Origin of the sequence: Kitasatospora sp. NPDC093679, assembly GCF_040683455.1 — a bacterium.
GTDB classification, from domain to species: Bacteria; Actinomycetota; Actinomycetes; order Streptomycetales; family Streptomycetaceae; genus Kitasatospora; species Kitasatospora arboriphila.
Genome location: NZ_JBFBDW010000003.1, coordinates 111,296 through 226,638, shown reverse-complemented (window position 1 = coordinate 226,638; position 115,343 = coordinate 111,296). Strand labels below are relative to the sequence as shown.

Sequence of the window (115,343 nt, the reverse complement as noted above, 5' to 3'; positions counted from 1 at the left end):
CTCCTCGCTCGCTGCCGCGATCCGAGCCACCAGTGCCTCGGCCGCGGCATCCCGCGACCGCCGAGCCACCGCGGCCCGCAGGTCGGCGACGTGCACCCGGCTCCAGTGGTCACGTTCCTCCTCCGGGTACGCCTGGCGCACCGTCGGGTCGGTGAACCAGCGCCAGACCACGTTGCGGTCGTCCTCGCGGAGCGAGCAGACGCTGCCGAAGAGGGCGGTGGCCATGGCGTTCTGGGCGAGCAGATCGCCGAGGTCGCTGACGATCTGAGCCGGTGTCTCCTTCAGCTGGTCCAGCAGGTGGAGCAGCGCGGGGCGGACGTGGTCCCCGGCCTGTCGCCCGGCCGGCGGCCGATGCCCCGCCAGCAGGTGCAGGTGGTCCCGCTCGTCCTCCGACAGCCGCAAGGCCCGGGCGAGCGCGGCGAGCATCTGGACGGACGGCTGCGGGCCGCGGCCCTGCTCCAGGCGCGTGTAGTAGTCGGCCGACATGCCGGCGAGCTGCACGACCTCCTCACGGCGCAGGCCCGGCGTACGGCGGCGCGAGCCGGCGGGCAGCCCGACGTCCTGTGGGCTCAGTCGCTCGCGGGAACGGCGGAGGAAGTCTGCGAGCTCACGACGGTCCATCTCCATGATCCCCATGATGCTGTGGCAGGAGGGCGGGTAGCCAGGGTCTGCCGATACCACCCTTCCCTGCCGGAGGCGAACGCCGCGGATCGCGCGACCCGGAAGCCACCGCGTCCCGCAGCCCCGGCCTCACAGCCGGACGTCGAGCGCCCCCCCCGCACCCGCACCCGGCCTTGCCCCGAACCCCATCCGCGAGCCGGGCCGACCACCGCCGATCCATCGGCCCACTGCCCCGAAGGGGTCACCCGGTGTGTGGCCTCAGTCCTCCTCGCGCCAGCCGTCCTGGGCATCCGCGACGGCGTCGAGTTCGGCGAGCAGGGCGGGGGTCCAGCCGTCCTCGGGGGCCTCGAACACCAGCAGCCACTGGGCGTCCTCGGCGTCGTCCTCGCCCGCGAGCGCGTCCCGGACGAGCTCCGGGTCGTCGAGGTCGGGGCAGCGGGCGACGAGGTCCTCGCGGGCCTCGTCGGCGGCGTCGCGGTCGGGCAGGACGAGCAGTTGGCGGGCATGGTTCTTGATCACCGCACCATTCTGCAACCGCCCGCAGGGGCGTACGGTCCGGGGGTGTCACCGCACCGTGCGATCCTGGTACGCGATGGCCAGGAAGAGTGCACCCGACGACCTGCTCGCCCCGCTGACCCTCGCGGTCGGCCAGGAGGAGCTGCTGCTCGACCGCGCCGTGGCCGAGGTGGTGGCCGCCGCGAAGGCTGCGGACCCCGACACCGACGTCCGGGACCTCGCGCCGGGCGCCCTGCAGCCGGGCAGTCTCGCCGAGCTGACCACGCCCTCGCTCTTCGCCGAACGCAAGGTCATCGTCGTCCGGGCCGCCCAGGACCTCTCCGCCGACTCGGTGAAGGAGGTCAAGGCGTACATCGAATCGCCCGCCGACGAGGTGATCATGGTCCTCGTCCACGCGGGCGGTGCCAAGGGAAAGGGGCTGCTGGACGCGGCGAAGAAGGCCGGCGGCCGCGAGGTGCAGTGCGCCAAGCTGACCAAGAACGGCGACAAACTCGCCTTCATCCGCAACGAGTTCCGCCGGCTCGGCCGTGCGGCAGCCCCGGAGACCTGCCAGGCGCTGCTGGACGCACTCGGCAGCGACCTGCGCGAGCTGGCGGCCGCGTGCAGTCAGCTCACGGCCGACATCGAGGGGACGATCGACGAGGCCGCGGTCGCCCGCTACTACAGCGGCCGGGCCGAGGCCACCGGCTTCGAGGTGGCCGACCTCGCGGTGACGGGCCGCGCGGCGGAGGCGTTGGAACGGCTCCGCTGGGCCCTGGCCGTGGGGCAGCCGCCCACCGGCATCACCTACGCGCTGGCCTCCGGCGTCCGGAGCATCGGCCGACTGGCCTCCGCAGGCCGGTCGATGCGCCCCGCCGACCTCGCCCGCGAGCTCGGCATGCCGCCGTGGAAGGTCGACCGCGTCCGCCAGCAGATGCGCGGGTGGACGGGCGACGGCGTCGCCGCCGCCCTGACCGCCGTCGCCGAGGCGGATGCTGCCGTCAAGGGCGGTGGCGCCGATCCCGCCTACGCCCTGGAACGCGCTGTGGTCGCCGTGGCCCGTGCGGCCCGATCCGGCGCCCGCCAGTACTGACGGACACTCGCTACCGAGGGACACCTGCGGGTTGCTGGCCGGCAGCGGACTGCCACGGGTGCCACCGCCACGGGTGCCACCGTCGACGGTGGCACGGCCGACCCTCACATGGCCGACCCGCGACGCTGCCCGGCTGCCGCCTCAACCGCCGAGTGCCCGCAGCACCGCCCGGCTGTCGACCACCAGCGCCTGCCGGATCTGCTCCCGGTCAGGCACCGTCGTCTTGCCTTCCTGGAACGACCCCGACCAGCTCAGGTAGTACGTCAGGCCGCGGTCCCTGACGTACAGCACATGGGTGATGTAGTGCCAGCTGGAGTCCGAACTGCTCGGGTCGTCCAGGTAGCCGAGGTAGGCCTCCTGCCCGAGATCGGGGACCGAGGTGATCTGGTACTTCCGCTGCTGCAGGCCCGACCGCTGCGCCTCGAACTCGGGCTCGGGGTCGACCGCCTTGTGCAACTGCGCCTCGACGTACAGGGAGACGTAGTCGGTGTCCGCACCGGTCTTCTTGAGGTACTGGCTGCAGTACATGTCGTCGAGGGCGGGATGCCGGGTCGCGTAGTGGTACGGCTTGCCGTACTGCGAGGGGTAGAGCTGCTCGAACGAGGTCAGCTTGGCCGTCGTGCAGATGTCGCTGACCAGGTGGTACGGGCCCGGACCCGGCGCCTTGCGTCCGGTGGCCACCAGCGAGGGCACCGTCAGCACGGCGATGGCCCACACGGCGGACGCCACCAGGACGCCGCCCACCCCCCACAACAACCCTCTTCGCGCGCCGCCACCGTTCGGACGCCCTGAGCCGGAACCCCCGGGAGCGGCCCCGCCGGTGGCGGTCGCCGCGCCGGCTCCGCGCATGCCGCCCGGCCCGACGGCTCCGCCCGGTGCCGCCACCCCGCCCGGCGCAGCCGTGCCGATTGCACCGCCGAAGCCGCTGTAGGGGCCGGGTCCGTACGGGCCGGGCCCGGTGGCGCGGGAGGCCCCGGTGTGCGGTGGCGGCGGTGGTGGTGTCGACATCGGAGCCCCCAGTGGCCGTCCGGCGAGATGGTAGGACCGAACCATACCGGTCAGCAGGTCGTGACAGAGAGTTGCCGTTCGGCCGCACCGCGTGCCGTTTCCGTCGATGTTCGGTGATCGACGCCCGACGTCCCTACGCCCGACGTCCCGACGTCCCCGCGGTGCGGGCCTGGCGGTGCAAAAGCAGATTGCCCGCCCGGTGGGGACCGGACGGGCAATCGGTGAGGTGCCGGTGGACCGGCGCCTCGGTGGAGCTGTGTGTACCGCACCCGCGTGGCGAACGCAGGCCGCGTGCGGTACGGAGTCGTGCGTCTCGGGGCTCCGGGTAGAGGGCCGGTGCGTTCCGAGAGGGGGTGGTCGACGGTGCGGGTAGAGGGCCGCGATCTCGCCGACCTCCGGGGCGGGCCCGGGTGGTGCCGTCACCGCCCGAGGCGGTGGGGCGTCCGCGACAATCAGGCGGCGTTGACCAGCTTGGTGATCGCCGACTTCTTGTTGGCAGCCTGGTTCTTGTGGATGACGCCCTTGCTGGCGGCCTTGTCGAGGGCCTTGGCGGCCTCGCGGGCCAGCACGGTGGCCTTCTCGTTCTCGCCGGCGGCAGCGGCCTCACGGGCCTTGCGGATCGCGGTCTTCAGCGAGGACTTGACGGCCTTGTTGCGCAGGCGCGCCTTCTCGTTGGTCTTGTTGCGCTTGATCTGGGACTTGATGTTCGCCACGAATGAGCCTCAGTCTGTGTGGAACGGTCTCGACGGGTTGCACCGGAGCGGCTTCGGACCAGCTGAGAGGGCATGCCGAAACCAGGTGCAGCGCCCCACGCTACCAGGGGCGGTCGGCCGTCCCCAAACCGGACGCCCCCGCCGGATGCCCCACCGGGCTCCCCACCCGAGGGTGCCCCTTGGAACCCCGCAACGGGGGAGCCCCGTCCCCGGCCGCAGGCCCCACTCCACCGGAGGGGGGCCGCTCATGAGGAGGCCGCGTCCTCGTCGCCGGTCGTCGCCGGTAGCCGCCGGTCGTCACCGGTTCGACGGCTCGACAGGCCCTGCCGTGAGCACCGGCTCCCCGTAGTGCTCCACCACGGGGAACGGCTCGTAGAAGTGGTGCAGCAGCTCCCGCCACCGCAGGTACTCGGCGGAGCCGCGGAAGCCCTCGGTGTGGTCGGCGAGCGTCTCCCACTCCACCTGCAGCAGGAAGCGCGAGGTGCCGCCCTCGTCCAGGCAGCGACGCAGCTCCAGCGAACGGAAGCCGCGCTGGACGGCGATCAGCGGCCGGGCCTCGGCGAAGGCCGCGAGGAAGGCCTCTTCCTCGCCGGGCCGGACGTTCAGCAGCGCACTTTCGAGGATCATGGACGGCCATCCTTCCGGATCCGCGCGCCCTCTGGGAACGCCGCACCCGGGTGCGGCTCCGCACTCGGCCCCCCGCCGAGGGGCCCCGCGGACCGCCCCCGGTCGCACCTCCGACCGGCCCGCGGACCGCCCCCGACCCATCCCCGACCCATCCCCGACCGGCTCGCCGCCACGGCGGCTCGGGCTCGTGGGAGGATAGGGAGAGCCATTATCGATCGGACGAGACCGTCCGGTCCCCGGGAAGCCGGTCAGCGATGACCTGGACACCCCGGCCCCCGGACCACACGGAGAATCGGACCAAGGTGCCCGCGACCCCCAGCAATGTGCCAGAGCCCAGCCGGACCGACCCGGCGGTGATCCGCAACTTCTGCATCATCGCCCACATCGACCACGGCAAGTCGACGCTCGCCGACCGGATGCTGCAGATCACCGGTGTTGTCGACCCGCGGCAGATGCGCGCCCAGTACCTCGACCGCATGGACATCGAGCGCGAGCGCGGCATCACCATCAAGTCGCAGGCCGTCCGCCTCCCGTGGGCGCCGAAGACCGGCGCGAACGCGGGCACCACGCACATCCTCAACATGATCGACACCCCGGGCCACGTGGACTTCACGTACGAGGTGTCCCGCTCCCTGGCGGCCTGCGAGGGCACCATCCTGGTGGTCGACGCGGCCCAGGGCATCGAGGCGCAGACCCTCGCCAACCTCTACCTGGCGCTGGAGAACGACCTCACGATCATCCCGGTCCTCAACAAGATCGACCTGCCGGCCGCCCAGCCCGAGAAGTACGCGGCGGAGATCGCGCACATCATCGGCTGCGACCCGGAGGACGTGCTCAAGGTCAGCGCCAAGACCGGCCTCGGCGTCGAGGACCTGCTGGACCACATCGTCGACAACATCCCGGCCCCGGTCGGCGTCAAGGACGCCCCGGCCCGAGCGATGATCTTCGACTCGGTCTACGACTCCTACCGCGGCGTGGTCACCTACGTCCGTGTGGTCGACGGTCAGCTGACCAAGCGCGAGCGCATCGCGATGATGTCCACCGGCGCCACCCACGAGTTGCTGGAGATCGGCGTCATCTCGCCCGAGCCGAAGGTCGCCGACGGCCTCGGCGTCGGCGAGGTGGGCTACATCATCACCGGCGTGAAAGACGTCCGGCAGTCCAAGGTGGGTGACACGATCACCTCCATGCACAAGGGCGCCACCGTGCCGCTCGGCGGCTACAAGGACCCGCGCCCGATGGTGTTCTCCGGCCTCTACCCGCTGGACGGCTCGGACTACCCGCTGCTGCGCGACGCCCTCGACAAGCTGCGCCTCAACGACGCCGCGCTCGTCTACGAGCCGGAGACTTCGGTGGCGCTCGGCTTCGGCTACCGCTGCGGCTTCCTCGGCCTGCTGCACCTGGAGATCATCCGGGAGCGCCTGGAGCGCGAGTTCAACCTCGACCTGATCTCCACCGCCCCCAACGTGATCTACCGCGTGATCATGGAGGACGGCAGCGAGCACACCGTCACCAACCCGAGCGAGTTCCCCACCGGCAAGATCGCCGAGGTGTTCGAGCCGGTCGTGCGCGGCACCATCCTGGCGCCCAACGAGTTCGTCGGCGCGATCATGGAGCTCTGCCAGTCCCGCCGCGGCAGCCTCCAGGGCATGGACTACCTCTCCGAGGACCGCGTCGAGCTGCGCTACACCCTGCCGCTCGCGGAGATCGTCTTCGACTTCTTCGACCAGTTGAAGTCCAAGACCCGCGGCTACGCCTCGCTCGACTACGAGCCCATCGGTGAGCAGTCGGCCAACCTGGTGAAGGTCGACATCCTGCTGCACGGCGACGCGGTGGACGCCTTCTCCGCGATCGTGCACAAGGACAAGGCCTACAACTACGGCGTCATGATGGCGGGCAAGCTGCAGAAGCTGATCCCCCGCCAGCAGTTCGAGGTGCCGATCCAGGCCGCCATCGGCTCCCGGGTCATCGCCCGCGAGACCGTCCGCGCGATCCGCAAGGACGTCCTCGCGAAGTGCTACGGCGGTGACATCTCCCGCAAGCGGAAGCTGCTGGAGAAGCAGAAGGAGGGCAAGAAGCGCATGAAGATGGTCGGCCGGGTGGAGGTCCCGCAGGAGGCCTTCATCGCCGCGCTGTCCACCGATGCGGAAGCCCCCAAGGAGAAGAAGTAGCGGTAGCGGTACCGCGTACGGCGGAGGCCGCCGCCCGGGCGAACCGGGTGGCGGCCTCCGCCGTTCTCCGCGCAGGGGGCGCGCTCACTTCACGGGCGTCCAGCTTCACGTGCGTCTCACTTCACGTGCGTGAGCTTCTCCGGGTTCACCACCACGTACGCCTCGGTGATCCGGCCGTCCGCGACGGTGAAGGCGATCACGCCGGCCACCACGCCCGGCGAGGAGTGGATCACCAGGCCGGGTTCGCCGTTGACCCGGGCGAAGGAGACCGTCGCCTCGGCGCTCATGAACTTCGCCACCAGGCCGACCACCAGCCGGGAGACCCGGTCGGCGCCGACGATCGGCCGCACGCCCGCGCTGACCACGCCGCCGCCGTCCGAGTGCCAGACGACGTCCGGGTCGAGCACCGCCAGCAGCGCCTGGAGGTCGCCGCCGGCCGTGGCCGCGGCGAAGGCGCTCACCGCCTGCCGGTGCTCGGCCGGGTCGACGGTGCTCCGGCGGCTGCCGTCCTTCACCCGCCGCCGCGCCCGGGAGGCGAGCTGGCGGGCGGCCTGAGGGCTGCGCTCCAGGGTGGCGGCGATCTCGTCGAAGCCGACCGAGAAGACGTCGTGCAGGACGAAGGCCGCTCGTTCGGCCGGGGTGAGCTGCTCCATCACGGTGAGCACCGCCATCGACACCGACTCGCCGAGCTCGGCGAGGTCGGCGGGGGAGCTCTCGTCGGCGACCAGCGGCTCGGGCAGCCACTCGCCGTAGTACTCCTCGCGGCGCACCCGGGCCGAGCCGAGCTGGTCGTAGCAGAGCCGGGTGACGACGGTGGTGAGGAAGGCGCGGGGTTCGGCCACCGCGGCGCGGTCGGCGGACCGCCAGCGCAGCCACGCCTCCTGCAGCACGTCCTCGGCGTCGGCCACCGAACCGAGGAGCCGGTAGGCGACGGCGCCCAGGTAGCGCCGGTAGGTCTCGAACGGGTCGGCGAGCGCCGCATCGGTGTCGGTCACCCGGCCACGCTAGCGCGATCTTGCCCGGGCGGGACGGACGTCCGCCGCACCCGCGGCCACGACCTGCCCCACAGCACCGGCCCGGACACGCCTCGGGGGAGGCCCGGTGTTCCCGGACCTCCCCCGACGCCTCCCCGACGCCCGGGACGCCGTCGCGGCGGCCCGGCTCAGTCGACCTCGGCCACCGCCTCGGCGAACTGCGCCTGGTAGAGCCGCGCGTACGCGCCCTCCGCCGCGATCAGCTGGTCGTGCGAGCCCTGCTCGACGATCGAGCCGTTCTCCATCACCAGGATCACGTCGGCGTCCCGGATGGTGGAGAGCCGGTGCGCGATCACGAAGCTGGTGCGGCCGGTGCGCAGCCGCGCCATGGCCTTCTGGATGAGCACCTCGGTGCGGGTGTCGACCGAGCTGGTCGCCTCGTCCAGCACCAGGATGGAGGGCTGGGCGAGGAACGCCCGGGCGATGGTGATCAGCTGCTTCTCGCCCGTGCTGACGCCGGTGCCCTCGTCGTCGATCACGGTGTCGTAGCCGTCCGGCAGGGTGCGGACGAAGCGGTCGACGTGGGCGGCCTTCGCGGCCTCCACCACCTGCTCGCGGGTGGCGCCCGCGGCGCCGTACGCGATGTTGTCGGCGATGGTGCCGCCGAACAGCCAGGTGTCCTGGAGCACCATGCCGATGCCGGAGCGCAGCTCCTCGCGGGACATCGCGGCGATGTCGACCCCGTCCAGGGTGATCCGGCCGCCGCTGACCTCGTAGAACCGCATCAGCAGGTTGACCAGGGTGGTCTTGCCCGCGCCGGTCGGGCCGACGATGGCGACGGTCTGGCCGGGCTCGACCTTCAGCGACAGGCTCTCGATGAGCGGCTTCTCCGGCTCGTAGCTGAAGGCGACGTCCTCGAAGGCGACCCGCCCGGCCAGCTCCGCGGGGCGCTCCGGCATGGCCGGCTCCGGGGTCTGCTCGGGGGCGTCGAGCAGTTCGAAGACCCGCTCCGCGGAGGCCACGCCGGACTGCACCAGGTTCGCCATCGAGGCGACCTGGGTGAGCGGCTGGCTGAACTGCCGGGAGTACTGGATGAAGGCCTGCACGTCGCCGATGGAGAGCGCGCCGCTCGCCACCCGCAGACCGCCGACCACCGCGACCAGCACGTAGTTGAGGTTGCCGATCAGCATCATGGCCGGCTGGATGATGCCGGAGATGAACTGTGCCCGGAAGGCGGAGTCGTACAGCGCCTCGTTCTCGCGGGCGAAGACCTCCGCGGCCTCCTTCTGGCGGCCGAAGGTCTTCACCAGGGTGTGGCCGGTGTACATCTCCTCGATGTGGGCGTTGAGCGCACCGGTCGTCTTCCACTGGGCGACGAACTGGGGTTGCGCCCGCTTGCCGACCCGGGCGGCGACGACGACCGACAGCGGCACCGAGATCAGTGCGATCACGGCCAGCAGCGGGGAGATCCAGAACATCATGCCCAGCACGCCGACGATGGTGAGCAGGGAGTTCACCACCTGGCCCATGGTCTGCTGCATGGACTGGCCGATGTTGTCGATGTCGTTGGTGACCCGGCTGAGCACCTCGCCGCGGGGCTGGCGGTCGAAGTAGCTGAGCGGCAGCCGGGCGATCTTCGCCTCGACGTCGGCGCGCAGCCGGAAGACCGTCCGCTGGATGGCGGTGGTGGCGAGCCGGCCCTGGACGATGCCGAAGACGGCGGAGGCCACGTAGATCGCCAGCACCCAGAGCAGCACGGTGCCGATGGCGTCGAAGTCCATGCCCTGGCCGGGGGTGAACGGCACGGTGGAGAGCATGTCGGCGATGCCGCCCTCGCCCTTCGCCCGGAGCCCCTCCAGCACCTGCTGCTTGGTGGCACCGGCCGGGGCCTGGGCGCCGACCACGCCGGCGAAGATCAGGTCGGTGGCGTGGCCGAGGACGTACGGGCCGGCGACCGCGCAGCCGATGCTGACGGCGCCGAGCGCGAGGACGCCGTACAGCAGCGGGCGTTCCGGGCGGAGCAGGCCGAGCACTCGTCGGCCGGAGCCCTTGAAGTCCATGGACTTCTCGGCGCCCTGGCCGCCCATGAAGCGGCCGGGTCCGGCCGGGCCGCGCCGGGCGGCGGCCTCCTGCGAGGCGCTGCGCTGGGGCTTCTGGCCGGGGGTGGTCACGCCGCCTCCTGTTCGGTGAGCTGGGAGAGGACGATCTCCCGGTAGGTCGGGTTGTCGGCCATCAGCTCCCGGTGGGTGCCGCTGCCGACGACGGCGCCCTCGTCGAGCACGATGATCCGGTCGGCGTCGCGGATGGTGGAGACCCGCTGGGCGACGATGACGACCGTGGCGTCGGAGGTCTCGGTGGCCAGGGCCCGGCGCAGCTTGGCGTCGGTGGCGTAGTCGAGGGCCGAGAAGGAGTCGTCGAAGAGGTAGATCTCCGGCTTGCGGACGAGCGCGCGGGCGATCGCCAGGCGCTGCCGCTGGCCGCCGGAGACGTTGGAGCCGCCCTGGGAGATCGGGGCCTCCAGGCCCTCCGGGAACCTCTCGACGAACTCCTTGGCCTGGGCGGTGGCCAGTGCCTCCCAGAGTTCGTCGTCGGTGGCCTCGGGCCGGCCGTAGCGGAGGTTGGAGGCGACGGTGCCGGAGAAGAGGTAGGGCTTCTGCGGGACCACGCCGATGACCTCGGACAGCCGGGACGGGTCGATCTCCCGGACGTCCACGCCGTTGACCAGGACCTGGCCGCCGGTGGCGTCGATGAGCCGGGGGACGAGGCCGAGCAGGGTGGACTTGCCGGAGCCGGTGGAGCCGATGATCGCGGTGGTCTCGCCGGGGCGGGCGAGGATGTCGATGCCGCGCAGGACGGGCGCCTCGGCGCCGGGGTAGCGGAACTCGACATCGCGCAGTTCCAGCCGGCCGCGGCCGTCGAGCTCGGTCACCGGGGCGGTGGGGGCCACGATGCTCGACTCGGTGGTGAGGACCTCCTGGATGCGCTCGGCGCAGACCTCGGCGCGCGGCACCATCATGAACATGAAGGTGGCCATCATGACGCTCATGAGGATCTGCATGAGGTAGGAGAGGAAGGCCGTCAGCGCGCCGATCTGCATCCCGCCGCTGTCGATCCGGTGGGCGCCGAACCAGAGCACGGCGACGCTGGAGATGTTCACCACGGACATCACGGCGGGGAACATGAAGGCCATCAGGCGGCCGACGCGCAGCGACACGTCGGCGAGGTCCTGGTTGGCGCCGCCGAACCGCTCCTGCTCGTGGCCGTCCTTGACGAACGCCCGGATCACCCGGATGCCGGTGATCTGCTCGCGCAGTATGCGGTTGACGCCGTCGATGCGCTGCTGCATGCCGCGGAACTGCGGGCGCAGCTTGCGGACCAGCAGGACGACCACGATGCCGAGCAGCGGGACGACGGCGAGCAGCAGCGCGGAGAGCGGGACGTCCTGGTTGAGCGCCATGACGATGCCGCCGACGCACATGATGGGCGCGGCCACCATCAGGGTGAACGCCATCAGCACCAGCATCTGGATCTGCTGGACGTCGTTGGTGGTGCGGGTGATCAGCGAGGGGGCGCCGAACTGGCCGAGCTCGCGGGAGGAGAAGCCCTGGACCCGGTCGAAGACGGTGGCGCGGATGTCCCGGCCGATGCCCATCGCCGTCCGGGCGCCGAAGTAGACGGCGCAGATCGAGCAGACCGCCTGGGCGAGCGAGACGGCGATCATCACGCCGCCGATCTGCAGGATGTAGCCGGTGTCGCCCTTGATCACGCCGTTGTCGATGATGTCGGCGTTCAGCGTGGGCAGGTACAGGGCACCGATGGTGGAGACGAGCTGGAGGAGGACCAGCAGCAGGATCGGTTGGCGGTAGGGCCCCAGGTGGGCCCGCAACAGTCTGATCAGCACCGTGACACTCTCGTCCTCGACGCGGATGCGCGCATCCTCATTTAGGTCTACTCGCGACTGGGTATTTCGTGCTAAGACCGCCCCAGTCGCCGGGGCGGACCCTCCTGCACTGCAGCTCCGACGGTGTGCCAGCTGTCCGGACCCCCTTACGGAACGGCCGATCACGCCCTAGGCTGCTGCCTGGTTCTTGTTACTTGCTGGTTAACAAGGCGGGCCGGGCCAGGTCGCCCCCACGGCCGCCCGTCCCTCACCCTCGGCCACCCGCCCCCCGGAGGTCCTCGTTGAGTTCCGTGCAGTCCATGATCGAGCGGCGTCCGCCCTCCGTGGCCCATCTCTTCCTCAGCAGGGTAAAGGCCACGCCCGACGGTGAGGCCTACCGGTACCCCGTGCCGGTCGACGAGCATGCCGCCGACGGCGCGCCCGGTGCCGAGCAGTGGCGCTCGCTGACCTGGGCGCAGACCGCGGAGCGGGTCAGAGCGGTCGCGGCGGGCCTGATGTCGCTCGGTATCGAGGCGGAGGACCGCGTGGCGGTCTCCTCGACCACCCGGGTCGAGTGGATCATCGCGGACCTCGGGAACATGTGCGCCGGCGCTGCCACCACCACCGTGTACCCCAGCACCAATGCGGACGAAACGGCGTTCATCCTCGCCAACTCGGCCAGCCGGGCGATGTTCGCCGAGAACGAGAAGCAGCTCGCCAAGGCGGTCGAGCGGAAGGCCGAGCTGCCGGCCCTCGAAACGGTGATCCTCTTCGACGCCCCCGCCGGTGAGCCGGAGACGGCCGGGCTGACCGTGATCACCCTGGCGGAGCTGGAGGAGCGCGGCGCCGCGTACCTCGTCGACCACCCCGACGCGGTCGACAAGGCCGTCGACGCGCTGGAGCCCGAACAGCTCGCGACCCTCATCTACACCTCCGGCACCACCGGCCGCCCCAAGGGCGTGCGCCTGGTGCACGACTGCTGGTCCTACGAGGGCCTGGCCCAGGAGGAGAGCGGGCTGCTGCGCGCCGACGACGTGCAGTTCATGTGGCTGCCGCTGTCGCACGTCTTCGGCAAGACGCTGATCTCCGGCCAGATCGCCACCGGCCACGTGATGGCCGTGGACGGCCGGGTGGACCGGATCATCCACAACCTGCCGGTGATCCGCCCGACCCTGATGGCCTCCGCCCCGCGCATCTTCGAGAAGGTCTACAACGGCATCGCGGGCAAGGCCCGGGCCGAGGGCGGCGCCAAGTACAAGATCTTCCAGTGGGCCGCCAAGGTCGCCCGCGACCACGCCCGCACCACCCAGGCCAACCAGATCGCCACCGGCCGGGCCACCGCGCCGTTCGCGCTGGACCTCCAGCACAAGATCGCCGACAAGCTGGTCTACGCCAAGATCCGCGCCGCGTTCGGCGGCCGGATGCGCGGCTCGGTCTCCGGCAGCGCCGCGCTCGCCCCCGAGATCGGCTTCTTCTTCATGGGGGCCGGTGTGCCGATCCTGGAGGGCTACGGCCTGACGGAGACCTCCGCCGGCTCCACCGTCAACCGCGACGGCGCGACGCGCGTCGGCACGGTCGGCCTGCCGCTGCCCGGCACCGAGGTCCGGATCGCCGAGGACGGCGAGATCCTGCTCCGCGGCCCCGGCGTCATGCGCGGCTACCACCAGCTGCCCGAGCAGACCGCCGAGGTGCTGGAGCCGGACGGCTGGTTCCACACCGGCGACATCGGCGAGCTCGACAAGGACGGCTACCTGCGGATCACCGACCGCAAGAAGGACATGTTCAAGACCTCCGGCGGCAAGTACGTCGCCCCCAGCGAGGTCGAGGGCAAGTTCAAGGCCGTCTGCCCGTTCGTCAGCAACATCCTGGTCATCGGCAACCAGCGGAACTTCTGCACCGCGCTGATCGGCCTGGACGAGACCGTGCTCATGCCGTGGGCCGCCGAGCACGGCCTGGCCGGCAAGGGCTACGCCGAGGTGGTCGCCGCACCGGAGACCCGGCAGCTCATCGAGGGCTTCGTGACCCGCCTCAACGGCGAGCTGCAGCGCTGGCAGACGATCAAGAAGTTCACCCTGCTGCCGCGCGACCTCGACATCGAGCACGGCGAGCTGACCCCCAGCCTCAAGATCAAGCGGCCGGTGGTCGAGCGCGAGTACGCCGACGCCATCACCGAGATGTACGCCGGATCCAACGAGGCCTGACCGGGCCCGCACCAGGTGTGACGTCCGCCGTCCCGTACGGCTCCGGGGCAACCCGAGCCGTACGGGACAATGGGGTCATGCCCTCCGCACTCCCCGACGGCGAACCGGTGCCGTCCGACGGCTCGCTGCCCGCCCACGCCCTCACCGGGCTCGGCACCCGGCCGTTCGGCTTCTACCTGCACGTGCCGTACTGCGCCAGCCGCTGCGGCTACTGCGACTTCAACACCTACACCGCCACCGAACTGCGCTCCTCCGGCGCGGTCGCCTCGCAGGAGACGTACGCCGACAACGTGATCTCCGAGATCCGGCTCGCCCGGAAGGTCCTCGGCGACGCCGACCTGCCCGTGCGGACCGTCTTCCTCGGCGGTGGCACCCCCACCCTGCTGCCCGCCCGCGACCTGGTGCGGATGCTCGCCGCGCTCCGCGAGGAGTTCGGGCTCGCCCCGGACGCCGAGGTCACCACCGAGGCCAACCCGGAGTCCGTCGGCCCCGCGTACCTGGCCGAGCTGCGCGAGGGCGGTTACAACCGGATCTCCTTCGGCATGCAGAGCGCCCGCAAGCACGTCCTGCAGGTGCTCGACCGCCACCACACCCCCGGCCGCCCCGAGGCCTGCGTCGCCGAGGCCCGCGAGGCCGGCTTCGACCACGTCAACCTCGACCTCATCTACGGCACCCCCGGCGAGTCCGACGACGACTGGCGGGCCTCGCTCGATGCCGCGATCGGCGCCGGCCCCGACCACGTCTCCGCCTACTCCCTGATCGTCGAGGAGGGCACCCGGCTCGCCGCCCGCGTCCGCCGCGGCGAACTCCCGATGATCGACGACGACGTGCACGCCGACCGCTACCTCATCGCCGAGGACGCCCTCGGCCGGGCCGGCTACTCCTGGTACGAGGTCTCCAACTGGGCCACCACCCCCGAGGGCCGCTGCCGGCACAACGAGCTCTACTGGACCGGCGCCGACTGGTGGGGCGCCGGGCCCGGTGCCCACAGCCACGTCGGCGGCGTCCGCTGGTGGAACGCCAAGCACCCCGCCGCCTACGCCCGGGCCCTCGCCGAGGGCCGCACCCCCGCCCTCGGCCGGGAAGTGCTCGCCGGGGAGGACCGCCGGGTGGAGCGCATCCTGCTGGAACTGCGCCTGGTCGACGGCTGCCCGCTCGACCTGCTCACCGAGGACGGCCGCAAGGCCGCCCTGCGCGCCCTGGAGGAGGGCCTGCTCGACCCCGACGCCCACGCCGCCGGCCGGGCCGCCCTGACCCTGCGGGGACGCCTGCTGGCCGACGCCGTCGTCCGCGACCTCGTCGACTGACGGGCTGACCGCGTAGGGGCGCGTGGAGGTGCCCCCACGCGCCCCTACGGGGTCTCCGTCGCCGTCACGAAGTCGATCAGTTCTTCGACGCGGCCGAGCAGGGCGGGGTCGAGGTCGCGGTAGGAGTCGACCGAGGCGAGGATGCGGCGCCAGGCCGCGGGCGGGTCCACCGGCCAGCCCAGCCGGCGGCAGACGCCCTCCTTCCACACCTCGCCGCGCGGCACCTGCGGCCACGCCCCGATGCCCACCGCGGCGGGCTTCACGGCCTGCCAGACGTCGACGTACGGGTGGCCCACCACCAGCACCGCGTCGCCGGAGACCCGCTCGGCGATCCGGTGCTCCTTGGTGCCCGGCAGCAGGTGGTCGACCAGGACGCCGAGCCGCCGGCCCGGGCCCGGGGCGAACTCCGCCACGATCGCCGGCAGGTCGTCGACGCCCTGCAGGTACTCCACGACGACGCCCTCGATCCGCAGGTCGTCGCCCCAGACCCGTTCGACCAGCTCCGCGTCGTGCCGCCCCTCCACGTAGATCCGCGATCCCCGGGCGACCCGGGCGCGTGCCCCCGGCACGGCGATCGACCCGGAGGCGGTCAGCCGCGGCCCGGCGGCGGGCGCCGGCGCGGAGGGCCGCACCAGGGTCACCACGCGGCCCTCCAGCAGGAAGCCGCGCGGCACCATCGGGAACACCCGGTGCTTGCCGAACCGGTCCTCCAGGGTGACCGTCAGGCCCTCCGCGGTCTTCTCGCAGCGCACCACCGCCCCGCAGAAGCCGGTCGCCGCCTCCTCCACCACCAGGTCCCGCTCGGCGGGCACCTCCGGAGCCGGCTGCTGCCGCTTCCACGGCGGGGTCAGATCGGGGCCGTACTGCCTGCTGCGCATGGACGGGAGTCTACGAGCCCGACACCCGGTCATCCCCCGTCCGGCGCAAGGCGCGCCGGGCCCGCCCCCGCGCCCCCGAGAGCCCCCGCGCGCGGTGGAGGAGCCGTGGGGCCTCAGTCGGTGAGGCCCGGGGCGCCCCAGACCGGGAACCAGCGGGAGAGGTCCGACTCCAGTCGCAGGTCGTTCCCGAGCATCGCCTTGACCTGCAGTTCCAGCGGGCTGTTGCGCTTCTCGCCGCCGCCCGGCATCGGTGCGAACGGGTAGAAGGTGCCCCGCTTGTAGAGGTAGACCAGTGCCAGCGAGCGGCCCTCCGCGTCGCGGAAGCCCACCAGCGAGCACAGCAGCTGCGGGCCGAAGCCGTGCGCCTCCAGCTCGCTGTTGACCGCGTGCAGGTCGTTCACCAGGTCCGGCAGCTCGTCCGGGGTGTGCCGGGCGAGCAGCCAGGAGTACCCGTAGCCGTCCCGGGAGCCCTCCACCGGGACGCCGCCCCGGTCGGTGTCGGCGTCCAGCAGGGCCCGGACCTGCTGCTTCACCTCCTCGAAGGCACCGCCCTCGACGGCCGCGAAGCAGACCGAGCCGAGCCCGGTCGGCCGGAACCCGGCCGCCGCCTCCAGGGTCAGCGCGGCCGACGGAATGCCGAACAGCTGGTCCAGGTCCGGCTTCACCGGCTTGCTCCGGCCCAGCAGCGCGTCCAGGAATCCCACGGTGCGGTCCTCTCCGGCCGTCAGCGGCCGAGCTCGGCGGAGATCCGGGCCAGCTGCTCCAGCCGCTTCTCCAGCGAGGGGTGGGTGGAGAAGAGCTGGGTCGCGGCCTCCCGGGCGCTCAGCGCCGGGGCGAAGTAGAAGGCGTTGTACGGCTGGGCCTTGCGCAGGTCCTCCGTCGGGATCGCGGCGATCTGCCCGGTCACCTTCGTCAGCGCCGAGGCCAGCGCGCTCGGCCGGCCGGTCAGCTGGGCCGCCGAGCGGTCCGCCGCCAGCTCCCGGTAGCGCGACAGCATGCGGGTCAGCAGGAAGCTCAGCGCGTACACCACCATGCTCACCAGCGGGACGATCACCAGGGCGATCGCCGTGTTCGGGTCGTTGCTGTTGCGGTTGTTGCCGAGGAATCCGCCGTACAGGGCGATCCGGGTGGTCACGCCGGCCAGCACGCCGAGGAAGCCGGCCACCGTCATCACCGCCACGTCCCGGTGCGCCACGTGCGAGAGCTCGTGCGCGAGGACGCCCTCCAGCTCCTCCGGCTCCAGCCGGCGCAGCAGACCGGTGGTCACGCAGACCACGGCCTTCTCCGGTTTGCGGCCGGTGGCGAAGGCGTTCGGCATGTCGTTGCGGGCGACCGCGACCCGCGGCTTCGGCATGTCGGCCAGCGCGCACAGCCGGTCGATCGTGCCGTGCAGCTGCGGGTACTCCTCGGGGGACGCCTCGTGGGCGCCCATCGCCTTCTCGGTGATCTTGTCGCTGAACCAGAACTGCACGACGAACAGCCCGCCCGACAGCAGCAGGACGAGCGGCCAGGCGCCGCGCAGTATGACGATCAGCAGCCCGGTGAACCCCACGTAGACCAGGCCGATGAGGAACATCGTCGTGACCATCCGGCCGGTCAGGCCGCGGTCCGGCGCGAAGCGGGAGTGCTGCCGTGACGACGACATCGCTGCTCCTTCGGTAGCTCGCTGCCTTCGATGCTGCCACTCACCGGCGCGCCGGGCACTGCCCGCGGCCCCGAGATCGGTCGAGGATCACGCGGGAGGCCCGTTCCTGCCGTCGGGGGTGGGCCTTACACTGGCAGGTACGAATCTGGCACTCTGCCTTCCGGAGTGCCAAGGGTCGGATCGGTCACCAGGTCCAACGGGCGAAGACGGAGGTGCGTGCCCCGTGGCCAACGAGCGCAGGGACGAGCGTCTCATCGACACGCGTGCTGGCGTGCGCCCGCTCGACGAGCGCAGGCTCGCCGTGCTCCGGGCGATCGTCCAGGACTACGTGGGCACCGAGGAGCCGGTCGGGTCCAAGGCACTCGTCGAGCGGCACAACCTCGGCGTCTCGCCGGCGACGGTCCGCAACGACATGGCGGCGCTGGAGGAGGACGGCTTCATCCACCAGCCGCACACCAGCGCCGGCCGCATCCCCACCGACAAGGGCTACCGCCTGTTCGTCGACCGGCTGGCCGAGGTCAAGCCGATGACCGCGCCCGAGCGGCGCGCGATCCGGCACTTCCTCGAGGGCGCCGTCGACCTGGACGACGTCGTCGCCCGCACCGTCCGGCTGCTCGCCCAGCTCACCCGGCAGGTCGCCGTGGTGCAGTACCCGTCGCTGACCCGCTCCACCGTGCGGCACATCGAACTGGTCGCGCTGGCACCCGCGAAGGTGATGCTCGTCCTGATCACCAACACCGGTCGGGTGGAGCAGCGCATCGTCGACTGCCCCGGCTCCGTCGGCGAGACCGTCCTGGCGGACCTGCGGGCCAAGCTCAACGCCAACGCGTCCGGCCGCCGGCTGCCGGACGTCCCCGCGGCGCTGGAGGACCTGCCGAACGCCTTCGAGCAGGGCGACCGGCCGGTCGTCTCCACCGTCCTCGCCACGCTCTTCGAGACCCTCGCCGAGCAGAACGAGGAGCGCATCATGCTGGCCGGCACGGCCAACCTGACCCGCTTCGGGCACGACTTCCCGCTGACCATCCAGCCGGTGCTGGAGGCGCTGGAGGAGCAGGTGGTGCTGCTGCGCCTGCTGGGTGAGACCGCGGAGTCCGGGATGACCGTCCGGATCGGCCGCGAGATCGACTACGAGGGCCTCAATTCCACGTCCGTGGTCTCCGTCGGTTACGGTTCGGGCGACCAGAGCGTGGCAAAGCTGGGTGTGATCGGTCCGACCCGGATGGATTACCCGGGCACAATGGGGGCGGTGCGAGCGGTGGCACGGTACGTGGGTCAGATCCTGGCCGAGTCGTAACAGCGTGCTGCGCCAGGCGGCGCAGCCGGTCGGACGCAAGCACTTCCAGAAGCGGAACAAGCGGAGCATTTGGTGGCCACGGACTACTACGCGGTACTCGGCGTCCGACGGGATGCGGGGCAGGACGAGATCAAGAAGGCGTTCCGGCGCCTCGCACGCGAACTGCACCCGGACGTCAACCCGGACCCGAAGACCCAGGAGCGGTTCAAGGAGATCAACGCCGCGTACGAGGTCCTCTCCGACCCCGCCAAGCGGCAGGTCTACGACCTCGGCGGCGACCCGCTGTCGCCGAACGGCGGCGGTGGCGCAGGGGCGGGCGGCTTCGGCGCCGCGGGCTTCGGCTTCTCCGACATCATGGACGCCTTCTTCGGCGCCGCCGGCGGCCAGCGCGGCCCCCGCTCGCGGACCCGCCGCGGCCAGGACGCCATGATCCGCCTGGAGATCACCCTGGAGGAGGCCGCCTTCGGCACCACCAAGGAACTCCAGGTCGACACCGCCGTCACCTGCACCACCTGCTCCGGCGAGGGCGCCGCACCGGGCACCTCCGCGCAGACCTGCGACATGTGCCGCGGCAAGGGCGAGGTCTCCCAGGTCACCCGGTCCTTCCTCGGCCAGGTCATGACCTCCCGCCCCTGTCCGCAGTGCCAGGGCTTCGGCACCGTCGTGCCGACCCCGTGCCCGGAGTGCGCCGGCGACGGCCGCGTCCGCGCCCGCCGCAACCTCACCGTCAAGATCCCCGCCGGTGTCGACAACGGCACCCGGATCCAGCTGGCCGGCGAGGGCGAGGTCGGCCCCGGCGGCGGCCCGGCCGGCGACCTGTACGTCGAGATCGCCGAGACCAGCCACGCGGTGTTCCAGCGCCGCGGCGACGACCTGCACTGCACCGTCACCATCCCGATGACGGCCGCCGCGCTCGGCACCCAGGTGCCGCTGCAGACCCTCGACGGGCTGGAGGAGGTCGACATCCGGCCCGGCACCCAGTCCGGGCAGTCGATCCCGCTGCACGGCCGGGGCATCACGCACCTGCGCGGCGGCGGCCGGGGCGACCTGATAGTGCACGTCGAGGTGCAGACGCCGACCAAGCTCGACCCGGAGCAGGAGGAGCTGCTGCGGCGGCTCTCCATGCTGCGCGGCGAGGAGCGCCCGTCCGGCCAGTTCGCACCGGGCCAGCAGGGCCTCTTCTCCCGCCTCAAGGACGCCTTCAACGGGCGCTAAGGACCACCACCCCAGGGGCGCGTGGGGACACCTCCCGGCCGAAGGCCGGGGGTGGTGACCCGACGCGCCCCTCGGTACTCACTCCCGTAAGGAAGACCCTTCATGACTGCGCCGGTGTTCGTCGTCGAGAGTGCGGTGCTGGCCGGGGTCGTGCCGGGTGCGGTGGTGCGGCTGGACGGGCCGGAGGGGCGGCACGCCGCGGCGGTGAAGCGACTGGAGGCCGGCGAGGCGATCACGCTGGCCGACGGGTGCGGTCTCGGGGTCGACGGCACGGTGGCCGCCGTGCACGGCAAGGACGCGCTGGACGTCACCGTCGGCACCGTCCGCACGGAGCCCGAGCCCGGCCCGCGGATCGTCGTCGTCCAGGCCCTGCCCAAGGGCGACCGCGGAGAGCTCGCGGTCGAGACGATGACCGAGGTCGGCGTCGACGTGGTGATCCCCTGGGCGGCCTCCCGCTGCATCACGCAGTGGAAGGGCGACCGCGGGGCCAAGGCGCTCGCCAAGTGGCGGGCCACCGCCCGGGAGGCCGGCAAGCAGTCCCGCCGGCTCCGCTTCCCCGAGGTGCGGGACCTCATGACCACCCGCCAGCTCGCCCCGGTGCTGGCCGCCGCGGCCTTCGCCGCCGTGCTGCACGAGGACGGCGCCGAACCGCTGGCCACCGCGGGGCTGCCCGGGGAGGGCGACATCGTGCTGGTGGTCGGCCCGGAGGGCGGCGTCTCGCCGGACGAACTGGCCGCGTTCGCCGAGGCCGGCGCCGCGCCGTACCGGCTCGGCCCGTCGGTGCTGCGCACCTCCACGGCCGGGGTCGCGGCCGGAGCCCTGCTGCTGGGCCGTACCGGCCGCTGGTCCTGACGCCGGCCCGCGGGCCCGTCCGGACACCGGCGGCCGACCGGCTCGTACGCTCAAGAAGAAACCCCCTGCGACGCGGGCGGCCGGTGCCTAGGGTGCTGGTGTGACCGAACCGCAGAGCACCTTCGAGGGCGCCTACCTGCGCCACCCCCACCTGCACGGCGACCTCGTCGCCTTCGTCGCCGAGGACGACGTCTGGCTCGCACCGCTGGACGGCGGCCGGGCGTGGCGGCTGACGGCGGACCAGACCCCGGTCAGCCACCCGCGCTTCTCCCCGGACGGCCGGCACGTCGCCTGGACCTCCACCCGGGACGGCGCGCCCGAGATCCACGTCGCCCCCACCGACGGCGGCCCGTCCCGGCGCCTCACCCACTGGGGCAGCGCCCGTACCGCGCTGCGCGGCTGGACGCCCGACGGCCGGCCGGTCGCCGTGACCACCGCGGGCCAGGCCACCCTGCGCCGCACCTGGGCCTTCGCACTGCCGCTGGAGGGCGGCGAGCCGGCCAGACTGCCGTACGGGCCGGTCGGCGGGCTCGCGTTCGAGCCGGACGGCGAGCGCGTCCTGCTGCTGTCGGCGTTCAGCCGGGAGCCCGCCCACTGGAAGCGCTACCGCGGCGGCACGGCGGGCAAGCTGTGGATCGGCGGCCGGGACTTCGAACGGCTGCACACCGGTCTCGACGGCAACATCGACTCGCCGCTGTGGGTCGGCGGGCCGCAGGGTTCCAGGATCGCCTTCCTGTCGGACCACGAGGGCACCGGGCAGCTGTACTCCAGCCTCCCCGACGGCTCCGACCTGCGACGGCACACCGACGGCGGGTTCTACGCCCGCAACGCCACCACCGACGGCACCCGGGTGGTCTGGCACAGCGGCGGCGACCTGTGGCTACTCGACGACCTGGACGGCGCCGAGCCCCGCCGACTGGACGTCCGTCCGGCCGGCCCGCGCACCCGCCGCCAGCCGCACCCGGTCTCCGCGGCGGGCCGGCTGGAGTCGGTCGCCCCGGACCGCACCGGACGGGCCGGCGCGGTCGTCGTCCGCGGCACCGTGCACTGGCTGACGCACCGCGAGGGCCCGGCCCGGGTGCTGGACGCCACCCCCGGGGCGCGCGCCCGGCTGGCCCGGGTGGTGCCCGGCGCCGACGGCGGCCAGGGCGTCGTCTGGGTCACCGACGCCGAGGGCGACGACGCGATCGAGTTCGCCCCCGTGGTGCTCGGCGCCGAGCGCCGCCGGCTCGCCGCCGGCCGGCTCGGCCGCGTCCTCGACCTCGCCGTCTCGCCCGACGGCAAGCAGCTCGCGGTGGCCTCGCACGACGGCCGGGTGCTGCTGGTGGCGCTCTCCGACGGCACCGTGCACGAGCTCGCCCGCAGCGAGGACGGCGAGGTCACCGGGCTGGCGTTCAGCCCGGACTCCAGCTGGCTGGCCTGGTCGAGCCCGGCGCTCGGCGCCTGGTCGCTGCGCCAGATCATGCTGGCCGACCTGACCAGCCGCACCGTCAGCGAGGCCACCCCGCAGCGCTTCGTCGACTACGCGCCGGCGTTCACCGCGGACGGCAAGCACCTGGCCTTCCTGTCGGTGCGCAACTTCGACCCGGTGTACGACTCGCACTCCTTCGACCTGTCCTTCCCGACCGGCTGCCGCCCGTACCTGATCACGCTGGCCGCCGACACCCCGTCGCCGTTCGGCCCGCAGCGGGCCGGCCGCCCGGTCGGCGCCGAGGACGACGACGGCGCGGCCGGCAAGGCCGCGAAGGACGCGAAGGAGGGCGCCGAGGGCGAGGAGGCGGCCGCCCGGACCCGGGTCGACCTGGAGGGCATCGCCGACCGGATCCTGGCCTTCCCGGTGGAGGGCGGTTCCTTCGGCAGCCTGCGGGCCACCAAGGAGGGCGTGGTCTGGACGCGGATGCCGCTGCTCGGCGAGCTCGGCGACACCGCCGCCTCGCTGGAGGACGACCACCCGCGGCCGGTGCTGGAGCGGTTCGACTTCAAGCGGCGGCGCGCCGAGGAACTCGTGCACGCCCTGGACGCGTTCGCGGTCAGCGGCGACGGCAGCCGCCTCGCGGTGCTGGACGACGCCCGGCTGCGGATCGTCCCCGCCGACCAGAAGGCCGGCGAGGACGACGAGGTGGACGTCGACCTCGCGCGGCTGCGGGTCACCGTCGAACCGTCCGCCGAGTGGCGGCAGATGTTCGACGAGAACGGCCGCATCATGCGCGACAACTTCTGGCGCGCGGACATGAACGGCGTCGACTGGGCGGGCGTCCTCGACCGCTACCGCCCGCTGGTCGACCGCCTCGGCAGCCACGACGACCTGGTCGACCTGCTGTGGGAGACGGTCGGCGAGCTCGGCACCTCGCACGCCTACGTCACCCCGCCCGGCCGCGGCACCGAGGCCGCCCGCCGGCAGGGCCTGCTCGGCGCCGACCTCGTCCGCGACGGCGACGTCTGGCGGGTCGAGCGGATCCTGCCCGGCGAGTCCTCCGACCCGCGGGCCCGGTCGCCGCTGGCCGCCCCCGGCGTCGCCGTCCGGCCCGGCGACGCCGTGCTCGCCGTCGACGGCCGCCCGGTCGATCCGGTCGCCGGCCCGGCCCCGCTGCTGGCGGGCACCGCCGGCCAGCCGGTCGAACTGACCGTGGCCGGCAAGGACGGCGTCCCGCGGCACCCGGTGGTCGTGCCGCTCGCCGACGAGGAGGCGCTGCGCTACCACGACTGGGTGGCCGGCCGCCGTGCCGAGGTCCGCGAGCGCTCCGGCGGTCGGCTCGGCTACCTGCACGTGCCCGACATGGTCAGCTCCGGCTGGGCGCAGCTCCACCGCGACCTGCGGGTCGAGCTCGCCCGCGAGGGCGTGGTCGTCGACCTCCGGGAGAACCGCGGCGGCCACACCTCCCAGCTGATCGTCGAGAAGCTGAACCGGCGGATCGTCGGCTGGGACCGCGGCCGCGACCTCGCCAACCCCGAGCCGTACCCCGGGGACGCCCCGCGCGGCCCGGTGGTGGCGCTCGCCAACGAGTTCTCCGGCTCCGACGGCGACATCGTCAACGCCGCGATCCAGGCGCTCGGCATCGGCCCGGTGGTCGGCACCCGCACCTGGGGCGGCGTGATCGGCATCGACAGCAAGTACGCGCTGGTCGACGGCACCTCGATCACCCAGCCCAAGTACGCGTTCTGGCTGGAGGGCTACGGCTGGGGCGTGGAGAACCACGGCGTCGACCCGGACGTGGTCGTCGACTGCCCGCCGCAGGACTGGGCGGCCGGCCGCGACCCCCAGCTCGCCGAGGGCGTCCGCCTCGCGCTGGAGGCGCTCGCCGAGCGGCCGGCGAAGACCCCGCCGCCGCTGCCCGAGCTGTAGGGCCCGTCCGGGCGCGAACGGGCCCGGGGGCGGGCGGCAGCGGCCGTCCGTCCCCGCGCCGGTCCCGTGCCCGCCGCGGGGGAGTGCGCAGCTCGGCTAGGCTGCGGACCGTCAGGAACGTGCACCCGCAAGGAGACCGCCATGGCCGGCGAGGCCCAGCCCGACTGCCTGTTCTGCAAGATCGTGGCGGGGGAGATCCCGGCGACCGTCGTCCGGGAGACCGAGCGCACCGTCGCCTTCCGGGACATCAATCCGCAGGCGCCGACGCACGTCCTGGTGATCCCCAAGGTGCACTACCCGAACGCGGCCGCGCTCGCCGCCGCCGAGCCGGAGATCACCGCCCAGCTGCTCACCGAGGCCGCCCGGGTCGCCGAGGACGAGGAGATCGACGGCCACGGCTACCGGATGATCTTCAACACCGGTGCCGGCGCCGGCCAGACCGTCTTCCACGCCCACCTCCACGTGCTCGGCGGGGTGCAGCTGCGCGAGGGCCTGGTCTGAGGTGTCCCAGCGCGAACTCGTCGTCCTCGGCACCGCCAGCCAGGTGCCCACCCGGCACCGCAACCACAACGGCTACCTCCTGCGCTGGGACGGCGAGGGCCTGCTCTTCGACCCCGGCGAGGGCACCCAGCGGCAGATGCTGCACGCCGGCGTCTCCGCCACCCAGATCACCCGGATCGCCGTCACCCACTTCCACGGCGACCACTGCCTGGGGCTGGCCGGCGTTGTCCAGCGGATCAACCTGGACCGGGTCCCGCACCCGGTGGACGCCTACTACCCGGCCTCCGGCCAGGTCTTCTTCGACCGGCTGCGGTACGCCTCCGCCTTCCACGAGACCGCCGAGCTGCGGCAGCGGCCGATCCTCGACCCCGGCCCGCTGGAGGCCCCCGGCGCGCCGTTCGAGCTGTCCGCGGCCCGGCTGTCGCACCCGGTGGAGTCCCTCGGCTACCGGCTCACCGAGCCGGACAGCCGCCGGATGCTGCCCGAGCGGCTCGCCGCCCTGGGCCTGCGCGGGCCCGCGGTCGGCGCCCTCCAGCAGCACGGCCGGGTCGAGGTGGACGGCCGCACCGTCACCCTGGACGAGGTCAGCGAGGTGCGGCCCGGCCAGCGCTTCGCCTTCGTGATGGACACCCGGCTGTGCGACGGCGTCGACGAGCTCGCCGAGGGCGCCGACATGCTGGTCATCGAGGCCACCTTCGTGGACGCCGACGAGCACCTGGCGTCCGAGCACGGCCACCTCACCGCGGCGCAGGCCGCCCGGGTCGCGGCCGCGGCCGGGGTGCGGACCCTCGTCCTCACGCACTTCTCGCAGCGCTACCCCGTCCTCGACCAGCACCTCGCCGAGGCCCGCAAGCACTTCGACGGCGAGATCGTGATCGCCGAGGACCTCGCCCGCGTCCCGGTGCCCCGCCGCCGGGTCTAGGACGTGCACGCACCGCAAGGGCGTGCGGATGCCTCCGCGCGCCCCTGGTGCGGCCGGGGCGGAAAACCACTCGCGCGGTCCGGGCGGGTGGCCCACCATCGAATCCGGCCTCCGCGGGGCGGAGCCGCGCCGCCCCTGCCCTCCGGGAGAGGGCCCGTGCGGCGTACCCTGGTGACCTCGGACACCCCGAGCTGCACCCCGAGACGACGGATTGGGATGAGGCAGGCCGCAGCGCCGACCCATGAGTGACACACCGCAGACCCGTACCAACGGACAGCCGCGCCGTGAGGCGCAGGCCAGCACCCGGATCGTGATCCCCGAGAAGCACCCCATGGTGACGCTGCTGGGTGCGGCCGACTCGCTCCTGCGAGTGATCGAGCAGGGGTTCCCGCAGACCGACATCCACGTGCGCGGCAACGAGGTGACAGCCACCGGCGACCGCTCCGAGATCAGGTTGGTCGAGCAGCTCTTCAACGAGATGATGCTGGTGCTCCGCACCGGCCAACCCCTGACGGAGGACGCCGTGGAGCGTTCCATCGCGATGCTCAGGAGCGCCGCCGACAACCCGGACCACCCGGCGCCCTCCGAGGTGTTCACGGCGAACATCCTGTCCAACCGGGGCCGCACGATCCGCCCCAAGACGCTCAACCAGCAGCGCTACGTCGACGCGATCGACAAGCACACGATCGTCTTCGGCCTCGGCCCCGCCGGCACCGGCAAGACCTACCTGGCCATGGCCAAGGCCGTGCAGGCCCTCCAGGCCAAGGAGGTCAACCGGATCATCCTGACCCGGCCGGCCGTCGAGGCGGGGGAGCGGCTGGGCTTCCTGCCCGGCACCCTCTACGAGAAGATCGACCCGTACCTGCGCCCGCTCTACGACGCGCTGCACGACATGATGGACCCGGACTCGATCCCCCGGCTGATGGCCGCGGGCACCATCGAGGTCGCCCCGCTCGCCTACATGCGAGGCCGCACCCTCAACGACGCCTTCATCATCCTGGACGAGGCCCAGAACACCTCGCCCGAGCAGATGAAGATGTTCCTGACCAGGCTCGGCTTCAACTCGCGCGTGGTGGTCACCGGCGACACCAGCCAGATCGACCTGCCGGGCGGCACCCGCAGCGGCCTCAAGGTCGTCCAGGAGATCCTCGCCGACGTGCCGGACATCCACTTCTCGGTGCTGACCAGCACCGACGTGGTGCGGCACAAGCTGGTCGGCCGGATCGTGGACGCCTACGAGCGCTGGGACGCCCAGCAGGAGGCCGACCAGGCCGCCACCGACCGCAAGCCCGTCCAGCGCCGGGGCGCCCGCGCCCCGCGTCAGTCCCAACGCCAGTCCCACCGCACCGAAAGCTGAGTCACAAGCCCTCCATGTCGATCGACATCGCCAACGAGTCCGGGTGGGACGTCGACGAGGAAGCCATCCTCGACGTCGCCCGCTTCGCCCTCGACAAGATGCGGATCCACCCGCAGTCCGAGCTCTCCGTGATCCTGGTCGACAGCGACGCGATGGCGGAGCTGCACGTCCAGTGGATGGACCTGCCCGGGCCCACCGACGTGATGTCCTTCCCGATGGACGAGCTGCGTCCCGGCAAGGAGGGCCAGGAGCTGCCGCAGGGCCTGCTGGGCGACATCGTGCTCTGCCCCGAGGTGGCCCAGCAGCAGGGCAAGGCCGCCCCCTCGCAGCACTCGATGGACGAGGAGCTGCAGCTGCTCACCGTCCACGGGGTGCTCCACGTGCTCGGCTACGACCACGAGGAGCCGGACGAGGAGAAGGAGATGTTCGGGCTGCAGAAGCGCATCCTGGACGACTGGCGCTCCGGCCGCGGCCTGTCCGGGATCTCCCCGGCGCCGACCGTCCACTGAGGGCCGGCCGCTTGTGAGTGGTGATAGTACGAGCTTCCTCGTCGGGGCTCTGCTGCTGGTCGTGGTCGGCTGGCTCGCCGCGTGCGCCGAGGCCGGCATCTCCCGGGTCTCCCGGTTCCGTGCCGAGGAGGCCGTCCGGGCGGGCCGCAAGGGATCGGCCCGGCTGCTGACGGTGGCCACCGACCCGATCCGCTACCTCAACCTGGCCACCCTGATCCGGGTGGCCTGCGAGATGGCGGCGGCCGTCCTGGTCACCGTGGTCTTCGTGCGGAACGTCGACAAGACCTGGCAGGCGGTGCTCTCCGCGATCGCGGTGATGGTGCTGGTCTCCTTCGTCGCGGTGGGCGTCTCGCCGCGCACCATCGGCCGCCAGCACCCGCTGACCACCTCGACCGCCGCCTCCTTCGTGCTGCTGCCGCTGGCCCGCATCCTCGGGCCGATCCCGCGGCTGCTGATCCTGGTCGGCAACGCGCTGACCCCGGGCAAGGGCTACAAGGAGGGTCCGTTCGCCTCCGAGGCGGAGCTGCGGGCCCTGGTCGACCTCGCCGAGAAGGACGACCTGATCGAGGACGAGGAGCGCCGCATGGTGCACTCCGTCTTCGAGCTCGGCGACACCATCGTCCGTGAGGTGATGGTGCCGCGCACCGACCTGGTGATGATCGAGCGGCACAAGAGCATCCGGCAGGCGCTGACCCTGGCGCTGCGCTCCGGCTTCTCGCGGATCCCGGTGGTCGGCGACAACGAGGACGACGTGGTCGGCATCGTCTACCTCAAGGACCTGATCCGGCGCACCCACGTCAACCGGGACGCCGAGTCCGAGCAGGTCGGCACGGTCATGCGGCCCGCCGTCTTCGTCCCGGACTCCAAGCCCGCCGCCGACCTGCTGCGCGAGATGCAGCAGATGCGCTCGCACGTGGCGATCGTGATCGACGAGTACGGCGGCACGGCCGGCCTGGTCACCATCGAGGACATCCTGGAGGAGATCGTCGGCGAGATCACCGACGAGTACGACCGGGAGATCGCCCCGGTCGAGGACCTCGGCGACGGCTCGTACCGGATCACCGCGCGGCTGCTGGTCGAGGACCTCGGTGAGCTGTTCGGCCTGGAGCTGGAGGACGAGGACGTCGAGACCGTCGGCGGCCTGCTCGCCAAGCACCTCGGCCGGGTGCCGATCCCCGGCTCGTCCTGCGACATCCCCGTCCCGGACGAGACGGCCACCGACCTGGTGGCGATCCGGCTGAGCGCCGAGAGCTCGGCCGGCCGCCGCAACCGCATCGACACCGTCGTCGCCGCGCCCGTCCGGGCCGTCGAGGACCCGGAGGACGAGCTCGCCGACCAGCAGAGCTGACCCCCGCCACCGCGCCACGGCCGGTCCCCCGCACCCGGGGGACCGGCCGTTCGTGTGACGACGGGCCCCGCCCGCGTTTGCCGCCGGGGCCCGGGCGTTTGCACCATGGAGGGTATGACGCACCAACTGCGCGCGGAGTACGGCCCGGCGGGCCGGTCCGGCGAGGTGAGCAGGTGGCACATCGTCCGGACCGCCAACCCCGCCGAGGGCATGTGCGGCGCCACGATCGAACCCGATGCCGAGACCAGGCCGGAGACGGACTGGGGGACGGGGCTGCGGACCTGCCAGCAGTGCGGTTCGCTCTACCTCCACGAGATCCCCTTCCACCGCGACTACCACGGCCACGGCTGACGTACGGCGGAGGCAGCAGATGAAACTGCAAGACGAACTTCCCGTGGACCACCGGCTCGCCCGGATCTACCGCTGGACCGCGGGCCTCGGCGGCGTGTTCCTGGTGGTCTTCGGCATCCTCGGGCTCGTCGACCAGGTCGGCTTCTTCGACACCGACGGCAAGGAGACCCTGGGCCTGTCCAGCAACGGCGCCCTCAGCGTGCTGTCCATCGTGGTCGGCGCGATCCTCATGATCGGCGCGGTGATCGGCGGCAACTTCGCGTCCACCCTGAACATGGTCGTCGGCGTGGTGTTCATCCTCGCCGGCTTCGTCGGCCTCATGGTGCTCGACAGCAGCGCCAACCGGCTGGCCTTCCAGATCCCCAACGTGGTGTTCAGCTTCGCCTTCGGCTTCGCGGTGCTCACCTTCGGCATGTACGGCAGGGTGAGCGGCCACCTGCCGCACGACAACCCGTACTGGCGCGAGCGCCACAGCGGCCCGCAGACCGCGCCCAACGGCCCGCCGACCCTCGTCAAGGTGCTCAAGCCGGGCCCGCCCAACCCGATCGGCCACTGAACCGCACCCCGACGGCCGCGGGAACCAGGAGGCCGGGACGCCCGCCGTCCCGGTCTCCGGCGCGCCCGGCGAAGTCCTTTGACGGACCGTCGGATTCCGGGGGAGGGTGGGCGCCGACCGCACACCACCCACGGAGGGGGACGGATGAGCGAGCGCTCGCTCGGAGGACTGCAGACCGCACCCGTCGGCTTCGGAGCCATGGTGCTCTCGCCCGGCATGTACGGGCGGACCGACGACGACCGGGGCGTCGCCGCCCTGCACGCCGCGCTGGACGCCGGCGCCACGATGATCGACACCGCCGACGGCTACGGTGCAGACGGCCACAACGAGGCCCTCGTCGGCCGGGCGGTCGCCGGCCGACGCGACGAGGTGGTGATCGCCACCAAGTTCGGCTTCCGCATCCCGGAGGGCGCCGAAGCGCACAGCTTCCCGGTCGGCTACTCCTTCGGCGAGCTGGCCGTCAACGCCGAGCCGAAGTACGTGCGCGGCTACGCCGAGCAGTCGCTGCGCAACCTCGGCACCGACGTCATCGACCTGTACTACCCGCACTTCCCCGACCCGCAGGTGCCCTTCGAGGACACCGTCGGCGCCGTCGCCGACCTTGTCGCCGCCGGCCTGGTCCGCCACCTCGGCCTCTCCAACGTGACCGCCGGGCAGCTGCGCGCCGCGCACGCCGTCCACCCGGTGGCCGCCGTCCAGACCCAGTGGTCGATGTGGCAGCCCGTCGACCCGGAGCTGCTCGCCGCCGCCCGCGAACTCGGCGTCGGCCTGGTCGCCTGGAGCCCGCTCGGCGGCGGCTTCCTCACCGGCACCGTCCAGCAGCTCGGCGAGGACGACTTCCGCCGGCACATCCCCCGCTTCGACGGGGCCAACCTGCAGACCAACAACGACCGCTACGCGCCGCTGCGCGGCATCGCCGCCGACCTCGGCCTGACCCCCGGGCAGCTGGCGCTGGCCTGGCTGCTGCACCAGGACGAGCACGTGGTGCCGATCCCCGGCAGCCGGACCCCCGCCCACATCGCCGAGAACACCGCCGCAGCCGGAGTGGCGCTGGACGCCGCCGTGCTGCACCGCATCGACGAGGCCCTCGCCCTGTTCGCCCCGGCCGGCCGGGGTGCCCTGCTGGCGGAGGGCGACGGCTGACCGGGCCGGCGGGTGTCCGCCCCGCGGTCCGGCGCGGACGGCGCGGCGGCGCCCGCCTATGCTCAGGGCTCATGAGCGAGATCACCGAACTGGATCCCGAGGACAAGAAGATCATCACCCTGGCCCGCTCGGTCCGCGCCCGCAACGGCGTGGCGGAGGGGGCCGCGGTGCGCGACGAGACCGGCCGCACCTACACGGCCGGCAGCGTCTCGCTGGAGTCGCTGCGGCTCAGCGCACTGCAGACCGCGGTGGCCATGGCCGTCGCCAGCGGCGCCAAGGGCCTGGAGGCCGCCGCCGTGGTCACCGAGGCCGAGACCCCGGCCGAGGTCGACCTCGCGGCCGTGCGCGACCTCGGCGGCGCCGGCACCCCGCTGCTGCTGGCGGGCCCCGACGGCGCCCTGCGGAGCCGTACCGAGGCCCGCTGAGACCCGCCCGCCGGGCCGGTCCCGCCCGATAGCCTGATGACCGGCCCGGCGGGGGCGGGGCCGTGCGGACGGCACCGTCCCGGTGCACGGGAGCGGCGCACGGGAGCAGTGCCGGGGAACGGCGCAGGGGAACGGCACAGGGGAGGGGACATGGGCGTACTGGCGTTCTTCGCGGGGCTGCTGCTCACCGTCATGGGCTTCGGCCGCTGGCGGGAGACCGGCTCGCCGTACTGGCTGATCGGCTCGCTCGTCCTGCTGGTCCTCGTCCTGGTCGGCGCACTGACCGGAGGCAAGAAGACCGGCTGAGTCGCCCGCCGTGGCACGCGTCCGTCCGGCCGCCGGTGATCAGGGAGAATGGTGCCCATGAATGCCCCTTCCTCCCCGTACCGCTCCGGGTTCGCGTGCTTCGTCGGCCGTCCCAACGCGGGCAAGTCGACCCTGACCAACGCCCTGGTCGGGACGAAGGTCGCGATCACCTCCGACCGACCGCAGACCACCCGGCACACCGTGCGCGGCATCGTGCACCGCCCGGACGCGCAGCTCGTCCTGGTCGACACCCCGGGCCTGCACAAGCCGCGCACCCTGCTCGGCGAGCGGCTCAACGACCTCGTCCGCACCACCTGGGCGGAGGTCGACGTGATCGGCTTCTGCCTGCCCGCCGACCAGAAGCTCGGCCCGGGCGACCGGTTCATCGCCAAGGAGCTCGCCGAGGTCCGCAAGACCCCCAAGGTCGCGATCGTCACCAAGACCGACCTGGTCGACTCCAAGCGGCTGGCCGAGCAGCTGATCGCCATCCAGCAGCTCGGTGCGGAGCTCGGCATCGAGTGGGCCGAGATCATCCCGGTCTCCGCCGTCGGCGACAAGCAGGTCTCGCTGGTGGGCGACCTGATCACCAAGCTGCTCCCCGAGGGCCAGCCGCTCTACCCGGACGGCGACCTGACCGACGAGCCCGAGCAGATCATGGTCGCCGAGCTGATCCGCGAGGCCGCCCTGGAGGGCGTCCGCGACGAGCTGCCGCACTCGCTCGCCGTGGTGGTCGAGGAGATGCTCCCGCGCGAGGGCCGGCCGGCCGACCGCCCGCTGCTCGACATCCACGCCAACGTGTACATCGAGCGGCAGAGCCAGAAGGCGATCGTCATCGGCGCCAAGGGCTCCCGGCTCAAGCACGTCGGCACCACCGCCCGCAAGCACATCGAGGCGCTGCTCGGCACGCCCGTCTACCTCGACCTGCACGTCAAGGTCGCCAAGGACTGGCAGCGCGACCCGAAGCAGCTGCGCAAGCTGGGCTTCTGAGCAGCCACCCCGCAGCACTGCGACACCGCAGCACCGCACGGCCCGCCGGCACCCCGCCGGCGGGCCGTCGCCGTTGCGGGAACCGTGCCAACGCCAGCCGCGGGCAAGGGGCGTGCGCGGCGCGGCCGCGGTCATGTACTCCGTCATCGAATCGTCACAATCGGATCGACCGATTCCCCTTATGATCGCCCGGTGAATCACGAGGTCGTCGACGGAATCCCCGTCCTGTGGGCGGAAGCGCCCGGACCGCTCGAAGCGGTCCTCATGTTCGGGTGCGGCGCGCAGGACGAGACGCTGCGCACCCTGGGCACCACCCACATGATCGAGCACCTGGCGATGAGCACCCTGCCGCGGCTGCACCACGACCACAACGCCTCGGTCGACCTGCTGACCACCCAGTTCACCTGCACCGGCCGCCCCGAGCAGGTCACCGCCTTCCTCGCCGCGGTCTGCGAGGCGCTCACCGCGCTGCCGCTGGACCGCATCGAGCAGGAGGCCGGCGTCCTCGCGGCCGAGGACGGCAGGGTCGCCGACCCGATGACCGGCGAGCTCCTCTCCCACCGCTACGGCGCCCAGGGCCCCGGCCTCGCCGCCTTCCGCGGCCCCGGCGCGGACCGCATCCCCGTCGAGGCCGTCCGCGGGACCGTCGAACGGTACTTCCACCGCAACAACGCCGTCCTCCTGCTGACCGGCCCGCCCCCGGCGGGCCTGCGCCTGCCGCTGCCCGACGGCCAGCGGCCCGACCGCAGCACCCCCCGGCCCGTCCTGCACACCGGCCCGTCCTGGCGCCACGAGGACGTGCCCGGCCCCGGCATCGCCCTGCACGGCGACCTCGACGATCCGGCGCTGCTGCTCGCCTGCAAGGTCCTCTCCGAGCGCCTGCGCGCCACCGTCCGCCACGAGCACGGCCTCTCCTACGACGTCGGCGGCGACGCCGTCCACGCCGGCCCCGGCCGGGGCGAGCGCACCGTCTGCCTGGACGCCCGCGAGGGCCAGGAGGCACGGGTCGCCGAACTCCTCTGGGCGGGAGCGCTCCGCCTCGCCGCCGAGGGCCCCACCGATGCCGAACTCGCCGAGGAGGTCACCGGGCTCCGCGAGCTCTTCGAGGACCCGCGCTCGGTCACCCACGAGCTCGGCGAGGCCGCCGGCGCCCTGCTCTTCGGCGATGTTCGCCAGGACGCGCAGACCCGCCTCGCCGCCCTCGAGAAGGTCACCCCGGACCAGGCCCGGGAGGCGTTCGCCCGTGCGCTGGAGACCGTGCTGCTCGTGGTGCCCTGCGACGCGGAGGTCGAGGCGGTGCTGCCGGACGGCCGCCCGCTGCCCGCCTACTCCTGTGCCACCGTGCGCGACCTGCCCTCCGGCGCCGCGGTGTTCCGTCCGCCGCTCAGTGCCCGGCTGCGCTCCTCGGAGGCCCGCCGGGCCCGTCTCGCGGTCGACGACAGGGGCCTGTGGGCGCGCGAACCCGACGGCGGGGTGCACCACGTGCCGTTCGCCGAGGTGGTGGGCGTCGAGATGCGCGGCCCCGGCCGGGTCGTCTTCGGCCGCGACGCCTGCGTGATCCCGGTGGTGCCGGAGCTGTGGGCCGGCATCGGCGCGGCCGTCGACGCCGTGGACGCCGCCGTGCCCGAGCACCTGCGGTACGCCGCCTCGGCCTTCCGCCCCGCGGACTGAGCCCCCGCCCTTCCCCCGCCTTCCCGTCGCCTTCCCAGCGCCCGTTCCGCCGACCGGAGTTCCGCCGTGCCCACCTTCGCCGCCGTCACCGCCGCCGACACCGACCGGGTCCGGGCCGCCCTCGGGCGGTCCAGGCTCGGCGGTTACCTCTACCCGGGCGCACCCGGCGGCACGGCGGTCCTCTTCGACCCGCCGAAGCCGCGGTTCGGCCGGATCTCCCGTTCCCGGCTGCTCGACCCGGCCTTCGACCTCGCGTTCGAACTCAAGACCCCGGTCTGGGTGCTGGAGGACGACGGGCGGTACGCCGGCGCCACGGCCTGCTTCGCCGGCGGCGGCTTCCGCGAACTGAGCTGGGCCGCGGACTGGACGCCGCCCACGGACGCGGCGGCCCTTGCCGCGCACCGCGCGGAGTGGGACGCGTACTGCACGAGGACCGCCGAGAAGGCCGGACTGCCCGACCCCGCCGCGCTGGCCGCCGTCCGCAACGACCCGGCGCCGGACGGCAGTCGGCCGAGTGGCGAGGAGGTGCTCCGCCGGCTGTGCGCGGTGGTCGGCGCCCCGGACACCGCCGTCGGACAGTCGCTGTTCCATCGGGCCGGGCCGCGCGGGCGGGACTTCGTCCGCTTCGAGGCGCGTCGCCGCTGACGGACGGGCGCGGCCCCGGACGCCCGCGCGGCCCTCAGGCGCCCTCGCGCATGACCAGGCCGACCAGTTCGCGCTGGGAGTCGGTGAGCTTCGGGTCGGCGCAGTAGACGGTGCGGCCGTCCACCGTGATCTCGTAGTGGAATCCGTCCGGCACGCCGTACGAGGGGGCGCGCAGCCCGCCGGCCATCGCCTCTCGGGCCAGTGCGTGCACGTGCGGTGCGTCGGGGCGCGAGGCGGTGTCCAGCTCGGCGTGCTTGGCGTGGCCGGCGAAGCCGCCGGTCCTGGTGACCTGGATACGCATGGTTGTCAGTGTGCTACGCAGGGCTGGGCTTTGCCGAGGTCTTTCACAGAGTCCACCCGTACCTCAGGTTGTGCTGATTCCCACCTGTGACCACGCGTCGGCCACCGCGTCCGCGACGCCGCTCACCCGGGGGTTGTGCGAGCTCGCGGTGGCGACCGTCGCCCGGGCGAAGGCGGCGAAGTCGGTGGTGGGGGAGAGCCGGCCGCTGGTGAGGGTGTCGTACCAGATCCGGCCGGCGCCCTCCCAGGCGTGGCCGCCGATCGCGACCGCCGCGAGGTAGAAGGCGCGGTTGGGGATGCCGGAGTTGATGTGCACCCCGCCGGAGTCGCTCCGGGTGCGGACGTAGCCGTCCATGTGCGCGGGCTGCGGGTCGGTGCCGAGCCGGTCGTCGTCGTAGGCGGTGCCGGGGGCCTTCATCGAGCGCAGGGCGACCCCGCGCACCCCGGGGGCGAGCAGGCCGGCACCGATCAGCCAGTCCGCCTCCTCGGCCCGCTGGCCGAGTGCGTACTGCTTGACCAGGGAGCCGAAGACGTCGGAGAGCGACTCGTTGAGCGCGCCCGGCTGGTCCCGGTACTCCAGGTCGGCGGTGAACTGCGTGACGCCGTGCGTGAGTTCGTGGCCGATGACGTCCAGGCAGACGGTGAAGTCGACGAAGATCTCGCCGTCCCCGTCGCCGAAGACCATCCGGCTGCCGTTCCAGAAGGCGTTGTCGTAGCGGTCGCCGTAGTGGACGGTGGCGTCCAGCGGCAGCCAGGCGTCGTCGATCGAGGCCCGGCCGTACACCTCGCGGTAGAGCTCGAAGGTGGCGCCGAGGCCGTCGTAGGCGCGGTCGGCGGAGTCGTCGGCGACCGGCCCGCCGCCCTCGGTGCGCACGGTGCGGCCGGGCAGCGTCTCGGTGTGGCCGGCGTCGGCGACGGTGCGGGTCAGCCGGTGCGGCGCGGCCGCGGCGGAGGGGACGGCGAGCAGCCGCTGCTCGCGCAGGGCGGTGTCGACGGCCACCGAGCGCCGGGCCGGCGCGTGGCCCAGGTCGGCCAGTCGGTCGAGGATGTGGGGCGGGACGATGGCGCAGCACGGGTACGCGGGAGTCGCAGCCATGTCGCCCAGGGTGACGCATCCATGACGAGATGTCACGACCCCTGCAGGAAGCGAACCGTCTCAGTGGGTGGAATCGTGGTGGGCTTCACTTCGTGTGCCCGGGGAGCTGGGTTACGCTGGGGAGCATCATGCGTTACGGGCTGCTTCTTCTTAGCTGCCGCGGCGAGGGCCTGTAGTCCATCGGAGGCCGGCTCCCTCGCCGCGGGGAGTCGTGTTGCACCCTTTTCTGGATGCGGCACACCAGTCGGCCGAGTTCGGGTGTCCAAGCCCCGATCAGCCCGCAATCGACATGGAAGCCGAGAGTCACCCCATGACCGAGCAGTCGTCCGTCGCCCGCGCGTTCATCGACCGCCCCACCCCGATCACGGCACACACGGTCCAGCAGAAGCCCTCGGGCATGCCGTTCCACCGCTACGTACCCTTCGGCACCGTCGACCTGCCCGACCGCACATGGCCGAGCAAGGTGATCACGCAGGCCCCGCGCTGGCTGTCCACCGACCTGCGGGACGGCAACCAGGCCCTGATCGACCCGATGTCCCCGGCCCGCAAGCGCAAGATGTTCGACCTGCTGGTGCGCATGGGCTACAAGGAGATCGAGGTCGGCTTCCCGTCCTCCGGCGCCACCGACTTCGCCTTCGTGCGTTCCCTGATCGAGGAGGACGCGATCCCCGAGGACGTCACGATCTCGGTGCTGACCCAGGCCCGCGAGGACCTGATCGAGCGCACCGTGGAGTCCCTGAAGGGCGCCGCCCGGGCCACCGTCCACCTGTACAACGCCACCTCGCCGCTGTTCCGCCGGGTGGTCTTCAAGGGCAGCAAGGACGACATCAAGGCGATCGCCGTGGACGGCACCCGCCTGGTGATGGAGTACGCGGAGAAGATCCTGGGCGACGAGACCGTCCTGGGCTACGAGTACTCGCCGGAGATCTTCATCGACACCGAGCTGGACTTCGCCCTGGAGGTCTGCGAGGCGGTCATGGACGTCTGGCAGCCGGGCGAGGGCCGCGAGATCATCCTGAACCTGCCGACCACCGTCGAGCGGTCCACCCCGAACGTCTACGCCGACAAGATCGAGTGGATGTCGCGGAACCTGTCCCGCCGCGAGTTCGTCTGCCTGTCCACCCACCCGCACAACGACCGCGGCACCGGCGTCGCCTCCGCCGAGCTGGCCGTGATGGCCGGCGCCGACCGCGTCGAGGGCTGCCTGTTCGGCCAGGGCGAGCGCACCGGCAACCTGGACCTGGTCAACGTCGGCATGAACCTGTTCTCGCAGGGCGTCGACCCGATGATCGACTTCTCGGACATCGACGAGATCCGTCGCACCGCCGAGTACTGCAACCAGATGGGCGTCGCCGAGCGCCACCCCTACGCCGGCGACCTGGTCTACACCTCCTTCTCCGGCTCCCACCAGGACGCCATCAAGAAGGGCTTCGACGCCCTGGAGGCCGACGCGGCCGCCGCCGGCGTCCCGGTCTCCGACTTCACCTGGGGCGTCCCGTACCTGCCGATCGACCCCAAGGACGTCGGCCGCTCGTACGAGGCCGTGATCCGGGTCAACAGCCAGTCCGGCAAGGGCGGCATCGCGTACGTCCTGAAGAACGACCACAAGCTGGACCTGCCGCGCCGGATGCAGATCGAGTTCTCGAAGAACATCCAGTCGAAGACCGACGCCGAGGGCGGCGAGGTCACCCCGGCCGAGATCTGGGCGGTCTTCCAGGACGAGTACCTGCCGACCCCGGACAACGCGTGGGGCCGCATCTCGCTGGACGGCCCGCGCAGCCTGACCACCGAGAACGGCCGCGACGTGCTGCACGCCGAGGCCGTGGTGGACGGCGAGCGCACCGCGCTGACCGGCTCCGGCAACGGCCCGGTCTCCGCCTTCGTCGACGCGCTGGCCGGCATCGGCCTGGACGTCCGCGTCCTGGACTACGCCGAGCACGCGCTGAGCGAGGGCGGCGACGCCCAGGCCGCCGCCTACGTCGAGTGCGCCGTCGACGGCAAGGTGCTGTGGGGCGTCGGCATCGACGGCAACACCGTGCTGGCCTCGCTGAAGGCCCTGGTGAGCGCCGTCAACCGCGCGCAGCGCAGCTGACACGCCGAAGCGACGTGTACGAGGGGCCGCCCGCGGGGGCGGCCCCTCGCCGCGTTTCCGGGCCGTCCGGCCCCTCCCGCCACCCCGTGTGTCCTGCGCCACATTTTTTCGCCCCGGCACCCGTTCGGGGTGCTGACACGTGCCCGTAACCGTGGCAACATCGACGCACCGGAACCGGGGTCGGTGGGACGGCCAGCGGAGTCCGGTCGCGTGACCTGCCCGCAGACGTGCAGGCCGCCTGCCATGTCTGGGGAGTGGCGCCGTGACAGGGTTGTGGGGTGTCCGTCCTCGCTGGCGGACTGACGTCCTCGGTGACTTCTTCTGCCCGGGCTGCGGCGGCGACCGCAACTACCGCCGACAGCACGGCCGGCGGTGGCTGCGGTTGCTCGGCACCCCGGTCCTGCCGCTCGGCCCGGTCATCGGCAGCGTGCAGTGCACCAGCTGCCACGGCCGCCACGGCGTCGAGGCACTGGAGCAGCTCACCTCCGTCCGGCTCGCCGCGATGCTCCGCGACGCCCAGTACACCGTCGCCCTCGCCGTCCTCGCCGCCGGCGGATCCGGCAGCCGGGCCGGCCGTGACGCCGCCTGCGCCCTGATCCGCGAGGCCGGCTTCGACGACTGCGGCGAGGCCCAGGTCCTCGCCTCCCTCGCCGCCCTCACCGGCCGCAGCGGAGGCGAACCCCAGGACGTCGACGACACCGCCGCGAGCGGCGCCGGCGGCCTCGCCATCGAACTCCACGCCGCCCTCGAACCGCTCGCCCCGCACCTGGCGCCGGCCGGCCGCGAACGGCTCGTCCTGCAGGGCGCCTGGATCGCCCTCGCCGACGGCGGCTACCTGCCGCAGGAGCGCGCCGCCCTCGCCGCCGTCGGGCGCTGCCTGCGGATCGGCCCCCCGCGGGTCGAGGACCTGCTGGAGGACGCGACCCGCGCCCCGCGCTGACGACGCCGCCCCCCGCCCGCCCGCGCCCTCCCACGTCCTGCCGTCCCCTCCCGCGTCCTCGCGTCCCTTCCCGCGTCCTCGCGTCCCTTCCCGCGCCGCCCGTTTCCCGGGCCGCGCCCCCGACCGGGCCCGACTCCCCCCTCCCGGGCCCGCCGTGACCCGCACCGACAGGGCAGCCCCCCGGCCCCGGTGCGGGGCTCACGGCTGCCCGCGGACGGCCGTGCGGACCGCCGCGCGGAGCGGTCCATGAGCGTCGGGTCGGTCGTGCGGGTCCGCCCGGAGACCCGGTCGGCGTGCGCGAGAATGGGGGGATGCCGATACTGCCCACCGCCGTCGCCCGGAGTGCCGCCGCATGAGCCTGTTCCGCGACGACGGCGTGGTGCTGCGCACCCAGAAGCTCGGCGAGGCCGACCGGATCATCACCCTGCTCACCCGCCAGCACGGCCGGGTCCGGGCCGTCGCCCGCGGCGTGCGCCGCACCAAGTCGAAGTTCGGCGCCCGGCTGGAGCCGTTCTCCCACGTCGACGTGCAGTTCTTCAGCCGGGGCAGCGACCTGGTCGGCCGCTCCCTGCCGCTGTGCACCCAGGTCGAGACCATCGCCCCGTACGGCGGCCGGATCGTCGGCGACTACGCCCGCTACACCGCCGGCACCGCCATGCTGGAGACGGCCGAGCGCTTCGCCGAGAACGAGGGCGAGCCCGCCGTCCAGCAGTACCTGCTCCTGGTCGGCGGCCTGCGCACGCTCGCCGCGGGGGAGCACGAGTCGCACCTGGTGCTCGACGCCTTCCTGCTGCGCTCGCTCGCGGTCAACGGCTACGGCGCGAGTTTCGGCGCGTGCGCCAAGTGCGGCCTGCCCGGACCCAACCGGTTCTTCTCGCTCCAGGCGGGCGGCGTGCTCTGCGCCGACTGTCGGGTCCCTGGAAGTGCCGTACCCTCCCCTGAGACACTGGTCCTGCTCGGCGCACTGCTGTCGGGGGACTGGCAGACGGCGGACGCCTGCGAGCCGCGCTACTGGCGCGAGGGCAGCGGGCTGGTGGCCGCCTATCTGCAGTGGCACCTGGAGCGGGGCATCCGCTCGATGAGATACGTGGAGAAGTGAGCATGGCAGCACGACGGCTCTTCGGCAGCAAGCAGCGGGTGTACGAGACCCCGGCGCCGCACCCGAGCGGCGCCCGTCCGCCGAAGATCCCCGGCGAGCTGGTGCCCAACCACGTGGCCTGCGTGATGGACGGCAACGGCCGCTGGGCCAAGGAGCGCGGCCTGCCCCGCACCGAGGGCCACAAGGTCGGCGAGGCCGTCGTCCTCGACGTGCTCCGCGGCTGCCTGGAGATCGGCGTCAAGAACCTCTCGCTCTACGCTTTCTCCACCGAGAACTGGAAGCGGTCCCCGGAGGAGGTGAAGTTCCTGATGAACTTCAACCGGGACGTCATCCGCCGCCGCCGCGACGAGATGGACGCCATGGGCATCCGCATCCGCTGGGCCGGCCGCATGCCGAAGATGTGGAAGAGCGTCGTCCAGGAGCTCCAGGTCGCCCAGGAGCAGACCAAGGACAACACCGCCATGACGCTGTACTTCTGCGTCAACTACGGCGGCCGCGCCGAGATCGCCGACGCCGCCCAGGCCATCGCCCGCGACGTCGCCGCCGGCCGGCTCGACCCCAAGAAGGTCAACGAGAAGACCTTCGCCAAGTACCTGTACTACCCCGACATGCCGGACGTCGACCTGTTCCTGCGCCCCAGCGGTGAGCAGCGCACCTCCAACTTCCTCGCCTGGCAGTCCGCCTACGCCGAGTTCGTCTTCCAGGACGTGCTCTGGCCGGACTTCGACCGCCGCGACCTGTGGCGCGCCTGCGAGCAGTACGCGCGGCGCGACCGCCGCTTCGGCGGGGCGATCCCCAACGAGGTGGAGGCCGCCGCCGAGGCCGCCGCCGCGGAGCTCCCGGCCCAGCGCTGACGGGCCGCACCCGCCTTCCGCGAACACGTGAGAGGCCCGGGCCGACCGGCCCGGGCCTCTCACGTGTTCAGGTGCGGTGCTGTTCCGGCGCCGTGTGCTCCGGCCCCGCATGTTCGGGTGCCGCTTGGTCCGGTGCCGCTTGTTCCGGCGCCGTGCGTGCGGGTGCTGCCCGCGCGGTCAGGCCTTCTGCGCGCAGTTCCCGCAGGTGCCGAAGATCTCCAGGGTGTGCGCGATGTCGCTGAAGCCGTGCTCGGCGGCGACCGCGTTCGCCCAGTGCTCCACCGCCGGACCCTCCACCTCGACCGTCGCACCGCAGGTGCGGCACACCAGGTGGTGGTGGTGCCCGCTGCTGCACCGCCGGTAGACCGCCTCGCCCTCGGACGTCCGCAGCACGTCCACCTCACCGGCCTCGGCGAGGGACTGCAGCGTGCGGTAGACCGTGGTCAGACCCACCGAGTCGCCCCGGTGCTTGAGCATGTCGTGCAGCTCCTGCGCGCTGCGGAAGTCCTCGATCTCGTCCAGCACCGCCGAGACGGCGGCTCGCTGCCGAGTGGATCGGGCTCGCGGCGTCGGGCCTGCGGTGGTCACCGTGGGTCCTCCTGGGGGTGGGATGCTGTCGCACCTCATTGTGCCAGCCCCCGGCCCGCGGACGGCTCGCTCTCGCGCCGTCCGTTCCGCCCCGTGGACGCCCCCTCCCGATCCGGAGCCTCCGCCGTCCGGCCCGCCGTCCGGCCCGCCGTCCGGCCCGCCGACTGGGCGGGCAGCACCACGTCGCAGACCTCCGGACCGGAGTCCGGCGCGGCCCGGTGCCGCCGCCGGGCCAGCGGGCCCGCCACCGCGCCCAGCAGGGCGAAGGCGGCGATCGCGAGCAGCACGATCGCGGGGCCGGACGGCACGTCGGCCTGGTACGAGCCGGCCACCCCGAGCACCGCCACGGTGATCCCGAGGCCGACCGCCGCCGCCTGGGTCGCCCGGAAGGAACGCGTCACCTGCTGCGCGGCCGCCACCGGGACGACCATCAGCGCACTGACCAGCAGCAGTCCGACGACCCGCATCGCCACCGTCACGGTGACCGCGGCCATCACGGCCAGCAGCAGGTTCAGCACCCGGACGGGGATCCCGGTGACCCGGGCGAACTCCTCGTCCTGGCAGATCGCGAACAGCTGGCGGCGCAGCCCGAAGGTGACGGCCACGACCACCGCGGCCAGTACGGCGATGGTGGCGAGGTCCCCGGGGCCCACGGTGAGGATGGACCCCCACAGGTAGCTCTCCAGGTTGCCGCTGCCGGCCTGGGCGCTCACGCTGACCAGCAGCTTGCCGCAGGCCATGCCGCCGTAGAAGAGCATCGCGAGGGCGATGTCGCCGCGCTGGTTGCCGCGCGAGCGGACGAGTTCCATCACGACCGCGCCCAGCACGCAGACCAGGACGGCCATCCAGACCGGGCTGGTCTGGAACAGGAAGCCGAGGCCGACGCCGGTGAGGGCGACGTGCCCGATGCCGTCGCCCATCAGCGCCTGGCGCCGCTGCACCAGGTAGACGCCGACGGCCGGCGCGGTGATCCCGACCAGCACGGCGGCGACCAGCGCCCGCTGCATGAAGTCGAATTGCAGCATCTCGATCATGCGAGCAGTCCTCGGGGGTGGGTGTGGTCGTCGGCGTGCGGGTGGACGTGGTCGTGGCCGGGCAGGGCGTGCTGTCCGACCCCCTGGGGCGGCGGGCCGTCGTGCGCCACGCAGCCGTCCCGCAGCACCACGGCCCGGTCGATGAGCGGCTCCAGCGGGCCGAGCTCGTGCAGGACGAGCAGGACGGCGCAGCCGCGGTCGGCCTCCCGGCCCAGGATGTCGGCGAGCACCTGCTGGCTGGCGACGTCGACGCCGGCCATCGGCTCGTCCATGATCAGCAGGTCCGGTTCGCCGACCAGGGCGCGGGCGATCAGCACCCGCTGGTGCTGGCCGCCGGAGAGCCCGGTCACGCCGTCCTCGGCGCGGTCCAGCATGCCGACCGCGGCCAGCGCCCGGTCGACCGCCGCCCGGTCGCGTCGGCGGAACGGCAGCAGCCGGTGCTGCGGCAGCCGTCCGGTGGAGACCACCTCGCGGACGGTCGCCGGGACGCCGCCGGCGGCGGTGGTGCGCTGCGGCACGTACCCGATCCGGCGCCAGGCACGGAACGAGCGGTACGGGGTGCCGAACAGCTCCAGGTGCCCGCGGTCCAGCGGGACGCCGCCGACCACCGCCTTGACGGTGGTCGACTTGCCCGAGCCGTTGGCGCCGAGCAGGGCCACCACCTCGCCGGGGCGGACGGTGAGGTCCACGCCGCGCAGCACCGGGCGGCCGCCGACCGAGGCGACCGCCTCGCGGAGACGGACGGCCGGCGGCCGGCCGTCGGGGGCTGTGTCGGGTGCCGCCTCTGGTGCCGCCTCAGGGGTTGCGTCGGGCGTGGTGGCTTCGGGCGTGGTGGCCTCGGACGCGGCGGGGGCTTGGGACGCGGTGGTGGTTTCGGGCGCGGTGGTGCGCTCGGGGAGGACTGGGCTCATGGCGTGGTGTCCCGTCAGCTGGTGGCGCCGAGCGCCGCCCGGAGGTTGGTCAGGTTCTGCCGCATCACGGAGAAGTAGTCGCCCTTGCCGTTCTTGATGCCCTCGATGGGGTCGAGCACGGCGGTCCGCAGCTTCAGGTCCTTGGCGACGCTGGTGGCGAGCGCGGGGCTCACCAGGCTCTCGAAGAAGATGGTGGTGACGCCGTGCTCCCGGGCCGCCCGCTGGATCGTGGCGAGCCGGGTCGGGCTGGGCTCGGCCTCCGGGTCGACCCCGTTGATCGCGATCTGCTCCAGACCGTAGTGGTCGGCGAGGTAGCCGAAGGCGGCGTGGCTGGTGACGAAGGCCTTCGTCCCCGAGCCCTTCAGGCCGTCCCGGAACTCCGTGTCCAGCGCGGTGAGGCGGGTGACCAGGTCGGCGGTGTTCTTCTCGTAGTCGGCGGCGTGCGCCGGGTCGGCGTCGGCGAACGCCGCACCGACCGCCTCGGCGACCGCCGCGTACCGGGTCGGGTCGAGCCAGATGTGCGGGTCGCCGGCCGGGCCGCCGTGCTCGTGACCGTGGCCGGCGGCCTCCTCGCCGCCCTCGTCGAGGTGGTGGTCGACCAGCGGGGAGGCCGCGGTGGCGTCGACGACGTGCTTGGAGTGGGACTGCTCGACCGCCTTGTCGACCGTCGGCTGCAGGCCCTTCAGGTAGAGGACCGCCCCGGCCTTCTGGACGGCGCCGACCTGCCTGGCGGTGAGTTCGAGGTCGTGCGGCTCCACGCCGGCGGCCGTCAGATCGGTCACCTTCACGTGCTCGCCGCCGATCTGCGAGGCGAGGAACTCCATCGGGTAGAAGGACGCGACCACCGACAGTCTGCCGCCGGCGTCCTGCGCACTGCTGGTGCCGCCGCAGGCCGTCAGCGCGAGGGCGGCGGCGAGGGCAGTGGCGGTGAGGGCGACGGCCTTGGCAGGGCGGCGGCGGGTGCCGCCGGAGGGTCGGGGGAGCGTCATGACAACCATTCTCATCTTATGTGGAAATGATTGTCAACTCACCCGATTGGGTGAGGTGCGTCCGCTGCGCGGGTGGACCGCGGTGGGCCGGCGGGGTGGCCGGCGGCCCGGACGGGTGTGGGAAGGCCTGCGAGCGGGTGGGTCCAGGAGGGCGGCGAGCGGGTGGGTTCAGGAGGGCGGCGAGCGGGTGGGTTCAGGAGGGCGGCGAGCGGGTGGGTTCAGGAGGGCGGCGAGCGGGTGGGCGCGCGGGGGTCGGGGAGCGGGTGGGTTCAGGAGGCCTGCGAGCGGGTGGGTTCAGGAGGGCGGCGAGCGGGTGGGCGCGCGGGGGTCGGGGAGGTGGCGTGTGGGTGGGAGCCCTGGAGCCGGGCGGGAGAGTGCCGTCCGAACGCCCCGGGAACATGCGGTGCGGCCGATACTGATGTGACTGCACCACCCCCGAGCCCGGTAACCTGAGGTATTCGGGTGCGTGCAACCAGCCGTGCCCAGACCGTGCCGTCGTACTGAAGAGAGCACTGTGGCCGCCGACAAGATCGACACGATCGTCAGCCTGAGCAAGCGCCGTGGCTTCGTCTACCCCTGCAGCGAGATCTACGGCGGTACCCGCGCCGCCTGGGACTACGGTCCGCTGGGTGTCGAGCTCAAGGAGAACATCAAGCGCCTGTGGTGGCGGGCGATGGTCACCGCTCGTGAGGACGTCGTCGGAATCGACTCCTCGGTGATCCTGGCCAAGGAGGTCTGGGAGGCCTCCGGCCACGTCGCCACCTTCAACGACCCGCTCACCGAGTGCCTCTCCTGTCACAAGCGCTTCCGCGCCGACCACCTGGAAGAGGCGTACGAGGCCAAGCACGGCAAGCTGCCCGCCAACGGCCTCGCCGACATCAACTGCCCGAACTGCGGGAACAAGGGCTCCTTCACGGAGCCCAAGGAGTTCTCGGGCATGCTGAAGACGCACCTCGGCCCGGTCGAGGACGGCTCCGGCCTCGCGTACCTCCGCCCGGAGACCGCGCAGGGCATCTTCACCAACTTCAAGGCCGTCCAGACCACCTCGCGCAAGAAGCCGCCGTTCGGCATCGCCCAGGTCGGCAAGAGCTTCCGCAACGAGATCACGCCCGGCAACTTCATCTTCCGCACCCGCGAGTTCGAGCAGATGGAGATGGAGTTCTTCGTCAAGCCGGGCGAGGATGAGAAGTGGCACGAGTACTGGCTCGAGCAGCGCTGGAACTGGTACCGCGACCTCGGCCTGCGCGAGGAGAACATGCGCTTCTTCGAGCACCCGAAGGAGAAGCTCTCCCACTACGCCAAGCGCACGGTCGACATCGAGTACCGCTTCAACTTCGGCGGCACCGAGTTCTCCGAGCTCGAGGGCATCGCCAACCGCACGGACTACGACCTCGCCGTGCACAGCGAGCACTCCGGCCAGGACCTCAAGTACTTCGACCAGGAGTCCGGCGAGCGCTACTTCCCGTACGTCATCGAGCCGGCAGCCGGCCTCAACCGTGCCATGCTCGCCTTCCTCATCGACGCCTACTTCGAGGACGAGGCCCCCAACGCCAAGGGCCAGATGGAGAAGCGCGTCGGCATGCGGCTCGACCCGCGCCTCGCCCCCGTCAAGGTCGCGGTGCTCCCGCTCTCCCGCAACGCCGACCTCTCGCCGAAGGCCCGCGGCCTCGCCGCCGACCTGCGCACCGCGTGGAACGTCGACTTCGACGACGCCGGCGCCATCGGCAAGCGTTACCGCCGCCAGGACGAGATCGGCACGCCGTTCTGCGTCACCGTCGACTTCGACACCCTCGAGGACAACGCGGTGACCGTGCGCGAGCGCGACACCATGGCGCAGGAGCGCGTCTCCCTCGACCAGGTGAAGTCCTACCTGGCCGCCCGCCTGATCGGCTGCTGACCTCGGTACGACGCCCTTCGGTCCGCCGACCCGGCCCCCTCCGCTGCAGAGCTCTGCAGCAGAGGGGGCCGAGTCGTTCCCGGTCCGGATCGACGGCAGAGGTCAGCGGCGACCGCGGGGGCGAGGTGCGGACGGTGCCGTCGGGAGCCCCGCGGACCGGAGGGCGGCCAGCACCCCTCGCGAACGGCTCTCCTCCAGCGTGGCCGCCGTACCCAGCAGCACCTGGTACAGCTCGTGGTGCGGGAGCAGAGCGCGCCCCAGCTCGGCGAGGTCACCGGGCGAGCGCAGCCCCGCGGTCTCACGCACCAGTGCGGCGGCGAACCGCTGCGTCGCCGCCTGTTGCGCCGCCGCCTGCTGTGTGGTGACCTGCTGTGCGGCCGGACGTGGGGCGGTCGGGCGGGGGACGGATCCCGTGCCCGGCGGTGCCGCCGAAGCACCTGGGAACGCCAACTGGTCGACGGTGGCGGCCACATCGGCGATCGGCCGGCCCGCGACCTGCCGCAGCAGGTGCCGGACGTCACCGGTGCGCCCGGCCGCGGCCAGACCGGCGGTCAGCGCCGCCAGTTCGGTCGGCGGGGCGGACGCCCACTCCCACAGCAGGGTCTGGCCGTCGGCGGCCTGGCCCGCCCGTTCCAGGGCCGCGATCAGCGCCGGCAGCGCCGAACCCGGTACGCCCCACAGGGCATGGAACAGTTCGTTCGCCTCGTCCACCAGCCCCACTCGGCGGAGCTCGGCCAAGGTGCCGGCCGCTTGGTCCGGCGAACCGTGCGCCGTCGCGCGGACGAGGTAGCCCGCCGCACCGTACGGCCCCTGCGATCGCAGCAGAGCGGCGAGACGGGCCACGTCCTGCGGCGCGAGGGTCACCGCGGCCTGCGCCACGACGGCTGCCGACTCGTGCGCCGAACCGCGGCCGTGCAACTCGCCGACGCGGATGGCGAGGGCGGCCAGCTCCTCGGCACTGCGCGGCGGCGGAGCGGGAGCAGGAGCGGGAGTAACGGGAGTGGCGGGTGCGGAGGTGGAGAGCGCGGGGGGTTCGCTGTCGGCCGGCGCCGACCGGTATTCGGTCTCGCCTGATGCTGCACCCCGGACACCGCCGAAGCGGGCCCCGCGGACCGGGGCCACCGTTGGAGCGGACGGTGGGGCCATCCCTGCGGCTTCGGCCGCAGCCTGCTCGGCCGCGGCGGCCCGGACCGGCTCCGGCTCCTGTTCCTCCACGAACGCGCCGCCGAACCGGGCCCCGGTGGGACGCCTGCGCTTCGCGGGCTTCGGTTCGGCCGCAGCCTTGGCCGCAGGCCCGACCACCGGTTTCGTTGCCGGCTCGGGCGTCCGCGCGGCGGTGTGAGTCGGTGGGGCTGGTGGTGCCGGGGGCCGGGGGATCGACCGGTACTGGGGTGCGGCCGCTGCACCGGCGGTGGGTGCGGCCGGTGCAGCGGTGGTGGTAGCAGCGGCTCCCTGGAACGGCGGACTCGGAGGCGGTGAACCGGCTTGCGGGGAGCCGGCGTTGGGGTATCCGATGTTGGGGTGTCCGGTGCTGTGGTCGCCGGTGGTGTGGGGGCCAGCTGCGTGAGGGCTTGCGCCCAAGGGTGACGGTCGGGTGCCCGCAGTCTGCTGACGCGGTACCGCGTCCTGCTGCCCGGCGCCGCCGGGGCCGGACGGTTCGCGGTAACCGCGTTGGGGGAAGCCGCCGTTCTGCCGGGCGAGATCCTCCAGCGCCAAGAGGCGTTCGCTCAAGTCGAGGCAGCGAGTGCCCAGTCCTTCCCGCAGGGACCGGGCCTGTGCGAGGCGCCGGAGGAGTTCCGGGTCCGGCTGTTGGTGTGGTTGGGCGTAGCCGTGCGCCCGGTCCGGTTGGCTCGCCGCCTGCACCGCCTCGGCGAGCCGTCGTTCGCGCTGCGCTGCGTACTGCCGCGCCCGGAGTAGTTCGTCCAACTCCGTCCGCAGCATGTGGATGTCCGCTGCTGTGGGCCCCAGCTCCTGCACTGTCATCCCTCGTCCGACCAGCCTCTCCACCTCGGGGCCGCCCAGCCGGCCCCTGGCCCTACCTCGGGCCATCCTCACCAAGCCATACGGCGTCGGTGTTACAGGCGTGAGTCCGCCGATTTTCGGCGAATGACGTTGCAGGTTGCGGGGGTTGAAGTCGCCGGAAGAAGTGGGGCGTTCCGAGGGCGCGAGTGTCGGGCGGCTGACCGGGGCGCAGCCCTGCATCGGCGTCAGGGACAGTCCGGGACCCACAGCCCGGGACCCACAGCCAGGGGCACGGCCGGGGTCACGGCCGGAGACCGGGTCCGGAGCCAGGTTCAGGGCCGAGGCCGAGGTCAGGCGATGAGCCGGGCCCGGGCCTCCATCAAGGCGAAGCCGAGCAGGTTGAGGCCGCGCCACTCCTGCGGTCGGGTGGCCCGCTCGTTGTCGGCCGCCAGGCCGATGCCCCAGAGCCGGTCGAGCGGGCTGGCCTCCACCAGGACGCGCTGGGCGGTGCCCAGCAGGTAGTTCCGCAGCGCGTCGTCCTGCCCGAACTTGGCCACGTTGCCGGCGACCACGAGCTCGAACCGTTCGGCGACCCACCGCTCCTCGTCGAAGCCCCGGACCTGGCGACCCAGCTTCTTGGCCTCGCCCGGGGTGGGTGCGGCCAGGATGCGGGCCAGCGTCTGCTCGTCCTGGAACAGGCGGGCCTTCCCGGCCATCATCCAGTGCTCCGCGGAGCGGTAGGTGACACCGTCCACGGTGAACTCCCCGGGCCACCACTGGCTGAGCGACCCCGGACCGATCCGGCCGTCGGGCTCCGGCCGGTGGCCCCAGAAGAGCAGGTACTTGGGCCGAGTGCCCGCCTCGACCAGGGCGACCAACTGCTCACGGGTGCGGGTGTCGGCCGGTGCGGTGGGTTCAGTGGTCGTCATGACGTCATGCTCCCATCCGTCGCCGACACTCTGCTTCCGGTTTTTCGCACCCTTGGAACACCACCTCGTACGCTGCCCCGCAGGTCAGACGACCGAGCGCGGGAGCCGCAGGCTGAGGAAGGCGATGATCACCGAGCCGCCGAACTGGAGGGCCAGCACGAGCGCCAGTGCATGCGCGAAGCCCATGGTGGGGGACACCGCGAGGAAGAGCGTGCCGAGGGTGGCGACGCCGAGCGCGAGGCTGGACTGCTGGGTGGTCGCCAGGACGCCGCTCCCGACGCCCGCCCGCTCGGCAGGAACCTTGGACAGCACCACGCGGAACAGCGGAGTGCCCACCAGGCCCTGGCCGATGCCCGCCAGGGCGACGCCGGGCAGCATCCGCAGTGGCGAGAAGTGGGTCCAGTCCGCCAGGACGGTGGCCAGCAGGGTGACCAGGCCGATCCCCTGGACCACCGCGCCTGCCGTGATCACCCGGCTGCCGAACCGTCCCACCAGACGCGGGCCGGAGAGCGAGGCCGCGAAGTACCCGGCGGCCATCGGCACCAGCGCCCAGCCGGCGGCGACCGGCCCGAGCCGGAGACCGTGCTGGAGCAGGATAGCCACCACGAACATGAAGCCGCCGAAGCCGGTGAAGTACGGCAGCGCGATGCCGAGTCCTCGACGCATCTCGGGTATGTGCAGCAGTGAGAGCGGCACCAGCGGTGTCCGGCCCATCCGCTCGGCCCGGCTCTCCACGGTCAGGAAGACGGCGGCGAGCAGCGGGAACAGGCCGAGCAGCAGCCAGGTCCACAGCGGCCAACCGACGGCCCGGCCCTCCATCAGCGGGACGAAGAGGGAGAGCAGCGCGGCGGTCAGCAGCACCGTGCCGGGCACGTCCACTCCCGCGGCACGGCTGGCCCGCGTCTCGGGCACGAACCGGACGGCGAGCACCGCGGTCAGCAGGGCGAACGGGACGTTGAGCAGGAACACGGCGCGCCAGCCGCTCCCGAACAGGTCCGCCGCGACCATCATGCCGCCGAGGACCTGGCCGATGACGACGGAGATGCCGCCGACCGCGCCGTAGATGCCGAGTGCCCGAGCACGCTGGGACCCGCTGCTGGCAGCGGTGATGGTCGCCAGGACCTGGGGCAGCAGCAGCGCCGCGGAGGCGCCCTGCGCCACGCGTGCCGCCACCAGCGTCCAGGCCGTCGGCGCGAGACCGCAGGCCAGGGACGTCACCGCGAAGAGCGCGGCACCGGCGACGAACAGACGGCGCCGACCGAGTGCGTCTCCGAGCCGGCCGCCCAGGACCAGCAGGACCGCGAAGGCGATGCCGTAACCGGCGGCGACGAGCTCCAGAACCGCGGGGCCCGCCGCGAGGTCGTGGTCGATGGTGGGCAGCGCGACGTTGACGATGAAGAAGTCGAGCATCGGCAGGAAGGCGCCGAGCAGGACGGTGACGAGGCCCGCGACGCCCAGGGTGGGGGCGTCCGTGGCACGACCGGCGGGGGAGGTGGTCCGTGGGAGCGTCAGTTGCTGAGTCACGGCACCTACGATCCGCCTTGCCGCACCCTGGTACCAGACATCGTTTATCCAGGTATAACGAGTACCTGGCAACAGGATGCGTGCGGGAGCATCCTGGTAGGCATGGCTACACGCATCGCCTCCACAGGCCGCCCGACGGAGTCTGCCTCCGGGCCCGGCCCTGCCACCAGGGCCGGCGGGTCCACGGCCACCAGCCCGACGGCGGCAGGCTCTACGGCGGCAGGCTCCACGGCAGCAGGCTCCACGGCGGCAGGCTCCACGGCTACGAGGCCGGGAGCCGGTGCCGGGGCCGGGGCCGAACTCGCCCCGGCCGCTGCCCGGCGACAGGAGCTCGCCGCCTTCCTCCGTAGCCGCCGGGAACGCATCTCGCCCGAGCAGGTGGGGTTGCCCGAGACCGGGCGCCGCCGCACACCGGGCCTTCGCCGGGAAGAAGTGGCGCACCTCGCCACGGTGGGAGTCACCTGGTACACCTGGCTGGAGCAGGGGCGGGACATCCAGGTCTCCGCCCAGGTGCTGCAGTCGGTGGCACGGGCGCTCATGCTCGACCCGACGGAGCGTGCCCACCTGTTCGTCCTGGCCGGTGCCGAGGACCCTGCCCCGATCGTCGAATGCGCCACGGTCACGCCGGCCGCGCGGATGCTCCTCGCCCAGCTGGAGCCGATGCCGGCCGCCGTGCTGAACAGCCGCTACGACGTTCTCGCCTACAACCGCGCCTACACCTGGATCGCAGGCGACCTCGACGCCCTCCCGTTCGAGGACCGCAACCTGATGTGGTTGGCCTTCACCGACTCCGAGTTCCAGAGGAGCCTCCTCGACATCGGGGAGGCGCGCCCCGCCATGGTGGCCAAGTTCCGTACCGCCATGGCCGATCACGGGGCCGAACCTGCGTGGAAGACGTTGCTGAACCGGCTGCGCAAGGCCTCGCCCGAGTTCGAGGAGATGTGGCAGCAGCACGAGGTCGCCGGCCTCGGCAACGGCCTGAAGCGCTTCCTGGTGCCGGACGTCGGCTTGATGCGCTTCGAGTACACCAATCTCTGGCTCGGCCCACGGCCCGGCCCGAGACTTGTCGCCTACACGCCCCAGGACGAGGAGACACGCAGCAAGTTGGAGGCTCTCGCGGCCCGTTCCTGAGTGCGTCGACGCACGGAGCAGGGCGGGGATCGCCGGTGCGCCGCGGCGGACCGGCGAGCCCGTGCGTCGCGGCAGCGAGGCACCGATGGTGAAGCGCGGTACCCGGGGCGTCCGGCACCCACGGCTCGCCGCGTGGTCGAAGGCAGCGCGGTCGGCCGCGAGCAGCAGGCACACCAGCGCGATCGGCACCTCGGCGGCAAGTGCCATGGTGAGTGCGGTCGCCAGCTCGGGCCCGGTGGCAGCTGTCGAGACATCGACCAGTGCGTCCAGCCCGAGCAGCAGACCGGCGAGGTACGCGGCCGAGCGGGGTGCCGCGCCGCGGCCGTCCGGCCGCAGGCCTGCAGTGAGCAGCGCTGCGGCCTCGGCCGCGTCGAGCAGGGCCCAGCCGACGAGGTGTGCCCAGGCCAGGGCCACCGCCCAGGGGATCAGCGCGAGCCCGCAGACGCCCAGCAACCGGTGGTGGCTCACGCAGCAACCCCCGCCCGCAGCCGGACCGGTGGGCAGCCCGGCCCGCTCACCAGGACACCTGTTGCGGATGTGGCGCACCAAGCCAGCCAGAACGCGCCCATCACCGTGGTCAACCCGGCGGGAACCCGCTGACTGGCCCGTCGGCCACGGGTGAACACCACCGCGGGCGGTGAGCCGTCCGCGCACAGCCGCCCCCAGGCGAAGGCCCCGGGATGGCCGGGGCCCGGCCGTCGCCGTACGCCACGGAGCACGCCACCCGCCAACGACGACGTCACCACCACATCGAGCAACTCGCCGTGCTCGTAGACCTCCAACGCGGCCCGGCGCCCGCGTCCCGCCGAACCCCGGACGGACCACGGCCCCAGCACGGGCAGGGCCAAAGTACGGCGGACGCCGGGCGGTGGCACCCGGCTCAGCCCCGGAGGTGCTGCGCCGCGACCGCGGACCCTCTCGCCGACGCGGTCCGCAGCGGGGTCTCGGACACGGTCACCCGTCAGCGGTCCCGCAGCGGTCGACGGGCCGACACCGCCCGCTCCGGTGCCCCGGGCAGCGCCGTCCGCCTCGTGAACCGTCGGGTTCGCCCGGCCGTACACCGTGTTGCTCGTCCGGTCGTTCGCCGTGCCGTTCGCCCGGCCGTTCGCTGTGCTGTTTCCCGTGCTGTTCGTCAGGCTGTTCGTCATACCGACAACATTCGCGACCTGCGGATGCCCCTGTCGTTGGCGCACTCTTCACTTTTCATGGTGAAGCCAGCTACACCATCAACAGTGAAGAGCACTTCATGGTGGAGCTGATCGCGCGCCAACTACTCTTTCCGCCATGCCCGATTCCGCTCTCCGCAACCCGCTCGCGCCACTTCTCCGGCGCGTTCCGTGGGCGGCGGCTGCCAGGCGGGACACCCTCTTCGTCGCGGCAGGTGTCCCCCTGGGGCTGCCGGCCGTCGTCCTCCTCCTCGACGCCAAGTCCGCAGCCGTCCTGGTGTTCGTGCTTCCCTTCTGCTTCGACCTCCTGACGACGGCACAGCGAAGCCGCCTCCTCGTCCTGCGCGGCGTGGACGTGCCGAGCCGGCTGCCGCCCGATGCGGGGTGGGCGAGAAGACTGCGCGCCGGCATGACCTGGCGCCAGACGCTCCATCACGTCGTCATGGCCCCACTGTTCGCGACCGCAGGCCTCCTGGCCATGGCGGTCTGGGGAGCCGGTCTCGTCATGGCGACGTTCTTCCTCTGGATCTGGGCGCTGCCGCCAAACGGCCCGATGCGGCCCGGATCCGGGTGGACGACCGACGGCGGATTGGTCACTGCCGCCGGTGCGGCGCTGCTCCTCCTCGGGCCCTGGGCGTTCGCCTGGATCGCCCGCACCGACGAGCGGACCACCCGCGCACTGATCGGTCGCAACCGGGCTGAGGTGCTGGAAGAACGGGTGGAGCGACTCGCGGTCAGCCGGGCCGGGGTAGTGGACGCCGCAGACGCCGAGCGGCGCCGGATCGAGCGGGACCTCCACGACGGTGCCCAGCAGCGACTCGTCTCCCTCGCCATGAACCTCGGACTGGCCCGCCGGACGCTGACCGACATTTCGGCGGAGGCAATGCAGGTCATCGTCGAGGCGCACGAGGAGGCCCAGGCAGCCATCGAGGAGCTGCGCGACCTCGTCCGCGGCCTGCACCCGGTCGTCCTGGAGGACCGCGGGTTGGACGCGGCACTGTCCGGCATCGCCGCTCGGAGTCCGGTGCCGGTGCGCATGGACGTCGACCTCGACGGACGTGTGGCACCAGCGGTCGAAGCGGTCGCCTACTTCACGGTCTCCGAGGCACTGGCGAACGCGGCCAAGCACGCCCGGGCGTCCCGCGTCGACCTCTCCGTCCGTCGAACCGGAGACCGGCTCCGGATAGTCATCGGCGACGACGGCATCGGCGGGGCCGATCCGTCCAGGGGAAGCGGCCTGACGGGCCTGCGGAAACGAGCGGCCTCGGTCGACGGCACGCTCACTGTCATCAGCCCCCTCGGGGGCCCCACCACTCTCACCGTGGAGCTGCCGTGCGAGCTGTGATTGCCGAAGACTCCGTCCTCCTGCGGGTCGGCCTGATCAAGGTGCTGGAATCCGTCGGCTACGAGATCCCGGCTGCGGTCGGAGACGCAGAGTCCCTGCTGGCCGCAGTCGAGGAGCACAAACCGGATATTGCGATCATCGATGTGCGAATGCCACCGGACTTCGCGGACGAGGGCGTCAAGGCTGCGCTGCTGATCCGCAGGCAGTGGCCCGATGTGGCCGTCCTGCTGCTCTCGCAGTATGTGGAGGAGCGCTACGCCGCCGACCTGCTCTCGGCGAACACCAGTGGCGTCGGGTACCTGCTCAAGCAGCGCGTCGCCAACGTCGACGACTTCCTGGAGGCGCTCCAGCGAGTGGCCGACGGCGGTACGGCGCTCGACCCCGAGGTGGTCGCCCAACTCCTCGTCCGCAAGGATCGCGATCCGCTCCGCAAACTGACTCCACGCGAGCGCGACGTCCTCGCCCTCATGGCGGAGGGCCGGTCCAACGCCGGCATCGCCGCCATCCTGGTGGTGAGCGACAGCGCCGTCGCGAAGCACATCAACGCCATCCTGATGAAGCTCGACCTCCCGCAGACGGACGCAGACCACCGCAGGGTCCTCGCAGTCCTCCGGTTCCTCGAGGTGGGCTGAGGTGGCGACCCGCCCGGTCAACGCCGCCGCCGCAGCCCGCCACAGCCGGCGAGGCGGCGCAGACACCGCAGACACCGCAGACACCGCAGACATGGCAGACGGCATGAGCGGCACCGCGGGCACAGCAGACACCTCAGTAGGAGAGCGTGAGCGCAAAGCCTGGCGCGCCGTCGCGATCATCGTGCTGACCCTCGGCGTCCTCGCCGGAGCCGGTATGGCCTGGGGCGTCATGGCGTACCGGACGACCACGACCACGCGGACCTTCCTCGGTCCGGTCACCGCAGTGGAACTCAATGCCGAGGCCGCTCAGGTGCGGGTCGAGGCCGGGGCGCCCGACCGCGTCACAGTGGACCAGCGGGCTGACTGGGCGCTGCGGCCACCCGCGGTCGAGGAGAGCCTGGAGAACGGAACTCTCCGAATAACCGTCCGCTGCGGCACCATCGTCGGGCCGCTGGACGCCGAGCCCTTCGGGTGCGGGCTCCTGCTCGACATCCGGATTCCGGCCGGAGTGCCGGTCCATGCCCGGGCCACGTCCGGTGGATTCTCCGCGCGAGGGCTGTCCGGGGAGCTCCGGATCGAGACCACCTCGGGGGCGATCCGGCTCGATGCGGTGAGCGGCCCGGTCTGGGCGAAGGCGTCCTCGGGACAGATCACCGGCGAGACCTTGACCTCTACCCGTATCCGGGCCGTCCTGACCTCCGGGCAACTGCTGCTCATGTTCGCCCGCCCACCCGAGGAGGTCACCGTTACAGCCACCTCCGGCCAGGTCGACCTCGAACTCCCGGCCGACCCTGCCGGCTACCGCATCGACCACAGCACCAGTTCAGGTGCAGTGGACATCAACCCGGCCCTGAGATCCGACACCTCCACCCGCCACCTCGACATAGCCACCAGCTCCGGCCAGATCAGTGTGGAGAAAGCCACCCCGTGACCGCCGCAGCCAGGCCAGCCCACCGACCCCACCCGCACGGACTCACCCGCACGGACCCACCCCACCATCCCAACCCCGGCCGGGCCGCCACTCGGGTGGGGGACAATGGAGAGTCCCGAATCCCATCAGCCGAGGACTCTGCCGCGCATGACCACCACGCCCAGCACAGCCGACACCGTCAGGTCCGCCGAAGCCGCCGGTGAGCCCACCCAGCCCGCGTCCGCCGCAGGCGCCGAGTTCGCTCCGCTGAACATCGGCCCGATGCAGGTGTGGCCGCCGGTCGTGCTGGCACCCATGGCAGGGATCACCAACGCTCCCTTCCGGACGCTGTGCCGGGAGCAGAGCGGCGGCAAGGGGCTGTACGTCTCCGAGATGATCACCACGCGGGCGCTGGTCGAGCGCAACGCCAAGACCATGCAGTTGATCAAGTTCGACCCGAGCGAGAAGCCCAGGTCGATCCAGTTGTACGGCGTCGACCCGGTCACCGTCGGCAAGGCGGCCCGCATGATCGCGGACGAGGGGCTCGCCGACCACATCGACCTGAACTTCGGCTGCCCCGTCCCGAAGGTCACCCGCAAGGGCGGCGGCTCGGCGCTGCCGTACAAGCGCAACCTGCTGCGGGACATCCTCCGCGAGGCCGTCGCCAATGCGGGCGACCTCCCGGTGACGATGAAGATGCGCAAGGGCATCGACGACGACCACATCACCTTCCTGGACGCGGGCCGGATCGGCGCCGAGGAGGGCGTCGCGGCCATCGCCCTGCACGGGCGCACGGCGGCCCAGCACTACGGCGGCACCGCCGACTGGTCGGCGATCGCCCGGCTGCGGGAGTCGGTCCCGGCTCACATCCCGGTGCTCGGCAACGGCGACATCTGGTCGGCCGACGACGCGCTGCGGATGATGCGTGAGACGGGGTGCGACGGCGTGGTGGTCGGTCGCGGCTGCCTCGGCCGGCCCTGGCTCTTCAAGGACCTGGTGTCGGTCTTCGAGGGCGATGTCGACTACGCCCGCCCGACCTTCGGCGAGGTCGCCCGTGCCATGGTGCGCCATGCCCAGCTGCTCGGCGAGTGGCTCGGTGACGAGGCCCGCGGCGTGATCGATTTCCGTAAGCACGTGGCCTGGTACACGAAGGGTTTCTCGGTCGGGTCCGAACTCCGGGTCCGACTGGCGAACGCGTCCTCCCTCACCGAGATGGCCGAGCTGCTGCAGCAGATCGACCAGGCCCAGGTGTGGCCGGCCGGGGCGGACGGTCCGCGCGGTCGGACCAGCGGCAACAACCGGGTGGTACTGCCGGAGGGCTGGTTGGACGATCCGTACGACTGTGCGGTGCCCTCTGTTGACGCCGAATCGGACACATCCGGCGGATGATCTGTACGGCCGGTCGAAATCGGCCTCGACCGGCCATCTGCCGCTCCGGACCAGCCCTCTTGTCCGATCTGGCCAAGAGGGCTCCTTTCTGGCAGATTTTCACTACGCAAAGTAATCATTCCAGCCACTAGCAGTCACGGCGCGCGCGATCATGGGCGCTCGAAGGCTGAGATGCGCTCGTGACGCTTGCCACATAGTCTGAGTGGTTGACGGCCGGTCAGGTTGCCGGAAGGCCTCGACAACGTGAATCGCTTCCCGAAGGGGTTGTCGGTCCGATCGGTGCGGCTGGCTGCAGGAAATCAAACCGGGGCAACAGACTCGACGTTCGGCCATCACTCTCTGTCCGGTTCGTATGATCTTCAGGTTTCGATGTCTTCACTACTTGAACGGTAGCTAGCGTCAACCGGACGATTTCATCAACACAGGTGAATGCCTGCTCGGGCATTCGATCTGCTGGGTGCTGAGTGGTTCTCAAGCACGTACGGCCTATTGGCGGCACGAAAGCGCCTTTGAAATGGGTATGTTCTCCGGCGTCAGGGCAACCGTGTGCGAGGAGACCGACCCGTGGCGGCGAAGCAGAAGTTTGTTTACTCCTTCACCGAAGGAAACAAGGACCTCAAGGATCTTCTTGGCGGCAAGGGTGCGAACCTGGCCGAGATGACCAACCTGGGTCTCCCCGTCCCTCCGGGGTTCACCATCACGACCGAGGCCTGCAAGGTCTTCCTGGAGACCGGCAGTGAGCCCGCCTCCCTGCACGAGGAGATCAGCAAGCACCTGACGGCCCTCGAGGCCGAGATGGGCAAGACGCTCGGGCAGCACGACAACCCGTTGCTGGTGTCGGTCCGTTCGGGTGCCAAGTTCTCCATGCCCGGCATGATGGACACCGTTCTGAACATCGGTCTGTCCGACGCTTCGGTGGCCGGCCTCGCCGCCCAGTCCGGCAACGAGCGTTTCGCCTGGGACTCCTACCGCCGCCTGGTCCAGATGTTCGGCAAGACCGTGCTGGGCGTGGACGGCGAGCTGTTCGAGGAGGCCCTGGACGAGGCCAAGCAGGCCAAGGGCACCGAGAACGACCTCGACCTGACCGCCGAGGACCTCAAGGGCCTGGTCGAGACCTTCAAGGGCATCGTCAAGCGCGAGACCGGCCGGGAGTTCCCGCAGGAGCCGCGCGAGCAGCTCGACCTCGCCATCTACGCCGTCTTCCACTCCTGGAACGGCGACCGCGCCCGGCTGTACCGCCGCCAGGAGCGCATCCCGAACGACCTCGGCACCGCGGTCAACGTCTGCACCATGGTCTTCGGCAACCTCGGCGAGGACTCCGGCACCGGCGTCGCCTTCACCCGTGACCCCTCCACGGGCACCCAGGGCGTCTACGGCGACTACCTGCAGAACGCGCAGGGCGAGGACGTCGTCGCCGGCATCCGCAACACCCTGCAGCTGGCCGACCTCGAGCAGCTCGACAAGAAGTCGTACGACGAGCTGATGACCATCATGCAGACGCTCGAGACGCACTACCGCGACCTCTGCGACATCGAGTTCACCATCGAGCGCGGCAAGCTCTGGATGCTGCAGACCCGCGTCGGCAAGCGCACCGCGGCAGCCGCCTTCCGCATCGCCGTCCAGCTCGTGGACCAGGGCCTGATCGACCTGGACGAGGCGCTGCACCGGGTCACCGGCGGCCAGCTGGCCCAGCTGATGTTCCCGCGCTTCGCCCCGACCTCCGAGACCAAGCCGGTCGCCTTCGGCATCGCGGCCTCGCCCGGCGCCGCGGTCGGCCGGGTGGTCTTCGACTCCTACACCGCCGTCAAGTGGTCCCGCTCCGGCGAGAAGGTCATCCTCGTCCGCCGAGAGACCAACCCGGACGACCTCGAGGGCATGATCGCGGCCGAGGGCATCCTGACCTCGCGCGGCGGCAAGACCTCCCACGCGGCCGTCGTCGCCCGCGGCATGGGCAAGACCTGTGTCTGCGGCGCCGAGGAGCTGGAGGTCGACACCAAGAACCGCAAGTTCACCACCTCCGGCGGCCAGGTCGTCCACGAGGGCGACGTCGTCTCCATCGACGGTGCCAACGGCAAGGTGTACCTGGGCGAGGTCCCGGTGCTGCCGTCCCCGGTCGTCGAGTACTTCGAGGGCACCCTGCACGCCGGCGCCGACGTCCAGGGCGGGCTCGTCCAGGCCGTGCACCGGCTGATGGCGCACGCCGACGTCCGCCGCCGGCTCGCCGTTCGCGCCAACGCCGACAACGCCGAGGACGCGAACCGCGCCCGCCGGTACGGCGCCCAGGGCATCGGCCTGTGCCGCACCGAGCACATGTTCCTCGGTGAGGAGCGCCGCAAGGAGGTCGAGCACCTGATCCTGGCGGACAACGACAAGGACCGCGAGCTCGCCCTGTCCTCCCTGCTGCCGCTGCAGAAGGGCGACTTCCTGGAGCTCTTCCAGTCGATGGACGGGCTCCCCGTCACCGTCCGACTGCTCGACCCGCCGCTGCACGAGTTCCTGCCCGACATCACCGAGCTGTCGGTGCGCGTCGCCCTCGCCGAGGCCCGCAAGGACCCGAACGAGAACGACCTGCGCCTGCTGCAGGCGGTGCACAAGCTGCACGAGCAGAACCCGATGCTCGGCCTGCGCGGCGTCCGCCTCGGCCTGGTCATCCCCGGCCTGTTCGGCATGCAGGTCCGGGCGATCGCGGAGGCCGCGGCCGAGCGCAAGCTGGCCGGCGGCGACCCGCGTCCCGAGGTGATGATCCCGCTGGTCGGCACCGTCCAGGAGCTGGAGCTGGTACGCGACGAGTGCGAGCGGGTGCTCACCGAGGTCGCGCAGTCCACCGGCGTGAAGCTGGACATCAAGCTCGGTACCATGATCGAGCTGCCGCGCGCCGCGGTGACCGCCGGTCAGATCGCCGAGGCCGCCGAGTTCTTCTCCTTCGGCACCAACGACCTGACCCAGACGGTGTGGGGCTTCTCGCGCGACGACGTCGAGGCCAGCTTCTTCACCGCCTACCTGGAGAAGGGCATCTTCGGCGTCAGCCCGTTCGAGACCATCGACCGGGACGGCGTGGGCTCGCTGGTCAAGCACGCCGCCGAGGCCGGCCGGGCCACCCGGCCCGACCTCAAGCTCGGCGTCTGCGGCGAGCACGGCGGTGACCCGGACTCGGTGCACTTCTTCCACGAGGTGGGGCTGGACTACGTGTCCTGCTCTCCCTTCCGCATCCCGGTGGCGCGCCTGGAGGCCGGCCGCGCCGCCATCGAGACGGCGGGCAGCGATTCGCGCTGACACGAAGCAGCGCGGTCCCATCGCTGACCGCACACCCCCTCCGCAGGGGAGGGGCGTTCGACGGAGCTCGGCGCAGGAGAGCCGTCGGACGTAGCAACCGGGGCGGGAACGGACAATGGGGTCCGTTCCCGCCCCGGCGGCCTTTCCGGGCCCCGGCGGCCTTTCCACGCCGGGCGTCCCCACGACCGGCGCCGCCCGCATCCGCCCACGGCGAGCCACTGCGGGCCACGGCAGCCCACCGCAACCCACGGCATGCCACCGCAACTCACGGCGGACCACGCACGGCCCGGATCCCCGTAGCCGGGTCTACGGCGGCGGTCGGCAGCCGGAGCACTTCGTAGTGGCCGGTACTCCGTCTGCGGCCGAACGGGTGAGAGCGGCGCGAAGCGCGGCCCGGCACGCTCGGCCGACCGGGCAAGCTGTCGGCCATGACCAGCCGAAACCACGTGATCGTCGTCGCCGTCCTGCTGGTGTTCGCGATCGTTGCGGCGGCCGCCTACGCCCTGGGCGACCGCACCGGCTCGACGAGGAATCCCACCACCGGTCCCACGCCGGGCGGCACCGCCGCCGGCTCGTCGCCGACCGGCCGGACACCGTCCGCTCCGGTCTCCGGCGCCGTCCCCCGCACGTCCACGCCCCGGCCCACGACGGGCGGCGCGAGCCCGGTCTGGCTGCCGAGCGATCCGGCGATCGCCGACGTCTGCCGCACCCGGCTCCCGGCCCAGGCCGACGACACCCTCGTCCTGATCGCCCGGGGAGGCCCGTACCCCTACCGCTCGGACGGGGTCGTGTTCGAGAACCGGGAGGGCCTGCTGCCGCGGCACACCAGCGGCTACTACCACGAGTACACCGTCGTCACCCCGAACTCCGACGACCGCGGCACCCGGCGCATCGTCACCGGGACGGCCGGCGAGCAGTACTGGACGTCCGACCACTACGCGAGCTTCCGCGAGATCGACCCCCGTTGCTGAGGCCCGTTGCCCAGCCCTGTTGCCCAGCCCCCGTCGCCGAGCCCACTGCCGACCCCGCCCCGGCCCCGGTCCGCAGCCGACGGCGGCGAAGGACCGGCACGACCGGAAACGCCCTGGTCGGCCGTCCGACCCGTCTGCCACCATGGCCGTGATGACCGAGCCCATCCGCCCGAGCGAGCCCGACGACCGCAAGCCGACCACCAATCACAAGCCGACCACCAATCACAGGCCGACCACGGAGCGCACCCCGGCCCCGGGCCGCACCGCCCCTCCGGCCTCCGGGCCTGCCGGCGGCCCCCGGCTCGCCGCAGCGCTCGACGCGTTGCAGGGCCTCTCCGTCGGTGACGCGCTCGGTGCCCAGTTCTTCGTCCCCGCCAACCGGCCGTACCTGGACCGGCGGCAGGCCCCGCCGGGCAGGTGGCCGTGGACGGACGACACCGAGATGGCCTGCTCGGTGCATGCCGGGTTCGCCGAGCGCGGCCGGATCGACGGCTTCGACCTCACCCACGCCTTCGCCCGCCGGCACGACTTCGACCGCGGCTACGGGCCGGCCGCGAACCGGATGCTCCGGCTGGTCCGCGAGGGCGGCGACGCCCGCCGACTGGCCGCCGAGCTCTTCGACGGGCAGGGCTCGTACGGGAACGGTGCGGCCATGCGGGTCGCGCCGCTCGGCGCCGCGCACGCCGACGATCCCGCCGCGGTGGTCCGCCCGGCGGCGGACACCGCCGTGATCACCCACACCCATCCCCAGGCGGTGGACGGTGCGATCGCCGTCGCGGTGGCCGCGGCGCTGGCCGTCCGGGCCCGGCTGCGGGCCGAGCGGCCGGCGGCGGAGGACTTCCTGGCCGAGGTCCGGCGGCTCACCCCGCGAGGCGCGGTCCGTGACGGGCTGGGCGAGGCGATCGGACTGGCCGGGGTCGCGGACCCGCACACCGCCGCCCGGGTGCTGGGCAACGGCAGCCGGGTCAGTGCGGCGGACACCGTGCCGTTCGCGCTCTGGGCGGCCGCGCGGCACCTGGACGACTATCCGGCCGCGATCTGGGACACCGTCACCGCCGGCGGGGACGTCGACACCACGGCCGCCGTGGTCGGCGGGGTGGTCGCGGCGCACACCGGCACGGCGGGCATCCCGGCCGCCTGGCTGGCGGCCAGGGAAGCGTTGCCGGGATGGGCAACCCCGGAGGCGGGCAGCGTGGGCGACGGCACGAGGAGCGGCACGGCCGGCAGCGCGGTGGACGGCGCTCCGGGACCGGCCGACGGCACCCGGATCGTGCTGCCGCGGCCGGTCGAGCTCCCCGAGCTGCGGTGGACGGACCAGGACTGGCAGCGCATCAGGACCTCCCGCCACGACCGGACGGGTGCGCTGCTGATGCACACCGCCGAGGGCGTGCTCCACCTGCGGGACGGCCGTACCGGCCACGGGGTGCTGGACGTCGACGTGGCGGCGCTGCCGCGGACCGGCTGGCGCCCGGTGTCGGCCCGGGCCGAGGCCCACCCGGCCCGCTCGCCGCACGACCCGGCCGACCTGCTGGCGGCACTCGCACTCCTCTGACCGCCGACCGCCGGCCGCTGACCGCGTCCCGGTCGTCGGCCGACCGCGGCTACCAGGTGTCGACGGCGTTCATCCGCCGAAGGCAGGACGGGACCTCCTGGAGCGTCAGCCAGCACTCCCACATCCGGCGGTCGGCGCCGTCGCCCCAGGGATTGCCGAGGCAGATCCGGCCGCCGGCCACGTCCACGTCCTTGATGAAGTACGCGTGGCTCGCGGCCAGCCGGCCGCCGTGCAGCCGCTCGCGGTCGTCGCCGCGGCCGTGGGTGCTGGCGGTGAGGGCCTGGCCGCGGGCCCGCCGGTCGGCGAGTTCGTGGCAGAGCCAGGGGTTGGCGAGGTCGATCTCGCCCTCACGGGAGGGGCGGCCGGTGAGCAGGCTCAGCGCGTCGCTGGGGTGTCCGCCGTCGGCGATGCCCGAATAGCCGCCGTAGAACCGGGCGGCGGCCTTCTCGTAGTAGCCGGGCCAGGTCTCGGCGTACCGGGAGTCGTCGCTGTGGCCCTTGGCGCCCCACAGTACGCCGTGCCCGTAGGGCAGGTCGGGCACCACGGTGATGTCGACCGGCCGGTCCTGGTCGTAGAGGGTGCAGGTGACGGTGCCGTTGGCCTCCTGGCGGAGGTGGCGCGGGGCGTGGTGCGGGTTGGCCTGGATCACCGCCTGGACGCTGGTCAGCAGCCAGCAGGTGCCGAACCTGCCCTGGTCCACGTCCTGCCAGCTCATCGCCTCGGTCGAGCCGGAGACCCGCTGCCACCGCTCGGTGAAGTACGCGCCGTCCACCTGAGCGAACGGCCCCTGCGGCAGGACCCAGCCGTGCTCCCCGCAGCTGCAGTCGGGCTCGTAGTCGGGCTGGCTGCACGGCATCGCCGTGCCGATCAGCATCGCGGCGTACGGGCTGACCGAGCGCAGCAGCCAGCCGAACAGCTCCTGCTGGCGGCGCCAGTCGTAGGCGGAGCGGCCGTCGGCGTCCTTGACGTGGGTGAGGGCGTCCCAGCGGTCCAGGCCCTGCTGGCCGAAGCGGCGCACGACCAGGTCGAGTTCGGCGGGCGGCAGCGGCATCAGCAGGTTGCCGATGTGGTCGAGCAGGGCACGGGCGCCGTAGTGCTGTTCGCCGGAGAAGAGCAGGTCCCAGACCTGGCGGCCGACGGCGTCGGCGCGGTGCGGGTCCGGCGGCGGCCCGGGCGGCTGCCAGGGCAGCTCCACCAGCGGGCGGCCGCCGCGCACGTACGGGATGGTGCGCCGGTCCGCCTTGTCGATCAGCCGGTTGGCCGCGTCGACCGTGCCCAGGATCGCCCGGCCGCCCGGGACGAACGGCGCGGCGGCCCCCGCCACCTGGCGCCAGTTGTTGCGGTGGTAGCCCATCCGGTCCCCCTCGTCCGTTCCACCCGACCCACGAGGGTAAGGGGTCCGGCCGGGAGGCGCCCGCACCGGGCCCGGTCCGACGGCCCGTGAGGAGCGGTCGGTCCAGCGGCCCGTGTCGCCCCGTCAGCAGGGAGACGGCCGGTAATCGAGCTGCGGGTGCGGGCCGCCGCGCCTACGCTGCCCGGCATGCCGACACTGCTCACCGTCAATCTGGCCCGTCCGCGTCCCAACCCGGCCAAGCCGGGGACCGGGGGCACTGGGATCGACAAGCGCCCGGTCGACCACCCGGTGGAGGTGCGCGCCCCGGGGCCCAAGCACACCGGGCTGCACAGCGGCCTGGTCGGCGACCGGATCTTCGACACCCGCAACCACGGCGGCGACGACCAGGCGGTGTACGCCTACGCCCGGGAGGTCCTCGACCGGTGGGCGGCGGAGCTCGGCAAGGAGCTGCCGAACGGCAGTTTCGGCGAGAACCTCACCACCGCCGGGCTGGACGTCGACGGCGCGCTGATCGGGGAGCGCTGGCGGATCGGTCCGCAGGTGCTGCTGGAGGTCGCCGTGCCGCGGATCCCCTGCACGACCTTCGCGTACTGGCTGGACGAGCGCCGCTGGTTGCGCCGGTTCACCGAGGCGGCGCTGCCGGGCGCCTACCTGCGGGTGGTCGAGCCGGGTCTGATCGGGGCCGGCGATCCGGTCACGGTGGAGCACCGGCCTGGGCACGGCGTCACGGTCGCGGACTGCTTCCGTGCCCTCACCGGCGACGCCTCGCTGCTGCCGCTGCTGGTGGACGTCGCCGAGCTGCCGGAGGACGTCCGGGAGCTGGCCCGCCGCCGCACCGACCGCCCGCCCTACGCCCCGGGGCCGGACGCGCCGTAGCCCGCCGCCCCGCAGCCGTACGCACGCGCAGCCGCACCCACGCCGCAGCCGTACACACCCGAACCGCCGGACCCGCCGGACCCGACCCGCCGGACCCGGCCGGCCCGGCCCCGGCGCACGCGGCGCCCGGACCGGGCCGTCGGACGGGGTCGTCCGGCCGACCGGACCGTCAGGCGGGGATCAGCGGACCGCCGTGTCTAAGGCACTCCTGGTTGATGGCCGGGTCCGGGGCGCTCGGCGAGGTGGCGGCGGCGATCCGCAGCTCGATGATGTCGCGGACGGCCGGCCACTCCTCGTCGAGGATCGAGTAGAAGGCGGTCGAGCGGACCACCCCGTCCAGGCCGCGCGAGTGGGCCCGGCGGACCCCTTCGCAGGTGGCGCCGAGCCGCTCGATGGCGGCGCGCGAGCGCAGGTTGCGGGCGTCGGCGCGGAGCGAGATCCGCTGCACCCGCCACGCCTCGAAGGCGTGGCGCAGCATCAGCAGCTTCGCCTCGGTGTTGATGCCGGTGCCCTGGGCCCAGGGGGCGAGCCAGGTGTTGCCGATCTCGGCGGCGTCCGGCACCGCCTCGCGGGGATCGCCGAACGGCACGCCCGGAACCGGCGGCCACACCAGCGGGCCCTGCCAGTAGTCGAGCTCCAGGAACCGGGTGGAGCCGACCACCCGGTTGTCGGCGGTGCTCACGGTCGCGAACGGCAGCGACCGGCCCGCGGCCTGGTCGGCGAGGGCACGCCCGATGTACTCCCTGGCCGCTTCGAGGCCGTGCGGGACGGGGGTGAAGGCGTAGGTCGTACGGTCCGCTGCACCTGCCTCGGCCAGTGCCTCCGCGTGGTGCTCTGCGAGAGGCTCCAGCCGCACGGTGCGGCCGATGAGGGTGACGGGAACGGGCACGGAATCCTTCGGTCCTTCGGCGGTCGGAGGGTCCCTCGGTCCGGGGTCACGGCGTCGAGGGTCTGGTCTTCGCCCCGCTCCGGGGCCTCCGCCGCACCGTCGGCGCACGCCGGCAGGGCCGGTCGGGCGGCGGGGGGCGACGGCCCGGAAACGGGCAGCGCGGTGCCGGAACGGGTACGGATCGACGACCCGGACCGGCGGGATGGGCGAGGGGACAGTGTGCGTCCGCGAGATGGCCGAGAGAGAGACGAGAGCACGAAGGGAAGCAGGCGGCCAAGTGAAGGCAAGGTGCGCAGAAGGTGGCTGGCAACACACCTGTTCGGGGCGTGGCCGGCGACGTCACGGACGGCGCGGCGACGACGCGACGGTGCGAGGCAGCGAGAGGACGATACCCGCAAGAAGGCGGTGCGTCACTTCGCGGCGCGAGATCGGGGGCGTGCGCGTGTCGGAGGTACGCCGTGGAAGGGGTCCGGCGGCCCCCGAAAAGCCGCCCGGACGCCTTCGACCAGCCGTTTCGGCCCGAAGTGAGAATATTCTGCAAGCGGGGTGGAGACACGCGGCGGCTGCGGGAATTCCCGCGGCCCCGGGCACGCTGGAGTGATCGACGGGTGTCCGCGTGATGCCTGCCGGGGCGGTGCCGACGAACGGGCGGCCCCGAACGATCGACGTGACGAGACGGAACGGGGTTGGGTGCGCCGTGCGTGATCCCAAGGAGCTGTACGCGCTGGAGCCGGCCGGTGTCGGGGCGGTCGCCGCGGCGCAGGAGGCCGCGGCCGAGGCCGACGGCGGGCTGGTGCTGCTGTACCACTTCGAGGGGTTCATGGACGCCGGCGAGGCCGGCACCCAGGTCGTCTCGCACCTGCTGGAGCACGGTGCGCCGCAGGTCGTCGCCCGCTTCGACCACGACCGCCTGGTGGACTACCGGGCCCGGCGCCCCGCGATGGTGTTCGACCGCGAGCGCTGGACGGACTACGACCCGCCGGAGATCCTCCTCCAGCTGGTGCACGACTCGGTCGGCGCGCCCTTCCTGGTGCTCTCCGGCCCGGAGCCGGACACCGAGTGGGAGCTGTTCGCCTCCGCGGTGCGCGGCCTGATCGAGCGGTTCGACGTCCGCCTCGCGGTGGACTTCCACGGCATCCCGATGGGCGTCCCGCACACCCGTCCGGTCGGTCTCACGCCGCACGGCACCCGGATGGACCTGGCGCCCGGCTACCCGCGCTGGTTCGACCAGGCGCAGGTGCCGGGCAGTGCCCAGGCGCTGCTGGAGTTCCGGCTCGCCGAGGCCGGTCACGACGTTCTGGGGTTCGCCGTCCACGTCCCGCACTACATCGCGCGCTCCGCCTACCCGGCCGCCGCGGTGCAGATCCTGGAGGCGGTGCAGTCCGCGACGGGCCTGGTGCTGCCCGGTACGGAGCTGAAGCTGCGGGTGGACGAGGTGTACGCCGAGATCGAGGAGCAGTTGGAGCAGGGCGACGGCGAGCTGCGCTCCGCCATCCGGGGCATGGAGGGCCAGTACGACGCGGTCGCCGGCGCGGACGGACGCGAGAGCCTGCTCGCCCAGGCGACCGACCTCCCCTCCGCGGACGAGCTGGGCCGCCGCTTCGAGGAGTTCCTCGCGGAGCACGAGCGCGACACGGAGTGACGCCCGGGCGCGCCGCGGCGGCCCCGCCACCGCTGCCCTGACCGGCCGTGCCGGGCCCGCACGACGGCGGCGCACCGGACGGCCCGTGCGACACGGCCGCCCCGGGGTCCGGGAGCTTCCGCGGGCGTCCCGTACGTTGGGACGACCAGGAACGGACCCGGGGGGACTCATGGCACGACGGCGCGACGGCGGGGGGACGGCCCTGGCGGCGGTCCTGCTGCCGGTGCTGCTGGCCGCGGCCGGCTGCGGCGCGGACGGGGGCTCGCGGGCGGCGCCGCCCGCCCCGCCGTCGGACGGGGCGCAGCAGCAGTCCCCGGGGCGGTCGGCCGCGCAGGCCTCCCCGTCGCCGGCCGGCCCGTACGTCGCCCTCGGCGACTCCTACACCTCCGGCCTGAAGGTGCCGCCGCAGACCGGCACCCCGGCGGGGTGCGCCCGTTCCGGGGTGAACTACCCGGCGCTGGTCGCCGCGGGCCTCGGGCTGAGCGGCACCGGTTTCCGGGACGTCAGCTGCAGCGGCGCCCGCACCGGCGACCTGACGGCCCCGCAGCGGACCGCGGACGGCACCAACCCGCCCCAGCTGGACGCCCTCGCAGGCACCACCCGGCTGGTGACGGTCGGGATCGGCGGCAACGACGCCGGCTTCATGGACGTCGTCACCCGGTGCGCGCAGGAGAGCCTGCGCTCCACCCTGGCCGCGGGCGGCGCCGGCACCGCGGCCTCGGCCTGCCGGGCGGTCTACGCCGCGGCCGGCGGCGGGCCGGACGAGGTGCAGCAGAAGGTCGCCGCGGCGGGCGGGAAGGTCGGCGCCGTCCTCGCGGAGATCCACCGCCGGGCGCCCTCGGCACGGGTGTACGTGGTCGGGTACCCGGCGCTGCTGCCGGCCGACCCGGCGGCCTGCCGGGTGACCCTCGGGGACGGCTTCGCCGCCGCCGACCTGGCCTTCCTCACCGAGAAGCAGCAGCAGCTGAACGGGATGCTGCGGGAGCGGGCCGCCGCGGCCGGGGCGGTCTTCGTGGACACCGCCGCCGCGTCGGCGGGCCACGACATGTGCGCGGGGGAGGGCGAGCGCTGGATCGAGCCGGCGCTGCCGGCCGCGGGCGGCGCGCCGCTGCACCCGAACGCCCGGGGTGAGCGCGGCATGGCCGAGGCCGTCCTGGCGGCCGTCCGCGGCTGAGCCGGGCGCCGTTCCGCCGGTTCCGCAGCGCAGGGCACCCGGGCCGCCACGCAGGAGGCCCGTTCCGCAACGCAGGACGCCCCCGAAGGAGCACCGGCCGTCCGCGGGTCAGGGCAGGGACTGCGGACGGCCGGGCCGATCAGGGGCGGTGGCGGGCGGCAGGGCCGACAGGGCCCGCCGAAGGGGTCAGACCTCGCCGAGTCGGGTGGTGTGCACCGGGATCCGGACGCTCTCGTCGTCCAGGCACTCGCCGGTCGCCAGGTCGAAGCGCTGCTTGAGGAGCGGCGAGGCGACGTACACCCGGCCGTCCGCACTGGAGCCGACCAGTCCGCGGGAGAGCACGTACGCCCCGGTGAACGGGTCGCGGTTGGCCACCGCGTAGAGGCGGTCGGCGTGGTCGCGGAAGACGGCGGCCTGGGTGCCGTCCGGCAGCAGGACGGCGACGCCGCGGCCGGGGGTGAGCTGCTCCCAGTCGCAGACGGAGGTCCAGGACCGGCCGGTCAGCAGCTCGACGCGGGTGGTGGTGGCGACGGTGGTCATCGGGTCTCCAGGAGCGCGTTGTCGGGGTCGAGGGCGGCGAGCAGCTCCTCCTCGGTGGCGAGGAGCACCAGGTCGGGCTTGATCTGGTCGCGCTCGGGGGTGAACCGGATGCTCGGGTCCGGCACGCCCGGGGCGTTGACGAAGGAGACGAAGCGGCGCATCCGGTCCGGGTCGGCCAGGGTGGCGGCCCACTCGTCCTGGTAGTCGGCGACGTGGTTGGCCATCATGGCCTCCAGGTCGGCGCAGATGCCGAGCGAGTCGTCCACCACCACGTCGCGGACGTGGTCGAGGCCGCCCTCGATGCGCTCCAGCCAGGTGGAGGTGCGCTCCAGCCGGTCGGCGGTGCGGATGTAGAACATCAGGAACCGGTCGATCAGCCGGATCAGCTGCTCGTCGTCGAGGTCCTGGGCGAGCAGGTCCGCGTGGCGCGGGGTGGCGCCGCCGTTGCCGCCGACGTAGAGGTTCCAGCCGTTGGAGGTGGCGATGATGCCGAAGTCCTTGCCGCGGGCCTCGGCGCACTCGCGGGCGCAGCCGGAGACCGCCGACTTGAGCTTGTGCGGGCTGCGCAGGCCGCGGTAGCGCAGCTCCAGCTGGATCGCCATGCCGACCGAGTCCTGGACGCCGTAGCGGCACCAGGTCGAGCCGACGCAGGACTTCACGGTGCGCAGCGACTTGCCGTAGGCGTGGCCGGACTCGAAGCCGGCCGCGACCAGGCGGGACCAGATCTGCGGGAGCTGGTCGACGCTGGCGCCGAAGAGGTCGATCCGCTGACCGCCGGTGATCTTGGTGTAGAGGCCGAAGTCGCGGGCGACCTCGCCGATCACGATGAGCTTGTCCGGGGTGATCTCGCCGCCGGGGATCCGCGGCACGACCGAGTAGGAGCCGTTCTTCTGCAGATTGGCCAGGAAGTGGTCGTTGGTGTCCTGCAGGGCGGCCTGCTCGCCGTCCAGGATGTGCCCGGAGGCCTCCAGCTCGGGGGCGAGCGAGGCGATGATCGAGCCGACGGTCGGCTTGCAGACCTCGCAGCCCTCGGCGCCCTCGGGGGCGCGGCCGTGCTCGGCGAGCAGCTGCCGGTGGGTGGCGATCCGCTTGACCCGGACGATCTCGTACAGCTCGGCGCGGGTGTGCGCGAAGCAGGGGCACAGGCCCTTGTCGACCTCGACGCCGGAGGCCTCCAGCTCGTCGGTGACGATGGTGGAGAGCAGCTTGACGCAGGAGCCGCAGCCGGTGCCGGCCTTGGTGCACTTCTTGACCTCGGGCACGGTGGTGCAGGAGTGCTCGGTGACGGCCGAGCGGACCTGGCCCTTGGTGACGTTGTGGCAGTTGCAGACCACCGCGTCGTCCGGCAGCGCGGAGCTGCCGAGCGAGACGGGGGCGCCGGAGCCGGCCGGGAGGACGAGGGACTCGGCGGGCACGGGCAGCGGGTTGCCCGTCCCGGCCAGCGGCCGCAGCGAGGAGTACGCCTCGGCGTCGCCGACCAGGATGCCGCCGAGCAGTGCGCCGTCGGCGGTGACGACCAGCTTCTTGTAGATGCCGGAGCGGGAGTCGGAGTAGACGACGTCCAGGGAGCCCTCGGTGGTGCCGAAGGCGTCGCCGAAGCTGGCGACGTCGACGCCGAGGAGCTTGAGCTTGGTGGAGAGGTCGGCGCCGGTGAACGGCTTGCACGCCTCGTCGGCGAGCTGCTGGGCGACGGCCTGGGCCATCTCGTAGCCGGGGGCGACCAGGCCGTAGACCCGGCCGTCGACGGCGAGCGCGCACTCGCCGATGGCGAAGACGTGCTCGTCGGAGGTCCGGCAGTACTCGTCGACGGCGATGCCGCCGCGCTCGCCGACGTCCAGGCCGCAGTCGCGGGCCAGCTGGTCGCGGGGGCGGACGCCGGCCGAGAAGATCACCAGGTCGGTCTCCAGGTCGGAGCCGTCGGTGAAGGTCATGCCGCGGGCCCTGCCGTCCTCGACCACCACGGTCTTGGTGCCGACCCCGGTGTGCACGACGACGCCCATCTCCTCGATGGTGCGGCGCAGCGCCTCGCCGCCGCCCTCGTCCACCTGGACGGGCATCAGCCGCGGTGCGAACTCGACCACGTGGGTCTCCAGGCCGAGGCCCTTGAGCGCGCCGGCCGCCTCCAGGCCGAGCAGGCCGCCGCCGACCACCGCACCGACGTTGGCGGTCGCCGCGTACGCCTCGATGGCCTCCAGGTCCTCGATGGTCCGGTAGACGAAGCAGCCCTCGGCGTCCTTGCCGTCGACCGGCGGGACGAACGGGTAGGAGCCGGTGGCCAGCACCAGGGTGTCGTAGCCGATCGTGTTCCCGGCCGCGGTGGTGACGGTCTTCGCCGTCCGGTCGATCGAGGCGACGGGGGAGGAGAGGTGCACCTCGAAGCCGTGCCGGTCGGCGAAGCCCTCCTCGGCGAGCAGCAGGTCGTCGGCGGACTTGCCGGAGAAGTACGAGGTGAGGGCGACGCGGTCGTAGGCGTGCCGGGGCTCCTCGGCGAGGACGACGACCCGGTGGCGGTCGGCGGCGCCGGTGTCGACCAGGGCTTCCAGGAAGCGGTGGCCGACCATGCCGTACCCGACCAGGACGACAGTCGGCTTGCTGGTGGTCATCGGGCTGGTGGTCATCGCGAGGGCCCTCCGGGGGTCGTGCTCTGGGTGGTGAGCAGGTGCAGCGGGTGTGCGGACAGGGCCTCGTCGCCCTCCCAGGTGCCGGCGAGGTCGCCGACGGTGCCGAGGTCGCCGAGCAGGACGCCGCCGACCAGGCGGTCGCCGCCCAGGTCGTCGCGACGGACGATGACCTTGCGGTAGGTGCCGCGGCTGGCGTCGGCGAGCCGGACGACCCGGTCGCCGGGGCCGGCGGGCGAGGTCTCGCCGAAGGCGGCGAGGTCCAGCGGCGCCGAGTCGGGGCCGGCCAGGGTGAGCCGGGTGAGCAGCCGGCTGCCCCGGTACGGGGCGTCCTGGCCGCACAGCAGCCGGGCCAGCCGGTCGGCCTGCGCGAGGGCGGGTCCGGCCAGGCCGTAGACGGTGCCGCGGTGTTCGGCGCAGTCGCCGACGGCGTGGACCGCCGGGTCGGAGGTGCGCAGCCGGTCGTCGACGACGATGCCGCGCCGCACCTCCAGTCCGGCCGCGACGGCGAGGCCGGTGCGCGGCCGGACGCCGGTGGCGATGACGAGGAGTTCGGCGTCCAGCCGGAAGCCGTCGGCGAGTTCGACGCCGGTGATCCGGCGGTCCTCGGTGAGCGCGGAGCGCACCCGGCACTCGGTGTGCACCTCGACGCCGAGTTCGGCGAGGTGGGCGCGGAGCAGCCCGGCGGCCTCCTCGTCGAGGTGGCGCTCCATCAGGTGCTCGCCCTGGTGGGCCAGCACCACCTGGACGCCGCGGGCGGCGAGCGCCCGGGCGGCGCTCACCCCGAGGAGTCCGCCGCCGACCACCACGGCCTGCCGGACGCCCGGCAGGTGCCGGTCGATCAGCTCGCAGTCGGCCATGGTGCGGAAGGCGAACACCCCGGTGGGAAGATCGTGCCGCTCGCGCCCGGTCAGCGCGTCGTCGAACAGGCCGCGCAGCGGCGGCAGGACGGGGTTGGAGCCGGTGGCGAGGACCAGGTGGTCGTACGCGACGGCGGCGCCGTCGTCGCACTGCACCAGGCGGTGCTCGCGGTCGATCCGGACGGCCCGGGCCCGGCGGCACTCCACCTGCGCGGGGAGTGCCGCCAGGGCCGCGGTGTCCGGCGCGTAGCGGCCGGCCAGCACGTCGGCGAGCAGGACCCGGTTGTAGGGGGCGTGCTCCTCCTCGGCGAGCAGCGTCACCCGGCCGGCGCCGTGGGCGGTGAGCTGCTGGGCGAGCCGGTGGCCGGCCATGCCGCCGCCGATCACCACGATCCGCGGCTCCGCTGTGCTGTCCGTCGCTGTCATGCCCTCGAGCATGGTTGCCGGACGTTTCCCGGCCGGGGCCGCTCTGTTTCGCGAGCGGAAAGTCGACCTCAGCGGCGCGCGGGGCGCGCTGTGAGCCCCGGGTCAGGCGAGCTGGGCGGCCTGCAGTCCGGCGTACGCCCCGCCGCTGCGCAGGAGTTCGGCGTGCGAGCCGATCTCGGCGATCCGGCCGCGGTCCATCACCACGATCCGGTCGGCGTTCCTGATCGTGGAGAGCCGGTGGGCGACCACGAACACCGTCCGGCCCTCGACCAGCCGGGCGAGCGCCTGTTGCACCAGCGCCTCGGAGCGGGAGTCCAGGGCGGAGGTCGCCTCGTCGAGGATCAGCACCCGAGGGTCGCGGATCAGCGCCCGGGCGATCGCCAGGCGCTGCTTCTGCCCGCCGGACAGCCGGGCGCCGCGCTCGCCGACGACGGTGTCCGGGCCCTGCGGCAGCCGGTCGATGAACTCCAGTGCGTTGGCGTCCCGCAGCGCGGCCCGCACGGTCTCCTCCGGCACGTCCTTCAGGCCGTAGGTGACGTTCTCCCGGACGCTGCCCTCGAACAGGATGGACTCCTGCGGCACCACGGACAGGAACTTGCGGTAGCTGCGCAGGTCGAGCTGCTCCATGTCGGTGCCGTCGAGCAGGATCCGGCCCTCGCCCGGCCGCAGGAAGCCGATCAGCAGGTTGAGCACCGTCGACTTGCCCGCGCCGGAGCCGCCGACCAGCGCGATCGTCTCGCCCGGCCGCACGGTCAGGTCGAAGCCGCTCACCGAGGGCTCCTCGCCGCCCGGGTAGGTGTGCCCGACGCCGCGGAACTCGATCCGGCCGGTGACCTGCGCGACCTCCGCCTTGCCGGAGTTCTCCTCCAGGTCGGGGGCCTGCAGCACCTCGCCGACCGAGCGGACGGACTCCAACCCCTTGCCGAGCTGCGGGGCCAGCGTCAGCAGGGTGGTGACCGAGCCGGTCAGGCTGGAGAAGTACGCGCTGAGCATCACCACCGCGCCCGGGGTGACGTCCAGCCAGCCGTAGTAGGCGACCAGCGCCGAGCCGGCCAGGCAGCCCACCCCGATCGCGTTGAGCAGGATCCAGGCGAGCGAGCCGAACCGGCCGTTGAGCAGGTCGAGGCGCAGCCCCGCGTCCAGCACCCGGCCGAGGGTGCGGTCCATCCGGCGCAGCGCCGTCCGCTCCAGGCCGTGCGCCCGGGTGATCGGGATCAGCGTGGTCATCTCGCCGACCCGCGACGACAGTTGCTCGACCTCCTGCCGGAAGGACTCGTTCTGGCTGCGCAGCCGCTCCCGCAGCCGGACGACCAGCAGTGCCGCGGCCGGCACGACCACCACGAACACCGGCAGGAAGGCCGGGGTCTGCACCCCGATGACGACCAGGCCGCCGCTGAGGGTGGCGATCGCGGCGAGGCCGTTGTCGGCGGTCTGCTGCGAGGCGTTCTCGATGCCCTCGACGTCGCGGATCACCTTGGCCTGCAGCACGCCGGCGCTGACCCGCGAGTGGTAGCCGATGGACAGCTGCTGCATCCGGTGGCATAGCGCCGAGCGCAGCCGGGTGCCCGTCCGCCGGATCGAGCCGTGCATCCAGTGCACGTACAGCAGGTGCAGCGGCAGGTTGAGCAGCAGGATCACCAGCAGCACCGCGGAGTTCCACCACAGCACGGAGACCGGCCGGTGCCGGACGACCACGTCCACGATGTTCGCGGTGATCAGCGGCAGCAGCCAGACCGGGGCGTGCTTGGCGAGGAACACGGCGACGGCCAGGGCGACGCGCCCCCGGTCGGGCCGGAAGAGGTAGAGGAGGGTGCGGACGGGGTGCTCGCCCCGGTAGCGGTGGCTGAGCGGTCCCTGGGGCAGCGCCATGGACGGTTCCTGGGGGAGGAGTTCGGTGCGGGGGCGGCACCATCCTGGCAGCCCGGTGCCGCACTGCGGCTGGCCGGAACCGGACAGCCGGCGGTCAGCCGCCGCCCTCGAACCGCTCCAGCCGCACCGCGCACGCCTTGAACTCCGGCATCCGGGACACCGGGTCGAGCGCCGGGTTGGTGTGCACGTTCGCGTTGGCCGCGCCCGGCCAGTGGAACGGCATGAACACCGTGTCCGGCCGGATCGCCGTGGTGAGCCGCGCGGGGGTGACGGTCCGTCCGCGCCGGCTCACCACGGCCACCTGCTCGCCGTCGCGCACCCCGAGCCGCTCGGCGAGCCTCGGGTGCAGCTCGACGAACGCACCGGGCGCGGCCGCGTTCAGCTCGGCCACCCGGCGGGTCTGCGCACCGGACTGGTACTGCGCCAGCACCCGGCCGGTGGTCAGGCGCACCGGGTACTCCTCGTCCGGCTCCTCACCCGCCGGACGGTGGTGCACCGCGGTGAACCTGGCCCGCCCGTCCGGCGTCGCGAACCGGTCGAGGAACAGCCGCGGGGTGCCCGGGTGGTCCGCCGACGGGCACGGCCAGAACACCCCTTCCTCGGCCTCGATCCGCTCGTAGCTGATCCCCGCGTAGTCCGCTGCACCGCCGGCCGACGCCCGGCGCAGCTCGTCGAACGCCTTCTCCGGCTCGGTCGGGAAGCCCTCGCCGTGGCCGAGCCGCCCGGCCAGCGCGTGCAGCACCTCCAGATCGCTGCGCACCCCCGCTGGGGCCTCGGCCGCCTTGCGGCGCAGGATCACCCGGCCCTCCAGGTTGGTCATGGTGCCGGTCTCCTCCGCCCACTGGGTGACCGGCAGCACCACGTCCGCGAGCGCCGCCGTCTCGGAGAGCACCACGTCGCTGACGGCCAGGAAGTCCAGCGACCGCAGCCGTTTTGTCACGTGCGCCGAACGCGGCGCCGACACCACCGGGTTGGAGCCCGCCAGCAGCAGCGTCCGCACGTCCGTGCCGAGCGAGTCCAGCAGCTCGTAGGCACTGCGCCCCGGCGCCGGCAGCGAGTCCGGGTCGACGCCCCACACCGCGGCGACGTGGGCGCGTGCCGCCGGGTCGTCCAGCTTGCGGTAGCCGGGCAGCTGGTCGGCCTTCTGGCCGTGCTCGCGGCCGCCCTGGCCGTTGCCCTGCCCGGTGAGGCAGCCGTACCCGGCGTGGAGCCGGCCGGCGTTGCCGGTGGCCAGGCAGAGGTTGATCCAGGCGCTCACCGTGTCGGTGCCCTTGGCCTGCTGCTCGGGGCCGCGGGCGGTCAGCACCATGCCCGTCCCCGCCTCGCAGAACAGCCGCACCGCCTCGCGCAGGTGCGGCAGCGGCACCCCCGTCACCGACTCGACGTGCTCCGGCCAGTGCGCCATCGCGGCCGCGCGGGTCTCCGCCCAGCCGGTGGTCCGCCCGGCGATGAACGCCTCGTCGGTGCGGCCCTCGGCGACCACCAGGTGCAGCATGCCGAGGGCGAGTGCCAGGTCGGTGCCGGGCCGCGGGGCGAGGTGCAGGTCGGCGAGTTCGGCCGTCCGGGTGCGCCGAGGGTCGACGACGACCAGCTTGCCGCCGTTCTCCTGCAGCTCGCGCAGGTAGCGGACGAACGGCGGCATGGTCTCCGCCGGGTTGCCGCCGACCAGGATCACGCAGCCCGCCCGCGGGATGTCCTCGACCGGGAACGGCAGCCCCCGGTCCAGCCCGAACGCCCGGATGCCGCCGGCCGCCGCGGAGGACATGCAGAACCGGCCGTTGTAGTCGATCGCCGAGGTGCCGAGCACCACCCGCGCGAACTTGCCCAGCAGGTACGCCTTCTCGTTGGTCAGCCCGCCGCCGCCGAACACCCCGACGGCGTCCCGGCCGTGCGCGGCGGCGGTGGCCGTCACCGCGCCGGCGATCCGGTCCAGCGCCTCGTCCCAGGACGCCGGGCGCAGCTCGCCGCCGGTGCGCACCAGCGGGGTGGTCAGCCGGGCGCCGGGGGCGAGCACCGCGGCGGCGTTCGCGCCCTTGCCGCAGAGCGCCCCCCGGTTCACCGGGAAGCCGGGCCGCTCCACCACGGCGACCGGGACGGGCCCGTCCGTGCGGCGCAGCCCCATCCCGCACTGCAGCGCGCAGTACGGGCAGTGGGTGTCGGTCGCGGCATCGTTCATGCCCCCACGGTGCTACCGCGCTGTTTCGCCGCCGCGGCCCGCAGGTTACGGCCCCCGCACACCGCCCTCACCAGGGCCCGCGGCGGCTGTGAGGCCGGGGAAACCAGTCGTGACCACCGGGCAACGGCGGGGAAACAGCGGTGGACGACGCTGGACGGCATGACGCCGATCCCCGTGCTCGTCGCCGCCCCCACCGCCACCGCCCCCGTCACGGCCGCCGGGGCCACCGCCCCGCCGCGGCCGGTACGGGTCCTGCACGCGGCCCGCCGCCCGGCCCTGGTGCTGGTCGCGCACGGCTCCCGGGACCCCTCCGCCGGAGCGGAGATCGCCCGCCTGGTGGACCGGCTGCGCGCCGCCAGACCCGAACTCGACGTCCGGCTCGGCCACCTCGGCCTCAACGCACCGCTGCTCCCCGAGGTCCTCGACGGCCTGAGCGGCCCGGCCGTCCTCGTCCCGCTGCTGCTCAGCCGCGGCTACCACGCCAGGGTCGACATCCCCACCGTGCTCGCCGCCGCCCCGCAGGTCGCCGGCACGGTCGCCGCCCCGCTCGGCCCGCACCCGCTGCTCGCCGAGGCACTCGCCGCCCGGCTCGCCGAGGCCGGCTGGCGCCGCGGTGCCGACGGCCGGGACGCCGTGGTGCTCGCCGCCTCCGGCTCCCGCGACCCGGCCGCCGCCCTCGACACCACCGAGCAGGCCCGGCTCCTGGCACTGCGCCTGGGCGTGCCCGTCCACCCCGGCTACGTCGCCGCCGGCGGCCCCAGCGTCGCCGAGACCGTCGCCCGCCTCGCCGCCGAGGGCCGCCGCCCCGCCGTGGCCGGCTACTTCACCGCCCCGGGCGACTTCGCCCGCCTCGCGGCCGCCGCCGGCGCCCCCCTCGCCGCCGCCCCGCTGGGCGCCCACGACGCCGTGGTCCGCCTCGTCCTGGACCGCTACCGCACCGGCGTCCCCGCCCTGCTCCCCACCGCCGCCTGACCGGAACCCCCGCCTGCAAGGGCCCACCCACCAGGGGCCAGGGGAACCGCGCGACCGGCCACCCCGGCGCAGCCCGCCCGGCTCCGACCCCCACCACCCGCGACCCCCACCATCCGCGACCTCCGGCCCGGTGCAGCGGGCCCTCCCCGCGTCAGCGGGCCGCGCACCGCTCCTGTCCCGGGCTCCCCGCCGCGACCGCACCCCGCACCCGCACCGGCAGGTCCCGGCAGCGCCGCACCGGCGACCACCAGAGGATCAGTCCGGCCAGCGGCACCCCCGCGGTCAGCACCCACATCGCGGGCCGCAGGCCGATCTCGGTGCCGAGCAGGCCGGCGAGCACCGCGCCGACCGGGATCGCGCCGAAGTTGAGCACCGAGCTGCTCGCGCTGAGCCGCCCGAGCAGTTCCGGCGGGCAGTACTGCTGCTGGAAGGTCGACTTGACGACATTTCCGGCGACCACTCCGGCGGACACCGCGAACGCGCCGACCAGGTAGAACGCCAGCCCGGCGCCGGGCGTGGTGAGCGGCACGAGCAGGGTGAGCAGCGGCAGGCCGATCTCGAACACCAGCATGGCCCGGGCGGTGCCGATCGCGGCGGCCACCCGCCGGGCGACGGCCGCGCCGGCGATCCCGCCCACCGAGCCGACCGCGACCAGGCTGCCGACGGCGCCGGGCGGCAGGTGCACCTCGCGGACGAGGAAGACCACCAGGATCGACTGGAAGCCGGTGAGGGCGAGGTTGCCCGCGGCGCCCCACAGGGTCAGGGTCCGGAACCAGACGTCGCCGAAGACCAGGCCGAGTCCGTCGCGGACCTCGCGGCGCAGCGAGCGCTCGCGGGCCGGTGGCAGGACCTCCCGGTGGCGGATCCGGGCGGTGCACCACAGCGAGAGCACGAAGGTGGCGGCGTTGGCGACCAGACCGCCGACCGGTCCGGCGAGTTGGGAGATCAGGCCGCCCGAGCCGAGTCCGGCGATGCCGGCGGCGGAGGCGCTGCCGTGCAGTTTGGCGTTGCCCTCGGCCTGGTCCGCAGGGTCGAGCAGGCCGGGCAGGTAGGCGGTGTACGCGGTCTGGAAGAAGACCCCGGCGGTGCCGGTGCCGACCGCGACGGCGAGTAACTGGACGAGCGTGAGCACGCCGGCCGCGGCGGCCGCCGGCACGGTGAGCAGCAGGGCCAGCGAGACGGCGGAGGAGGCCAGCATCACCGGCCGCCGCCGCATCCGGTCCACCCAGACGCCGACGGGCAGGCCCAGGACCAGCCAGGGCAGCCAGCCTGCGGCGCCGAGCAGCGCGACCTGGAAGGTCGTGGCGTGCAGGGCGGTGACGGCGATCAGCGGCATCGCGAGTCCGGTGACGGCGGAGCCGAAGCGGTTGGCGGTCTCGCCGCCCCACAGCAGGCGGAAGTCGCGGTGGCGGCGCAGCAGTCCGCCGCGGCGGCGGTCGTCGGCGGTGCTCATGCGGCACCGCCCTCGGCCCGCGGGACGGCCTGGATCTGCACCACGACGGGCCGGGCCGACGGGTCGGGTTCGGCGTCCGGGTCCGGGGTGTGGCGGGCCACCACCTGCGACAACTCCTCGCTGAGGGCGCGGAGCTGGTCGGGGGTCAGGACGAGGTTGTTCCAGTCGCTGACGGAACCGGAGTCGCGCCATGCGCCCGTCCACTCGGCGGCCAGCGAGTCGGACACCCGCCGGAACTGTCCGCGCAGCATCTCCTGGAGATAGACCGCGGCGGCGTCGCGCGACTCGGGGTCGTCGGCGAAGTCGGTGGTGCTCAGCACGTTCCTGCTGCGGACCCGGCGCCACCAGCGCTCCCGGCGGGTGCCGCGGGCGGTGTCCTCCTCGATGAAGCCGTGTTCGGCGAGCAGGCGCAGGTGCCAGCTGATGGTGCCGGTGCTCTCGCCGAGGCGCTCGGAGAGCCGGGCGGAGGTGGCGGGGCCCTCGGCGGCGAGGGCGTCGAGGATGCGGACCCTCAGCGGGTGGGCGAGGGCGCGCAGGCTCCGGGCGTCGATCCGACGCTGGTTCTCGGGTGCGGTCATGGCTCCACCGTACAGTGCAGAGAAGTCTCTGCAAAGACTCCTCTGCAACATTCTTCGGTGCGTGACTCCCCACCGCTGTGCCAGAGTTGGCCGCATGGCCGACCCCAGGAGCGCCACACCCGCCACACCCGCCACACCCGCCACACCCGCCACACCCGCCACACCCGCCACACCCGCCACACCCGCCACACCCGCCACACCCGCCACACCCGCCGACCCCGCCGACCCCGCCGAGCCCGTCCGGCTCGCCGACGCGCTGCGCTTCCTCACCGAGCTCGTCGCCTGGGTCGCCGCCCCCTGGGCCCTCGCCGGCATCTCGCCCTGGCTCTCCGCCGCCGCGCTCCTGCTGCTGATCGGCCTGCCGACCGTCCTCGCCACCCCCGGGGACAAGAAGCAGGTCGTCGTCCCCGTCCCCGGGTACGTCACCGTCGGCCTGGTGCTGCTCCAGCTCGTCGCCGCGGTCGCCGGCGCCTGGGCGGCCTGGCCCGCCCGGGCCGCCGTCCCGGTCACCGTGCTCGCCGCCGCCTGCCTGGTCGCCGAGCAGCCCCGGTGGCGCCGTCTGGTGGCCGCCCGGCCGTAGCGCGGCGCATCCCTGGATGTCGGTCAGCGGGCGTACCGTGGCGGGTATATGGACGACACCACGCCGTACGACCCCAACGCCGAGGCCCGCTGGGTGCCCGAGCCGGACAAGCGCCCCGGCCGCACCGCCTTCCAGCGCGACCGCGCCCGGGTGCTCCACTCCGCCGCGCTGCGCCGGCTCGCCGGCACCACCCAGGTGGTCGCCCCGCTGCAGAGCGACTTCCCGCGGACGAGACTGACCCACTCCCTGGAGTGCGCCCAGGTCGGCCGCGAGCTCGGCGCCGCCCTCGGCTGCGACCCGGACCTGGTGGAGACCGGCTGCCTCGCCCACGACATCGGCCACCCGCCGTTCGGCCACACCGGCGAGGAGGCCCTCGACCAGGCCGCCCGCGAGTGCGGCGGGTTCGAGGGCAACGCCCAGTCACTGCGCATCCTCACCCGCCTCGAACCGAAGCGCTTCGCCCCGGCCGACGAGAGCCCGACCCGGCTCGCCCCCCGGCCCGGCCGCAGCGTCGGCCTCAACCTCACCCGCGCCGCCCTCGACGCCGCCACCAAGTACCCGTGGGCGCGCGGCCGGCACCCCACCGACCCGTCCTCCACCAAGTACGGCGTCTACGGCGACGACCTGCCGGTCTTCCGCTGGATGCGGGCCGGCGCGCCGGACGGCCGCAAGTGCTTCGAGGCCACCGTGATGGACTGGTCCGACGACGTCGCCTACTCCACCCACGACGTCGAGGACGGCCTGCAGGCCGGCCACATCGACCCGAACGCGCTGCGCTCCGCCGAGGAGCGCGCCGAACTCTTCAAGATCGCCGAGCGGTACGCCCCCGACGCCGCCCCCGCCGAGCTCGCCGAGGCCCTCGACCGCCTCCAGGCGCAGGAGTGGTGGCCGCGCAGCTACGACGGCAGCGCCCGCGCCCGGGCCGGGCTGAAGGACCTCACCTCCCAGCTCATCGGCCGGTTCTGCCTGGCCGCCGAGCAGGCCACCCGGGCCCGCTACGGCCCCGGCCGGCTCACCCGGTACGGCGCCGAGCTGGTCGTCCCGCGCCCCGTCCGGCTGGAGTGCGCGGTGCTCAAGGCCGTCGCCGTCCGCTACGTGATGCAGCGCGACGAGCAGGCCCAGCTCCGCTCCCGGCAGCGGATCGTCATCGCCGAGCTCGCCGACGCCCTCACCCGCAGTGCCCCGCACGGCCTCGACCCGGTCTTCGCCGCCGTGCACGAGGAGGCCGAGGACGACCGGGCCGCGCTGCGCGCCGTGATCGACCAGATCGCCACCCTCACCGACGCCTCCGCGCTCGCCCTGCACGCCAGACTCGTCCAGCACCGCTGACCCCGCCGGTCGCGCCCGGTCGCCTACACTTCACGGGTGGCCGGGCGGATCAGGGACGAGGACGTGCAGGCGGTGCGCAGCGCACTGCCGATCGACGCCGTCGTCGGCGACTACGTGCAGCTCGTCAACGGTGGCGGTGCGCAGCTGAAGGGCGTCTGCCCCTTCCACGACGAGAAGTCCGCCTCGTTCTACGTGCACCCCGGCAAGGGCGTCTTCAACTGCTTCGGCTGCGGCGAGGCCGGCGACACCATCTCCTTCCTGATGAAGATCGAGCACTGCTCGTTCGCCGAGGCCGTCGAGCGGATGGCCGCCCAGGCCAACATCACCCTGCGCTACGAGGAGGGCGGCTACTCGCCGCGCCACCAGCAGGGCGAGCGGACCCGCCTGGTCGAGGCCCACAAGGCCGCCGCCGCCTGGTACGAGGAGCAGCTGGCCTCCCCGGAGGCCGAGATCGGCCGCCGCTTCCTCGCCGAGCGCGGCTTCGACGAGACCGCGGCCAAGCGCTTCGGCGTCGGCTACGCCCCGGCCGGCTGGGAGCACCTCGTCCGGTACCTGCGCGGCAAGGGCTTCAGCGACAAGGAGATCCTGCTCGGCGGCCTGGCCTCCAAGGGCCAGCGCGGCGGCCTGATCGACCGCTTCCGCGGCCGGCTGATCTGGCCGATCCGGGACACCGCCGGCGAGGTCATCGGCTTCGGCGCCCGCCGGCTGCGCGAGGACGACAACGGCCCCAAGTACCTCAACACCCCCGAGACGCCGCTCTACAAGAAGTCCCAGGTGCTGTACGGCATCGACCTGGCCCGCAAGGAGATCGCCAAGTCCGGCCGGGCGGTGGTCGTCGAGGGCTACACCGACGTGATGGCCTGTCACCTCGCCGGTGTGGAGACCGCGGTGGCCACCTGCGGCACCTCCTTCGGCGAGGAGCACATCAAGGTCATCCGCCGCTTCCTGATGGACACCTCCCAGTACAGGGGCGAGACGGTCTTCACCTTCGACGGCGACGCCGCCGGGCAGAAGGCCGCGCTGCGAGCCTTCGAGGACGACCAGAAGTTCGCCGCCCGCACCTCGATCGCCATCACCCCCGACGGCATGGACCCGTGCGAACTGCGGCTCGCCAAGGGCGACGACGCCGTCCGCGAGCTGATCGAGAACCCCGTCCCGCTCTTCGAGTTCGCCCTCCGCCAAGCCGTCGCCCGGCACCGGGTGGACACCGCCGAGGGCCGGGCCGCCGCGCTGGAGGAGGCCTCCCGGATCATCGTCCGGATCAAGGACCGCTCCATCCAGCACGAGTACGCCGTCCAGCTGGCCGGCATGCTCGGCATCCTCGACGAGCAGTTCGTCGTCCGCCGGATCGGCCAGCTCGCCCGCTGGCAGCGCGAGAACCAGCAGAACGACCGGACCCGGCCGGGCGCCCGCCGCGCCGAGGCCGCCCCGCAACCCGTCCGCCCGGCCGCGCCCGCCTACCGGCTGAACCCGCGCGACCCGGCCCAGTTCGTCGAGCGCGAGCTGATCAAACTCGCCCTCCAGCACCCCGAGTTGGTCAGCCCCGCCTTCGACCAGTACGGCGAGGACGAGTTCCCCACCCCGCCGTACCGGGCCGTCCGCCGGGCGATCGGTCAGGCCGGCGGAACGGCGTACGGCGCCGCGCTGCCCGACTTCACCGGCGCCGTCCGCGAGGCCTGCCCCGACGACGAGGTGCGCCGCCTCGTCCTGGAGCTGACCGTGGAGCCGATCCGCTCCCGCCGGAAGGCCGACGAGATCTACGCCGGCGAGTTCCTCGTCAAGCTCCGCCTGCAGGCCGTCGACCGGCGCGTCACCGAGGCCCGCGCCCACCTCCAGCGGCTCGGCAGCCGCGCCTCCGCCGAGGAGCTCAACGCCGTGCAGAGCGAGCTGTACGCCCTCCAGCAGTACGGCCACCAGCTCCGCTCCCGCGGCGCCGCGGCGCTCTAGACGGCCCCTCGTGGCGGGGCCGACGGCCCGGCTGTCCGTACATCTCCAGGAATGCCGGCGCCCCGCGTGTGGCGCGGCCCACACTCGTGGGTATCCCAGTCCCGTGTGGCGCGGCGTCCCCCAGCTGCCGCGCGCGGCCCGAAGGGATTCCCGTGGAGCTAGCAGCAGCCCGCCGGCCCCAGGCCGTCGCCCGCGACGACGGCACCGTGCACGACCGCGCCGCCGGCCCGCCGGGCACCGGGACCAGGGTGCCCCCGCAGGCCGGCCCGCCCGGTGCCGAGGACGGCCCCCGCGCACCCGGGCCGGCCGCTGCGAACGCCGGGCCGGCCGAGCAGCCCGACGCCCGGCGGCCCGACGCCGTACGTCCCGGTGCGGAGCAGCCCGACGCCGAGGAGCCCGATCCCGGAGCCCGCCTCCCGTCGCTCGACGACGCCACCGGGCCCGCCGCCGACCTGCTCCGCCAGTACCTGCGGGAGATCGGCCGGATCCGGCTGCTCACGGCCGCGGAGGAGGTCGAGCTGGCCTGCCGCATCGAGGCCGGCCTGTTCGCCGAGGAGGCCCTGGACCGCGCCGCCGCCGACGGCGAACCGCTGGACGGCACCCTCGCCGGCGACCTCGACCGGTTGGTGGTGATCGGACGGATCGCCAAACGCCGCCTGATCGAAGCCAATCTCCGCCTGGTGGTGTCCGTGGCGAAACGGTACGTCGGCCGCGGCCTGACCCTGCTCGACCTCGTCCAGGAGGGCAACCTCGGCCTGATCCGCGCCGTCGAGAAGTTCGACTACGCCCGCGGCTACAAGTTCTCCACCTACGCGACCTGGTGGATCCGCCAGGCGATGAGCCGGGCGCTCGCCGACCAGGCCCGCACCATCCGCGTCCCGGTGCACGTGGTGGAGCAGATCAACCGGGTGCTGCGGGTGCAGCGCACGATGCTGCAGGAGAACGGCCGGGAGCCCACCGCGGCGGAGGTCGGACTGGCCGTGCAGCTCCCCGAGGAGCGGGTCCGCGAGGTGCTGCGGCTGGCCCAGGAGCCGGTCTCGCTGCACACCCCGGTCGGCGAGGAGGACGACGTCGCGCTCGGCGACCTGATCGAGGACGCCGACGCCGCCTCGCCCGCGGAGAGCGCCGCCCTGCTGCTGCTCCGCGAGCACCTGGAGGCCGTGCTCGCCACCCTCGGCGAGCGGGAGCGCCAGGTGGCCCGGCTGCGCTACGGGCTGGACGACGGCCGGCCGCGCACCCTGGAGGAGATCGGCACGCTGTTCGGCGTCACCCGCGAGCGCATCCGGCAGATCGAGTCCAAGGCGCTCGGCAAGCTCCGCGCGCACGCCTACGCCGAGCAGCTCCGCGCCTACCTCGACTGACCGCCGGAGGCCCGGCTGCCGGCGGGCGCTCAGCCGGCCGCCGTCTCCGGGTGGATCTGCTCGCGGACGGCCCTGAACTGCTGGCGCACCGCGTTGCCGATCGGCAGGTCCTGGTCCGGGTCCGGGGTCAGCACGACCACCTCCGGCAGCTCCCACTCCGGGGGCTCCGGGGTGCCGGCCAGCGCCCACGCGGCCTGCCGGGCGGCGCCCCGCGCCGCGTGCGCGCCGGGCGGCGGGATCAGCACCGGCACCCCGAACAGCTGCCGGGCCACCTCCCGGACGGCCGGCAGCCGTCCGACCGCGCCCAGCAGGAACACCCGGCCGACCGGGACGCCGTGCGTGCGCAGCACGTCCAGCGCCTCGGCGACGTTGCACAGCATGCCCTCGACGGCTGCCCTGGCCAGGTGCTGAGGGCCCATCGACTCGGCCCGAAGGCCCGTCAGGGTGCCGGCCGCGTGCGGCAGTTTCGGGGTCCGCTCGCCGTCCAGGTACGGCAGCATCACCAGGCCGTACGAGCCGGGGGAGGACTGCAGGGCGAGGTCGCTGAGCGCCTCCAGGTCGCAGCCGAGCATCGCGGCGGTCGAGCGCAGCACCTGCGCGGCGTTGAGGGTGCCGGCCATCGGGAGGTGGCGGCCGGTGGCGTCGGCGAACGAGGAGACGGCGCCGGTGACGTCGACCACGGCCTGCTCGTGCACGGCGAAGACGGTGCCGTTGCCGCCGAGCGAGACCACCGCGTCGCCGGGGCGCAGCCCGAGGCCGAGGGCGGCGGCCATGTTGTCGCCGGTGCCGGCCGAGATCAGCAGGCCCTCGGGGGTGTGCCCGGCGGCCTCGGCCGGGCCGAGCACGTCCGGGACGTGCAGTTCGTGGCCGAGCGCGAGCTTGATCAGGTCCTGCCGGTACTCACCGGTGACGGGCGACCAGTAGCCGGTGCCGGAGGCGTCGCCGCGGTCGGTGGTGCGCCGCCTGGGGTGGCCGAGCAGCTGCCAGACCAGCCAGTCGTGCGGCAGCAGCACCTCGGCGATCCGCTTGGCCGAGACCGGCTCGAACTCGGCCAGCCAGCGCAGCTTGGCGATCGTGTACGTGGGGGAGGGCACCGAGCCGATCGCCTCCACCCACGGGGCCGGGCCGCCGAGCGCGTCGATGAGCGAGGCGGCGGCACCGGCCGAGCGGGGGTCGTTCCACAGCAGTGCGGGCCGGACGAGCACGCCGCCGGCGTCGAGTCCGATCAGGCCGTGCTGCTGGGCCGAGACGCCGATCGCGGTGACGCCCTCCAGCAGGCCGCCGGTGGCCGCCTCGCCGAGCGAGTGCAGCCAGGTCTGCGGATCCACCTCGGTGCCGCGGGCATCGGCCCCCTCCGGGAGCGGGTGCGGCGCCTTGCCGTCCCGGAGGACGGCGCCGGTCTCGGCGTCGCACGCGACGATCCTGGTGCGAGTGGTGGAGCTGTCGATGCCCGCAACGATGGCCATGATGCGATCATGCCTCAGCGGACGGCCCGTTCGTGGCCCGCCGCGTCAAGTGTTGCCCAGTCGGTACAGGATCCGCGGAGGTCCGGTGTGCGTCCTTCCGCTACGGACGGACGGTGCCCCAACTGTCGTCGGTCGCATGGTTGCGTTGGAAGGCCGACACCCGGTCGGTGACGGCGTTCGGCAGCTTGTCGCCGACCTTGTCGGCGACCGCGCCGGCCGCCTTGCCGGCCACCGCGCCCGCCTGCTGCTTGGCCTTGCCCGCGGCGTCCTGGACCTTCGGGTTCTGCGAGACCTTCCGGGCGGTCCGGGCGATCTGCTCGTACCGCTGCCGGCCCGCCTTGGCGCCGAGGACGTAGCCGACCCCGACCCCCACGATGAACGTGACCTTCCACATGCTCTGCTCTCCGCCCTTCCACGCGGTCGTCTGCCGCGTTGCGCCTACCCGTCGTGCCCGGCGGCGAACCGCCCGGGCGGCAGCCGCCCGCCGGGCGGGGGCGCCGCCGTGGCACCAGCATCCCCGGCGGGGCGGACGGCCGCGCGCGGGGCGCGCCGGGCGGGGCGGCGGGGCCCGGCCGCGGGGCCGGGCGAAAGCGATTGGCGGACCACCCCCCTCAGTGCGCTAATGTATGTCCCGCAGCGAGCGCCACGGGCCCGGGAGAACCGGGAGCCGGGGCGGAAGCTCGATCCCCCATAGCTCAATTGGCAGAGCAGCCGACTGTTAATCGGCAGGTTATTGGTTCGAGTCCAATTGGGGGAGCTCCGGACGGACCTCGTGGCCGCCCGTTCGTTTGCGGTAACAGCATTCCCCCATAGCTCAATTGGCAGAGCAGCCGACTGTTAATCGGCAGGTTATTGGTTCGAGTCCAATTGGGGGAGCTTCACCCGGAGTACTGGGTGATCAGCGCAGAGCGAAGGCCCTCCGGCACGGCCGGGGGGCCTTCGTGTTGCCCGGGGCCCTTCCGCCGCCGTCGGGCGGCCGGGCAGGCCGGGGATCAGGCCGTCGCCCGGCGGTAGAGCGCGGACACCCGGTCGTCGAAGGTCACGCTGTAGGAGACCTCGTCCTCGTAGCCGCCCTGCTGGTAGCCGCCGATCACGCCGATCACCGCGCCGTCCGCGGTGAGCCAGGGGCTGCCGCTGGTGCCCACGCTGTAGCCCGTGCAGCGGAAACTCTCCTGGGTGGGGCTCTGCGAGGCCGTCCGGGTGGCGCAGGTGATCGGCTCCTCGCTGTCGTTCGGGTAGCCGGTGACCGAGACCGGCAGGCCGAAGCCGCGGCCGGTGCCGAGCCGGTTGCCGCCGAGCACGTCCTCGATCTCCTGCCCGTCGACGTCTGCGACGGTGAGGAAGGCCACGTCGTACTCCGGGTCCTCGGAGTCCGTCCAGTGCTCGTCCACGGTGATCCCGGTGAGCGGCCAGACGCCGTACGGGGTCCGGCCGTCGCGCAGGCCCGGGGCGAAGACCAGGCCCTCCTCGCGGCCCCGGTCGAGGGTCTCCACGCAGTGGGCGGCGGTCACCAGCAGGTTGTGCCGGGGGCTGCTGACCACGCTCGCGGTGCACATCCGCGGGCCGTCCGCGCTGCCGAGGAAGAGCGCTCCGATCCGGTCGCTCGCGGTGTTCCGCGGGGCCGGGTGGGAGCCGGGTGTGTCGGGGCCGCCGCCGGGCCAGGCGCAGGAGGCGGTCGCCCAGCCGACGGCCGCCAGCAGCAGTGCCAGGGCACCCGTCCGCCGCCTGCCTGCCATCAGCCTGTCTCGCTTCCCTCGCCGCCGAGCCGCGGATGCGGGCCCCCGCAAGATCTAATCAGGACCCTCCGGAGCGGCGCCAGAGATGGCGGCGGGGCTGGCCGGCGGCCGGGACGGGCGGCGGGCGCCGACGGCGGAAGTGCGCGGGCGTACCCGGATGCGCACCCGGCGCGCATTCCGACTGATCGACCGGCTATGCTGCCGGTGACGGCCCTGAGGGGCCGTCTGCTGCTGCAAGGGCCTTCGCGCCGCTGCGGCAGGCCGGATCGGGGGGCGGTAGCTCAGCCGGTTAGAGCAGGGGACTCATAATCCCTTGGTCGTGGGTTCGAGTCCCACCCGCCCTACCTCCGACCCGACGGCCTGTCAGCCCAGAAGGGCATCTGACCAGCCAAAACGCCCAAGCCGGTGACTCCCACTCTAGAGCACCGCGCGGCCCGCGAGCCGCGCACCACGCCGGGATTCACCCGCCCGTGGAGGTCGCTCCGGGCCGCTGCCGGACAGGGATCCGAATCGGCTGGCGGACCGTCACCCGGGGGAATGACTGACGGCACGGCCGAAGCGGCCGGGTTCGACTTCGGCGTCACCCGACCGGCAGGCGAGTTCCACCAGGACCGGCGCAACTCCGCGAGAACGCCCGGAGGTCCGGTCCTCGCCCGGAGCCGGCGCTGCGCCTTGCCGTCCGCAGCCTCCTCGGCTCGGACCACCCCGTCCCCGCCCGTGGGCACGAGGCGATGGACAGGCAGGGCGCGTCCACGGCTACGGCGACTTCCCGGTGCCGGCGGCGGAGTGCCCGGTCGGCGACCGGTCGGCACCGGCCGTGGGTGCCTACTGCGGCGCGGTGAAGCGGTAGCCCTCGTCGAGGAGGACGGGGAGGTAGGTGCGCAGGGCGGCGATCGTCTGGGAGCGGTCGCCGCCGCCGTCGTGGTTGAGGACGATCGAGCCGGGGCCGATGGTCTGCAGCACGCGCTGGGTGATCAGCGAGGTGCCGGGGCGGGCCCAGTCCTGGGGGTCGACGGACCAGCCCATGGGGCGCATGCCGAGTTCGGCGCAGATCCGCAGGGAGGCGTCCGACCAGTCGCCGCCGGGGGCGCGGAACCAGGTGGGGGTCCGGCCGGTGGTGGTCCCGAGCAGGTCGGAGGTGCGGAGCAGTTCGTCGCGGACCTTGGCGTCGGTGATGCCGCGCAGGTCCGGGTGGCTCCAGGTGTGGTTGGCGATGTGGTGGCCGTGGGCGGCGATCTCGCGGACGAGGGCGGGTTGCCGTTCGGCGTTCTCGCCGATCAGGAAGAAGGTGGCGCGCAGCCGGTACTGCTCCAGGACGGACAGGACCACGGGGGTGTGCACCGGGTCCGGGCCGTCGTCGAGGGTGAGGGCGACCAGCCGGTCGTCGGAGGCGAGCGAGAAGAGCGGGTTGCTCACCTTGCGGGGCTGCGGCGGCACCGGCCCGGAGGCGGGGCTCGCCGCGGCGGGGGCGGACGGGGCCGCGGGCGGCGCGGACGACGCCGGGGGAGAGGCCGGGTCGGAGGGCAGGAGGCCGCCCGGTGCTGCTCCGTCGCCGCCGTCGTGCGAGGCCAGCTGGCACCCGGCCGCGGAGAGCAGGCCCATCCCGGCGACGCTCAGCAACAGCCGACGGGACATGATCTGATGATGTGACAGCATGGCGGATGCATGCCCGAGGCTGCAGCGATGGCGCGCCGATTCCCGCAGCTACACCCCAACGGCCCAGCGCCCGACACGGGCGGACCGTCGCGGCCGGGGCCGCGACACTCCGACGCACGCTGGCGGGACGCCCGGACCGTCCGCCGCCACGTCCCCTGCACGTCCCCCGCGCGGGCGATGACCTGCGGTGGCGGCCTGACGGGGTGTGAACCACGGTGGTCACGGCGCATCCGCGATCCCTTGCGCCGGCACCGAGGCCGGCTGTCGCACGGAGGCGCCGGAAGGAACCCCCCATGCTGCCCAAGCGCATCCTCTTCGCCGGAGCGGCTGGCGCCGCCGCCCTGGCCATCGCCATCCCGGCCGCCTACGCCGACCCGCCCACCGGTCCCGGGAGCGACGACCAGAGGGTGTGGACGGAGCAGGCCCCCGCCGACAAGGCCCCGGAGAAGGCGCCCGGCTCGACCGCCGAGCAGAAGTCCGCCCCCGAGGACCACAAGGCCGGGACGAAGTCGGACACCAAGTCCGAAAGCACGTCCGACATGACCTACGAGAGCAAGTCCGAGAGCAAGTCGGAGAGCAAGTCCGAGGGCAAGGACTCCGGCAAGGAGACCAAGGCCGAGGGCTCCTGGGCGGACAAGGCCCCACACGGCGGCGTCCACACCGGCGGCGGCGGGATCGCCGTCTCCGGCAGCGGCCTGGCCACCGGTGCGGCGCTGCTCGCCGGCGGTCTCGGCGTCGGCACGGTCGCGCTGCGCCGCCGCCGCGGCTCCGAGTCCTGATCCCGATCCCGATCCGCTAGTACCGCCCCCCGCGGCGCCGTCCCGTCCCCGTGGACCGCGCCGCCCACCGGCCGCGTCCGGCCGTACCCGCCCCGGAAGCCGGGCACGGCCGGACGCGTCTTCCCCAGATCCGCAGGACCCGCAGCACCCCGTGAGAGGCGGCCGCCATGGGCCAGCAGACATCCGGCACCGGTGAACGGCCCGCGGGCAAGGACCCCGGCCGCAGCCCGCTGCGCTGGGCGATGGGCCTCGCCGCCGTCGGGGTGTTCGTCATGTACCAGTCCGTGGAGACCACCCCCGCCGCCCCCCGCTCCGCCGACGGCGGCCCGGCGGCCGTCGCGAGTGCGAGCCCGGCGCCCACCGCACCGCCCTCCCGGACCACCCCGGCCGTCCCCGCGATGTCCCGCTCCAAGCCGGTGAAGCTGCGCATCCCGCAGCTCTTCGTCGAGGCCCCCTTCACCGAGCTCGGCCTCACCCCGACCGGCGGCCTCGCCGCCCCGCCGGCCGACGACCGCAACCTCGTCGGCTGGTACAAGGACGGTCCGACCCCCGGCGAACGCGGCCCCGCGGTCGTCGCCGGGCACGTCGACACCACCAAGGGCCCCGCCGTCTTCCTGATGCTGTACGTGCTGCGCCCCGGCAACCCCGTCGAGGTCACCCGCGCCGACGGCTCGGTCGCCGTCTTCACCGTCGACTCGGTGCAGACCTTCGCCAAGAACGCCTTCCCCGACCAGCTGGTCTACGGCGACACCCCGGACGCCCAGCTGCGGCTGATCACCTGCGCCGGCGAGTACAACCGGGCCACCCACGACTACGCCGACAACGTCGTGGTCTTCGCCCACCTCAGCTCCACCCGGCCGGCCTGACGCGGGCCCCTACCATGGCGGGATGCCGCTGCCCGCCGACCTGCCGACCCCGCTCACCCCGATCCGGGACCCGGTGCTGGCCCGGGCCGGCGTCGAACTCCGGCTGAAGCGCGACGACCTGCTGCACCCGACGGTGCCGGGCAACAAGTGGCGCAAGCTCACCCCCAACCTGGAGCACGCACTCGCCGAGGGGCACACCCGGCTGGTCACCTTCGGCGGCGCCTACTCCACCCACCTGCGGGCCACCGCCGCCGCGGCCCGGGCACTCGGGCTCGCCTCGGTGGGCGTCGTCCGCGGCGAGGAGCTCGCCGACCGGCCGCGCAACCCCTCGCTGGCGGCGGCCGAGGCCGACGGCATGCAGCTGGAGTTCGTCGCCCGCGGCGCCTACCGCGAGCTCGTCCGCGACCTCGGCCGGCCGCTCGCGCAGCGCTGGGGGCGCTGCCTGGTGCTCCCCGAGGGAGGCTCCAACGCGCTCGCCGTGCGCGGCACCGCCGCGCTGCCGGCCGAGCTCGGCGGCCTGGACGGGCGGGACACCGTCTGCTGCGCGGTCGGCACCGGCGGCACCCTGGCCGGCATCGCGGCCGGACTGCCGCCGGGGGCACGGGCGCTCGGCGTCGCGGTGCTGCGCGGCGAGGGCTATCTGGAGGAGGAGGTGGCCGCACTGCACCGGGCGGCGTACGGACGCACCTTCGCGAACTGGCGGATCGACCACGGCCACCACGGCGGCGGCTACGGGAAGGTGCCCGCCGCGCTGGAGGAGTTCGCGGCCGGCTTCGGCGAGCGGCACGGGATCGGCGTGGAGCGCCGGTACGTGGCCAAGGCGCTGCAGGCGGTGTACGGGCTGGCCGGGACGGCGGCGCTGCCGCCCGGCAGCCGGGTGACGCTGGTGGTCACCGGGCTGCCGGACGGTCCGACGGCTGCCGGGACCGGCCTCAGCCGTAGCTGAGGTCGGCGCAGAGGTCGCTGTCGGCGGGCCGGGTGTTCGAGGAGATGCCGGTGGGGATGCCGCTCGGCAGCGCGACCGGGCCGGAGGTGTCGCCGGAGGCGTGGTCCTGGCCGAGGGTCAGGACGAGTCCGTCCGCGTCGGTGTCGGGCCGGACGGTGGCGCCCGGGTAGAGCGCGGCGAGCTGCTCGGCCGCGGCCTTGTGGCCGGGGGAGTAGCCGACCGTGGTGGTGTTCCGGCCCTTGGTGTTGGCGCCGAGCACGACCTCGCGGTAGCCGTGCGCCCTGAGCGCCGTCGCGGCGCGGCCCGCGGTGCCGCCGGCGCCGGAGGCGTTGTGCACGGTGACCGGTACGGCGGTGGCGTCCGGTTCGGCGGCGCGGGTCTGGCCGGGGGTGGCGGAGGGCGAGGCCCCGGCGGACGGCGAGGCGGTGGCCGACGGCGTCGGTGCGGCCGGGGCGGAGGGCGTCGCGGTGCCGGCCGGGGCGGTGGCCTGGCCGTCCAGGGTGCGGTCCTGGCGGAGGAGCTCCCAGAGGGTGTCGACGTCCGGGTGGACGAGCGCGACCCGGGCGCCCGCGTACTCCCAGGGCACGGTGACGAAGGAGATGTCCGCCAGCTTGATGTCCTGGAGCGACTGGGCGAAGGTGGCGAGCTTCATGGCGCTGCCGAGCTCCTCGTCGACGGTGAGCGAGCGGGTCGCGGCGTCGGCGAGCGGCAGCAGGGTGGTGAGGTCGAAGCCCTGCCCCTGGACCTTCTTGATGAGCGAGGAGAGGAAGGCCTGCTGGCGCTTCATCCGGCCGATGTCGGAGCCGTCGCCGAAGCCGTGCCGGGCCCGGACGTAGTCGAGCGCCTGCTGGCCGCTGAGCGTCCGGCGGCCCTTGGTGAGGCGTATGCCGTAGGAGTCGACGTCGTTGGGCACGCACACGTCGACGCCGTGCACCGCGTCGGTCATGGCCGCGAAGCCCTTGAAGTCGACGACGATCGTGTGGTCCACCCGCAGGCCGGTGAGCGCCTCCACGGTGTTCTGGGTGCAGGCCGGGTTGCCCTGCGGGTAGAGGCCGACGGTGAAGGCCGAGTTGAACATCTGGTTGGTGCGCTCGCTCCTCCAGGTGCCGTCCGGCAGCTTGCACGGGGGGACGGTGACCAGGGTGTCGCGGGGGATGGAGACGCCCACCGCGTGCCGGTGGTCGGCGTAGACGTGCAGCAGGATCGCGGTGTCCGAGTGGCCGACGCCCTCCTCGCCGCCGCCGAGGTCGCCGTTGCCGTCGGAGCGGGTGTCGGAGCCGAGCAGCAGGACGTTGACCGGACGGCCGCCGCCCGTGGTGGTGGGGCCCGCCGGCGGGCGGCTGGTGGCGATGCCGTCCGCGGAGAAGGTGCTGATGTTCTGGTCGAGGCGGTGGTAGAACCAGGCGCCGGCGCCGGCGGTCGCCAGCACCAGGACGGCGGCGGTGGCGCCGGCGATCCGCGCCAGGCGGCGGCCCGTCCCGCGGGAGGACGCGGCGGACCCGCTCTTGTCGGTCATCACACAGTTGCTCTCTGTACGGCCGTGCCCGGCCCGGAAGGGAATTGGCCGGCACTCCTGTGTGCCCCCACCAGAAAGACGGCCCGGCGGGCCGTTCGGTTACATGCGGACCCGATCGGATACGGGCTCTTCCGGCCCGGATCCGATCCGATCGCCCCCTGTGTCGCGCTCCGCCGGTCAGGCGGGCGGCACGGCGCCGGCCAGCATCCGGCGGAGCAGGTCGCGCAGCTGGATCCGCTCCTCGGGGTCGAGGGCGGCGAGCGGCTCGCGGGCGAAGTGCAGCGACTCGCGCAGCTCCACGGAGGCGGCGGTGCCGGTGCCGGTGGCGGCGACCAGCTTGACCCGGCGGTCCTGCGGGTCGGCCTCGCGGGTGACGAAGCCGCGGGCCTCCAGCCGGTCGACGATGCCGGTGATGTTGGACGGCTCGCAGCTCAGGGTCTGCGCGATGTGGCGCATCGGCATCGGTCCGCGCCGCAGCAGGGCGAGGACCTTGGCCTGGGCGCCGGTGAGCGAGCGGGCGGCTGCGGCCTCCTCGTACTCGCGGTGGAAGATTCCGACCAGGTTCGCCATGAGGTCGGTGACCTCCAGCGTGACCGGGTCCGTGGGCGGCTGCTGCGTCTCCATGCCGTCCACTGTACCTGAACATTTGACAACATGAACTATTCGTGTCCACGATTGCTTCAGTAACTCAACCTTTCAGGTCGATGCACCATGGAGACAGCAATGGCAGAGCAGGCGATCCCCACCACCGGCCGTGAGTGGCACCTGGCGGCGCGCCCCGTCGGCCGGCCCGTTCCGAGCGACTTCGCACTGGTCGAGGCACCCGTCCGGCAGCCCGGCCCGGGCGAGGTCCTGGTCCGCAACGCCTACCTCTCGGTCGACCCGTACATGCGCGGCCGGATGAACGACGTCAAGTCGTACGTCCCGCCGTTCGCGATCGGCGCGCCCATGGACGGCGGCGCGGTCGGCTACGTCGTCGCCTCCGCCGCGGAGGGCTTCGAGGTCGGCGACGCCGTGCTGCACGGCCTCGGCTGGCGCGAGTACGCCACCCTGCCCGCCGCGCAGGGCGTCAAGGTCGACCCGGCCCTCGCCCCGCTCTCCTACTACCTCGGCGTGCTCGGCATGCCCGGCCTCACCGCCTACGCGGGCCTGCTGGAGGTCGCCTCCTTCAAGGAGGGCGACGCCGTCTTCGTCTCCGGCGCGGCCGGCGCGGTCGGCTCGCTGGTCGGCCAGATCGCCCGCCTCAAGGGTGCCTCCCGCGTCGTCGGCTCCGCCGGCTCCGCCGAGAAGGTCGCCACCCTGACCGGCTCGTACGGCTTCGACGCCGCCTTCAACTACAAGGACGCCCCGGTCGCCGAGCAGCTCGCCGCGGCCGCCCCCGAGGGCATCGACGTCTACTTCGACAACGTCGGCGGTGACCACCTGGAGGCCGCGATCGGCGCCCTCAACCCGCACGGCCGGGTCACCCTGTGCGGCGCCATCGCCCAGTACAACGAGACCTCCGCGCCGGCCGGCCCGCGCAACCTCGCCCTCGCCATCGGCAAGCGGCTGAACCTGCGCGGCATGCTGGTGCGCGACCACGCCGCCCTGCAGCCGCAGTTCGTCGCCGAGGTGGCCGGCTGGCTGAAGGACGGCAGCCTGCGCTACGACGAGACCGTGGTCAAGGGCGTCGAGAACACCGCCGAGGCCTTCCTCGGCCTGCTCCGCGGTGACAACACCGGCAAGATGGTCGTCGAGCTCTGACCTGCTGACGCCGTGTCACCACCACCCCCGCGGGCCGCTGCCCGCGGGGGTGGTCCGCGTACGGGCGGATCGGCGAACGGCCTGGTCGCGGCGTCGACGGGGCGTCAGCACCGGTCACCGCGACGGGTGATGGTGCGCCCGCGGACGGAATAGGTCCGTTCGGGGGAGAGCACTTGCAAGGGGGTGGACCTGATGGGGGATTCGACTAGCATTGGGTGAAAGCTTGTCCGTTTTGCTCAATTTGATTACCTAATGTCGAGTAAGTTGAGCGTCACGGTGGTAGGCGGTACCTGCCGGCAGGTGGCACGAGGCAGCTGGGGAAGGCGACCCTCGTCCACAGCCTGGAGGTCCCGGTGACGACACGTGGTGTCCTGTACATCCACTCCGCGCCCCGCGCGCTGTGCCCGCACGTCGAGTGGGCGGTCGCGGGCGTGCTCGGCGTGCGGGTCAGCCTCGACTGGATCCGCCAGCCCGCCGCGCCCGGGCACTGGCGTGCCGAGCTCTCCTGGCAGGGCGAGCCCGGCACCGCCTCGCGCCTGGCCTCGGCCCTGCGCGGCTGGCAGCTCATCCGGTACGAGGTCACCAGCGACCCCTGCGCGAGCGCGGAGGGCGAGCGCTACAGCTCGACCCCGAGCCTCGGCATCTTCCACGCCGTCACCGGCATCCACGGCGACATCCTGATCCCCGAGGACCGGCTCCGCGCGGTGCTGCTGCGCGCCCGCACCGAGGGCGGCGACCTGGAGGCCGAACTCTCCCGGCTGCTCGGCAAGCCCTGGGACGACGAACTCGAACCCTTCCGCTACGCCGGCGAGGGCGCCCCCGTCCGCTGGCTGCACCAGGTGGTCTGACCGGCGGGGCCCGCGCACGCGAAAGGGGCGCGGGGACCGCGCGACCGTCGGGGCGGATGCCGTGCCCCGCCGGTCGCGCGGTTCCCCGCGCCCCTCCTTGGTGCCGCTACCGGTGCCGAGTGAGCGATTCTCAGACGGTGCGGAAGGCGAGGACCACGTTGTGGCCGCCGAAGCCGAAGGAGTTGTTCAGCGCCGCGATCCGGCCCTCGGCGGGCAGGTCGCGCGGACCGCCGCGGACGATGTCCGCCTCGATCTCGTCGTCCAGGTCGTCCACGTTGATGGTCGGCGGGGCCGTGCGGTGGTGCAGCGCCAGCACGGTCGCGACGGTCTCGATGCCGCCGGCGCCGCCCAGCAGGTGGCCGGTCATCGACTTGGTGGCCGAGATGGCCACGTGCCCGAGGTGCTCACCGAGCTCCTTGGAGAGGGCCTTCACCTCGGCGGTGTCGCCCTGCGGGGTCGAGGTGGCGTGCGCGTTGACGTGCACGACCTCGGCCTTGTCCAGGTCGCTGTGCTCGAACAGGTCGGCGATCGCCCGGGCGACACCGGCACCGGTCGGCTCCGGCTGGGCGATGTGGTGGGCGTCCGAGGACAGGCCCTGGCCGACGGCCTCGCAGTAGACGCGGGCACCGCGGGCGGCCGCGTGCTCGGCCGACTCCAGCACCACGACGCCCGCGCCCTCGCCGAGGACGAAGCCGTCCCGGGCCTTGTCGTACGGACGCGAGGCGCGCTGCGGCTCGTCGTTGTTCTTGGACATCGCCATCATGTTGGCGAACGCGGCGATCGGCAGCGGGTGGATCGCCGCCTCGGTGCCGCCGGCCACCACGACGTCGGCGCGGCCGGTGCGGATCATCTCGATCGCGTAGCCGATCGCCTCGGCGCCGGAGGCACAGGCGGAGACGGGGGTGTGCACGCCGGCGCGCGCGCCGACCTCCAGGCCCACGTTGGCCGCGGGGGAGTTCGGCATCAGCATCGGGACGGTGTGCGGGGAGACCTTGCGGACGCCCTTGTCCTTCAGCACGTCGTACTGGTCGAGCAGGGTGGTCACGCCGCCGATGCCGGAGGCGATCACGGCGCCCAGGCGCTCGGGCGCGAGCTTGGAGGACTCGTCGGTGGCCGGGGTCTCGAAGCCCGCGTCGGCCCAGGCCTCACGAGCGGCGATCAGCGCGAACTGCGCCGAGCGGTCCAGCTTGCGGGCCAGCGGACGGGGCAGCACCTCGCCCGGGTCCACCGCGGTGCGCGCGGCGATCCGGACGGGCAGGTCCGCGGCCCACTCCTCGGTCAGCGCGCCCACGCCGGAACGGCCCTCCAGCAGGCCCTCCCAGAACGAGGCGGCGTCGCCGCCCAGCGGCGTGAAGGCGCCGATACCCGTGACTACCACGGTGCGGTTTTCAGCGGTCACTGGTTCTTCTTCTCTCACGTGTGCAAGGGGTGGCGGAGGGGCCGTGGGGGAACGGCCGGCCGGGGCTGGGTGCGCCCCGGCCGACCGCAGGCAGCCGGACGGGCCGGCCGCGGGTTCAGCTGTTGGCGAGGATGTAGTCCACCGCGTCGCCGACGGTCTTGAGGTTCTTGACCTCGTCGTCCGGGATCTTCACGTCGAAGCGCTCCTCGGCGGCCACGACGACCTCGACCATGGACAGCGAGTCGACGTCCAGGTCGTCGGTGAAGGACTTGTCGAGCTCGACGTCCTCGGTCGGGATGCCGGCGATCTCGTTGACGATCTCGGCGAGACCTTCCAGAACCTCGTCCTTGGTAGCCATAGCGGCTGCTCCTCTTCGGGTGTAGACAGCGAGCGGTCCGGCGGACCGTCGCGGGATTTCGGGGGCGCGGGCGCCCGGGGAGGGTGCCTAGGGGAGAGTAACGACTGCGGCGGCGTACACGAGACCCGCCCCGAAGCCGATGATGAGGGCGAGGTCGCCGCTCTTGGCCTCACCGCTCTCCAGCATGCGCTCCATCGCCAGCGGGATGGAGGCCGCGGAGGTGTTGCCGGTCTCGGCGATGTCGCGCGCGACCGGCACCGACTCGGGCAGCTTCAGCGCCTTGATCATGGCGTCGGTGATGCGCATGTTCGCCTGGTGCGGGATGAAGGCGCCGAGCTGGTCGGCGGTGATCCCGGCGGCGTCCAGCGCCTGCTGGGCCACCTTCGCCATCTCCCAGACCGCCCAGCGGAAGACGGACTGACCCTCCATCCGCAGGGCCGGCCACTTGGCCTCGTCGCCGGCGCCGTTGACGGCGTCCTCCTTGGCGAACGCGGTGTCCCAGGCCTGGGTCTGTGAGATGACGTCGCGCTGCGAACCGTCCGAGCCCCATATCACCTTGCCGATGCCGGGGGTCTCGGACGGACCGACGATCGCCGCGCCCGCGCCGTCACCGAAGATGAAGGCGGTCGAACGGTCGGAGGTGTCGGTCAGGTCGCTGAGCCGCTCCACGCCGATGACCAGCACGTACTCGGCGCTGCCGCCGCGCACCATGCCGTCGGCCAGGCCCAGGCCGTAGCCGAAGCCCGCGCAGGCGGCCGAGATGTCGAAGGCCGGGGCGGTGCCGCAGCCCAGCCGGTCCGCGATCTCGGTGGCGATCGCCGGGGTCTGCTTCAGGTGCGAGACGGTCGCCACGATCACACCGCCGATCTGCTCCGGGGCGATTCCGGCCTGGGCGATCGCCTTGCCGGCGGCCTGCACCGACATCTCGGCGACGGACTCCTCCGGGCCGGCCCAGCGGCGCTCGGCGATCCCGCTGCGGGTGCGGATCCACTCGTCCGAGGACTCGATCCAGTTGAGCACCTCGGCGTTGGGAATCACCCGGACGGGGCGGTAGCCGCCGACGCCGTGGATGCGCGAGTGCGCGGCACCGGTGGCCGGCTTGATCTGGGGCGCTGTCATCCGTTGTTCTCCTGAGCACCGTGCTCGGCGACCAGCCCGCGGGCCTTGTCGAGATCGGCGGGGGTCTTGAGGGCCAGCGTCGCCACGCCCTTGAGGTTGCGCTTGACCAGGTTGGTGAGGGTGCCCGCGGGAGACAGCTCGATCACGGCCGTGGCACCGAGCTGCTGGATCGCGTCCATGCACAGGTCCCAGCGGACCGGGTTGGAGACCTGCGACACCAGGCGGGCCAGCACCTCGGCACCGGAGCCCACCACGCCGCCGTCCTTGTTGGAGACGTACGCCACGGCCGGGTCGGAGACCGCCAGCCCGGGGGCGAACTTCTCCAGGCGCTCCACGCCCGGAGCCATGTGCTCGGTGTGGAACGCGCCCGCCACCTTCAGCGGGATGAGCCGGGCGCCGGCCGGCGGGTCCGCCTTCAGCGCCTCCAGCTGCTCCAGCGTGCCGGCCGCCACGATCTGGCCGCCGCCGTTGTTGTTGGCCGCGGTCACGCCGTGCTCGGCGAGCTTCGCGGCGACGGCGTCCGGCTCGCCGCCGAGGACGGCGGTCATCCCGGTCGGCCGCGCGGCGGCCGCCTCGGCCATGCCCAGGCTCCGCTCGCGGACGAACGCCAGCGCGTCCTCGGCGCTCAGCACGCCGGCCAGCGCGGCCGCGGTGATCTCGCCGACGCTGTGACCGGCCACGCCGCCGACCAGCGAGCGGAAGTCACCGTCCGCGAACAGCACGCCGGCCGTCACCAGGCCGGCGGCCACCAGCAGCGGCTGGGCCACCGCGGTGTCCTTGATCTCTTCCTCGGAGGCCTCGGTGCCGTAGCGGACGAGGTCGAGACCGGCGACCTCGGACCACTGTCCGAGGCGGTCGGCGGCGCCGTCCAGCTCGAGCCAGGGGCTGAGGAATCCGGGGGTCTGAGCACCCTGTCCAGGGGCGACGATTACGAGCACGGTTCAACCCTCTCTCGCCAGGCACCCGTGGGCGGGTAGGCGACGACAACGAAGAAAAGCACGCCGGGTTGTGCAGTCCCTACAGCGCGGTCAGCCCTGGTCGGCGACGGCTCCGAGACGGCCCAGCGCAAGGGCGATGCGCAGGGTGAACGCCGAGCGCACGTCGGACGGAGCATAGCCCGTGACGTCAGTCACACGACGCAGCCGGTAGCGCACGGTGTTGGGGTGGACGAAGAGCATTCGGGCCGCGCCCTCCAACGAGGACGCCTGCTCCAGGTAGACACTCAGCGTCTCCAGCAGTGCCGACCCCGCCTCGTCCAGCGGTGTGTAGATCTCCTCCACCAGCTGCCGCCGGGCCGCCCGGTCCCCGGCGAGCGCCCGCTCCGGCAGCAGGTCGTCGGCCAGCACCGGCCGCGGCGCGTCCGGCCACGCCGCGCACGCCCGCAGCCCGGCCGCCGCGGCCTGCGCCGAGCGCGTCGCCGACAGCAGGTCCGGCACGCTCGGACCGACCACCACCGGGCCCGGCGCGAACTGCCCGATCAACGCCTTCGCGGTGTGCACCGGCTCCTTGTCGCCGCCGACCACCACCACCAGCCGGCGGCCCAGCACGCCCGTCAGCACCTGCAGCTTGGCGTACCTGGCGGCCCGTCGGATCGCCTCGACCACGGCCTCGCTGTCCCCGTCCGGGGCGCTGCCCATCACCACCCGCACCTGGCTCGGCTGGCCCCAGCCCAGCGCCGCCGCCCGCGACAGCACGCCCTCGTCCGCGTCGCCGGAGAGCAGCGAGTTCACCACCAGCGCCTCCAGGCGCGCGTCCCACGCACCCCGGGCCTCCGCCGCCTGTGCGTACACCTGGGCCGTCGCGAAGGCGATCTCCCGCGCGTACACCAGCACCGACTCGCGCATCCCGGCCTCGTCGCCGGGGGCGGCCACCTCCTCGATGGCCTCCTCCATCACCTCGATGGTGGTGCGGATCAGCTCCACGGTCTGCCGCAGGGTGATCGCCCGGGTCAGCTCGCGGGGCGCCGTCCCGAAGACGTCCGTGGAGATCGCCTGCGGTGCCTCCGGATGCCGGTACCACTCGGTGAACGCCGCGATGCCCGCCTGCGCGACCAGGCCGATCCACGACCGGTGCTCCGGCGGCATCCGCCGGTACCAGGACAGCTGGTCGTCCATCCGGGCGATCGCCGCGGTGGCCAGCTTGCCCGAGGACTTCTCCAGCCGCTTCAGCGTCGCCGAGCGCAACTCGGCCCGCTCGGCGGCCAGTCTGCGCTCCTGCGCGGTCAGCCGACCACCTCGCGGAGGGCGCGGCGACTCCCCGGCCGGCGCCGCCTTGCGGGCGGCCGCCTTCTTGTCGGCCTTCGCGCCGTCGGCCCTCGCGCTCTCGGGCTTCGCGTTCTCGGGCTTCGGGCTGTCGGGCTTCGGGCTGTCGGGCTTTGCTGATGCGGCTGGCACAGGAACAAGACTGCCTCACCACACGCCGTGCTCGTGCACACCCCCCGCCGGTGGGAACCCGGCGCGCCGGACCGCACCGCCCGCCCGCCGCGCCGCACCGGCTACCGTGAGCGGGTGACCGAGACCCGAGACCGCGGCCGTGCCGACCTCCGCCGGGCGCCCGAGCGCTACCGCTCCACCCCGGCCGAGGGCATCGAGACCCGGCACTCCTTCTCCTTCTCCGGGCACTACGACCCGAAGAACACCCACTTCGGCGCGCTGCTCGCCTGCAACGAGGAGACCCTCGCCCCCGGCGCCGGCTTCGAGGAGCACCGCCACCGCGACACCGAGATCCTCACCTGGGTGCTGGAGGGCGCGCTCGCCCACCGCGACGGCGACGGGCACGCCGGGGTCGTCCGCCCCGGCATGGTCCAGCACCTCAGCTCCGGCTCCGGCATCGGCCACACCGAACGCAACCTCGGCGGCTCCGCCGTGCCCGTCCGCTTCGTCCAGATGTGGCTGCAGCCCGACACCTTCGGCACCCCGCCCGCGTACGGCCTGCGGAAGGTCGAACCCGCCGAGGACGGGCTCACCCTGCTCGCCTCCGGCCTGGAACGTGACGCCGCGTCGGACGCCCTGCGGCTGCGCCGCTCCGACGCCGCCCTGTACCTCGTCACCGCCGGCCCGTGGCAGCCGCTGCCCGCGCTCCCCGAGGCGCCCTACCGGTACGTCCACCTGACCGCCGGCTCGCTCGGCTACCGGACCGTCCCCGGACCGCACGGCGCCGGCCGCTCCCTCGAACCCGGCGACGCCGTCCGCATCACCGGCGACGCCTTCACCGACCCCACCGCCGGCCCGGACGGCGCCGAACTCCTGTTCTGGGAGATGCACTCACCGCTGACCTACGGCTGAGGCCGCCGGGTCCTCACCAGTCCTCGTGGTCCGACCAGGTGTACCAGGGCCCGGACCGGTGGGTGTAGGTCGCGTCGTCCTCCGGAGGCCCGTCCGGCAGGTACGCGAAGCCGGTGCGTTCGAGCAGGCCGCTGCCCGGCACGGTGAACCGGAACCCGCGGACACCCACCGCGGTCACGTCGTCGACCGGGTACGTGCCGAGGTACGACGGCTGCGGCAGCCCGCCGTTGCCGGCCGCCGCGTGTCCGGCCCGTTCGGCGAAGGAGTTCAGCGCCGGACGGGCCAGCGCGAACCGGGCCTGCTGCGGCACCTGGAAGTGCAGCAGCACCGCGGTGGCCGCCAGCAGCAGCGGAGGCACCGCCCACCGCCAGTTGCCGGCCGGCCGCACGGCGGCGGCGGGCGCGTCGGAGAGCTGCCAGCCGAACCAGAGCACGACGGCGGCTCCGCCGCCCGCGAGCGCCACGAAGGCCGTCGCCCAGTCCGCCGCGGGCAGGCTGAACGCCAGCAGCGCCGCGGCGGCCAGGACCGCGCAGCCCGCCAGGACGGAGTTGCCGGGCCTGCGGAGCCGACCGCGGCGGCGCCACAGGGCGGTCGCGGCGGCGACGGGCATGGAGGCGGCGACGAGCGAGGCGATGCAGCCCAGGGCCGCCAGCGCCACCAGGCACACGGCGACCACGGCACCACCGACCGCGACGATCCCGGTCGCCCGCGGCACGGCCGCGACGAGGAGGACGAGCAGGGCGAGCAGGACGGGCCCGCGGTAGCCGTGAACCGTCATCAGCTGCCGCACCCGCGACAAGGACGTCGAATGCACGACCGATGATCTACCGCAGCCGGGCGCGGCCGCGCAAGGCCCGTTCCGGGCGCGGGCCGGGTGCCCGCGCGCCCGGAACGGCGCCGTCAGCCCCGGAGTTCGGCGAGGACGGCGTCGGTGAAGAGCGGCCAGACCTCGGCGGCCCAGGGGCCGAAGTCACGGTCCGTCAGGGCGACGGTGGCCACACCGGCGGCGGGGTCGACCCAGAGGAAGGTGCCGGACTGGCCGAAGTGGCCGAAGGTCCCGGGCGAGCTGGTGGTGCCCGTCCAGTGCGGGTCCTTGTCGCCGCGGATCTCGAAGCCGAGCCCCCAGTCGTTGGGCCGCCGGTGGCCGAAGCCGGGCAGGACGCCGCCGAGACCGGGGAAGGCCACCTCGCGGGTGGCCCGCCGTACGGTGGTCGGGTCGAGCAGCCGCGGGGCCTGGAGCTCCGCGGCGAACAGGGCGAGGTCGGCCACGGTCGACAGGCCGCCCGCGCCGGCCGGCGCCCGGTGCGCGGTGTTGATCAGCGTGGCGTGCATCCCGAGCGGCCGGAAGACGGCCTCCTGCGCGTACTGCGCGAACGGGATGCCGGAGGCCTTCTCCAGGGTGTCGGCGAGGACGTCGAACCCGGCGTTGGAGTAGAGCCGCCGGGTGCCGGGCTGCGCCATCACCCGGTGCTCGTCGAAGGCCAGCCCCGAGGTGTGGGCGAGCAGGTGACGGACGGTCGAGCCCTCGGGCCCCGCCGGGTCGTCGAGTTCGAAGACGCCCTCCTCGACGGCGACCAGCGCGGCGTACGCGGACAGCAGCTTGGTCACCGACGCCAGCGGGAAGAGGTGCTCCTGCGTCCCGTGCGCGCCGAGCACCGCCCCGTCCGCGCCCCGCACCACCGCGGCCGCCGCGTTCGGCACCGGCCAGTCCTCGATCATCCGCAAGCTCTGCATGCGCCGACCATAGCCGCCCGCCGGCCGCCGCCGCGTGGCAGGCTTGCTTGGAGTGCACTCCAACTCAGTAGCGTCGTAGCCGTCGCCGACCACCGAGGAGGCCTGTCGTGGCACCGCCCGTCCGTTCCGCGCCCGTTCTCGCCGATCCGCTCGCCTGCACGCACGAGGACGAGCCGGCCGAGCCCGTGCGCAGCGAATGGCACACGATCAGCGAGGTCTCCGCGACCACCGGTCTGACCGCGCACACCCTGCGCTGGTACGAGCGGATCGGCCTGCTCGACCCGGTGGACCGCTCGCACTCGGGACAGCGCCGCTACAACGGCGCCGACCTGGCCCGGCTGGCCTTCCTGGGCCGGCTGCGGCTGACCGGGATGCCGGTGGCGGACATGCTGCGCTACGTGGAGCTGGTCCGGGAAGGCGACCACACCACGGGCGAGCGGCACGACATCCTCGTCGCGCAGCGCGAGGAGGTCCGGCAGCGGATCGCCGATCTGCACGCCACGCTCGCCGTGCTCGACCACAAGATCGACATCTATTCGTCCAGCCTCCCCGGCGACGGCGCGACCGGCCCCTCGGCCGGCGCCGCGGCCGCGGACGCACCCGGCAGGAAGCAGAAGAGCGCATGACCCTCCCCACCGCACCGCTCGGCACCAACGGCCCCGTCGTCGGCATCCAGGGCCTCGGCTGCATGGGAATGAGCGAGTTCTACGGCCCGACCGACACCGAGGAGGCGCTGGCCACCCTCGACGCCGCCCTCGACCTGGGCGTCACCCTGTTCGACACCGCCGACATCTACGGCTCCGGCCACAACGAGGAACTGGTCGGCCCCTTCGTCCGCGCCAACCGCGACCGCGTGGTGCTGGCGACCAAGTTCGCCATCGAGCGGCGCGCCGACGACCCGACGTACCGGGGCGTCCGCAACGACCCGGCGTACATCCGCAGCGCGGTCGACGCCTCGCTGCAGCGCCTCGGCATCGACGTGATCGACCTCTACTACATGCACCGCCGCGACCCGCAGGTGCCGCTCGCCGAGTCGGTGGGCGCGATGGCCGAGCTGGTGCAGGCCGGCAAGGTCCGCCACCTCGGACTCTCCGAGGTCACCGGCGCCGAACTGCGCGAGGCGTACGCGGTGCACCCGATCGCCGCCCTGCAGTCCGAGTGGTCGATCTTCTCGCGGGACGTCGAGCGCACCGCGGTGCCCGCCGCGGCCGAGCTCGGGGTCGCCTTCGTGCCGTACTCGCCGCTCGGCCGCGGCTTCCTGACCGGCGCGTTCACCGCCGCCGAGCAGCTGAGCGCGGACGACTACCGCCGCTACCACCCGCAGTTCTCCGGTGCCAACGCGGCGGGCAACGCGGCCCTGGTGGCGCCGATCCAGAAGGTCGCCGCGGAGCGCGGCGTCACGGCCGCGCAGGTCGCGCTGGCCTGGGTGCACCAGCGGGCCGAGGTCCACGGGCTGACGGTGGTGCCGATCCCCGGCACCCGCAAGCGCAGCCGGCTCGCCGAGAACACGGCCGCAGCCGGACTGCGGCTCACCGCCGAGGAGCTCGCCGAGCTGGAGCCGGTCGCGGGTCTGGTGACCGGCAACCGCTACGCCGACATGTCCTCGACCTCGGCCGGTCGCGAGTAGTCCGGCGGGGGCGGCCGCCCCGCGGCGCGGCCGCCCCCGGAACACCGCGGCTCAGACCGTGCGGCCCAGCCAGGCCGCCATCCGCGCGTACACCCCGGCGCCGTCCGGAACCGGCTGCACCGGGCCGAACGGCACGCCCTCGCCACGGCCCTCGGCCGGCAGCACCTGCAGGGCGATGCCGAGCACCAGGTGCGCCAACTCCTCGTCCAGCGCGGCGCCGGGGTCCACCACCTGCGCGATGTCCCAGGAGTGGGTGACGGCCTCCATCATGTAGCCGCCCACCGCGAGCCGCCCCGGCACCCGTCCCCACGGGACCTCCACCACCCGCTCCAGCGTGGCGTCCTCGCGCCAGGCCGCCGCCCAGCGCTCCCGGGCCCGGCCGAACGCCCCCGCCCAGTCGTCGTCCGCCACCGCACCCACTGCGGTGGCCACGTCCATCCCCCGGCCGCCCTCGCCGGTGTACGCGCTGCGGTGCACCCCGCCCACGGTGTGGCCGAGCAGCGCCCGCAGGTCGTACGCACTGCACGGGGTCGGCCGCTCCAGCATCTCCGGGGTGACGGCGGTGGCGAGCTTCTCCAGCTGGCCGAGCGCGCGCAGGTACGGCGGGCGGGGGTCTGCGGTGGTGTCCATGGCACAACTCCTCGTCGGGAGGGACGTTCTGACGCCGGACACTCTCCCCGGGATACCTGACATCCCCTGTCAGGTTTATCCTTCGGCCGGTGAAAGCCGACCGACTGCTGTCGATCCTGCTGCTCCTGCAGACCCGCGGGCGGGTCACCGCCCCCGAACTCGCCTCGCGACTGGAGGTCTCCGTCCGCACCGTCTACCGGGACGTCGAGGCGCTCTCCGCGGCCGGCGTCCCGGTCTGGGCCGAGCGCGGCCGGCACGGCGGCATCCACCTGCTGCCCGGCTACCGCACCGACGTCACCGGCCTGACCGGCGACGAGGCCCGCGCGCTGTTCGTGCTCTCCGCCCAGGGCGCGCACGAGGCGCTCGGCCTCGGCGAGGCGATCGGCTCCGCCCTGCGCAAGGTGATGGCCGCACTACCCGCACCGCACCGCCCGGCCGCCGAACGCACCAGCGAACGCATCCTGGTGGACCCGGCCCGCTGGCTGCGCCCCGGGCCCGTCGTCCAGGCCGACCTCGGCGCACTGCAGGGCGCCGTCTTCGCCGACCGGCGGCTGCGGCTCGGCTACCGCCACAGCGGCGCGGACGGGCCGAGCGACTACACCCTGGACCCGTACGGCCTGGTCAACAAGGCGGGCGTCTGGTACCTGGTGGCCGACCTGGACGGAGCGCCGCGGCTGTTCCGGGCCGAGCGGACGCTCACCGCCGAGGTCCTCGACGAGCCGGTGCGCCGGCGTCCCGGCCGGCAGCTCGCCGAGGTGTGGGAGGGCCTGCGGGAACAGGTCGAGCGGATCCCCGACGAGGTCGAGGCCGCCGTCCGCATCCGCCGCGAGCGGGCCGACCTGGTGCTGCGCATCCACGCCAACCACGTCCTCGCCCCGGTGCTACCGGTCGGGGGCGGCGCCTGGCTGGAGACGGTGCTCGGCTTCCGGGCGCTGCCCGCGGCCCGCTCCCTGCTGGCCTTCGGCGCCGACGTCGAGGTGGTCTCGCCGCCCGAGGTCCGGGACGAACTGCGCCGGGCGGCCGCCGAGGCGCTCGCCCTCTACGGGCCGAAGGAGAGCGCCTGAACGTGCTTGAGCGGTGGTGCTCCTGGCGGATCCGAGCACCCCGGTCGGCACGGTGCCGCATCCGGATCGCGCGGTTCCCCGCGCCCCTTGCGGTGCCCCCTCGACCTCCGAAGGCACGCCCCTACGGCTGGCGGCGGGTGACGTCGCCGTAGTCGCCGAGGGCGATCGAACCGAAGTTGTGGAGGCTCTGGGTGCCGTCCGCGAAGTAGCCGGTGTGGCCGTTCGAGCCCAGCGAGGAGACCTCCACGGCGCCGAACTCCTGCGTCGTCGGGTCCGCGCCGTGGCCGAAGCCGCCGAACTCCAGGTACGGCACGTTGCCGATCCAGTCGGTGGGGTTGCGGGTGGCCCACACCCGCACGCCCGGCCCGAGCTCGGCCGAGGTCTGCACGCCCATGCCCGGGCTGCCGAAGACCACCACGTCGGCCGGGGCCGAGCCGTGGATCGACGGGGCGGCGGTGCCGCAGACCACCGAACCGTAGGAGTGGCAGAACAGCGTCGGCGGGAGGGTGGCGCTGCCGGTCTCCCGCAGTCCGGCCAGCAGCCGCAGCAGCCGCGGCGCCGCGGCCTCGGCCAGCCGCGAGGTCACCGCGTCCGGGCCGAGCCCCGAGGGGGTGACGTAACCGGTCCAGGCGATCACGGCGGTGCGGGTGCCGGGGGACTGCCGGTGCTCCTCGGCGAGCAGGGCCCGGGCCATGCCGGTCACCGAGCGCAGCGGGTCGGCGGTCTGGTCGAAGTGGGCGAGGTCCGCGTCCGAGCCGGGCACCAGCACGGAGATCCGGTCGGCGGTGGCGAGGTCGCCGTACGCCTCGCTGACCAGTCCGCGGCCGCGCGGGTCGAAGGCGAGGATCTGCCGGCCCGGCTTGAGCAGCCGCTCGGTGTCGTCGGCGCGGACGGAGGCGGCCGCGCGCTCGACCGGGGAGAGGCGGTGGTCGGCGGCGCGCTCGCGGGCCCGCTCGACCTCCTCGGTGACCGCGATCCGGTTGGCGCGGTAGCGCAGGGCCACCGGGACGCCGTCGAGGTTGCCCACGACCAGCGGATACACCTCGGCGAGGCGGTCCTGCTCGGCCTCGCTCAGGCCGGCGAAGAAGGCGGCGACGGCGGGCGCGTCCGCGGTGGCCGGGTCGGGCAGGGCGCGGCCGAGCGACTCGTCCTCGACCCAGGCGGCGCTGCCGGCCGGCGGAGTGGTGATCGCCACCTGCTCGTTCGAGGCGGCGGCCTGGGCGGCGGCCGCTCCGGCGTCCAGCAGGACGGCGGAGGCGGCGAAGGCGCCTATCAGCATCCGCTTGACCCGCCTGCGCTGCATGGGCGTACTCTCCCTCGGGCCGGTGACCGTGACAGCGGGCGGGGCCCGACGGTGGTACGACTGCTGTGCCAGCCAGGGTAGAACGCCCGAGCTGGGGGTGAGCAGAGTCTAAACCGTGGGATGGGTCACACCGAAGAGGGACCTGGTGTGGCGTCAGGTTGCCCGTTCGGCGTCGAACGTCCGGACCGGTCGCTCGGGCGCGGTGCTGCGCCGGGCCCCGGTGACCGGCTCGCGCAGCCCGTCCACGGCGACCCGGCCGAGCTCGACCCGTCGACCCGCAGGGTCACCCCGGTTTTTCGTGTGAGCCGCTCGGTCGCCGAGGGCAGGGCGAGACCCGTCTGCGGGAACTGATCGAACGTCACCGTGCCGCAGGCCCGCAGGTGCCGGGTGGCACGCCCCCGAGCGCCGCTCGGGCCCTCGCTCCCCTGGTGAGGTGCTCGTGACTCCTCAGCTGCGCCAGGGGCCGGCGAGGGCGGGGCCGAGTTGGTCGAGGTGGCGCTCGATGATGGCGATCATGCCGTCGGGGCCGGCCGCGTGGGCGGCGGTGTCGGCCGTCCACGACAGGTGGGAGACCCGGATGACGGCGCCGAAGGCGGCGGCGAGCACCCGCGGCCGGACGTCGGTGGCGGGGTCGAGGCCCTCGCGTTCGGCGAGGATCGCGGTGACCACGCCCTCCTGCTCGATGGTGCGCCGCAGGTGGGCGGCGAGCAGCATCGGCGTGGACTCGATGAGGTCGATCAGCTCCAGTGCGGCCTGCACGCCGCCCGGTCCGCTGCCCTCGTCCCGGCTCATCACCTGCCAGGTCTGGGTGATGGAGGCCCGCATGGCCTGCAACGGCGTCTCCTCGGCGGGCCGGCGCCGCAGGCACTCGACGAAGTAGTCCTCGGCGTCGGCGAGGACGGCCAGCGCGACCTCCTCCTTGTTGGCGAAGTATCGGAAGAAGGTGCGCTGCGAGACGTCCACGTTGGCGGCGATCTCGTCGACGGTGGTGCGGGCGTAGCCCTGCCGGAGGAAGAGGCCGTGGGCGGCCGCCACGAGGGAGTCCCGGGTGCGCTGCTTCTTCCGCTCGCGCAGTCCGAGGACCCGGCAGTCGGAGGCCGGCTGTCCGGTGCGGGAGGGGGTGAGCGGCAGGGCCATGCAGGGCGCCTTTCCTGGCAGAGCGGGACGGATACCACGATAGCGGTTCTGCCAAATGTCAGCGCCAGACGTACGACATGAATTGCCGAATGTCAGTAGCTGACATAATGTTCCCGCGAGTGGCGCCGCCGGGGCCGGACAGCCGTGGGGACGGGTGGGCCCGCGGCGCCACCTCGCCACGTCCGCAGCACGTCACCCTCGTCTCGTCCGAAAGCCCGGAGGGCACGCATGAGTTCGTCCGTCGTCAAGACCGGGAAGGCGGACGCGCCGTCGCGGTCCGCCGGCACCCCGCCGACCGGCTCCCGGGGCCTCCAGGGCCACCCCTGGCTGACCCTGCTGACCGTCGCGGTCGGCGTGATGATGGTGGCCCTCGACGGCACCGTCGTCGCCATCGCCAACCCGGCCATCCAGGCCGACCTCGGAGCTTCGCCCGCCGACATCCAGTGGGTGACCAGCGGCTACCTGCTGGCGCTGGCGGTCTTCCTGATCACCGCCGGCAAGATCGGCGACCGGTTCGGCCACAAGTCGACCTTCCTGGTGGGTGCGGCCGGCTTCGCCGCCACCTCCGCCGCGATCGGCTTCGCCGGCAGCATCCGGACCGTCATCCTGTTCCGCGTGCTGCAGGGCCTGTTCGGCGCGCTGCTGCAGCCCGCCGCGCTCGGCCTGCTGCGTGGCGCCTTCCCGGCCGAGAAGCTGAACATGGCGATCGGCATCTGGGGCGGCGTGATCGGCGCCTCCACCGCGGCCGGCCCGATCGTCGGCGGCCTGCTGGTCGAGCACGTCAACTGGGAGTCGGTCTTCTTCATCAACATCCCGGTCGGCCTGATCGCCCTGGCGCTCGGCCTGTGGATCCTGCGCGACGTGAAGACCGAGAACGCCGCGAAGTCCTTCGACGTCCCCGGCATCGTGCTGCTCTCCGGGGCGATGTTCATGCTGGTCTGGGGCATCATCAAGGCTCCGGTCTGGGGCTGGGGCGACCCGGCGACCCTGGTCTTCCTCGGCGGCGCCGTCCTCGCGATGGCCGTCTTCGCCTTCTGGCAGACGAAGGCCAAGGAGCCGCTGATCCCGCTCAGCCTGTTCCGCTCGGTGCCGCTGTCGGCCGGCACCCTGCTCATGGTGCTGATGGCCTTCGCCTTCTTCGGCGGCGTCTTCTTCGTCACCTTCTACCTGCAGAACGTGCACGGCATGGCCCCGGTCGACGCCGGTGTCCACCTGCTGCCGATGACCGGCATGATGATCGTCGGCGCCCCGGTCGCCGGTGCCGCGATCGGCAAGCTCGGCCCGCGCATCCCGATCGTCGCCGGCATGCTCTTCACCACCGCCGCCATGCTCGGCATGTCGACCCTCTCCACCGACTCCGGCACCGGGGTGATGTCGCTCTGGTTCGTGCTGATGGGCCTGGGTCTGAGCCCGGTCATGGTCGGCGCCACCGAGGTGATCGTCGGCAACGCCCCGCTGGAGCTGTCCGGCGTGGCCGGCGGCCTGCAGCAGGCGGCCATGCAGGTCGGCGGCAGCCTCGGCACCGCCGTGCTCGGCGCCGTGATGGCCTCCAAGGTCACCGACGTGCTGCCGGAGAACTGGGCGAAGGCCGGTCTGCCGCCCGTCCGGGGCGCCCAGGCCGAGGGCCTCAACCAGGCCGCCCAGCTCGGCATCGCCCCGCCCGCCCCGGCCGGTACCCCGCAGCAGGCGGTGGACGCGATGGCGAACGCCGTCCACACCTCCTTCGTCAGCGGCATGTCGCTCGCCTTCGTGGTCGCCGCCGTGGTGGCGCTCGCCGCCGCCGGCCTCGGTCTGCTCACCAAGCGCGGCGCCAACGACGCCGGTCCGGCCGTCCACATCTGACGCCCGAGCAGCCCGCGCACCACGGCCCGTCGCACCACCCGCGCACCCGGTCGGGAGTCCGCTCCCGGCCGGGTGCGCTGCGTCGCCGTCCCGCCGCTCCCGGTCGCCGGGCCGGGGCGCCGGGCCCAGACTGGGAGCCGGGCGGGGCCGTCCGGCCGGAGCGGCGGGACGGATTTTCTGACGGGGCACAGGGGACGGCGATGGACCCAGCGGACAGCGGCGGGCCCCCGGCGGACGGCGGGGCGGACGACTCGAACGGCACGTACGGCACGGATGACGCGGGCGGCGCCGACGGCCGTCTGCTCGCGGGGCGCTACCGGCTCGGGCGACGGCTCGGCCGCGGCGGCATGGGCACGGTCTGGGTGGCCCGGGACGACAAGCTCGCCCGCCAGGTCGCGGTCAAGGAGCTGAGCGTCGCGGGCCTGCCCGAGGAGGACCTCGCCGCCGTGCGGGCGCGGATGGAGCAGGAGGCCCGCGCGGCCGCGATGCTCAAGCACCCCGGTGTGATCACCGTGTACGACGTGCTGGAGGAGGCCGGCCGGCCGTGGATCGTCATGGAGCTGATCGACGGCCGCTCGCTCGCCGAGGTCGTCGCCGAGGAGGGCACCCTGCTGCCCAAGGACGCCGCCCGGATCGGCGAGCAGGTGCTCGCCGCCCTCGACGAGGCGCACCGGCACGGCGTGCTGCACCGCGACGTCAAGCCCGCCAACATCCTGCTGGAGCGCGGCGGACGGGCCGTCCTCACCGACTTCGGCATCGCCGTGCTGGCCGGTGCCCCCGGCCTGACCCGCACCGGTGACATCGTCGGCTCGCCCGACTACGTGGCCCCGGAGCGGGTCACCGGCCACCGGCCCGGTCCCGAGTCCGACCTCTGGTCGCTCGGTGCGACGCTGTACGCGGCGGTCGAGGGGCAGTCGCCCTTCCACCGGACGACCACCATGAGCACCCTGCAGGCGGTGGTGGCCGACCCGCTGCCGGAGCCGCGCAACGCGGGCCCGCTGGCGCCCGTCCTGGAGGCGCTGCTGCGCAAGGACCCGGCCGAGCGGCCCACCGCCCCCGAGGCCCTGGCGATGCTGCACGAGCTCGCGGGAGGCCGGCCGCGGGCCGTGCAGGCGCCCACCGAGCGGGCCACCCCCGTCCTCGGCGTGCCCACCGTGGCGACGCCGCCGACACCCGTACCCGCCCCGGCAGCGCTGTCCGCGGCCGCCCCGCCGCCGGGGGAGCCGACAGCCGCGGAACCGCCGCAGGAGCCCGCCGACGGGGCCGGGCCGACGCGCGGCCGACGCCGGGCCCGGCTGATCGCCGCAGCCGTGCTGGTGGCGGCGGCACTGGCCGGCGGTGTGGCCTTCGCCCTGCTCGGCGGCTCGGACGAGCCCAACACCTCCTCGACCGCCGGTTCCCCGACCGCGACCGCCCCCACCGCGACGCCGACGCCCACCCCGACGCCCACCCCCACGCCGAGTCCGACGCCGAGTCCGACGCCCACGCCCACCCCCACGCCCACCCCCACGCCGAGTCCGACACCCACCCCCACGCCCACGCCGGCCGGCACCCCGGCCCCGGCGGGCTTCCGGTGGAGCGACGACCCGGCGGGATTCCGGGTGGCCGTGCCGCAGGGCTGGACCCGCAGCGAGTCGGGCGGCCAGATCGACTACTCCCCGGACGGCGGCCTGCACCTGCTGCGCTTCGGCGTCGCACCGGGTGCCGCCCGGTCGCCCGAGGCGCACTTCCTGGAGCTGGAGCAGACCGTCTCCGCCCAGCCCGACTACACCCGGGTCGTCCTGCAGCCGAACGTCTACCAGGGCCGCGAGGGCGCGCTCTGGGAGTTCACCTCCACCGACCGGCAGGGCAACCCGCGGCACGCCATCGACCAGGCGTTCATCGCCCCGGACGGCACCGAGTACGCGATCTACGCGGCCTCGCCCGAGGAGGACTGGACGGTCGCGCGGCAGCAGTTCTCCACCGTCCTGAACACCTTCACCGTGACGTGAACGACGTGACGTGAACGACGTGACGTGAACGAG

Annotated in this window: 96 protein-coding genes, 3 tRNA genes and 2 pseudogenes (1 of these 101 cut by a window edge); 56 read left to right on the top strand and 45 right to left on the bottom strand. The window is 73.4% G+C overall.

Annotation, left to right across the window (positions count from 1 at the left end):
• Together AB0O09_RS04490 and AB0O09_RS04485 are read right to left on the bottom strand one after the other, a co-directional pair.
• On the bottom strand, positions 1-627 hold the 5' portion of the coding sequence (locus AB0O09_RS04490) for a helix-turn-helix transcriptional regulator (protein WP_363540072.1). Its footprint begins 303 nt before the window's first position; 627 of the gene's 930 nt are visible here — the first part of the coding sequence; its start codon is at positions 625-627; the stop codon falls past the left edge of the window.
• A gap of 252 nt (positions 628-879) precedes the next feature.
• On the bottom strand, positions 880-1,140 hold the full coding sequence (locus AB0O09_RS04485) for a hypothetical protein (protein WP_363540070.1): 261 nt from the start codon (positions 1,138-1,140) through the stop codon (positions 880-882).
• 73 nt (positions 1,141-1,213) lie between these two features.
• Here AB0O09_RS04485 and holA point away from each other — a divergent pair, with 73 nt between their 5' ends.
• The gene (holA, locus tag AB0O09_RS04480) at positions 1,214-2,209 is read left to right on the top strand and encodes a DNA polymerase III subunit delta (RefSeq protein ID WP_363540068.1); all 996 of its coding nucleotides are present in this window, start codon (positions 1,214-1,216) and stop codon (positions 2,207-2,209) included.
• Between the two features lie 141 nt (positions 2,210-2,350).
• On the opposite strand, the gene AB0O09_RS04475 is transcribed toward holA, so the two are convergent.
• The 3 genes from AB0O09_RS04475 to AB0O09_RS04465 all read right to left on the bottom strand — a co-directional run bounded on the left by AB0O09_RS04475 (position 2,351) and on the right by AB0O09_RS04465 (position 4,557).
• On the bottom strand, positions 2,351-2,938 hold the full coding sequence (locus tag AB0O09_RS04475; RefSeq protein WP_363540066.1) for a hypothetical protein: 588 nt from the start codon (positions 2,936-2,938) through the stop codon (positions 2,351-2,353).
• Between the two features lie 731 nt (positions 2,939-3,669).
• The gene (rpsT, locus tag AB0O09_RS04470) at positions 3,670-3,930 is read right to left on the bottom strand and encodes a 30S ribosomal protein S20 (RefSeq protein ID WP_030270581.1); all 261 of its coding nucleotides are present in this window, start codon (positions 3,928-3,930) and stop codon (positions 3,670-3,672) included.
• Between the two features lie 297 nt (positions 3,931-4,227).
• Positions 4,228-4,557 (bottom strand): antibiotic biosynthesis monooxygenase, encoded by a 330-nt coding sequence (locus AB0O09_RS04465; RefSeq protein ID WP_363540063.1) that lies wholly within the window; start codon positions 4,555-4,557, stop codon positions 4,228-4,230.
• Between the two features lie 302 nt (positions 4,558-4,859).
• Here AB0O09_RS04465 and lepA point away from each other — a divergent pair, with 302 nt between their 5' ends.
• Positions 4,860-6,728, top strand: a complete 1,869-nt coding sequence (lepA, locus tag AB0O09_RS04460; protein ID WP_363540061.1) for a translation elongation factor 4 — start codon at positions 4,860-4,862, stop codon at positions 6,726-6,728.
• Positions 6,729-6,844: 116 nt separating this feature from the next.
• Here the strand turns inward: lepA and AB0O09_RS04455 are convergent, their stop codons facing one another.
• From AB0O09_RS04455 to AB0O09_RS04445, 3 genes are all read right to left on the bottom strand, one after another.
• Entirely contained in the window at positions 6,845-7,723 is an 879-nt protein-coding gene (locus tag AB0O09_RS04455; protein WP_363540059.1) for a sigma-70 family RNA polymerase sigma factor, read from the bottom strand.
• Positions 7,724-7,890: 167 nt separating this feature from the next.
• A complete protein-coding gene (locus AB0O09_RS04450; protein WP_363540204.1) occupies positions 7,891-9,789 on the bottom strand; it encodes an ABC transporter ATP-binding protein in 1,899 nt (632 codons plus the stop codon).
• Positions 9,790-9,869: 80 nt separating this feature from the next.
• Positions 9,870-11,603, bottom strand: a complete 1,734-nt coding sequence (locus AB0O09_RS04445) for an ABC transporter ATP-binding protein (RefSeq protein WP_363540058.1) — start codon at positions 11,601-11,603, stop codon at positions 9,870-9,872.
• A gap of 281 nt (positions 11,604-11,884) precedes the next feature.
• On the opposite strand from AB0O09_RS04445, the gene AB0O09_RS04440 reads away from it, so the two are divergent.
• Both AB0O09_RS04440 and hemW read left to right on the top strand, forming a co-directional pair.
• Positions 11,885-13,783 carry an AMP-dependent synthetase/ligase gene (locus AB0O09_RS04440; protein ID WP_363540056.1) on the top strand — a complete coding sequence of 633 codons (1,899 nt, stop codon included), beginning with the start codon at positions 11,885-11,887 and terminating at the stop codon, positions 13,781-13,783.
• Positions 13,784-13,860: 77 nt separating this feature from the next.
• A complete protein-coding gene (hemW, locus tag AB0O09_RS04435) occupies positions 13,861-15,090 on the top strand; it encodes a radical SAM family heme chaperone HemW (RefSeq protein WP_363540054.1) in 1,230 nt (409 codons plus the stop codon).
• A 44-nt stretch (positions 15,091-15,134) separates the two neighbouring features.
• On the opposite strand, the gene AB0O09_RS04430 is transcribed toward hemW, so the two are convergent.
• From AB0O09_RS04430 to htpX, 3 genes are all read right to left on the bottom strand, one after another.
• Complete coding sequence (locus tag AB0O09_RS04430; RefSeq protein WP_363540052.1) at positions 15,135-15,968, bottom strand: DUF3097 domain-containing protein; 834 nt, start codon at positions 15,966-15,968, stop codon at positions 15,135-15,137.
• Positions 15,969-16,081: 113 nt separating this feature from the next.
• Entirely contained in the window at positions 16,082-16,672 is a 591-nt protein-coding gene (locus tag AB0O09_RS04425) for a hypothetical protein (RefSeq protein WP_363540050.1), read from the bottom strand.
• Positions 16,673-16,692: 20 nt separating this feature from the next.
• Positions 16,693-17,613, bottom strand: a complete 921-nt coding sequence (gene htpX, locus AB0O09_RS04420; protein ID WP_363540048.1) for a zinc metalloprotease HtpX — start codon at positions 17,611-17,613, stop codon at positions 16,693-16,695.
• A 271-nt stretch (positions 17,614-17,884) separates the two neighbouring features.
• On the opposite strand from htpX, the gene hrcA reads away from it, so the two are divergent.
• The 17 genes from hrcA to AB0O09_RS04335 all read left to right on the top strand — a co-directional run bounded on the left by hrcA (position 17,885) and on the right by AB0O09_RS04335 (position 35,038).
• A complete protein-coding gene (gene hrcA, locus AB0O09_RS04415; RefSeq protein ID WP_363540202.1) occupies positions 17,885-18,907 on the top strand; it encodes a heat-inducible transcriptional repressor HrcA in 1,023 nt (340 codons plus the stop codon).
• 72 nt (positions 18,908-18,979) lie between these two features.
• Positions 18,980-20,122 carry a molecular chaperone DnaJ gene (gene dnaJ, locus AB0O09_RS04410; RefSeq protein ID WP_263105448.1) on the top strand — a complete coding sequence of 381 codons (1,143 nt, stop codon included), beginning with the start codon at positions 18,980-18,982 and terminating at the stop codon, positions 20,120-20,122.
• Positions 20,123-20,224: 102 nt separating this feature from the next.
• On the top strand, positions 20,225-20,974 hold the full coding sequence (locus tag AB0O09_RS04405; protein ID WP_363540046.1) for a 16S rRNA (uracil(1498)-N(3))-methyltransferase: 750 nt from the start codon (positions 20,225-20,227) through the stop codon (positions 20,972-20,974).
• A gap of 100 nt (positions 20,975-21,074) precedes the next feature.
• Entirely contained in the window at positions 21,075-24,317 is a 3,243-nt protein-coding gene (locus tag AB0O09_RS04400; protein ID WP_363540044.1) for a PDZ domain-containing protein, read from the top strand.
• 141 nt (positions 24,318-24,458) lie between these two features.
• Positions 24,459-24,818, top strand: coding sequence for a histidine triad nucleotide-binding protein (locus AB0O09_RS04395; RefSeq protein WP_030270608.1), 360 nt, complete (start codon positions 24,459-24,461; stop codon positions 24,816-24,818).
• 1 nt (position 24,819) lies between these two features.
• A complete protein-coding gene (locus tag AB0O09_RS04390) occupies positions 24,820-25,740 on the top strand; it encodes a ribonuclease Z (protein WP_363540042.1) in 921 nt (306 codons plus the stop codon).
• A gap of 331 nt (positions 25,741-26,071) precedes the next feature.
• Positions 26,072-27,097, top strand: coding sequence for a PhoH family protein (locus AB0O09_RS04385; protein WP_344622746.1), 1,026 nt, complete (start codon positions 26,072-26,074; stop codon positions 27,095-27,097).
• A gap of 14 nt (positions 27,098-27,111) precedes the next feature.
• Complete coding sequence (gene ybeY, locus AB0O09_RS04380; RefSeq protein ID WP_263105453.1) at positions 27,112-27,606, top strand: rRNA maturation RNase YbeY; 495 nt, start codon at positions 27,112-27,114, stop codon at positions 27,604-27,606.
• A gap of 13 nt (positions 27,607-27,619) precedes the next feature.
• Positions 27,620-28,954, top strand: a complete 1,335-nt coding sequence (locus AB0O09_RS04375; protein ID WP_344622623.1) for a hemolysin family protein — start codon at positions 27,620-27,622, stop codon at positions 28,952-28,954.
• Between the two features lie 114 nt (positions 28,955-29,068).
• Positions 29,069-29,305, top strand: coding sequence for a hypothetical protein (locus AB0O09_RS04370; RefSeq protein WP_363540039.1), 237 nt, complete (start codon positions 29,069-29,071; stop codon positions 29,303-29,305).
• A 19-nt stretch (positions 29,306-29,324) separates the two neighbouring features.
• Positions 29,325-29,861 (top strand): DUF4383 domain-containing protein, encoded by a 537-nt coding sequence (locus AB0O09_RS04365; protein ID WP_363540037.1) that lies wholly within the window; start codon positions 29,325-29,327, stop codon positions 29,859-29,861.
• Positions 29,862-30,005: 144 nt separating this feature from the next.
• On the top strand, positions 30,006-31,004 hold the full coding sequence (locus tag AB0O09_RS04360) for an aldo/keto reductase (RefSeq protein WP_363540035.1): 999 nt from the start codon (positions 30,006-30,008) through the stop codon (positions 31,002-31,004).
• Positions 31,005-31,075: 71 nt separating this feature from the next.
• Positions 31,076-31,429 (top strand): cytidine deaminase, encoded by a 354-nt coding sequence (locus AB0O09_RS04355; protein WP_363540033.1) that lies wholly within the window; start codon positions 31,076-31,078, stop codon positions 31,427-31,429.
• Between the two features lie 150 nt (positions 31,430-31,579).
• Positions 31,580-31,735, top strand: a complete 156-nt coding sequence (locus AB0O09_RS04350) for a hypothetical protein (protein WP_159400980.1) — start codon at positions 31,580-31,582, stop codon at positions 31,733-31,735.
• 57 nt (positions 31,736-31,792) lie between these two features.
• Positions 31,793-32,722, top strand: a complete 930-nt coding sequence (gene era / locus AB0O09_RS04345) for a GTPase Era (protein ID WP_363540031.1) — start codon at positions 31,793-31,795, stop codon at positions 32,720-32,722.
• 192 nt (positions 32,723-32,914) lie between these two features.
• A complete protein-coding gene (locus tag AB0O09_RS04340; protein WP_363540029.1) occupies positions 32,915-34,393 on the top strand; it encodes an insulinase family protein in 1,479 nt (492 codons plus the stop codon).
• Positions 34,394-34,459: 66 nt separating this feature from the next.
• Positions 34,460-35,038: a hypothetical protein gene (locus AB0O09_RS04335; protein ID WP_363540027.1), complete on the top strand. Its 579-nt coding sequence runs from the start codon at positions 34,460-34,462 to the stop codon at positions 35,036-35,038.
• A 34-nt stretch (positions 35,039-35,072) separates the two neighbouring features.
• Here the strand turns inward: AB0O09_RS04335 and AB0O09_RS04330 are convergent, their stop codons facing one another.
• Both AB0O09_RS04330 and AB0O09_RS04325 read right to left on the bottom strand, forming a co-directional pair.
• The gene (locus AB0O09_RS04330; RefSeq protein ID WP_363540025.1) at positions 35,073-35,339 is read right to left on the bottom strand and encodes a protealysin inhibitor emfourin; all 267 of its coding nucleotides are present in this window, start codon (positions 35,337-35,339) and stop codon (positions 35,073-35,075) included.
• A gap of 63 nt (positions 35,340-35,402) precedes the next feature.
• Entirely contained in the window at positions 35,403-36,434 is a 1,032-nt protein-coding gene (locus AB0O09_RS04325) for a M4 family metallopeptidase (protein WP_344622632.1), read from the bottom strand.
• 310 nt (positions 36,435-36,744) lie between these two features.
• On the opposite strand from AB0O09_RS04325, the gene leuA reads away from it, so the two are divergent.
• The 4 genes from leuA to AB0O09_RS04305 all read left to right on the top strand — a co-directional run bounded on the left by leuA (position 36,745) and on the right by AB0O09_RS04305 (position 41,419).
• Positions 36,745-38,526 (top strand): 2-isopropylmalate synthase, encoded by a 1,782-nt coding sequence (gene leuA / locus AB0O09_RS04320; protein WP_363540023.1) that lies wholly within the window; start codon positions 36,745-36,747, stop codon positions 38,524-38,526.
• 262 nt (positions 38,527-38,788) lie between these two features.
• Positions 38,789-39,466, top strand: coding sequence for a TerB family tellurite resistance protein (locus tag AB0O09_RS04315; RefSeq protein WP_363540021.1), 678 nt, complete (start codon positions 38,789-38,791; stop codon positions 39,464-39,466).
• A gap of 352 nt (positions 39,467-39,818) precedes the next feature.
• Complete coding sequence (recO, locus tag AB0O09_RS04310) at positions 39,819-40,565, top strand: DNA repair protein RecO (RefSeq protein ID WP_359978291.1); 747 nt, start codon at positions 39,819-39,821, stop codon at positions 40,563-40,565.
• A gap of 2 nt (positions 40,566-40,567) precedes the next feature.
• Positions 40,568-41,419 (top strand): isoprenyl transferase, encoded by an 852-nt coding sequence (locus AB0O09_RS04305; protein ID WP_344622636.1) that lies wholly within the window; start codon positions 40,568-40,570, stop codon positions 41,417-41,419.
• Positions 41,420-41,596: 177 nt separating this feature from the next.
• Here the strand turns inward: AB0O09_RS04305 and AB0O09_RS04300 are convergent, their stop codons facing one another.
• Genes AB0O09_RS04300 through AB0O09_RS04285 form a run of 4 tightly spaced genes read right to left on the bottom strand, consistent with a single transcriptional unit; the run spans position 41,597 to position 44,941 of the window.
• Positions 41,597-42,007, bottom strand: a complete 411-nt coding sequence (locus AB0O09_RS04300; protein WP_344622637.1) for a Fur family transcriptional regulator — start codon at positions 42,005-42,007, stop codon at positions 41,597-41,599.
• A 35-nt stretch (positions 42,008-42,042) separates the two neighbouring features.
• Positions 42,043-43,038, bottom strand: coding sequence for a metal ABC transporter permease (locus AB0O09_RS04295; protein ID WP_363540200.1), 996 nt, complete (start codon positions 43,036-43,038; stop codon positions 42,043-42,045).
• Positions 43,038-43,952 (bottom strand): metal ABC transporter ATP-binding protein, encoded by a 915-nt coding sequence (locus AB0O09_RS04290; RefSeq protein WP_363540018.1) that lies wholly within the window; start codon positions 43,950-43,952, stop codon positions 43,038-43,040. The genes AB0O09_RS04295 and AB0O09_RS04290 overlap by 1 nt, the downstream gene beginning before the upstream one ends.
• 14 nt (positions 43,953-43,966) lie before the next feature.
• Positions 43,967-44,941: a metal ABC transporter substrate-binding protein gene (locus tag AB0O09_RS04285; protein ID WP_363540016.1), complete on the bottom strand. Its 975-nt coding sequence runs from the start codon at positions 44,939-44,941 to the stop codon at positions 43,967-43,969.
• Between the two features lie 514 nt (positions 44,942-45,455).
• Between AB0O09_RS04285 and AB0O09_RS04280 the strand changes: the two genes are divergently transcribed.
• Entirely contained in the window at positions 45,456-46,838 is a 1,383-nt protein-coding gene (locus AB0O09_RS04280; RefSeq protein ID WP_363540014.1) for a glycine--tRNA ligase, read from the top strand.
• A 102-nt stretch (positions 46,839-46,940) separates the two neighbouring features.
• Here AB0O09_RS04280 and AB0O09_RS04275 read toward each other — a convergent pair whose 3' ends face one another.
• From AB0O09_RS04275 to AB0O09_RS04265, 3 genes are all read right to left on the bottom strand, one after another.
• A complete protein-coding gene (locus tag AB0O09_RS04275) occupies positions 46,941-47,960 on the bottom strand; it encodes a hypothetical protein (protein WP_363540012.1) in 1,020 nt (339 codons plus the stop codon).
• 1,190 nt (positions 47,961-49,150) lie between these two features.
• Positions 49,151-49,729 (bottom strand): NADAR family protein, encoded by a 579-nt coding sequence (locus AB0O09_RS04270; protein ID WP_363540010.1) that lies wholly within the window; start codon positions 49,727-49,729, stop codon positions 49,151-49,153.
• 84 nt (positions 49,730-49,813) lie between these two features.
• A complete protein-coding gene (locus AB0O09_RS04265) occupies positions 49,814-51,187 on the bottom strand; it encodes an MFS transporter (RefSeq protein WP_363540198.1) in 1,374 nt (457 codons plus the stop codon).
• Positions 51,188-51,571: 384 nt separating this feature from the next.
• Between AB0O09_RS04265 and AB0O09_RS04260 the strand changes: the two are divergent.
• The 8 genes and pseudogenes from AB0O09_RS04260 to AB0O09_RS04225 all read left to right on the top strand — a co-directional run.
• A pseudogene (locus tag AB0O09_RS04260) lies at positions 51,572-52,384 on the top strand (helix-turn-helix transcriptional regulator); the annotation flags it as partial.
• A gap of 1,284 nt (positions 52,385-53,668) precedes the next feature.
• On the top strand, positions 53,669-54,895 hold the full coding sequence (locus AB0O09_RS04255; protein WP_363540008.1) for a sensor histidine kinase: 1,227 nt from the start codon (positions 53,669-53,671) through the stop codon (positions 54,893-54,895).
• Complete coding sequence (locus tag AB0O09_RS04250) at positions 54,883-55,527, top strand: response regulator transcription factor (RefSeq protein WP_344622645.1); 645 nt, start codon at positions 54,883-54,885, stop codon at positions 55,525-55,527. The genes AB0O09_RS04255 and AB0O09_RS04250 overlap by 13 nt, the downstream gene beginning before the upstream one ends.
• Position 55,528: 1 nt before the next feature.
• Positions 55,529-56,458 carry a DUF4097 family beta strand repeat-containing protein gene (locus AB0O09_RS04245; RefSeq protein WP_363540006.1) on the top strand — a complete coding sequence of 310 codons (930 nt, stop codon included), beginning with the start codon at positions 55,529-55,531 and terminating at the stop codon, positions 56,456-56,458.
• A gap of 261 nt (positions 56,459-56,719) precedes the next feature.
• Positions 56,720-57,826 carry a tRNA dihydrouridine synthase DusB gene (gene dusB / locus AB0O09_RS04240; RefSeq protein ID WP_363540196.1) on the top strand — a complete coding sequence of 369 codons (1,107 nt, stop codon included), beginning with the start codon at positions 56,720-56,722 and terminating at the stop codon, positions 57,824-57,826.
• Between the two features lie 564 nt (positions 57,827-58,390).
• Positions 58,391-61,099, top strand: coding sequence for a pyruvate, phosphate dikinase (ppdK, locus tag AB0O09_RS04235; RefSeq protein WP_363540004.1), 2,709 nt, complete (start codon positions 58,391-58,393; stop codon positions 61,097-61,099).
• A 428-nt stretch (positions 61,100-61,527) separates the two neighbouring features.
• A complete protein-coding gene (locus AB0O09_RS04230; RefSeq protein WP_363540002.1) occupies positions 61,528-62,070 on the top strand; it encodes a ribonuclease domain-containing protein in 543 nt (180 codons plus the stop codon).
• Positions 62,071-62,392: 322 nt separating this feature from the next.
• Positions 62,393-63,241: pseudogene (locus tag AB0O09_RS04225) on the top strand (ADP-ribosylglycohydrolase family protein); the annotation flags it as partial.
• Between the two features lie 430 nt (positions 63,242-63,671).
• Here the strand turns inward: AB0O09_RS04225 and AB0O09_RS04220 are convergent.
• Entirely contained in the window at positions 63,672-64,976 is a 1,305-nt protein-coding gene (locus AB0O09_RS04220) for a C2 family cysteine protease (RefSeq protein WP_363540000.1), read from the bottom strand.
• 186 nt (positions 64,977-65,162) lie between these two features.
• Between AB0O09_RS04220 and AB0O09_RS04215 the strand changes: the two genes are divergently transcribed.
• Positions 65,163-65,852, top strand: coding sequence for an MOSC domain-containing protein (locus AB0O09_RS04215; protein ID WP_344622649.1), 690 nt, complete (start codon positions 65,163-65,165; stop codon positions 65,850-65,852).
• Between the two features lie 169 nt (positions 65,853-66,021).
• On the opposite strand, the gene AB0O09_RS04210 is transcribed toward AB0O09_RS04215, so the two are convergent.
• Positions 66,022-66,741 carry a GNAT family protein gene (locus AB0O09_RS04210; RefSeq protein WP_344622650.1) on the bottom strand — a complete coding sequence of 240 codons (720 nt, stop codon included), beginning with the start codon at positions 66,739-66,741 and terminating at the stop codon, positions 66,022-66,024.
• A gap of 697 nt (positions 66,742-67,438) precedes the next feature.
• Here AB0O09_RS04210 and AB0O09_RS04205 point away from each other — a divergent pair.
• Together AB0O09_RS04205 and AB0O09_RS04200 are read left to right on the top strand one after the other, a co-directional pair.
• Positions 67,439-68,383 carry a PAC2 family protein gene (locus AB0O09_RS04205; RefSeq protein ID WP_363539997.1) on the top strand — a complete coding sequence of 315 codons (945 nt, stop codon included), beginning with the start codon at positions 67,439-67,441 and terminating at the stop codon, positions 68,381-68,383.
• Positions 68,384-68,552: 169 nt separating this feature from the next.
• Entirely contained in the window at positions 68,553-69,557 is a 1,005-nt protein-coding gene (locus tag AB0O09_RS04200) for an SGNH/GDSL hydrolase family protein (RefSeq protein WP_363539995.1), read from the top strand.
• A gap of 186 nt (positions 69,558-69,743) precedes the next feature.
• Here AB0O09_RS04200 and nirD read toward each other — a convergent pair whose 3' ends face one another.
• From nirD to AB0O09_RS04175, 5 genes are all read right to left on the bottom strand, one after another.
• Positions 69,744-70,097 (bottom strand): nitrite reductase small subunit NirD, encoded by a 354-nt coding sequence (nirD, locus tag AB0O09_RS04195; protein WP_363539993.1) that lies wholly within the window; start codon positions 70,095-70,097, stop codon positions 69,744-69,746.
• The gene (gene nirB, locus AB0O09_RS04190; protein ID WP_363539991.1) at positions 70,094-72,715 is read right to left on the bottom strand and encodes a nitrite reductase large subunit NirB; all 2,622 of its coding nucleotides are present in this window, start codon (positions 72,713-72,715) and stop codon (positions 70,094-70,096) included. Before nirB ends, nirD begins: the two co-directional genes overlap by 4 nt.
• Complete coding sequence (locus AB0O09_RS04185; protein ID WP_363539989.1) at positions 72,712-74,001, bottom strand: FAD-dependent oxidoreductase; 1,290 nt, start codon at positions 73,999-74,001, stop codon at positions 72,712-72,714. Before AB0O09_RS04185 ends, nirB begins: the two co-directional genes overlap by 4 nt.
• A 102-nt stretch (positions 74,002-74,103) precedes the next feature.
• Positions 74,104-75,870 carry an ABC transporter ATP-binding protein gene (locus tag AB0O09_RS04180; RefSeq protein WP_363539987.1) on the bottom strand — a complete coding sequence of 589 codons (1,767 nt, stop codon included), beginning with the start codon at positions 75,868-75,870 and terminating at the stop codon, positions 74,104-74,106.
• Positions 75,871-75,964: 94 nt separating this feature from the next.
• Entirely contained in the window at positions 75,965-78,046 is a 2,082-nt protein-coding gene (locus AB0O09_RS04175) for a molybdopterin oxidoreductase family protein (protein ID WP_363539985.1), read from the bottom strand.
• Positions 78,047-78,205: 159 nt separating this feature from the next.
• Between AB0O09_RS04175 and AB0O09_RS04170 the strand changes: the two genes are divergently transcribed.
• Positions 78,206-79,018, top strand: coding sequence for a CbiX/SirB N-terminal domain-containing protein (locus AB0O09_RS04170; protein ID WP_363539983.1), 813 nt, complete (start codon positions 78,206-78,208; stop codon positions 79,016-79,018).
• Positions 79,019-79,169: 151 nt separating this feature from the next.
• Here AB0O09_RS04170 and AB0O09_RS04165 read toward each other — a convergent pair whose 3' ends face one another.
• Positions 79,170-80,471 carry an MFS transporter gene (locus AB0O09_RS04165; protein ID WP_363539981.1) on the bottom strand — a complete coding sequence of 434 codons (1,302 nt, stop codon included), beginning with the start codon at positions 80,469-80,471 and terminating at the stop codon, positions 79,170-79,172.
• On the bottom strand, positions 80,468-81,049 hold the full coding sequence (locus AB0O09_RS04160) for a helix-turn-helix domain-containing protein (RefSeq protein WP_344622660.1): 582 nt from the start codon (positions 81,047-81,049) through the stop codon (positions 80,468-80,470). Before AB0O09_RS04160 ends, AB0O09_RS04165 begins: the two co-directional genes overlap by 4 nt.
• A gap of 94 nt (positions 81,050-81,143) precedes the next feature.
• Here AB0O09_RS04160 and AB0O09_RS04155 point away from each other — a divergent pair, with 94 nt between their 5' ends.
• The 4 genes from AB0O09_RS04155 (at position 81,144) to AB0O09_RS04140 (ending at position 86,266) form a co-directional block, all read left to right on the top strand.
• On the top strand, positions 81,144-81,629 hold the full coding sequence (locus AB0O09_RS04155) for a hypothetical protein (RefSeq protein ID WP_363539979.1): 486 nt from the start codon (positions 81,144-81,146) through the stop codon (positions 81,627-81,629).
• A 48-nt stretch (positions 81,630-81,677) separates the two neighbouring features.
• Positions 81,678-82,958, top strand: a complete 1,281-nt coding sequence (locus AB0O09_RS04150) for a deoxyguanosinetriphosphate triphosphohydrolase (protein WP_363539977.1) — start codon at positions 81,678-81,680, stop codon at positions 82,956-82,958.
• 36 nt (positions 82,959-82,994) lie between these two features.
• Positions 82,995-84,905 (top strand): DNA primase, encoded by a 1,911-nt coding sequence (dnaG, locus tag AB0O09_RS04145; RefSeq protein WP_363539975.1) that lies wholly within the window; start codon positions 82,995-82,997, stop codon positions 84,903-84,905.
• A 152-nt stretch (positions 84,906-85,057) separates the two neighbouring features.
• Positions 85,058-86,266 carry an RNA polymerase sigma factor gene (locus AB0O09_RS04140; RefSeq protein WP_363539973.1) on the top strand — a complete coding sequence of 403 codons (1,209 nt, stop codon included), beginning with the start codon at positions 85,058-85,060 and terminating at the stop codon, positions 86,264-86,266.
• A 29-nt stretch (positions 86,267-86,295) separates the two neighbouring features.
• Here the strand turns inward: AB0O09_RS04140 and AB0O09_RS04135 are convergent, their stop codons facing one another.
• The gene (locus AB0O09_RS04135) at positions 86,296-87,732 is read right to left on the bottom strand and encodes an FGGY family carbohydrate kinase (RefSeq protein ID WP_363539971.1); all 1,437 of its coding nucleotides are present in this window, start codon (positions 87,730-87,732) and stop codon (positions 86,296-86,298) included.
• 100 nt (positions 87,733-87,832) lie between these two features.
• A complete protein-coding gene (locus tag AB0O09_RS04130) occupies positions 87,833-88,126 on the bottom strand; it encodes a hypothetical protein (RefSeq protein WP_344622666.1) in 294 nt (97 codons plus the stop codon).
• Positions 88,127-88,416: 290 nt separating this feature from the next.
• On the opposite strand from AB0O09_RS04130, the gene AB0O09_RS04125 reads away from it, so the two are divergent.
• Positions 88,417-88,489: transfer RNA gene (locus tag AB0O09_RS04125), tRNA-Asn, on the top strand.
• A 46-nt stretch (positions 88,490-88,535) separates the two neighbouring features.
• Positions 88,536-88,608 (top strand) — tRNA-Asn (locus AB0O09_RS04120).
• A gap of 116 nt (positions 88,609-88,724) precedes the next feature.
• On the opposite strand, the gene AB0O09_RS04115 is transcribed toward AB0O09_RS04120, so the two are convergent.
• Positions 88,725-89,468 (bottom strand): trypsin-like peptidase domain-containing protein, encoded by a 744-nt coding sequence (locus AB0O09_RS04115; RefSeq protein ID WP_344622667.1) that lies wholly within the window; start codon positions 89,466-89,468, stop codon positions 88,725-88,727.
• Positions 89,469-89,738: 270 nt separating this feature from the next.
• Here AB0O09_RS04115 and AB0O09_RS04110 point away from each other — a divergent pair.
• Positions 89,739-89,812, top strand: a tRNA-Ile gene (locus AB0O09_RS04110).
• Between the two features lie 481 nt (positions 89,813-90,293).
• On the opposite strand, the gene AB0O09_RS04105 is transcribed toward AB0O09_RS04110, so the two are convergent.
• Positions 90,294-91,103 (bottom strand): polysaccharide deacetylase family protein, encoded by an 810-nt coding sequence (locus tag AB0O09_RS04105; RefSeq protein ID WP_363539969.1) that lies wholly within the window; start codon positions 91,101-91,103, stop codon positions 90,294-90,296.
• Positions 91,104-91,417: 314 nt separating this feature from the next.
• Here AB0O09_RS04105 and AB0O09_RS04100 point away from each other — a divergent pair, with 314 nt between their 5' ends.
• The 3 genes from AB0O09_RS04100 to AB0O09_RS04090 all read left to right on the top strand — a co-directional run bounded on the left by AB0O09_RS04100 (position 91,418) and on the right by AB0O09_RS04090 (position 93,715).
• Positions 91,418-91,903, top strand: coding sequence for a hypothetical protein (locus AB0O09_RS04100; protein ID WP_363539967.1), 486 nt, complete (start codon positions 91,418-91,420; stop codon positions 91,901-91,903).
• A 167-nt stretch (positions 91,904-92,070) separates the two neighbouring features.
• Positions 92,071-92,769, top strand: coding sequence for a class F sortase (locus AB0O09_RS04095; protein ID WP_363539965.1), 699 nt, complete (start codon positions 92,071-92,073; stop codon positions 92,767-92,769).
• Between the two features lie 22 nt (positions 92,770-92,791).
• Entirely contained in the window at positions 92,792-93,715 is a 924-nt protein-coding gene (locus AB0O09_RS04090; RefSeq protein WP_363539963.1) for a pyridoxal-phosphate dependent enzyme, read from the top strand.
• Here AB0O09_RS04090 and AB0O09_RS04085 read toward each other — a convergent pair.
• Entirely contained in the window at positions 93,702-95,231 is a 1,530-nt protein-coding gene (locus AB0O09_RS04085; protein WP_363539961.1) for an LCP family protein, read from the bottom strand. The genes AB0O09_RS04090 and AB0O09_RS04085 overlap by 14 nt on opposite strands.
• A 177-nt stretch (positions 95,232-95,408) precedes the next feature.
• Entirely contained in the window at positions 95,409-95,855 is a 447-nt protein-coding gene (locus AB0O09_RS04080) for a MarR family transcriptional regulator (RefSeq protein ID WP_363539959.1), read from the bottom strand.
• Positions 95,856-95,954: 99 nt separating this feature from the next.
• On the opposite strand from AB0O09_RS04080, the gene AB0O09_RS04075 reads away from it, so the two are divergent.
• Both AB0O09_RS04075 and AB0O09_RS04070 read left to right on the top strand, forming a co-directional pair.
• The gene (locus AB0O09_RS04075) at positions 95,955-96,974 is read left to right on the top strand and encodes an NADP-dependent oxidoreductase (RefSeq protein ID WP_363539957.1); all 1,020 of its coding nucleotides are present in this window, start codon (positions 95,955-95,957) and stop codon (positions 96,972-96,974) included.
• Positions 96,975-97,327: 353 nt separating this feature from the next.
• A complete protein-coding gene (locus tag AB0O09_RS04070; RefSeq protein WP_363539955.1) occupies positions 97,328-97,822 on the top strand; it encodes a DUF3145 domain-containing protein in 495 nt (164 codons plus the stop codon).
• A 130-nt stretch (positions 97,823-97,952) separates the two neighbouring features.
• On the opposite strand, the gene fabF is transcribed toward AB0O09_RS04070, so the two are convergent.
• The 5 genes from fabF to AB0O09_RS04045 all read right to left on the bottom strand — a co-directional run bounded on the left by fabF (position 97,953) and on the right by AB0O09_RS04045 (position 102,923).
• On the bottom strand, positions 97,953-99,221 hold the full coding sequence (gene fabF, locus AB0O09_RS04065) for a beta-ketoacyl-ACP synthase II (RefSeq protein ID WP_344622676.1): 1,269 nt from the start codon (positions 99,219-99,221) through the stop codon (positions 97,953-97,955).
• 115 nt (positions 99,222-99,336) lie between these two features.
• Positions 99,337-99,579, bottom strand: a complete 243-nt coding sequence (locus AB0O09_RS04060) for an acyl carrier protein (RefSeq protein WP_030267568.1) — start codon at positions 99,577-99,579, stop codon at positions 99,337-99,339.
• 87 nt (positions 99,580-99,666) lie between these two features.
• A complete protein-coding gene (locus AB0O09_RS04055) occupies positions 99,667-100,698 on the bottom strand; it encodes a beta-ketoacyl-ACP synthase III (RefSeq protein ID WP_363539952.1) in 1,032 nt (343 codons plus the stop codon).
• Positions 100,695-101,636 carry an ACP S-malonyltransferase gene (locus AB0O09_RS04050; RefSeq protein WP_344622678.1) on the bottom strand — a complete coding sequence of 314 codons (942 nt, stop codon included), beginning with the start codon at positions 101,634-101,636 and terminating at the stop codon, positions 100,695-100,697. Before AB0O09_RS04050 ends, AB0O09_RS04055 begins: the two co-directional genes overlap by 4 nt.
• Positions 101,637-101,726: 90 nt before the next feature.
• Entirely contained in the window at positions 101,727-102,923 is a 1,197-nt protein-coding gene (locus tag AB0O09_RS04045) for a PucR family transcriptional regulator (RefSeq protein WP_078660900.1), read from the bottom strand.
• A 282-nt stretch (positions 102,924-103,205) separates the two neighbouring features.
• Between AB0O09_RS04045 and AB0O09_RS04040 the strand changes: the two genes are divergently transcribed.
• On the top strand, positions 103,206-103,982 hold the full coding sequence (locus tag AB0O09_RS04040; RefSeq protein WP_363539950.1) for a pirin family protein: 777 nt from the start codon (positions 103,206-103,208) through the stop codon (positions 103,980-103,982).
• A gap of 13 nt (positions 103,983-103,995) precedes the next feature.
• Here the strand turns inward: AB0O09_RS04040 and AB0O09_RS04035 are convergent, their stop codons facing one another.
• Positions 103,996-104,760, bottom strand: coding sequence for a hypothetical protein (locus AB0O09_RS04035; protein WP_363539948.1), 765 nt, complete (start codon positions 104,758-104,760; stop codon positions 103,996-103,998).
• A 122-nt stretch (positions 104,761-104,882) separates the two neighbouring features.
• Complete coding sequence (locus tag AB0O09_RS04030; RefSeq protein WP_363539946.1) at positions 104,883-105,716, bottom strand: serine hydrolase domain-containing protein; 834 nt, start codon at positions 105,714-105,716, stop codon at positions 104,883-104,885.
• A gap of 185 nt (positions 105,717-105,901) precedes the next feature.
• Here AB0O09_RS04030 and AB0O09_RS04025 point away from each other — a divergent pair, with 185 nt between their 5' ends.
• Complete coding sequence (locus AB0O09_RS04025; RefSeq protein WP_359981376.1) at positions 105,902-106,342, top strand: MerR family transcriptional regulator; 441 nt, start codon at positions 105,902-105,904, stop codon at positions 106,340-106,342.
• Complete coding sequence (locus tag AB0O09_RS04020; RefSeq protein ID WP_363539944.1) at positions 106,339-107,343, top strand: aldo/keto reductase; 1,005 nt, start codon at positions 106,339-106,341, stop codon at positions 107,341-107,343. Before AB0O09_RS04025 ends, AB0O09_RS04020 begins: the two co-directional genes overlap by 4 nt.
• Before the next feature lie 51 nt (positions 107,344-107,394).
• Here AB0O09_RS04020 and AB0O09_RS04015 read toward each other — a convergent pair whose 3' ends face one another.
• Positions 107,395-107,973, bottom strand: coding sequence for a TIGR03086 family metal-binding protein (locus AB0O09_RS04015; RefSeq protein ID WP_363539942.1), 579 nt, complete (start codon positions 107,971-107,973; stop codon positions 107,395-107,397).
• An 89-nt stretch (positions 107,974-108,062) separates the two neighbouring features.
• Here AB0O09_RS04015 and AB0O09_RS04010 point away from each other — a divergent pair, with 89 nt between their 5' ends.
• On the top strand, positions 108,063-109,037 hold the full coding sequence (locus tag AB0O09_RS04010; RefSeq protein ID WP_363539940.1) for a YafY family protein: 975 nt from the start codon (positions 108,063-108,065) through the stop codon (positions 109,035-109,037).
• 121 nt (positions 109,038-109,158) lie between these two features.
• Here the strand turns inward: AB0O09_RS04010 and AB0O09_RS04005 are convergent, their stop codons facing one another.
• Both AB0O09_RS04005 and AB0O09_RS04000 read right to left on the bottom strand, forming a co-directional pair.
• Positions 109,159-110,340: an alpha/beta hydrolase gene (locus tag AB0O09_RS04005; protein ID WP_359981363.1), complete on the bottom strand. Its 1,182-nt coding sequence runs from the start codon at positions 110,338-110,340 to the stop codon at positions 109,159-109,161.
• 447 nt (positions 110,341-110,787) lie between these two features.
• Complete coding sequence (locus AB0O09_RS04000; RefSeq protein WP_344622685.1) at positions 110,788-111,477, bottom strand: TetR/AcrR family transcriptional regulator; 690 nt, start codon at positions 111,475-111,477, stop codon at positions 110,788-110,790.
• A 228-nt stretch (positions 111,478-111,705) separates the two neighbouring features.
• Between AB0O09_RS04000 and AB0O09_RS03995 the strand changes: the two genes are divergently transcribed.
• Together AB0O09_RS03995 and AB0O09_RS03990 are read left to right on the top strand one after the other, a co-directional pair.
• Positions 111,706-113,319, top strand: coding sequence for an MFS transporter (locus AB0O09_RS03995; RefSeq protein WP_363539938.1), 1,614 nt, complete (start codon positions 111,706-111,708; stop codon positions 113,317-113,319).
• Positions 113,320-113,519: 200 nt separating this feature from the next.
• Positions 113,520-115,310, top strand: a complete 1,791-nt coding sequence (locus AB0O09_RS03990) for a serine/threonine-protein kinase (protein ID WP_363539936.1) — start codon at positions 113,520-113,522, stop codon at positions 115,308-115,310.
• The last annotated feature ends 33 nt before the right edge of the window (positions 115,311-115,343 follow it).

Bases quoted from the DNA above. Each gene is read 5' to 3' on its own strand.
- holA (WP_363540068.1), top strand. From the start codon at position 1,214: ATGGCCAGGAAGAGTGCACCCGACGACCTGCTCGCCCCGCTGACCCTC.
- AB0O09_RS04465 (WP_363540063.1), bottom strand. From the start codon at position 4,557: ATGATCCTCGAAAGTGCGCTGCTGAACGTCCGGCCCGGCGAGGAAGAG.
- AB0O09_RS04450 (WP_363540204.1), bottom strand. From the start codon at position 9,789: ATGGGCGGCCAGGGCGCCGAGAAGTCCATGGACTTCAAGGGCTCCGGC.
- hemW (WP_363540054.1), top strand. From the start codon at position 13,861: ATGCCCTCCGCACTCCCCGACGGCGAACCGGTGCCGTCCGACGGCTCG.
- AB0O09_RS04430 (WP_363540052.1), bottom strand. From the start codon at position 15,968: ATGCGCAGCAGGCAGTACGGCCCCGATCTGACCCCGCCGTGGAAGCGG.
- htpX (WP_363540048.1), bottom strand. From the start codon at position 17,613: ATGTCGTCGTCACGGCAGCACTCCCGCTTCGCGCCGGACCGCGGCCTG.
- AB0O09_RS04405 (WP_363540046.1), top strand. From the start codon at position 20,225: ATGACTGCGCCGGTGTTCGTCGTCGAGAGTGCGGTGCTGGCCGGGGTC.
- AB0O09_RS04395 (WP_030270608.1), top strand. From the start codon at position 24,459: ATGGCCGGCGAGGCCCAGCCCGACTGCCTGTTCTGCAAGATCGTGGCG.
- AB0O09_RS04385 (WP_344622746.1), top strand. From the start codon at position 26,072: ATGGTGACGCTGCTGGGTGCGGCCGACTCGCTCCTGCGAGTGATCGAG.
- ybeY (WP_263105453.1), top strand. From the start codon at position 27,112: ATGTCGATCGACATCGCCAACGAGTCCGGGTGGGACGTCGACGAGGAA.
- AB0O09_RS04370 (WP_363540039.1), top strand. From the start codon at position 29,069: ATGACGCACCAACTGCGCGCGGAGTACGGCCCGGCGGGCCGGTCCGGC.
- AB0O09_RS04365 (WP_363540037.1), top strand. From the start codon at position 29,325: ATGAAACTGCAAGACGAACTTCCCGTGGACCACCGGCTCGCCCGGATC.
- AB0O09_RS04360 (WP_363540035.1), top strand. From the start codon at position 30,006: ATGAGCGAGCGCTCGCTCGGAGGACTGCAGACCGCACCCGTCGGCTTC.
- AB0O09_RS04355 (WP_363540033.1), top strand. From the start codon at position 31,076: ATGAGCGAGATCACCGAACTGGATCCCGAGGACAAGAAGATCATCACC.
- AB0O09_RS04350 (WP_159400980.1), top strand. From the start codon at position 31,580: ATGGGCGTACTGGCGTTCTTCGCGGGGCTGCTGCTCACCGTCATGGGC.
- era (WP_363540031.1), top strand. From the start codon at position 31,793: ATGAATGCCCCTTCCTCCCCGTACCGCTCCGGGTTCGCGTGCTTCGTC.
- AB0O09_RS04330 (WP_363540025.1), bottom strand. From the start codon at position 35,339: ATGCGTATCCAGGTCACCAGGACCGGCGGCTTCGCCGGCCACGCCAAG.
- AB0O09_RS04325 (WP_344622632.1), bottom strand. From the start codon at position 36,434: ATGGCTGCGACTCCCGCGTACCCGTGCTGCGCCATCGTCCCGCCCCAC.
- leuA (WP_363540023.1), top strand. From the start codon at position 36,745: ATGACCGAGCAGTCGTCCGTCGCCCGCGCGTTCATCGACCGCCCCACC.
- recO (WP_359978291.1), top strand. From the start codon at position 39,819: ATGAGCCTGTTCCGCGACGACGGCGTGGTGCTGCGCACCCAGAAGCTC.
- AB0O09_RS04305 (WP_344622636.1), top strand. From the start codon at position 40,568: ATGGCAGCACGACGGCTCTTCGGCAGCAAGCAGCGGGTGTACGAGACC.
- AB0O09_RS04290 (WP_363540018.1), bottom strand. From the start codon at position 43,952: ATGAGCCCAGTCCTCCCCGAGCGCACCACCGCGCCCGAAACCACCACC.
- AB0O09_RS04285 (WP_363540016.1), bottom strand. From the start codon at position 44,941: ATGACGCTCCCCCGACCCTCCGGCGGCACCCGCCGCCGCCCTGCCAAG.
- AB0O09_RS04270 (WP_363540010.1), bottom strand. From the start codon at position 49,729: ATGACGACCACTGAACCCACCGCACCGGCCGACACCCGCACCCGTGAG.
- AB0O09_RS04255 (WP_363540008.1), top strand. From the start codon at position 53,669: ATGCCCGATTCCGCTCTCCGCAACCCGCTCGCGCCACTTCTCCGGCGC.
- dusB (WP_363540196.1), top strand. From the start codon at position 56,720: ATGCAGGTGTGGCCGCCGGTCGTGCTGGCACCCATGGCAGGGATCACC.
- AB0O09_RS04230 (WP_363540002.1), top strand. From the start codon at position 61,528: ATGACCAGCCGAAACCACGTGATCGTCGTCGCCGTCCTGCTGGTGTTC.
- AB0O09_RS04220 (WP_363540000.1), bottom strand. From the start codon at position 64,976: ATGGGCTACCACCGCAACAACTGGCGCCAGGTGGCGGGGGCCGCCGCG.
- AB0O09_RS04215 (WP_344622649.1), top strand. From the start codon at position 65,163: ATGCCGACACTGCTCACCGTCAATCTGGCCCGTCCGCGTCCCAACCCG.
- AB0O09_RS04200 (WP_363539995.1), top strand. From the start codon at position 68,553: ATGGCACGACGGCGCGACGGCGGGGGGACGGCCCTGGCGGCGGTCCTG.
- nirD (WP_363539993.1), bottom strand. From the start codon at position 70,097: ATGACCACCGTCGCCACCACCACCCGCGTCGAGCTGCTGACCGGCCGG.
- nirB (WP_363539991.1), bottom strand. From the start codon at position 72,715: ATGACCACCAGCCCGATGACCACCAGCAAGCCGACTGTCGTCCTGGTC.
- AB0O09_RS04185 (WP_363539989.1), bottom strand. From the start codon at position 74,001: ATGACAGCGACGGACAGCACAGCGGAGCCGCGGATCGTGGTGATCGGC.
- AB0O09_RS04180 (WP_363539987.1), bottom strand. From the start codon at position 75,870: ATGGCGCTGCCCCAGGGACCGCTCAGCCACCGCTACCGGGGCGAGCAC.
- AB0O09_RS04175 (WP_363539985.1), bottom strand. From the start codon at position 78,046: ATGAACGATGCCGCGACCGACACCCACTGCCCGTACTGCGCGCTGCAG.
- AB0O09_RS04170 (WP_363539983.1), top strand. From the start codon at position 78,206: ATGACGCCGATCCCCGTGCTCGTCGCCGCCCCCACCGCCACCGCCCCC.
- AB0O09_RS04165 (WP_363539981.1), bottom strand. From the start codon at position 80,471: ATGAGCACCGCCGACGACCGCCGCCGCGGCGGACTGCTGCGCCGCCAC.
- AB0O09_RS04160 (WP_344622660.1), bottom strand. From the start codon at position 81,049: ATGACCGCACCCGAGAACCAGCGTCGGATCGACGCCCGGAGCCTGCGC.
- AB0O09_RS04155 (WP_363539979.1), top strand. From the start codon at position 81,144: ATGGCCGACCCCAGGAGCGCCACACCCGCCACACCCGCCACACCCGCC.
- AB0O09_RS04150 (WP_363539977.1), top strand. From the start codon at position 81,678: ATGGACGACACCACGCCGTACGACCCCAACGCCGAGGCCCGCTGGGTG.
- AB0O09_RS04135 (WP_363539971.1), bottom strand. From the start codon at position 87,732: ATGGCCATCGTTGCGGGCATCGACAGCTCCACCACTCGCACCAGGATC.
- AB0O09_RS04130 (WP_344622666.1), bottom strand. From the start codon at position 88,126: ATGTGGAAGGTCACGTTCATCGTGGGGGTCGGGGTCGGCTACGTCCTC.
- AB0O09_RS04115 (WP_344622667.1), bottom strand. From the start codon at position 89,468: ATGGCAGGCAGGCGGCGGACGGGTGCCCTGGCACTGCTGCTGGCGGCC.
- AB0O09_RS04105 (WP_363539969.1), bottom strand. From the start codon at position 91,103: ATGTCCCGTCGGCTGTTGCTGAGCGTCGCCGGGATGGGCCTGCTCTCC.
- AB0O09_RS04100 (WP_363539967.1), top strand. From the start codon at position 91,418: ATGCTGCCCAAGCGCATCCTCTTCGCCGGAGCGGCTGGCGCCGCCGCC.
- AB0O09_RS04095 (WP_363539965.1), top strand. From the start codon at position 92,071: ATGGGCCAGCAGACATCCGGCACCGGTGAACGGCCCGCGGGCAAGGAC.
- AB0O09_RS04090 (WP_363539963.1), top strand. From the start codon at position 92,792: ATGCCGCTGCCCGCCGACCTGCCGACCCCGCTCACCCCGATCCGGGAC.
- AB0O09_RS04085 (WP_363539961.1), bottom strand. From the start codon at position 95,231: ATGACCGACAAGAGCGGGTCCGCCGCGTCCTCCCGCGGGACGGGCCGC.
- AB0O09_RS04080 (WP_363539959.1), bottom strand. From the start codon at position 95,855: ATGGAGACGCAGCAGCCGCCCACGGACCCGGTCACGCTGGAGGTCACC.
- AB0O09_RS04075 (WP_363539957.1), top strand. From the start codon at position 95,955: ATGGCAGAGCAGGCGATCCCCACCACCGGCCGTGAGTGGCACCTGGCG.
- AB0O09_RS04060 (WP_030267568.1), bottom strand. From the start codon at position 99,579: ATGGCTACCAAGGACGAGGTTCTGGAAGGTCTCGCCGAGATCGTCAAC.
- AB0O09_RS04055 (WP_363539952.1), bottom strand. From the start codon at position 100,698: ATGACAGCGCCCCAGATCAAGCCGGCCACCGGTGCCGCGCACTCGCGC.
- AB0O09_RS04035 (WP_363539948.1), bottom strand. From the start codon at position 104,760: ATGACGGTTCACGGCTACCGCGGGCCCGTCCTGCTCGCCCTGCTCGTC.
- AB0O09_RS04030 (WP_363539946.1), bottom strand. From the start codon at position 105,716: ATGCAGAGCTTGCGGATGATCGAGGACTGGCCGGTGCCGAACGCGGCG.
- AB0O09_RS04020 (WP_363539944.1), top strand. From the start codon at position 106,339: ATGACCCTCCCCACCGCACCGCTCGGCACCAACGGCCCCGTCGTCGGC.
- AB0O09_RS04015 (WP_363539942.1), bottom strand. From the start codon at position 107,973: ATGGACACCACCGCAGACCCCCGCCCGCCGTACCTGCGCGCGCTCGGC.
- AB0O09_RS04005 (WP_359981363.1), bottom strand. From the start codon at position 110,340: ATGCAGCGCAGGCGGGTCAAGCGGATGCTGATAGGCGCCTTCGCCGCC.
- AB0O09_RS04000 (WP_344622685.1), bottom strand. From the start codon at position 111,477: ATGGCCCTGCCGCTCACCCCCTCCCGCACCGGACAGCCGGCCTCCGAC.
- AB0O09_RS03995 (WP_363539938.1), top strand. From the start codon at position 111,706: ATGAGTTCGTCCGTCGTCAAGACCGGGAAGGCGGACGCGCCGTCGCGG.
- AB0O09_RS03990 (WP_363539936.1), top strand. From the start codon at position 113,520: ATGGACCCAGCGGACAGCGGCGGGCCCCCGGCGGACGGCGGGGCGGAC.